Source organism: Candidatus Cloacimonadota bacterium (assembly GCA_020532085.1).
GTDB lineage: Bacteria > Cloacimonadota > Cloacimonadia > Cloacimonadales > Cloacimonadaceae > Syntrophosphaera.
Genome location: JAJBAV010000001.1, coordinates 1 through 115,343, shown reverse-complemented (window position 1 = coordinate 115,343; position 115,343 = coordinate 1). Strand labels below are relative to the sequence as shown.

Sequence of the window (115,343 nt, the reverse complement as noted above, 5' to 3'; positions counted from 1 at the left end):
TCTTAACGAATAAATTATTGGAGTATTCAACAATCAATGAAGATCTCACATTACGACTCAAAGAGTATCGAGATATAGTAGATGTTAGACAATCATCAGCCATTTATCATCAACCGTTCAAAAAAGATTTGTCCTTATCTGATACTTTTGCTTTGTCAGCATACAATCGAGCTAAATGTGGAGATATTGCCAAATCTGAGGAGTATTTTCAAAAAGCTACTGAGTACGGAGATAAAAATCCATTAATATATTATTATAAAGCAAAAGTAGAACTAGAAATTGCAGGTTCTGTAAATAAGGACTATTTCAACAAGGCCCTGTCATTTAGTGATGACCTTGATTTTAAAGTCCTGTTACATACCGAAATGGGTATAGGGCTGTATAATCAAAAAGAGCTGGTTGAGAGTGCAGCAGCTTTTCAGAATGCCATTAGATTGAAAAGCTCGTGTAGTCTATATCATTATTTGGGGAAGTGCTACTATGAAATCGGACGAAACCAATGGAAGAAAGGCTTACGTAGAGAAATGATGAATAATTACAAAAAGAGTTCCGAAGCATTCTTAAAAAGCATATATGATAATCCAGATGTTTACCAAAAGAACAGTACTGCAATATCATATTATTATCTGGCAAAAATAAATATATACACTAATAATCATAGGGATGCATTAGATTATGTTAACAAGGGTCTTGAACTTCAGCCAAACAATCTAAGATTCCAAGAACAGAAGACGTTTATATTAGAGAAGATCAAGAAAAATGATCATCGTGCGATAAAAACAACGAACTAATGATACTATCGGTCATATGTAGTAACAAGTATTTCTCCATCGTGATTTGATGTCTCCCATTATCAATACGGAATAAATACGGGATCAATACGGATGAAATCCGTATTGATCCCGTATTTATTCCGTATTGATCACCAGGGAGGCGCGGCGGCGGGAAAAAGTTGGCGGATTACTCGAATATTGGAAGGACAAACTCAAAAAAAGCTTTACAGATTATCAGGAGTCCACAGAATGTGAATCTTGTAAAAAAACTTTGAGTTTCAAAAGTATAAAGCATAGTAAGGAAAAGCGATGAAAAAGTTATTTGTCTTGCTCTTTGCCCTCTTTTGTCTGGGGCAGATTGCCGCCAAAGTGGATCTGAACACCGCCAACCTCGACGAACTTTTGCAGCTGCCGCTCACGGAAAAGCAGGCCCGGGACATCCTGGATTACCGCACCTACATTTCCATTTTCAGCGACATCTACGAGCTGCGCGAGATTCCTTCCATCGACCAGCCGACGCTGCTGCGGATCAAGGATCTGGCAGTGGTTTCGCTGTACGTGGAGGAAGACGAGGTGGCGGCCAGGCGCGAGGAGATCCGCGATCTGCTGGAACGCCTGGACAGCAACGAGGGAGCCTCCGAAGGCATGTCCGACGTCTGGGAGGACTATCTGATGACGCCCCAGAACGTGAACAAGATGCACTTCGACGACTTCATCAGCCTGCCCAACGTTTCCGCCATCGACGCCGTGGGCATTCTCAAACGCACCGCGCAGGGCGACACGATCGCGGACATGCGCGACCTGCGCAATTCACCCGGGCTCAGTTATTACGGCTACACGAACCTCCGCAGCTACGTCTATTACAAGGAACCGCCGGTGAGCAACCGTTTCATGTGGGACGCCCAGATGGAGTATTACACCCGCTATCTGGAGGAAGGCGCCTACGACATGTATCACGAGAGCTTCCTGCGCAGCGATTACGGCAATTCCAGCGTGACGGTCCCGCACCGCAAGGACCTTTCCTACTGGGGCTACTTCAACATGGACGAGGTGAACCCCGATCTGCTGGTGAAGCTGCGCGCCCGCTACGGCAACAACTACAAGGTGGGCTGGATGTATTACAGCCCCAAGGGTGAAACTCCGATCCGGGACAAAGGCCCCGCCGAGATCATGGCCGATTCCAAGTTCTACGCCGGCTATGAGAACACCGCCCTGCCGCTGCTGGACAACACCCGGCTGAAACTATATCTGGGCCATTACCGCGCCACCTTTGGGGAAGGGCTGGTGATGGAAAATACCGATTTTTACAGCGCCCGCAAGACCGGCTACGGCTTCAGCAAACGCATCCTGGGCCTCACCCCCGATCTTTCCCGCACCCAGGAATACGCCCTGCGCGGCGCGGCGGTCGAACTCACCAATCCCTGGTTCGGCGTTTCCGGCTGGGTCTCGCAGGATGACAAGGACGCGGTGGCCTACGTGGACCGGGATGGCGAGATCATCCAGGAAGGCGGCAAGGACAAGCTTTTTGGCTATGTGATCCCCACCACCCGCTTTGGCACCGAGGAACTGCGCGAGGCCGAAACCCATTTCAACAGCGAACTGCAGAGCGGCTCGCCCTACGCCACGGACTACATCAACCTGGCCTACCGCAAGGACGCGCTGCGCGAAACCCTCTGGGGCACGCATCTGCAGGTGAATCCCTTCCTGGGCACCAAGCTTGGCTTCACCACCTACACCGCGCTCTATGACAACGCCTACTTCGTGGTGCCGGCCTGGAACGACCTCAAGATGCTGCTGGTGCGCGATTCCTATTACTATCCCAAATTCAAGATGATGGACGCCGAGATCGCCGGCCTCTACAGCACCCTCACCGACACCTACGCCCGCAACTACCGCCGGGTGCTGGGTTTTGACGCCCAAACCACTTTCGGCAACGTCTCCGTGCAGGGTGAATACGCGGAATTGAGCGTGGACGGCTCGGACTTCAAACTGGGCGATGATCCCAAGGCCTATCTCGTGAGCGCCTACACCCAGTTCGACAACCTCTATTTCCTCAGCCTTTACCGCCACTACGACATTGGCTTCGACAATCCCTACAGCAATTCCTTCTCCGAGCACGAGCGCTTCAACGACACCATCCTGGAAAAGAACATCTACGCGCTCACCAATCCCACCCTGGCGGACATCTATCTGAACGCGCCGCAATCCCAGCCGGAGAAAGGGATCTACTTTGAGACCCGCTACAAATTCGACCGCTTCTTCACCATTGGCCGCAGCTACCTGGACATCTGGGAACGCCTCTCCGACGCGCGCCGCTCCGTGCGGCTGCAAACCGAGCTGGAATTCCGGCCGGTTTTCCAGCTGGCCATGCGGGCGCGCTTTAAAACCCAGACCAACCGCTACGACGACTACGCCGAACGCGGTGTTTCCAAGACCGACGAATACACCTTCAGCGTGCGCACCTTCCTTTCCAACCGCGATTTCCTGGAGTTCGAATACCGCTACAACACCGTGCTGAGCCCGGCCTACACCTCGCTCACCAATCCGGCCCTGCCCGGCAACAACACCATGGCGGCCGCGATGACCCTGATGACCGGCGACTATATCGGCGTGAACTACACCCACAACTTCAACGCCAACCTGAAAGTGCAGGGCTCGCTGATCTACTGGTTCGGCCACGGCATTTCGCACTGGGATTGGGAAGACATGGAGATCGACTTTATGGGCGACAAGGGCATGAAAGCCTGGGTGGCCCTGCATTCGAGGATCTCCCGCAACATGTATCTCTCTCTGAAATTCAGAAACAAAACCTATCAGACGCAGGAACTGAGCATCCGCCAGTATAACGTGCCTGTGGAAGGTGAAAACCTGTACCAGCGGGTGGACCACAAGGAAAACACCATCCGTCTCAGCCTTGAATACCGCTACTAAGTGGAGGAATAATGATCAACAAACATCTCATCATAATGCTGGCAATGCTTCTTTCCCTGGCCGGGCTGAGCGCCTGGTCCATCACCGATACATACTTTGGAAACCGCTTCGGCGTGCTTGACGCCCGCAGCCAGGCCATGGGCGGAACCGGGCTTTTTGACGACATGCGCACCGCCGGGATCATCATCAATCCCGCGAACCTGACCCTGATGGACAAAGGGGCCGGGATCGCCGGCGCTGTTTTTGTGAACCGCAACGAAGACAACCGGGCCGTGCCGCTCTACAATTCGTTCGACAACTACATCGACGACGCCGTCTACGCCTCCAACATCAATATGTACGACGACTACTCCGCCGCCGCTTTCACCGCTCTTAAACTGGGGAAAGCAAGGCTCGGCGTGGGAGCGTATTACAGGCCTTATCTGAGTTTCGACGGCACTTACGACGAACAGATCCGCAACAACCGCAACACCGACAACGACTCCTATCCCGAGATGATAGCCATCAACCGGATCGAAAACACGGGCGTGCTTAATCAGGCCTCCGCCGTTGCCAGCATGGGCTTCAGACTCGGCCAGGTCTTCGACGTCAATCTGGGCCTTGATTTTGGCAAGCTCTACGGCGACATCACCAGTTCCAAAACCATCCGCTGGAGTCAGTGGGCCATCGATACAGTGGGTGAAGGCGTATTGCCTGATTCCACCTATACCGAGCACGTCGATCTCGACGGCTACCGCCTCAAAGGCGGCATCGGCATCCGGATCAATGAGAACTTCGGTATTGGCAGCACTTACGCGCTCAAATCCACTCTGGACCGCAAGCTTGACTACTCCATCCAGCAGGAAGCCTGGGATGGTCACGCGGCCATGGATTCCACCGCGTCCATCACCGAAGATTATATCCTGCCGACCCAGATCAGTCTGGGCCTGAACTACCAGCCGCGTAACATGATCATGCGCACCAGATTCAATCTGGAGGTTGAATGGGTCAAGTTCAGCGAAATCCCAGAATATTTTGAAATACCTGATACACTTACAATCGTTCAGTATTTCCCTTACGATGATTGTTACAATTTCTCAGCCGGGGTGGAACACCACATCACGAACCGCCTGCCCCTGCGCCTGGGTTTCAGATCTGAAACCAGCTATCTTCGCGAATTAGAGCGAGACGGAACAATCACCGTCAGAAAAGTTATCACACCCACCATCTCCGGAGGCAGCAGCGTTTTCCTGACAGACAACCTGCATCTGGACCTCGGCATCGGCTATTCCTGGCGGGAATACGAAGCCTTGGATATGTTCAGGGATAAGTATTACGATGACACCGAATACACCGACGACGACACCTACCAGCTTTGGCCGAATCAGTACATCGTGCTCACCGACCGCGGCTGGGAAAACCCGGACAAGGTGCGGGAAAGCAACTTGAGCCTGAGCGCCAGCCTTAGTATCTCTTGGTGAGAAACAGTAAATATTCGCTTGTCATGTGGCAGCCGGCAGATAACTTGTAGCTAAAGGATAAACTTATAATTATGAAAAATATCATTCTGCTCACAGCGCTCTGCCTGGCCCTCGCGGCTGGACTCGGCGCAGAAGACCTTCGTTTGGACATCATGTTTTCCAATGACGTCCACGGCGGCATCGACCGCTCGGAGGCCACTTTCATGAACCCGGACTTTCCTCCCCAACTTGGTGGAGGGGCGTCCGCGGCCACTCTGATCAAGCACGTGCGCTCGCAGGGAAACGAACAACGCGCTTCCCTGCTGCTGGACGCCGGCGACTTTTTCCAGGGACGCCCCGTTGGAACGGTCACCAAAGGCCGCGCCGTGATCGAATATATGAACGCCATCGGCTACGACGCCATGACCGTGGGCAACCACGAGTTCGACATCATCGACGAAGAGCTGATGGAAACGCTGGAATGCGTGAATTTCCCGATCCTTTCCTGCAACATCATCGACCGGCGCACCGGCGACCTGCCTTGGTATGTGGTGCCCTACCGCATCTTCGAAAGGCTGGGCCTGCGCATCGGCGTGATCGGCTTCACCACCACGGACACGGAAAAGATGAGCTTCCCGGAGCACATCAAGAATATCGATTTTGTGGACGAAAAGATCGCGGTAAGCAAGTACGTGGAGATCGTGCGCGACCAGGAAAGGGCCGATATCGTGATCGTTCTGGGCCACGCCGGCTTGCCCTACGAGATCGAGGAAACCTACCTTTCGCGCTACGACGCCCAGGGCAATCCGCTGCAGGCAGAGCGTTACGCCGCTTGGGGCTGGGACGCCCAGGAGATCGCGCGCGAAGTGCCCGGTATCGATCTCTTCATCGGCGGCCACATGCACCGCGGCATTCCCAAACCCTGGATCGATCCCTACACCCACACCATGGTGATCCAGGGCTATGCCTACGGCTCGAACCTTGGCTGGATGACGCTTACGATCGATCCCGAAACCAAAAGCGTGAGCGGCTATGAATTGCCCGCTCTGCGCGAAGGCCTGATGATCACCCTGTTTGAGGACCAATTCATCCCGGACCCGGAGATCTCCGCCACCATCGAAGCCCAGGTGGCCGTTGCCGAAGAAGGCATGGATGAGATCATCGGCACCGCAGGGGTCTATCTCTCCCGCACCAACGTGGATGCCCAAAGCCTGATGGGAAACACGATCACGGACGCCATGCGCCACGAAGTGAACGCCGATTTCGCCTTTCTGAACCTCGGTGGCGTGCGCGCGGACATCAAAAACGGGCCTGTAACCTACCGCGACGTCTTTCAGGTGATGCCTTTCGACAACATGGTGGTGAGTTTCCGCTGCACCGGCGAATTCCTGCGCCGCATCATCGAAACCCGCGTGGAAGGCGGACGCCACGGCCTGGTGGTCTCCGGTGTCAACGTGGTCTATTCCAAAAAACGGCCCAATTTCGACCGCGTGACCTCGCTCAAGATCGCCGGCGAACCCTGGGACAAAAACAAGATCTACACCTGCACCACCACCGACTTTTTGATGCAGGGCAACGCAGGGCTCACGCTGCTCACCCAGGTGCCCGCGGAAGACATCATCTTCCATCAGATCAACCTGCGCGACGCCATCGTTAACTACTTCCGGAAGAACAGCCCCGTCCGCACCAGGATCGACGACCGCTGGGAACGCGACGACAACGCCAAACCCACCCCGGAGATGCTGCCATGAAAGTATCAATGGTGATCTGCTCCCAATCCGGCAACACCCTGAAACTGGGGGAAATGATAAGCGCCAAACTGATGGAGGCCGGACATCAGGTGAACCTCACCCAGCTGGTCTCCGATCCGCCCCTGGACCAGAGCAAACCCATGGCCGCCGGAAACATCCGGATAACCAACCTGCCTGATGTGAGCTCCGCGGACATCGTTCTCATCGGTGGCCCGGTCTGGGCGTTCCGGCCCTATCCCTTGCTGCTGAAAGCGATGGCGGACCTGGCACCTCAGCTCAGAGGCAGGCAGGTGCTGCCTTTCGTGACCCACTCTTTTCCCTGGGCCTGGCTCACCGGAAACTCCTCCGTGAACACTTTGCGCAGACTGGCCGGCAACGCCGGGGCGCAAGCGCTGCCAGGACTGGCGCTGCCCAGCGCCGCCAAACGTAAAATGGACAAATACGAAGAAGCCGCGAACCTGATCTGCGCGCAAGTCCGATAGACCAGGATACAAGCTCAACTTCCAGGCCGGAAACCTCAGATTGGTTTCCGGCTTTTTCTTTTGGCCGGGATCAAGTTGGCGGCAGCCTCCGGCCTCTGCCTTGCCCTGCCGGATCACTTGGCTTCCGTGACGGAGAGGCTGGAGTCGAGCGACGCAGGAGCATCGACTACAGCAGAACCCGGGCATACACATTTTCATACGGATTCACGGATTGAACGGATTTACGGATTGAACGGATTCAAACATCCCCTACCCCGCTGGAGTCGAGCGACGCAGGAGCATCGGCTACAGCAGAACATCCCTCTCCCCGCCTCAAACGCACGTCATTCCGTAAAGGAGCGCCTCTGGCGCGAAGAGACGGAATCCAAACCTGGCGGGAATAGCCCATCTCAGACTCAGGCCAAAGAGGGGTCGATCCAGACGCAGTCTGCATCGAAACCCTCCCAAGGCATTACCCACATCGTCTGGATTCCGGTTCCCCGCGTGCTGGCGCACGCTTGCCCGGAATGACGTAAGTTTGAGGCGGGGTGGTGCTGGTTTCTGGATTCCGGGGTCCCATCCGCACCCCACGAACTCGCTACGCTCGTCCGCGAGGACCCCGCTTCCCCGGAATGACACCCTGGCCCCAGTCGCTTGTGCGACTTCCCCGGAATGACGCCCTGGCCGTGGAATCGCCGTTGCCGCTACAGTCCCCGGTAAAAGCGATAGTTGGCCAAAAGCTCGCGCAGGGGGCGGTTGCCCAGTTCAGGATTGAAGAGGACCAGACCGGACCTGAATTGTTTCTCCGCATCGTTGTCACAGTGCATGGTGGCCATCCAGGCGGCGTTGATGCTGCCCAGGTCCCTGCCCAGCACCAGGGCGGCGCAGAGCTGATACTCGTTCAGGCTGGCCAGCCAGGCGCGGCCTTGGGCAAGTTGCGTGGCCGGATCTCCAAAGAGCCCTTCCCGGTGCCGTTCCAGCTCCGGATTGTCAGCCACGGGCCGGAGGGTCCAGTCGTTGTAAGGATCCAGGTCCATCACCAGGCGCATGATCACGTCGGTTTTGGGGTAGTGGCGCACGAAGTCCAGCAGGGGAAAGTGGAAGTGGGCCAGCGAGCGCCAGTCCGCGTGGGATGTGCCAAAGGCCAGGAAATGCTCCCGCAGTTTCCGGGCCAGCATTTCGTTTTCGGCGCTTACGATGCTTCCCGCCGGCGTGTACACCGGCATTCCCTGTTTCACGATTTGGTATGTCCCTTCCTTGAACAGGACCTGATACATTTTTCCTCCCTAATACAGTTTACATTGATTGCTCCGGAGCGTACCTTTCCCGCACGGCTTCAGTTCAAGCCAGTGGCCGGGAAAAAGCAGGATCCAGACCCATAATTGTCCCCGCGCGCGATGCGCCAGAGATTTCCCGTGATTTTGAGGGAACCGCAGATCCCCTGAACCCGTACATAGTTACAACCTCCTGTTGCGAATTTTTCTGACCGTCGAGTGAACGCATCCTCCCCACCGGCCATTTCCTGTCAAGAAAAAATTTGTTCCCGCAAACCAAGCGGCGGCAGCCGTCCGGCATGGGCTCCGGCCCTGGAAGTCATTTCCGCAAGTGTCCGGGCCGGAAAGGCTTGACAAATACGCCCCCTGCCGTTTCTGGTCCCGTGAGTCCAATTTATGGAAAAACATAAGGATAGACATGCGTTTCGAACAAGAACTGAAAGTGATAAAAAGAGCCACGGACGAGATCATTCCGCTGGAAGACCTGCTGGCCAAGCTGGAGAAAAGCGAGCGGGCGGGCCAGCCGCTGCGGATCAAATTCGGGATCGATCCCACCGGCTGCGACGTCCACCTGGGCCATCTGGTGCCTATCCGCAAGATGCGTGATTTTCAAGACCTGGGGCACACCGGAGTGATCATCATCGGCGATTTCACCGCCCAGATCGGCGACCCCACCGGCCGCGACGAATCCCGGCCGCCGCTCACGCACGAGGAGATCCTGGCCAACAGCGAAAAATACATGGAGCAGCTTTACACGGTGCTGAAGCCCGAACAGACCGAAGTTCGCTGGCAGAGCGAGTGGTTCGGCGCCATGGGCATGGCCGAGGTCCTAAAGCTGATGGGGAAATTCACCCTGGCCCAGTTCATGGCCCACGATACCTTCAGAACCAGATTTGAGGCGGGTTTGGCCCTGGGCATGCACGAGCTCATGTATCCAATATTGCAGGGCTACGACTCCGTGGCCATCCACAGCGACGTGGAGCTGGGCGCCACCGAGCAGAAATTCAACATCCTCTGCGGACGCGACATGCAGCGCCACTTTGGCCAGGAACAGCAGGTGGCGGTGCTTTCACCCATCCTCACCGGCACCGACGGCGTGAACAAAATGGGCAAGTCGCTGAACAACTATATCGCGGTGTTCGACACTGCCGCGGATAAATTCGGCAAGGTGATGTCCATCCCGGACAGCCTGATCCTGAACTATTTCAAGTACGCCGCCAACGCCGACGAGGAAGCGCTGGACAAGGTGACCGGCGAACTGGCCCAAGGCACCAACCCCATGCTGCTGAAGAAAAGGCTGGCGCGCGAGATCGTGGGCTTTTACCATGGGGAAGAGGCCGCGCTGAGCGCTCAGGAAAGCTTTGAGCAGCTCTTTTCCAAACGCGAGCTGCCGGACGAGATGCCGGAGTTTGAAGTCAGCGAACCGGTGTTCCGCGTGGCCAAACTGCTCACCGACAGCGGTTTGTGCGCCAGCGGGGGAGAGGCCAAGCGCCTCATCCAGGGCGGCGGGGTGAGCATCGACGGCGCCAGGGTGAGTTCAGTGGACGCGGAGGTCACCCTCGCCGACGGCATGGTGCTACGGGCCGGCAAACGCAAGTTTTTGAAACTCAGGAAGGCGTAAATGGTTGTATCGGACAAAACCATCGAAATGGTGCTGACCGGCATCATCATCCTGATCGTGTTCTATTCGATCATCATCCATGAAGTGAGCCACGCCGTGGTGTCCTTCTGGCTGGGCGACGACACGGCCAAACGGGCCGGCCGGCTGAGCCTGAACCCGCTCAAGCACATCGATTGGTTCGGTACGGTGATCCTGCCGCTGATCATGTATTTCACGGCCGGCGTGATCTGGGGCTATGCCAAGCCGGTGCCGCTCAATCCCTACAACTATAAAAACATCAAACAGGGGATAGGGCTTTCGGCGCTGGCCGGGCCGGCTTCGAACCTGCTGATCGCCATCGTGTTCGCGCTGCTGTATCACCTCAGCCCCGGCAACCAGCTGCTGGCCTACATCTTTCAGATGGTGGTGTTTTTTAACCTGCTGCTGGCTTTTTTCAACCTGATCCCGGTTCCGCCGCTGGACGGAAGCAAGGTTTTGGGCATGGTGCTGCCGGATGACGCCTACTGGCGCTGGATGGCCCAGGAAAGGACCGGCATGTACGTGCTCTTCGGCATTCTGATCGTATCCCGCCTGCTGAACCTGAACATCATCGGCCGGCTGATCCTGCCGCCCATCAACCTGGTGATGGGCCTGCTGGGCGTTGCCTGAAAAAACGATAACAAAAAACATCCAAGGATAAAAAGCATGGACAAGAACAAAATCATCGAATTGATCAAAAAACACAACATCAAGGCGATCGACCTGAAGTACACCGGCATGGACGGACGCTGGTACCACATCACCTTCCCGGCCCGCGGGCTGGATGAGGTTTTGCGGCTGGGCGTGCCCTTCGACGGCTCCTCCATCCCGGGCATGCGCTCCGTGGAATCCGGAGACATGGTGCTGATGCCGGACACAGACACGGCGCACATCGACCCCTTCTTCGAGACCCCCACCCTGCGCTTCATCTGCTCCATCTGCGACGCGGAAACCCGCATCGGCGTGAAAAAAGACCCCCGCAGCGTGGCCCTGAGGGCTCAGGATTACCTCAAATCCACCGGTATCGCCGACCACAGCACCTGGATCCCGGAACTGGAGTTCCACCTCTTCGACACCGTGGAATACAACAGCGACGAATATTCCAGCGGCTACACCGTGACCTCCGCGGAAAGCAAAGACGCCCTGCCCCTGGATTTTGAAGATGACGACGCCGTGGCCCAGCAAGGCCGAAAAGGCTATCACATGGACACGCCTTTCGACCGCTACTACGAGATCCGCCAGGAAATGGCGGACCGCATGGAAGAGCAGGGGATCAAGGTGCGCTACCACCACCACGAGGTGGGGCTGAGCTCGCAGCAGGAGATCGAGACGGAACTGCTGGCCTTCCCCAAGATCTGCGACGACACCATGGTGATGAAGGACATCATCCGCCGCACCGCCCTGGAGTACGGGCTCACGGCCACCTTCATGCCCAAACCCGTTTACAACCAGGCCGGCAACGGCATGCACTTTCACATGATGCTGCACAAAAATGGCAAGAACATATTCTACCAAAAAGGCGGCTACGCTGACCTCTCCAACGAGGCGATCTGGTTCATCGGCGGCATCCTGAAGCACGGACGCGCCCTGGTGGCTTTCACCAATCCCAGCACCAACAGCTTCAAGCGCTTGCTGCCCGGCTTTGAAGCGCCGGTGAAGCTTTTCTACGGCCTGGCCAACCGCAGCGCGGCCATCCGCATTCCCAAATATGCCAATACGCCGGAGACCAAACGCTTCGAATTCCGCACCGGCGACGCCACCTGCAATCCCTACTTCGCCATGAGCGCCTTGCTGCTGGCGGGTTTGGACGGCATCATCAACAAGATCGACCCCGCCAAACACAAACTGGGGCCCTACGACGACAACGTCTTTGCCTGGAGCGAGAAACAGAAAGCCAAACTGCTGTCCATTCCAGCCAACCTGGCCGAAGCGCTGCGCTGCCTGGAGGAGGACCACAAGTTCCTGCTGCAGGGCAACGTGTTTAACGAAGAACTGATCGAATCCCACATCAAGCACAAACTGGCTGAGCATCAGGCGGTTATGAACCGGGTTCATCCACACGAGCTGTTGCTCTATTACAATCTGTAAAGCTTTGGAACGCATATTGCAAGGTCAGTAGGCAAAACCATATTCACACCTTTAGAGGTAAGCTAATGAAACACTTGATACTCCTGCTTTTGGCGGGACTTGCCGTGAGCTTCGTGTTTGCCGCGGCCGGCGAATACACGCCCACCCAGTTCAACCAGGCCTTTGCCATCACGGACAAAGCCGCCAACCATACCGACATCCGGTTCTCCCTGCCCCAGTTTGAGCTGGAACAGTCTGAGGTCGGAGGGGCGATCTACCAACGGATCATACTTCCAGGGGCCGGAAGCACGCTGGACAGCGGTTTTCCGGAATTGCCCACCCTCAGCGTGCACCTGGCCATTCCCCGCCGGGGCGGAGTTGAGGTTAGCGTGTTAAGCCAGGAGCAGAGCCAGATCCAGCAGTTCATGGCCTATCCGGTGCAGCAAGGCCAGCAGGAGGAAGCGCCCAAATCCTTTGTGATCGACGCCGCTTTCTATGCCGGCGGCACTGCCTATCCAGCCACCGCGGTGCAGTGCGGCGATCCCATGATCCTGCGCGATTTCCGTATTGTGAACTTGCTGGTGAATCCCTTCAGCTATGATCCCCAAACCCAGACGCTGACGGTGAACCAGGAGATCAACCTGAGGCTAAGCTACACCAGCGGTCCCGGACTCAACGAGTTGGATGGCGAACTGACAGCGGTTTCTCCCTCCTTTGCCAGGATCTACGAATCCATGATCCTCAACTTTGACGATTACCGCGACCTCATGTACAGCAACGTTCCGCCCCGTTTCCTGCTCATTTACGGAAGCAACTCCGACCCGGCCTTCACAACGGCCCTGAACGAGTATGTGCTCTGGAAAAAGCAGAAGGGCGCGGACGTTGATGTGGCCAGCACGGCTTCCGGCCAGGCCGGCAGCAGCACCACCACCATCAAGAACTACATCCAAAACGCCTACAACAACCCCGCCACCCGGCCGGATTATGTGATCCTGCTGGGCGATACCAGCGGCAGCTACACCATCCCGGCGGCTTCCGTGGTCAGCAACGGCGGCGGCGATTATCCCTACACGCATCTGGCCGGCAGCGACATCCTGGGCGACTGCTTCATAGGCCGCATCTCGGTGGAAAACATCTCCCAACTGCAAAACTTGCTCAGCAAGATATATCTCTATGAACGCGACGTAAACCTGGACACGGCTGACTGGCTGGACCGGATGCTGCTGGTGGGCGACACCGCCCCCTCGGGCATTTCCACCATGTACATCAGCAAATACATCAAGGAACGGGCGCTGAATGTGAACCCGGATTACACCTTCACGGAGATCTACAACAGCTCGCCCGCCGCCACCCAGATCAACGCGGCCATCAACCAGGGCGTCGGGTTTTACAGCTACCGCGGTTACATCGACTACTCACCGCCGTCGGAATCAGCCCTTTTCAACGCCTACAGGATTCCCCACGCCATCAACATCACCTGCGGCACGAACAACTACTGGAACGGCACTTCCGAGATGGAGCAGTTCATCCGCTACGGCACCCCGGCCGTTCCCAAAGGCGCCGTCACCGGCATCGGTATGAGCACTTCCAGCACGCATACGAACTTCAACAACGTGCTGCACGGCGGCATCTTCGGCGGCATCTTCCAATACGGGATGCGCACCATGGGAGAGGCCCTGCTGAACGGCAAACTATACATGTCACAAACGTATGGTGTCTCTTCTCCGGACAACGTGCTTAAGTTCACCCACTGGTGCAATCTGATGGGCGACCCCACCATGGAAACCTGGACCGGCATTCCCGATCATTTCAACGTTACAACCATGACCAGCATTCCGCTGGGCCTCAGCCTGCTGGACGTGAATGTGCTGAACGGCGCCAGCCTGCCGGTGGAGGGGGCATCCGTAACCCTCACCCAGAACGGCTCGATCATCAGCAGGGGCTATACGGACATCGAGGGCAACATCATCCTGATGCTGCCGCAAACGATGACCACCAACGACTGCGTGCTCACAGTTTCCCAACACGATTTCAAGCCTTTGCAGCAAACTTTGACCGTGGACAGCAGCGGTACCCTGGTGCCGGCCAGCATCGTTATCGATGATGACACCACCGGCGCCTCTTCCGGCAACAACGACGGCCTGGCCAACGGCGGCGAAACCCTGGAGATCCTTTTCGGGCTCACCAACACCGCTGCCAGCCCCATTTCCGGGCTTGGCGGCCAGGTCCACTCCAACAGCCCCTGGGTGACTTTCGTGGATTCCCTGGTTACCTACAGCGAGATCGCCGGCGGCGGGCTGGGCTTCAACGCCAGCCCAGTGGTGATGCAGATCGCGCCGAACGCGCCGCATGAGGCCATGATCCGCATCCACGTGTTGCTCACGGACGGCCAGAACCAAAGCTACGACATCTCGGAATTCATCCCCATCCACAATGCCAAAATGATGTACAACAACAGCCTGGTGACCAATGGCGGCAACCAGGTGCTCGACCCCAACGAAACCGCGGGCTTCACGGTAACGGTAAGCAACATCACTCCCACGGGAGTGACCGGGATCTGGGGCAAACTCTACAGCCTCAACGACCTGGTGGCGGTGAATGACAACACGGCGTGGTATGGCGATCTGCTGCAAAACGTGCAGGTGACGCCATCCACGGACATGTTCGAGCTCTACGGCCGGCCCATGCTGCTGCCGGGCATGCTGATCCCCATGCAGCTCAAGCTTTATAACGACGCCGGTTTCGAACAATGGCTGGGCTTCACCCTCACGGCCGGCGAAGTGGATGTGCACGATCCCTTGGGGCCGGATAGCTACGGTTATGTGATCTACGACGATACAGACACCTCCTACGAGGAATGCCCCGTGTACGACTGGAACGGCATCGCGCCTGCCGAGGGAGGCGTGGGCACCCTTTTGGCCATCTCCGACGCCTACACCAGCGGTGACGAGGGAGACCAGGTGGGCGCGGACGCGCTGGAAGTGGTGAATCTGCCCTTCCCCTTCCAATTTTACGGCATCATGTACAACCAGATCACGGTTTCCTCCAACGGCTTCATAGCCATGGGCGTTTCCGAGAATGCCGAATTCAGAAACTACCGCCTGCCCGGCGCCATGGGCCCCAATCCCATGATCGCGGCATTCTGGGATGACCTGGCCACCCACGCCGGGGGAGGTGTTTACACCTTGTACGACCACGACGAGCACGCCTTTGTGATCGAATGGTACAACATGAAAAACGGGGTGAACGGCAACAGCCTGGAAACTTTCCAGATCATCCTCTACGACCAGAGCGTGTTCGCCACCGCTTTGGGCGACGGCCCCATCAAGATCCAGTATCACACTTTCAACAATGTGGATTCATCCACAAACACCGGCCACCACGGCTGCTACTCCACCATCGGCATCGAGGACCACAGCGGCATGGTGGGCCTGGAATACTCCTACGGAAACACGTATCCCACAGCCGCTTCGCCTTTGGGTAACGAGCGCGCCATCTACATCACCAACATCCCCATCTATTACCACGAACCACATTTGCTGCTGAGCGAAACCTTTGTGGACGACGACAACGGCAACGGAGTCTGCGAGCCCGGCGAAACAGTCGAACTGGGCGTGCAGTTGCAAAACATCGGCAGCCTCACCGCTGAAGATGTGTCGGCCACGCTTTCCACCACCAGCGAGCATATCACCATCACGAACGCCACAGCTCAGTACTTTCCCCTTGTGGGTGACGGCTTCGGGGTCAACCGCGTTCCTTTCGTCTTCACCGTTTCGCCGGAATGCCCCAACGCCACGGTGCTCAACTTCCTGCTCACCATTACCTGCGGAGAATCCGTTTGGGAAAGGAGTTTCAGCCTGCGGGTGGACGCCTCCGTGCTGGTGTTCGAATCTTTCCTGATCAACGATGCCGACACCAATTTCAACGGCATCATAGATCCGCTGGAGACGGTGAAACTGGTGATCAACGTCAACAACCACGCGGCCGTTCAATCCCGCGATATCCAGGCCACGCTTTCCACCGCAAGCACGGATGTGGTGATCGCCGAACCGATCATCATCCTGCCGCTCATTGAGGCCAACGCCGTGATGCAGTTCGTATTTGAGCTGCAATTCGTGAGCACGTCCGCCCTGGGGCAGTACATCCCCTTCCAGTTCAATGCCTCCATCTCGAACGGCATGCCGTTGAACTCGAATCTGATGGTCCCCTACAACATGGCCAACATTTTCAACGATTTTGAGACCAACAGCGGCGGTTTCATTTCCGAAACTGGCTGGTCCTGGGGCACGCCCTCACAGGTGACCGCGTTTTCGGGCACCAAGCTGTGGGCGACAGGGCTCAGCGGCAACTACCCGGACTTGGTGAACTACGTGCTGGTGACCCCGCTCTACGCCATGGAAACCGGAGCGACCCTTTCCCTGCAGCACCGCTACGGTTTTGAGAATAACTATGACGGCGGCAACGTGGGCATTTCCACAAACAACGGCATGACCTGGAGCCTGCTCAACCCTCTGAGCGGCTACACGCACAGCAGCCTGGCCGGTTTGGGCGGCGAACCAGGATTTTCCGGGACCCTGGCCAACTGGCAGCCCGTGATCTTCGATCTCAGCCAATACGCCGGACAGCAGGTGCGTTTCCGCTTCCGCATGGGCTCCGACGGCGGCACTGGCGGCATCGGCTGGTTCATCGACGATTTTGAGCTCAGCGGCGTGAACCAGAAGACCGGATACTTGCACGGGACGGTGATCCCCACTTCAGACACCCCGGCCCCGGAGGCTTTGGTGATGGCCAGCAACTACTACGCCACCCATCCCGCTGCCGACGGTTCCTACCGGCTCTACCTGCCCAACGGCACCTTCAACGTGAATGCCACCCTGCCTTACCACCAATCCTCCAGCATCAACAACGTCCTGATCACCCCCGCCGATCCGGTGCACCAGGCCGATTTCACCCTCATCAACCTGCCCCAGCCGGCCAATGCCGGTTTCGCGGTTGACAACCTCACCGGTGAAGTGCTGCTGAGTTGGGAACCGCCCTACGATCCGGTGCTCCCGGTGATGAATTACCGCGTCTATAAAAAATTCAACACCGGACCCTTCGAACTGATCCAGCAAACCACCGGGCTTACCCACACCGACGTGATCTCGCTGCATGGAGACTATGCCTATCTGATCAGCGCTGTCTTCTACAACACGGAAGGCAGCCCCTCAGACACCCTGGCCTTCGAATTTCCCTACGTGGTGGAAAACATGGAAGACAACGCGCCGGAACTGTTTACCAGCCTCAATTCTAACTACCCCAACCCCTTCAACCCCAGCACCACCATCTCCTTCGATCTCGCGCGGTCCGGCAAGGCCAGGCTGAGCGTTTTCAACGTGAAGGGCCAGCTGGTGAAGGAACTTGTGGACGGTGACCTGGCCCCCGGAACGCACCGGATCACCTGGAACGGACTGGATGCCGGCGGACGTGGAGTCTCTTCAGGAGTCTATTTCTACCGCCTTGAGGCCGGGGACTATGTTTCCACCCGCAAGATGCTGATGATCAAATAACAAACCTCGCCTGCCCAACCCGGGCAGCGCTGAATATCCCAACCCCGGCAGAGCTGCCGGGGTTTTTTCCAAGCTGCTGTTTTGAGCCCGGCGCCAGCCTCCCTGAGGATGGCCGCATCTGGTGCGGGGATCGCGCGGGGGGCGGATCCAAAACCGGTCCCAGTCGAATCTGAAAGCAGGCGATGCCTGCATCGCGCTGAACAAGCCTGGGCAGGGGCAAGCGTCTGAACCCGTGCTCTGCCCAAGATGGTCTGCGGGTAAATCGGACCATGTGTCAAATAAACCTGTTCAAGAATATTTACTTTGCACGGTGGCAGAATCACTTATTCTGTCTTACAGAGGTTACAAGAGATGACAAGACTGTTGATAATGGCCACTTTGCTGGCTTCGCTTGGCGCCTGCTCCATCATGGACATCAGCATGCTGGACACGGCGGTGCCCCTGCAGGACAAAAACCTGGAGCTAACCCTGTATGAAAACCTGGGAGTGGACCTGGGCACCATGATGCAGAACAACGCGCAGGACCAGAACTTGGGCGGATGGCTCATCACCGGGTTCAAGACTGGATTGAGCGTGTCGCCCGGGTTTGACCTGACCGGCCGGATCTACACTTCCGGCTTCATGGTGGGAGGTAAACTGGGTGCCAAGCTACTGGTGGGAAATACAGACTTCAACTATCTGGCTTTGGCGCCCTCTTTGACAGCGCTTTCCAGCAACGGAACCGCTGAGGGACACTCGAAGTACTCGTCACTTGGGGCTGAACTGGCCTTTCTCTCCTCCTGGGAAGTGAAATCCTGGCTGGTCCCCACTCTGGGTGCGCGGGTCAGTTATGACAACCTGGTTCGGAAAAGTAGCAGTAACCCGGCGGGTGAAACCCAAAATCTGGTGCACGGAAATGTATCCGGAAGCCTGAGGCTGAATCTGGGTCCGGTGATCCTGCATCCCGAGCTGGGTATGGAGGTGGTGCCCTTCGCCGGCGGGGGTTTGGGGTTTTTTCCCACCGGTTCGCTGGGCCTGGGATTGGTGTTCTGAGCATCGCCTGAACCCCAAAAGCGGCGGCAGGGAGTGTGGCCAAAGCGCACACGACTGCGGAAGTATATGAAAAAAGGCTCTCTGTCTATCCAAGTGGGTAACAAATAAAAAAAGAGGCTTTCTTTCAAGTGGTGCGGCGCTCAACCAGAAGCAGCCCGGAGGGCGACAGAACCATAGCGAGGGCGCGTAAGCCCCTCGCTTCACGACAAACTGAATTTGTTCATTTTTCCCCCAAGCCCAGCCCAGGCTCACAAAATATTGAGCCTGGGCTTGGGGGTTGCTTACATGTGTGACCAACTCTCCTGACGAGGGGTTCCGATCGCTACGCTCACTCCACGCCCTCGCTTTAGTTCTGTCGCCCTCCGGGCTTTACCCACCCGGTTTGAAAGAGAGTCGGAAAAAGTGGTAACCGACGATTTTGCTTGACACATAGTAAAAAGGGGAATCTATGGTCTTAAAAAGAAATTGGCGGTAAGCTGCGCATGATCTCGATCTTCATCGACTACAAGCTGGCGAGGTATCAGCACGAGATAAAGTACGCCTTCAGCTTCATCTTTCAGACCCTGGGCTACGGTTTCTGCTTCATTTCGGACACCGGCCAGCTGAAGGACAACGACATCCTCTTCATCTACGGCTACACCGATCCCACGGTGGAAGAGCTGAAGGGGATCGCGCGCCATTTCATCACCATTTTCATCCAGAGCGAGCCGGACCTCTTCGACCCCAAGAGCATGAATCCGGACAAGCTGCGCCGTGGCCTGAAAACCATCAAGCTGCTCTCGCAGACGCCGGTGATCAGCGCCCGCAGTTTTTCCTATCCCGCCGAAAACTATTCCGAAAGCGAAGTCCACGCCGGCAAGATCAATTTCGACCTCGTGGGCAACGTCTTTTTCCATCTGGCCGGCCTGGAAGCGCAGATCGATCCCACCCGCGACGCCGACGGCTGCCATCCGGACGAGGCCAGCCAGCTCAATTCCCACCGCGACACGCCCTATGTGGACAACCTGCTCTGGCTGATCGACAGCATGATCAAAGAGCACACCCGCGCCAAGGGCATCCACATCGTTCAAAAGCAGTACTGGCCGCAGGCCCAGGAAGGCGCGGCCCTGCTCTCGCACAGCGTGGACAACCTGCAGAAATGGAACTATTCAGAGCTGTTCCTCTCCGTGGGCAGCGACCTCGCGATGCTCTTATCCTTCAGTTGGCGCCAGCTTTTGCACAGCATCGGCAGCAAATTCCGCTTTCTCTTCACCAATGTGGAACTCTACTGGAATTTCGGGGAATACCGCCAGCTGGAGGAAGATTCCGGATTCCGCAGCGTTTTCTACATCGCCCCGGAAAAGAACGAATACATCAACTACAATCTGGATGACGCCGACCTCCAGGAAGAGATCCAGCAGCTCACCCGCGCCGGGCACGACGTGGGGCTGCTGCTCGCGCCGGACAAGCCCACCCGCGACGAGTTCGTCTCCCGCAAGCAGATCATGCTGCACCAACTGCGCAAAGACCAGATCGGCATCCGCCAGCTGCATTACCGCTCCAGCGATGCCCTGCGCGACCTGCACAACAAACTGGGCCCCTCCCACAGCCAAAGCACCGCCCGCAGGGACACTCCCGGCTTCGTGAGCGGGGTCAGCGTTCCCTACCAGCCCTGGATCGGAGGCCTCAAAGCCAGCTGGTGGGAGCTTCCCACCGTCTATCACGACGCCCATCTGCGCGTGGGCCGCTATAAAACCCTGCAGCTCGAGCCGGCCAAACACCTGCTCAAGAAGTTTTTCCAGGCTGCCCTCCGCACCCGCGGCATCTTCGGGATCGACCTCAACCTCGCCTCCTATGCCGACATCCCCTATGTGAAAAAGCTGTACGCCTACGCGCTGGCCCTGCTGAAGGCCGGCCGCGTCTGGGTGCCCACGCCGGCTGAACTCACCACCTGGTGGGACAGGCGCAACCGCGTGACGATCGAAGAGAGCGATTACGAGATCAGCATCTATTTTCCTGATGAAATGGAACATTTCGCCCTGCAGGTGCTCAACGAGGACAAGATCCGCGAAGTGGACGGCCTGCCGGCCCGGGTGGAAGGAAACATGGTCCACTTCACCGGAGTGCCCGCGGAGGCGATCGCGGTGATCAGACTTAATCGGGAACCGTGACCAAACTGCTCCATCTGCAATTGCTGCCGCTGCTTTCCGGCGTGCAGAATTTCAGCCTGCACCTGCTGGACGGCCTGCCCCGCGACGAATTTGACATCTACGTGGCCAGCGCCCCCGGCGGGGATTTGGTCGAGGCGGTGCGCCAAAGGGGCTACAAACACATTCCGCTGCGTTTCCTGCGGCATCCCATCTCGCCTCTGGACGCCGCGGCACTGGCCGAGCTGCTGCTTCTGCTGCGCCGCCACCGCTTCGACATCGTGCACACCAATTCCTCCAAACCCGGTCTGCTGGGTCGTTTGGCCGCCAGGCTCTGCCGGGTGCCGCTGATCTTGCACACCGAGCACGGCACCGCTTTTCAGGAGGGCCAAGCACGCCTGCGGCAGCAGCTGTTCCGGCACCTGGAGAAAGCGGGCAACGCGCTGGGGCACAAGGTGGTCTTCGTTAACAATTCTGATCGCGCCAAATGCCTGGCGCTGGGCCTTCTGCCGCCGGAACAGGCCCTCACAGTCAACAACGCCCTGCCCCCGGACCAAGCGGAAAAACTGGCCCGGATCGCCGCCGCGCGGAAGCCAGACCCCGCCAAACAGGATTTCGTGATCGGTTCCACCCTGCGTTTCACCGCGCAAAAGAACGTGGTGAACATCACCGGCGCCGCTTGCCAGGCTTGCGCGCGGGAACCCAACCTGCGCTTCATCCTGCTGGGCGATGGCGAATATCTTCAGCTTTGCTGCCGGATCGTGCACTCGCACGGTCTGAACGAACGGATCCTGCTGCCTGGCTGGGACGCGGACGTCGCCAAATGGCTGCCGCTCTTCGACGTTTTCCTGCTCTATTCCCGCTGGGAGGCCCAGCCTTTCAGCATCATCGAGGCCATGCACGCCGGCCTGCCCATTTTGGGTTCGGACATTCCTTCCATCCGGGAACTGGTGAATCCCACCTGCGGCTGGCTGGTCCCACTGGATGACCAAACCGCCCTGATCGACCGCATCGCGGCCATTTCCCGCGACCGCTCCGGCGCTTTCCAAAAGGGACAAACAGCGGCCCAAACCATCGGCGGGATCTGCTCTTACGAACAGATGGTGGCCGGCTATCTGCGGCTTTACCGGGAGGGAGCGTGAATCTTGATATGGCGCTGCCCATCCTCTTGCTGAGCTTGGGCGTTCATCTGCTCACGCATCTGTTGGTGCCGCTGAACATCAGGTTTTCCAAGCATTTCGGCATCCTCGCCCAACCCGGCGAACGCAAGATCCACACCCAGGCCATTCCTGAGGCGGGCGGGCTCTCTTTCGCCCTGCCCCTGGTGCTGGCGCAGGGAGCGCTGGGGCTGATTTTACTGCCGGACTTGCTGGGGACAATGCTGCTGCAACTGGCCGGAGTGGAGCTGATAACATTGTTCCTGGGCGTTCTGGACGACCGCCACGGCACCCGCGCCGGGCTGAAATTCCTGCTGCAGCTGTTGATCGGCGTGGTGATGTACGCCATCGGATTCCGCGTGGCTTCGCTCACCAACCCCTTCGGCGCGGAATTCGTTCTGCACTGGGCCTCTTTCCCCGTAACCCTGCTCTGGTATCTGGTGGTGATGAACGCCATCAACCTCATCGACGGCATCGACGGCCTGGCCAGCGGAGTCTGCGTGATCGTCTGCGCGGTGCTGCTGAGCGTGGGCATCAAGGAACAGAACCTCATGGTGACGGCGCTTTCAGCCTTTCTGCTGGCCGGCAATCTGGCCTTTCTGCGCTTCAATTTCCATCCCGCGAAGATCTTTCTGGGCGATACCGGCGCGCTGTTCAACGGGCTGGTGATCGCGGCTGTTTCCACTGCCGGGACGCAGCAGTACAAAGGCATCACCTCGATGACGCTCATCATTCCCCTGGCCGTGTTGGCAATCCCGCTCATCGACACAGCCCTGGCGGTTTTCCGCCGCCTGCGCCTGGGCAACATTTTCGTGGCCGACAAAGCCCACCTGCACCATGCCATGCTGGGCTTGGGCCTTTCCCAAAAAGCCATTGCGCTCACCGGCTACGTTGTAACCCTGCTCTTTGGCCTCATCGCCATCGGCTTTTCCTTTTCCACCAAGCGCATCCTCTTCTCGGTACTGCTCGGTCTGTTGGTGCTGGGTGTGGTCTTGGCCTACGTCCTCATGCGGCAAGGGAGAAAAAAATGAAACGGATTTTATTGATAGTGCTGCTCGCGTCGGTATGCCTGATGCTGAGCGCCACCCGCTGGCAAACGATCACCAACCTCAGCCATGTTTACGATTTTGTCCCCCTGGGGGACTGGGATACCTATTTTTCCACCTGGGGTGGCGTGGTGCATTCCTGGGGCGGGAACGGAGAAGTTCCCGCGGGGCAGGAGATCCTAACCACCGCGGAAGGCCTGGCCTCAAACGACGTGCGCACCCTGGCATACATCGCCCTGAACCAGAGCCTCTGGGTGGGAACCGCCGCCAACGGCATCACGATCGTCACGCCACAGGGTGTTCAACAGTTGAATGCCTCTCTGGGCCTGCTTTCCAACAACGTGGTCAAGATCGTGGAACAAGGCGCCAACATCCTGGTGGCGACCAAGGCGGGCCTGGCCTCCTACTACTATCTGGAGGGGATCAATTTCCCCCTTTTGCTGCACAAATACACCACTCAAACCACCCCCGGCCTGCTGGCCGATGCCATCGACGCCATGGAACTGGCCTCCACCAACTATCTGTATCTCAGCAGTGCCGGAGGCGTCAATTTTGTCCATCTGGACTCCCTGGATGTGGATTCCGCCTGGCACAGTTTTGGCGATTTTCCCGGCGGCAGCGGCAGCCAATACAAACTGGCCGTGCGCCCGGGCCACCTCACGGTGGCAGGCCCGCTGGCGGTTTACACCCGTTCCGACGATCCCTGGACCGGCACTTGGAAAACCTACAGGCAGGCGGATGGATTGCTTCTGGAAACGATATCCAGCGCCGCTTTGGACGGCCTGGGCGCGTTGTGGGTGGCCTACGGCAACTGGAACGAGGATTTCCTCAGCTATTCCCGCAACGCCGACACCCTGCTCACCCGGATCGACAGCGCCGGCAATGTCCGCCACTGGTCTGAGACCGAAGCCAACCTCGGCGCCAAAAGCATCGGTAAAATTGTCACCCATGACGAGATGATCTATCTCTGCAGTTGGGGCGACGGCATTTTTTCACAGTGGGAAGGCACCACCACCAGCGATTTTAACTGGCAACATGACCTGCCCAATTCCATCGGCTTTCCCAAGATCTCCGGCATAGCCACCGACGCCGCCCACGCCGTCTGGTTCGGCAGCGGCGCGCTCAGCGCTTTGCCCCTGCGCAAGAGCACCTTGGGCGCCAGCAAATACTTGGATGGCGTCTGGCAAACATTCACCATTGCCAACAGTCCCATCCACACGGACAACATCTACTGCGTGGCGGTTGACAGCCACGACCGTAAATGGTTCGGCACCTACGACGTGAACGACAACAGCCCCGAGGGCTGGAAATTCGGAGTCACCATCTTCGACGAAGCCATCCCCAGCTGGAAATATCTGGACCGCGAGGGCATCCATCTCTGGGATGCGGAGCTGGGCCGATACGGACCCGCGATCACCGGTTCGGCGCAGCTGCTGGGCAACACGGACCTGAGCATCACCCAGGACCGGCACGGCAACATGTTCGTGGCCTGTCTGAACGACGGCTTCAGCGTGCTGGACCCTGATGACAACCTCATCGCCGAATTTACCATCCCGAACAGCGTTTACCAGCGCTCGATCTACTGCTATCACAATGGCAGCCAATACTTTATCGGCACCTACAACGACCGCGGCCTGGTGATCTGGAACCATGATTCCATTCCTGAAACCGACGGCCCCCACTGGATCATTCCCGATCCACCGGAACTAAGCAACTGCGAGGTTTACGGCGTCGTGAGCCTGAACAGCGCCTACGAGGGCATCCAGCACTGGATCGCCGCCAGCACCGGGCTCTTCATGTGGGATGAGGCCGACTGGTACAAGTGGGATACCTCGATCAAGCGCTTCAAATTCAACAAAGTCACCCGCGTTTGGGAGAATGACATCCTCTACTACGTTGACGAAGAGCGGCTCTACGGCTCGGTGCGCACCACGCCCACCGCCATCTATCTCGATCCCTTCAACCGCGTCTGGATCGGCAGCCTGGAGCACGGCATCAGCATGTATGATCCTGATACCGAACGCTTTACGAACTACTATCAGGAAAACTCGCCCCTGCTTTCGAACTATATCACCGCCCTGGGTTACCAGCCCGTGGAAGGCACTCTGCTGATCGGCACTCCGGAGGGCCTGAACACCCTCAAGATCGGCATCGCGGAAAAACCGGAGGCCGCGCTGGAAAACCTGGTGATCTACCCCAATCCCTTCCGTCCCGCCGAGCGCGGTTCTGTGATCATCCGCAACCATCCCACGGAAACCCTGCCCCGGGGCCTCAACCGATGCCGGATCTACGATTCCGCCGGCACCCTGGTGCGCGTTCTGGAGGAAAACGAGTTCGCCCGCTTCGAGTGGAACGGCGCCAACGCCGCAGGCAAAGCCTGCGCCAATGGCATCTATTTCGTGGTGGTGAACGACGACAAAGGCAACCGGAGGACGGGCAAGATCGCGCTGCTGCGGTGATGGCAGTATTGGATATATTACAGTCAAACCTTGGGTGTATGCTGTATAGCGGTTATACTTGATACAAAACCTTGATTAAGACGGAAGGCGGTGGCTTCAGCCACCGCACAATAAAACGGCGGCCAAACAAGACGATGTCCGGTTGGCTGTGGCCACCAATGAAAACAAATACTGATGGCTGATGCTACAGCAACACGGCTGATCGTCGCCAAACCAAGACGGAAGGCGGTGGCTTCAGCCACCGTACCAGAAAGCGGCACAACAAAATAGACGATTTCCGGTTGGCTTCAGCCACCGGCATTGGCTTGATGGATGTTGCTACAACCTCACAGCCAGATCGTCGCCAAAACAAGACGGAAGGCGGTGGCTTCAGCCACCGTACCAGAAAGCGGCACAACAAAATAGACGATTTCCGGTTGGCTTCAGCCACCGGCATTGGCTTGATGGATGTTGCTACAACCTCACAGCCAGATCGTCGCCAAAACAAGACGGAAGGCGGTGGCTTCAGCCACCGTACCAGAAAGCGGCACAACAAAATAGACGATGTCCGGTTGGCTTTAGCCACCGGCACCAAAACGATTGGAGGATATAATGTCCGGCTCAACCAGCAGCTTCCTGCTCTATCATCTCATCTTTTCCACCAAGAACCGGGCCCGGACCCTGCATCCGGCGAAACGACCGGCCTTGTTTGCCTATATGGGCGGCATCATCAAAAAATCCAGTGGCATGCCGGTGCTGATCAACGGCGTCTGGGACCATGTGCACATCCTGGCATTTTTGCCGCGACACATTTCCCTGTCCCAATCCGTGCAGGCGATCAAGGGCGGCAGCGCCCACTGGTTTAACCAACAGGATGAAAACCACATACATAAACTGAACTGGCAGGAAGGCTACCAGATCTACACCGTGAGTGGATCTCAACTGGAGCAAACCAAGAACTATATTTTCAACCAGGAGGAGCATCACCGCGAGACCAGCTTCGAAGATGAGATGAAACGCTTTGAAGACAAGTCCGGGTCTTATTTGCGGCCGGAGACCTGGGCTAAATATCCAGATTCGGCAGAGTGAATTGCCGGAGCTTGAAAGCTCCGGACATCGTCTTTTTCGGATCGCCTTGTCTGTTTACGGTGGCTGAAGCCACCGCCTTCCGTCTTTATTGAGATTCAAGATTTCACACTGACGCCAATGATGTCAACAAGTTGGCAACAAACCCCATCCAGGCAGGGGAAAAGACTATCTGCGGTCAATTTTAACCCTCGGATCCTCATCCAGAGCCACAACGCAAATGTTTGGCGATGACTCAGCCAATTTACCCATATTTGGCGCGAAAACCAGACGAAAGACTGCAGCTCAATCCACCCCACCCCGGAAGCGTGCCACGTTTCCGGGGAGGGGTGGAGAAAATTCCATTAATTGTCCCTTGTTTCGTTACGGGGGGCTCCGCTCCCTAGCTATGATTTGTGCTATGATCTGTCGCCCTCCAAGCTGCTGGCGGGTTGATCACTTCTACCAACTCGGTTTGAATGAGAGCCTTACTGATCAGACAATACGAGGTACGCAGCCAATGTATCCACAAAAGGCAAAGAACCAGACGGAAGGCGGTGGCTTCAGCCACCGTGCCAGAAAGCGGCACAGCAAAACAGACGATGTCCGGGTGGCTTCAGCCACCGGCAAAAACCAGGCTGAAGCCCCATCCCGGGATGACACTTTATCCCATCAAGGGATGAATGTTGAGCCACCCTCTCGGTATGAAAGAGGGCCAAAATCTTTATTCTTCACACATAAAAATGTGCCACAACCCCACTTTCCCCTCAACCCGCTCCCAATATCAATACGGTATCAATACGGAATCAATACGGATAAAATCCGTATTGATTCCGTATTGATACCGTATTGATATTGGGAGCCGAAAGGAATTGAGACAGGAAGGATAAGAGGAAGATGTCGGGGAAAATGGGAACAAATATTTTAATGGCGGGCCAGGGCGGCAAATATTTCCACGCCGATGTCGATGCAGGCCGCGTCCGGCAGAAATTTATCGGAATGCAAAGGTTCCGCGCAGCCGGAACCCAGCCAGAAGAGCAGGCCGGGGTAGAGGGAGGTGAAAAAGCCGAAATCCTCGCCAGTGAGGGCGACCTCCGCCTCCCGAAACTCGATTCCGGTTTCCGCGCAAACCGTTTTTAGTTCTTCGACCAACGGGGCGGAATTGACCACCGGATCGTAAGTTCCGAGGAAATCGACCCGAAAGCCCGTCCCCAACGACTCCGCGGCCAGGGCGGCATTGCGACTGATGATCTCATTTATCTTCAGGCTCACTGCCTTGTCCAGGCTGCGTTGGGTGCCTTCCAGCTTGCAGCGGTGCGGCACCACGTTGCGCACGGTTCCGGCGGCCAGTTTGCCCACGTGGCAGATAACCCGGTGCCGCTGTGCCAATTGGGCGATGTCTGGCTCCATCAGGCGCAGGAATTCGCGGCCGGCGTCCAGGGCGTTGATCCCCTCTTCCGGAAAGGCCGCGTGGGCCGGCTTGCCGATGAATTCCACGTCGAATTCCTGGGGCACGCCGAAAAACACGCCCGGACGGCTGGAGACCGCTCCCAGAGGCAATCCGCTGGCCACGTGCAGCGCGAAGGCTTTCTCCACGTCGAAGCGCTGGATCAGGCCCTCCGCGATCACGCTCTGCGCGCCGCCTTCGCCCTCTTCAGCCGGCTGGAAGAGAAAGAGCAGATTGCGCTGCATCTTCTCTGCCGCCACCTGCGCGACCAGGCCCAGCAGCACCGTCATGTGGATATCGTGGCCGCAGGCGTGCATCAGGCCTGGGTTTTGGGAGGAAAAAGCGCAGCCGGTGTTTTCGCTAATCGGCAGGGCGTCCATGTCCGCACGGAAAAGCCTGTAGGGACCTTCACCACGGCTGTATTCCACCAGGATGCCGGTGTTGGTGGCGAATTCGTGGATCCTGAGGTCGGGGATGCCTTGTAAATACGAGAGAATGAGGCTTTTGGTGTTTTCCTCGCGGAAGGCCAGCTCGGGGTTGCGGTGCAGTTCGCGGCGGATGGCGCTGAGGTTCATATCCGGCCTGCCAGTTGGGCGTGTTTGAGCAGGATGCGCACGGCGTTGGTGGCGGCGCCAAGGCGGACGTTGTGGCCCACATTCCAGAAGCAGACTGAGTTTGGGCCGGTGCCGCGGCGCAGGCGGCAGACGTGGCTGTCGTTCGAGGAACCCAGATCGCGCGGGGTGAGGTAGGTGTTTTCGCCAAAGACGATGGACTCGGCCTGTTTCAGTTCCCGCGCGGCTTTGGCCAGATCGACCCCGGAGGCGAATTCCGCATAGATGCTTTCGCTGTGGCCATGGAACACAGGCACGCGCACGCAGGTGGCGCAGACCTCCAACTCCGTGTTGTCGAGTATTTTGCGAGTCTCGAAGTGGATCTTTTCCTCTTCCTGGGAAAAGCCGTTGTCGGCAAAGGCGCCGATCTGGGGGATCACGTTGAGGTCGATGATATCGGGATAAATGCCTTTTCCGGGAGCGCCAGCGCGCTGTGACTCGAGGGTGGCCACGCCCTTGTGGCCGCTGCCGGAGACAGACTGGTAGGTGCTCACGACCACTTTGCGCAGCCCGAAAAGCCGGTCCAGCACCGCCAGCGGCAGCACCATCTGGATGGTGGTGCAGTTGGGGTTGGCCACGATGCCCTGATATCCTTTGAGCAGATCTCCGTTGATCTCCGGCACCACCAGCGGAATATCCGTTTCCTGGCGGAATCCGGAGGAATTGTCGATCACCACGGAACCGCTCGCGGCCGCGAGGGGCGCGAATTCCCGGGCCACTCCCGCGCCGGCGGAAAAGAGCACATAATCAAAATGTTCCCGCATTCCCGCGGCGTCCAGTTCACGCACCGGGAGCGCCGTATCGCCGTAGTAGAGTATGCTTCCGGCTGAACGCGCGGAGGCGAAAAGACTGAGGGAGTCCACGGGAACTGCAAATTCCTCCAGACAGGTTATCATCATGCGGCCCACTTCACCGGTGGCGCCGACAACTGCTAGTTTCATGTCAAATCCTTAAACGTGGTAAATATGAAAAATCCTTTTCCTGCGGGGCGGGGCTTTTGTCAATGCAAAACTTGACAAAAACGGGGCTCCGGGAAATTTAACCCCTGAAGTCGCGCCCCAGTAGCTCAGGGGATAGAGCAGCGGTTTCCTAAACCGTTGGTCGGATGTTCGAATCATCCTTGGGGCGCCATTTTTAAAGGATTTTATGGCCACGTACGCAGCGGGTACCATCGTCTTGTTTTACCACCAGGCCAGGCTTTGCCTGGGCATTGTGACCTCCGCGGAAGGCAACCGCTGGCAGGTGCTGGATTCTGAGGGCGAAGCGCAACTGCTCGCATCCGAACGCTTCGCGCTGGCCTCACTCGACCTGTTCACGCCTCCAAACACGCGCACGCTGGGCAATTTTGCCGCTATGGCGGAACAATCCCTGGAACTTTTGCAGGACGAAGGCGTTCCGGCCCGTCTCGCCCAGCTTCCCGCTCCCTTCAGTTTTGAACAGGCTTCTGAAGCCGCCGGCTGCCATTCCGATTTCTGCCGTTTTGCCCTCTACCGCCATCTGCGCCAGCGCGAAGACCTCTATCTGCTCAAGAAAGGTGTGTGGCGCACGCGCGACCCGGAAGAGACCGCTGCCTTTCTGGCCCGGAAGGAACAGGAGGCGGCCCGGACGCGTTATTTGGAGGCTGTGGCGGGCTTTCTGGAACGGCTGGACGCAAAGGATGCCACGGCCGGACTGCCTGAGTTCAGCTCCGGGACGGAGAGGCAACTTGCCCAGGAACTGCGCGCTTTGCTGATCTCGGGCGAACCGAAGGACCTGGCCAGGGTCCTGCGCGCCGACGGGCGAAACCTGGATAAGTCGGTACGCGCTCTGCGCCTCAGTTTGGGCGATATCGCGGCGGACACCGATCCCGTCGCCGCGGCCAGCGGAATTCCCATCGCTTTTGTCCCCGGATTGCCGGCGCTGGCTGTAACTCCGGAACCATCCGAGCTGGAGCAGCGGGAAGCGTTCACGATCGACGCGGAGGATTCCGGCGATCTGGATGACGCCATCGACTGGCAGGAAACCGCTGCTGGGTGGAATTTGGGCGTGCATATCAGCGATGTGGCAGCCCGTATCCCCGTGGGAAAAGATCTTTGGCGCGCGGCCCAGGACCGCGTGGCCTCGCTGTATCTGCCCTCGCAAACCATACCGCTGCTGCCTCCGGAGCTTTCCGGCGACGCTTTCAGTCTGCGCGAAGGTGAAGCGCGGCCGGTGCTTTCGCTGCGGGTGGAGCTGGACCGCGAAGCGCGGATCGTTGCCTGCGACTGGCACCGGGGCTGGCTGCGAGTGAAGAAAAATTTGAGCTACGAGACTTTTGACGCTCTGCTCCGCTCCCAGGAACGTTCGCCACTGCTGGAAATCTGCCGCAAACTGCGCGACGCCAGGGTGGGGGAGGGCGAGGAGCGAAAACCTCGCTACAGCTGGAATCTGAAGGTTTCTGACGGCGATGTCGCCCTGCAGCGGGTGGACAATCTCAGCCCGGCGCGCTTCGTGATCGAAGAGCTGATGATCCTCTACAACCGCCTTCTGGCCGAACGCGCCTGCCAGAGTTCCCTGCCCCTGATCTATCGCAACGTCACCCAGTTTGCTGAGGAAGAGGACGAGGATGCTGCCAACTACGGCATCCAGGCCTACCTTTCCACCTCAGCCAAATTCCACCCCGGGGTGGGCGCCCAGGCCTATCTGCACGCGACTTCGCCCATCCGGCGCTTCACCGATATCGTTAACCAGGCCCAGTTTTCCGCGCTGCTGGCGGGCAGGGGGCAGAGCTTTGCGCGGCAGGACCTGGAGGAACTCATCCTCAGCATCGAAAAACGCCTGCGGCTGCTGCGCGCCGTCACCCACCGCAGCGAGCGCCACTGGCTGCTGCGGTTCCTTAAGCAGAAATATCTGGGCGAGCCACTTGACGCGGTGCTGCTGCGCCGGGTGAAACAGGGCTGCCTGGTGGAACTGAGCCGCTGGGAAAAACGGCTGGTGCTGCGCTGTGAGGAGGGTTTGCCGCTGCGGACGCCTGTGAAACTGGTGGTGGCGGGGGTCGATCTGGAGGAATTGCTGGTCTTTGGCGATGTGATCCTTTGATTTTGGTTTGTCCACAAATTTCACAAATTAACACGAATTATAAGAGACAAAGGATAGAGGGGAAAAGTCGGTATAGGGGGTAACTCCGCTGGTGTTGAGTGAGGAAAGAGCATCGTCGCCAGCAGAAGAACCACCATCCCAGCACCAAAGCGCACGTCATTCCGGGACGAGGAACGAGTGCCCGGAATCCAGGTTTTCCCTCAGACCCGATCCTTATGTCATTCCGGGGCCCCAACCCCGGAATGACATACATTTCTCCCCTCTTTTTCTAAATGCATTTCCCTTATTCCGCGCTATTCTGTGACCCGTTATTTTCAGATCTATGCGATCTGATAAACTTGTGTGAGGCTACCTTTTCCCATTTCTCTGTGTCTCTGGCCCTCTGTTTTAATAGAACTTTTTTAGCCAGGATTCCGGGGCCCCTACCCCGGAATGACATACATCTTCTTCCCTCTTTTTCTAAATGCATTTTCCCTTATTCCGCGCTATTCTGTGACCCGTTATTTTCAGATCTGTGCGATCTGATAAACTTGTGTGAGGCTACCTTTTCCCATTTCTCTGTGTCTCTGTCCCTCTGTTTTAATTGATCTTATTAGCCTGGATTCCGGGGCCCCTACCCCGGAATGACATAGTGAGCCTGGGCTGAGGCTTGGGGGATGTTTGTGTGTGACCAACTCTCCTGACGAGGGGTTCCGATCGCTACGCTCACTCCACACCCTCGCTATCGTTCTGTCGCCCTCTGGGCTTTACCCACCCTGTTTGAAAGAGCCATATTTGCCCCCTGTGTCCCAAATTCCACAATCCCGCGAAGGGCCTAAGCCAGTGGGATTTGACCGCTTAGGATATCTCCCGGGGAAAACTACTCCCAGAGGCGGTTTGCGGCCTTGATTCGAGACGTGAAATAATGCTGGACAAAAATGGCGCGCCTGCGGAGTGTGGTCCTTACATTACATATTAGGGAACCATATTTGGACAACCCTCACCAACAAAACTGGTTGCGCAGCCGGGACGACACCGGCTGGGTCAGCCTTCCGGACGCCGTGCAAGCGACCTGGCGGAAGCTTGGGTTCAGGTGCGGCCTGGAAGTTCACCAGCAACTGAACACTTCCCGGAAACTTTTTTGCCGCTGTCCCGCGGGCAGGTACCACGATTTCGACGATTTCGACGCCGAGATCGTGCGTCATATGCGGCCCACTTTGTCTGAACTGGGTGAGTATGACGGCACCGCTCTGATGGAATTCAAGACGCGGAAAAAGATCGTTTACCGCATCAACAATGACAGCGCCTGCACCTACGAAGTGGACGACACCCCGCCGTTCCCGCTGAACCGCGAGGCTTTGGAACAGGCGATGAAGATCGCCCTGCTGCTGAAGCTGAAGATCGTGGGCGAACTGCACATCACCCGCAAACAGTATTTGGACGGCAGCATACCCACCGGCTTCCAGCGCACCACCATCCTCGGCATCGAAGGCGAATTTCCCATCTCCACCAAAACCATCCGCGTGATCCAGTTTTCCGTGGAGGAAGACAGCTGCCGCGAGGTTTCGGATGTCAGGCACACCCGCACCTATTTTGCCGACCGGCTGGGCATGCCGCTGATCGAAACGGTAACCTATCCGGACATGGAAACGCCCTGGGAAGCGGCCGAAGCGGCCCAAAACATCCGCTTCATCGCGCGCAGTTCAGGCCTGGCGCGCACCGGCATCGGCGCGGCCCGCGAGGATGTGAACGTTTCCATTGCGGGCGGCACCAGGGTCGAGATCAAGGGTGTGGCGCACATCTCCTGGATCCCCAAACTCACGCACAACGAGGCGTTTCGCCAAAAATCTCTGCTGCTGATCCGCGAGGAATTGCGTAAGCGAGTTGCTGATCCGACGAAGTGGAAGCTGAACCACATATTTTTAGACCCTGCCGACTGGCGTCACATCCCCCTGCTGAAGCAGGCCGGAAGCGAGGGCTGGAAGCTGGTCTCGGTCAATCTGCCGCGCTTTTCCGGCATCCTCAGCTTCTTCAACCAGCCCGGACGCTGCTTCGCCGACGAGATCTCTGACCGCCTCAAAGTGATCGCCTGCCTGGAACTGCCGAACATGTTCCACTCGGAGGAGATCGCTGGAGTCGAGCGAGGCACGGGCAGCGACTCGAGCATATCGGCAATAGCCGATTCCACCGTCATCCCGGCGCAGGCCGGGATCCAGTCAACCAATACCGGCTCAGCCTCCACATTAAGCGAATCCGATTGGACCAGGCTCCGCGCGGAACTCAAAGCCGGGGATCAAGACGCCCAGCTCCTCTTCTGGGCGCCGGACGAAGACATCAAGACCGCGCTGGAGACCATCGAGGAACGCTGCCAATTGGCCTTCGCGGGCGTTCCCAACGAGACCCGCAAATCCCTGCCGGACGGGATCACGCTCTTCGAAAGGGTGCTGCCCGGCGCGGACAGGATGTATCCGGATACAGATTCAGCACCGATCCCAATCCACGAAGAGATGATCGAAACCGCGCGGCAGGACCTGCCGGTGGATCTGGCGACAAGGCTGCAACAGCTGGCGGAGTGGGGCATCCCCGCCGACGCCTATACCTATCTGCTGCGTAACAACCTGATGCCGGTTCTGGAAGAGTTTTCCGCGAAACACGCAATCGCGCCCAAACGCCTGGGCCTGCTCTACGCCCATCTGCTGAAAGGCCTGCAGGGACGCGATCCGCTGCCCTTCGACCACCAGCGGGTGGAGGATCTGCTCATCTTTGTCAACAAACGCCAGCTGCAGCCGGATATCCTGCCTCAGATGCTGAAAGTGCTCTACGAACAGCCCAACATGCAGTTCTCCTCGGTGCTGGCGGTGATCGGCTACAAAGAAACCCCGCCGGCGGAGATACTGGAACAGGTGCCGCTGCTAAAAGCCATGTGGCCGCGGGCCAAAACACGCGGTCTGAAACGGCCGGATGCCATCCAGCACTGGATGATGGGCCGGCTCCACAAAATGGCTCTGGGTAACATTCCACTAAGTGATTTGAGACAAGCCATTGAAAAAGACCTGTCCACGAATTAGTATTGTCCACGAATTACACGAATTCACACGAATTAAAAGATAACTACAGTAAATGCCAAGCGTGATGGGAAATGGTCAGGATCTGCTCTTTAAAGACGAGTGCTACAAGATCGTGGGCGCGTGCATGGAAGTGCACCGAACCTTGGGCTGCGGTTTTCTGGAACCCGTTTACCAGGAAGCATTAGCATTTGAACTCCAGCGACAAGGGGTTCCCTATGAACGTGAAAAGGAGTATGAGATAAATTTCAAAGGCTTGATCCTATCGAAAACCTACAAAGTCGACTTTCTGTGCTATGGAAACATAATTGTGGAATTGAAGGCATTAGGTCAACTCAGCAAAGAACATATGGCCCAAGTTCTCAATTATCTTAAAGCTTCTCATCTGAAATTGGGGCTTTTGTTAACTTTGGCACTACCAGCCTGAACTACGAACGCATAGTATTGTGATAATCCACACAAATGAACACGAATTTGATTGATCATGTTCAGCAAGTTCATCACAAGAATATGACACCATCCTCTTTACAGAGTAATATGGATATCAGCATTGAACGCCTGTTAATGGTAGCCAATGGAACTTGGCACAAATGTTGTTTTGCAGACCCTTACAATCTGTTTTTTTTAATTCGTGTGAATTCGTGTAATTCGTGGACAGTTTAAACCTCCAAAACCATGTCTTTCACTGCAGTTTTTTGACTTAATATTAATTCGTGTGAATTCGTGTAATTCGTGGACAGTTTAAACCTCCAAAACCATGTCTTTCACTACAGCTTTTTTGACTTAATATTGATTCGTGTAAATTCGTGTAATTCGTGGACAGTTTAAACCTCCAAAACCATGTCTTTCACTACAGCTTTTTTGACTTAATATTGATTCGTGTAAATTCGTGTAATTCGTGGACAGTTCATTAGATGCTGGATCTTTTTAAAGGATACAAGGGCCGCGCGCTGGAGGTGCTGAAGCATTTTCAGGCCAGGGTTTGGGGTGACACCACGGTGGAGACCACCCGCGGCACGTTCCAGGGCATCATCCTGCCCCGCAGCGAGAACGACGACGACCAGCACATCGTGCTCAAGCTCGTCACCGGTTACAACGTCGGCATCGACGTGGCCACCATTTTGGGCATGACAGAGACCGGCTATAAGGAAGCGCATTACAAGATCCCGGAAAAAGAATTCCCCTTCACGCCGGGGCTGCCCAAAGTGAAGCTGCTCGGCACCGGCGGCACCATCGCTTCGCGGCTGGATTATCGCACTGGCGCCGTGATCCCGGCTTTTTCGCCCGGAGAACTCTACGGCGCGGTCCCGGAACTGGCGGACATCTGCAATCTGGACACCGAAAAGCTCTTCGCCGTTTTTTCCGAAAACATGGGCCCGAAGCAGTACAAGAAACTGGCCATCTCCATCGGCAAAGAGGTGGAGCGCGGCACCCAGGGCATCATCATCGGCCACGGCACCGACACCATGCACCACACCGCGGCGGCGCTTTCCTACATGCTGCGGGACCTGCCCATCCCCGTGGTGATGGTGGGTTCGCAACGCTCCAGCGACCGCCCTTCCTCAGACGCCGCGCTCAATCTGATGCACGCGGCCTTCACCGCCGGGCATTCTGACATCGCTGAGGTTATGGTCTGCATGTTCGGCCCCACCAGCGATGAATACGGCCTTCTGCACCAGGGCACCCGGGTGCGCAAGATGCACTCCTCCTACCGCAGCACCTTCCGCACCATCGGCGATGTGCCCATTGCCCGCGTGACCCGGGACGCCGTGATCCCCATCAAGACGGATTACCATAAACGCAGATCCGATAAAAAGGTGACCGTGCTGCCCTTCTTCGAGGAGCGGGTGGCCATCGTTTATTATTACCCCAACATGCATCCGGACATCATAGATTCCCTCACCGAGAACGGCTACAAGGGCATCGTGATCGCCGGCACCGGGCTGGGGCACGTGAACAAGCCCCTGTACCCCGCCATCCAGCGCGCCGTGGCCAAGGGCGTGCAGATCTACATGACCGTGCAAACCCTCTGGGGCTTTGTGCACATGTTCGTTTACGACACCGGGCGCGACCTGATGAGCATGGGCATCGTGCCGGGCGAGAATCTGCTGCCGGAAGTGGCCTACATCAAGCTGGGCTGGGCTTTGGGACAGCACTCCGAACCCGACCAAGTGCGCGAACTGATGCTGACCCCCATCGCCGGAGATATTACTCCGGGCGAACCTTACAACGGCTACCTTGTCTTCCAGGGCGGGCTGCCGGAGGTGGAGGAGTTCATCAGGAAGCATCATAAGTGATGGCTGCTGTAATTCACTGTTAGTATATCAATGAGGTTAGAATGAAGTTTGCGTCATATCTTCCCGAGAAAGTTCTCACCAACCAGGATCTGGCGGAGAGGTTCCCTGAGTGGTCAGCCGGCAAGATCGAGAAAAAGATCGGCATACGCTCCCGGCATGTAGCAGCAGACAATGAAACCGCGCTTGACCTGGCTTATTATGCTTGCCAGAAACTGCTGCAGGGTGAGGACAAAGCCGAAGTTGATTTTCTGCTTCTATGCACGCAAAGCCCGGACTATTATCTGCCCACCTCAGCCTGCATCCTTCAGGAGCGGCTGGGACTTAAAAACGAGATCGGCGCCCTGGATTTCAACCTTGGCTGTTCCGGTTTCGTTTACGGCTTGTCCCTGGCCAAGGGCCTGCTGGTCAGCGGGGCGGCATCCAAGCTGATCCTGGTGATGGCGGAAACCTATTCCAAGCACCTGCATCCCTTGGACAAGGGCAACCGCAGCATTTTTGGCGACGCGGCCGCGGCGGTGCTGATCACAAAAGAGGACACGGACAAAATTCACGATTTTGCGCTGGGCACGGACGGAACCGGCTGGAACAACCTGATCGTACCCAATGGCGGACTCAGAAAAGCGTATGATCCCAACGCACAGGATTGGACGGACGAGAATGGGGCGATCCGGAATGACAACAATCTCTACATGAACGGGCCGGAGATCTTCAATTTTACTATTGAAGCTGTTCCAAAAATGATCAGCCAGGTTTTAAGCAAAAATAACTGCAATATTGAAGACATCGACTATGTGATCTTCCATCAGGCGAACCAATACATGCTGCAATATCTCAGGGAACTGGTCTCGGTGCCGGAAGACAAATTTTACATCAATATGCTTGAGACGGGCAACACAGTTTCGGCAACCATTCCCCTGGCCCTGGAAGACTGCCTGGGCAAAGGAATAATCAAAACGGGGGACAGGGTGTTGCTGGCGGGATTTGGCGTGGGTTATTCATACGGCGCAACCATAATCACCATTTGAGGAGAAGTAATGACACTGCAGACATTTATGCAGGAACTGGTTGAATTGATCGAGATCGAAGCTGATCTCAGCCTGGATAGCAATCTGAAAGACTACGAGGAATACGATTCCATGGCCATCATGAGTCTGGTGGCCTATATCCACAAGAATTTCGGGAAGCAGTTCAACGCTAGGCAACTCAATAACATTGACACTGTCCAGTCCCTGGTTGATCTGATCGGCGAGGATAGTTTCAACTGACAATGCTTTGGTCGGACAAGGTCCTTACAGGCAAGCGCATTCTGATCTCCGGGGCCTCTTCCGGGATCGGCAGGGCTTGTGCAGTTGTATGCAGCAGCCTGGGTGCCCGGATCGTGGCCATGGGGCGCAACGAGGAGCGCCTGGCTGAAACAATATCTTTGCTGCAGGGCTCCGGACATCAAAGTCTGGCCTGCGACATAGGCAACAGCGATGAGCTCCAGGCGGGGTTTCCAACTCTATCGGCGGATGGACCTCTGGCCGGATTCATCCACAGTGCGGGAATTGAATGGACCAGTCCGCTGAAGAGTATCGACCCCAATGCATACGCCAACATGTTGAAAGTTAATCTGATCGCCGGAGTGATGATCGCTCAGATGCTTTCACGCCCAAAGGTCTACGATAAGAATGGAAGCAGCTACGTTTATATATCATCGATCAGGGGCATGCTTGGAGAGAAAGGCAACATTGAATATTCGAGCAGCAAATCAGCGATGTTCGGCATGGTAAGATCAATGTCACGAGAGCTTGCAAGCAAGGGTATCCGGGTAAATAGCGTGTCACCCGCTATGGTAGAGACCGAGATGCTTAAAAACGTATTTGAGGAGTTGCCTGCGGAATCTGTTGCAGCCATCCAAACCAGGCATTTGCTTGGTCTCGTTGAACCCGTGGACGTGGCTAATCTCTGCGCATATCTGATATCGGATCTGGGCAAAGCCATTACTGGAACGAATATTGTAATAGACAGCGGATACTCGTTGGCCTAAGATGCAATTTACCTCAATACCTTTCTTCCTATTCCTGTTCGCGGTGGTGGTCCTGTACTACGTTTTACCGAAAAGATACAGGAACTGGCTGCTGTTGGCCGCAAGTTATTATTTCTATTTCAGTTTTAAAGCAGAATATCTGATTATCCTTCTGGGTTCCACCGCCTTCAACTACTTCACTGCCAAAGCCATGGACAACCATCCCCAGCGGAAAAAGCTTCTCCTGGGCCTGGCGCTGGTGTTTAACATCGGGTTGCTGTTCCTCTTCAAGTACTTCAATTTCTTCAGCGATCAGCTAAACGCTCTGTTCCGAAGCGCAAGCTTGGATATTTCCATTCCCAAATACAGCCTGATCCTGCCCATAGGGATTTCCTTCTACACCTTCATGGCTCTGGGTTACATCCTGGACGTGTATTGGGGCGACATCAAGCACCAGAGGAATTACCTCACTCTTTCCCTATACCTTGCCTTTTTCCCCCAGATCCTCTGCGGTCCCATCGGCAGGGCCAAAAACCTGTTCAAACAATTCACAACCGAACACCTGATGGCTTACGACAACTTCGCCAACGGCTTCAGACTCATTCTCTGGGGTCTGTTCATGAAAATGGTGGTCGCGGATAACATTGCCTTGTATGTTGACGCAATTTATGGCAATATTCCCATGCATTCAAGCCTGACTCTGATCGTTGCCGCTCTGCTATATCCTTTTCAGTTGTACACAGATTTTGGGGGTTACACGAATATCGCCAGGGGTGTGGCCAAACTCTTCGGTTATGACCTGATGGTCAATTTCCGGACGCCCTACGTGAATTCAACCTCGGTTACCGACTATTGGAGGAGGAATCACATTTCTCTCACATCCTGGGTTCGGGAATACGTGTTCTTTCCCTTTATGGGCAGCAGCACTTCAAAGCCAAAGGTTTACTTGGGTATCCTGGTGATGTTTCTGGTTATGGGCTTCTGGCACGGGGCAGGCTGGATGTTCCTTATCTGGGGATTGATCCAGTCTGGGTATCTCATATTTGAAGACGCAACCGGGCTGGGACGGAAAAAATCAGCTAATGTAATCGTTAACACTCTCAAGCGAGCGGCCACATATCTTGCTTTGGCATTTGGCTTGATGTTTTTCCGCTTACCATCTTTTAAACACATGAAGGAGCATATTGCAAATACTGCAAAGTTCTCACTTAACTTTTACTATGGTTCGGCAACAATATTTACATACATGTCATTCGGTTTGTCAATTCTTGTCTTGTTCGAGATCTTACTGAATAAGAAGCAATTCGATGAGTGGATAGACAGTCACAGAGTGATTACACGATGGGGAACATACCTAGGACTGGCTGTTACAATTCTGCTGATAGGCAATCTGGAGAGCATGGCCTTTATTTATGAAAAATTCTAAGATGAAATTGATTTATAAAATTGGTCTTGCCATTGCACTCTTTTATGCGGCTAATTGGATCGTTTATGGCGCTCTGCAGCAAATGGGCGCAGGGGAGACGAATTATTTAAAGATAAACAGCATTCAAAGGACACAAGCTGATGTATATATTTTTGGAGCTTCAAGGGCTTTAAGGCATTACAATCCAGCAATAATCAGCAGTTATTTAAGCTCAAGCTCTGTTTACAATGCTGGGGTAGCTTCCTCAAACGCTGCATACCAATATTGCATGCTCAACCTACTACTCGAAAATCATACACCCGAGGCAATACTATATGAGATAGGTGATCTGGGCAAGAACCTGGATGGAGCAATAGCTGATTTTTTTCCGTATTATGATAAAAACAAAGAAGTTCATGAAGTTTTGAGAAAACGAGATCCCTTGGCTGGGATCAAATTTGCGATACCTCTTTATGCCATGAATCAGAAGATCTTTGGTATTACCCATGCATATTTGAACAGCTCAGATTCCTCAATTGAAGGGTTCATTCCCCGAAGGGGCACCCTGGATCTTGCGCAGATTCCAATAGCCCGTCAAACAGATAAAAAACTGCAAGCTGATGAAAACTTTGATCCTTTAGCATGGAATTACTTCGTCAGATTCGCAAACTTGTGCAGAGATAAGAATATAACACTGATTTATCTCTACTCTCCCAGATATACGATGGCAAAACCAGTTGGGTTTGATTTAATAAAAAACTTCTCTGAAGATCATAGCATTGAGTTACTTGATTTTTCTGAAGATCGCAAGTATCTGGATAATGCCGAGTTGTTCGTTGATTGGCATCATTTAAATGAAAAGGGGGCGGATATTTTTTCGAATGATGTAGGCATTGCCGTTCAAAAAAGCTTGCATGAGGGAAAGAGATGCTTAGCTTTGTGATGTTGATTATTTGCAGGAGAAGCTTTTATGATCAACGATAACACATTAGCAGTTGTCGTTCCGGCTTACAACGAGGAGTCCCAAATTGGCATCGTTATCGAAACAATGCCAGATTATATTGATAGAATTGTGATTGTGGATGATAATTCGACAGATGGGACACAGGCTGCCCTAGCTAAGTATTATAACCGAAGTAACAATGCAAGCCGGCCACTTTCGGTAAAAGAAGCAATAGAGAGCAGCTTTCACAACGAGGCCGAAAAAGTACTGGAACGACTAAATAGGGAAGAGATGGCATTGTTTACCCCGTCTACAATCATTCATGAAGAACCAGATCACAGGATCGTGGTCATTCGGAATGAAAAAAACGCCGGGGTGGGCCAAACCATAGCCAGAGGCTATAAATGGTGCAAGGACCACCACATAGACTGTACGGCCGTGATGGCGGGAGACGCGCAAATGGATCCCAGTGAGCTTTACGACATCTGCTATCCGGTTGTAGCGGAGGGGGTGGATTATGTGAAGGGCAACCGGCTCTCGCATGGCAGCGCCAGGGTATTCATACCAAAAACAAGGTTTTTCGGCAACTCCGTACTTTCCCTGATGACAAAAGCAGCATCCGGCTACTGGCGCGTTTCAGACACCCAGACTGGATACACAGCTATTTCAAACTCAGCCTTGAATTCAATTAAGCTCTATGACATCTATCCCCGCTATGGAATGCCCAACGACATGCTGGTGAAGCTGAACATCGCAGGATGCACAATCAGGGAAATCCCCATCAAGCCAGTTTACAGGGTGGGAGAGAATTCCAAGATGAGAGTCCACAAGGTCATTCCACGGATATCCTGGCTGCTTTTCAGATCCTTTATTGGAAGGATCTGGACCAAATACTTCATCAACGACTTTCATCCGCTTTTCATCTTATACAATCTTTCCCTCTTTCTCTATCTTTTCTGCATTCCCTTTGCCGTGCGAATTGTCCAGTATCTATTAGCTAGGGGGATATACGGCGAAAAACCAGTTTTGAACACGCTGATGTTTATGTTCTTGTTTGTAAGCGCATCTCAGTCTTTGCTATTCGCGATGTGGATGGATATTCAGGACAATGATCGTTTATACAAATAATAATCAAATGAATTCAACGCATAGAATAGCCCTATCTTTTGACATAGAAGACTGGTATCATACTCCCATGGTGAGCGGATCATCCTTCTCTCAGTTCAGCAGTTCCCAAGATTTCTTCGAACAGCATGGGGAACAATTCAGGGACCTGATCACAAAAGAAACAGAGAGGCTGCTGGGCATCCTGAAAGATCTGGGAATAAGCTGCACTTTTTTTATCGTGGCAGAGATCACTCAGCGCTATCCGGAGCTGGTGAACATGCTCAGGCAAAGCGAACATGAAATAGCCTGCCATGGCCTAGCCCATCATTCCGCTCTGGATTCCCATACCAAGAGAGAACTAAGGCCTCAGGCGGAATGGTATCAGGATTTGGTGAAGGCAAAAGAGCTGCTGGAGAAAGTGTTCCAGAAGGAGGTGACCGGTTACCGGGCTCCCAACGCCTATTTCGCCAGCTGGATGGTGCCCCTGCTGCTTGAAGCTGGCTTCAGATACGATTCCTCTGTAGCCTACAACACCATATACAACAAAACCAACGTAACCTTGGAGAACATCCCCTCGTTGCCGTATTATCTGAACCAGCACACCCTGAACGCTGAGCCGCCGGTTACAGAACTTGTGGAACTGCCTTGGAGCAGGAAAGAGATATCACAAAAACTGGTCCTGCCAGCCGGAGGCGGTTACTTTTTCCGCTTGCTGGGCTATCATTATTTCCGGAGCGTGATTTCGAACGACCTGAAGAAGGGTGACACGATGTTTTACATGCACCCTCTGGAACTCACCCGGGAGAAGATCCCTTCCCCAATATCCAAAAACCGGCCGCTGGTTTGGATCAACAAAGGCGAACGGACGGAGAGGAACCTGATCAAGCTTCTGCATGCATTCAGGCAGGATTTCTGTACCTGTAAAGAAGTGTACTCCAGATTTGTTGAGAAAAAATAGTTGGCAAACAGCCAAATGGCTGGGCCAGATCATCATCACTTTGGCGCTGTTGTACGTGGCTGGCAGAAAGGTTGATCCGCTGCAATTTTGGGCGTACCTCAGAAACTTTCCGGTGTATTTTTTTATCCTGATACCGCTTATCTTGGTGCTGGATATCCTGATCAACAGCTGGCGGGTAAAATCACTCTACGGCTATTATGGCGTGACGGCCAGGCTCCGCGACGTTTTTTTCATCAAGTTCCACGGCTTGTTCTTTTCACTGGCTTTCCCTCTCTTGGGCGACGCTTACAAGATCCAGTCATTCAAGATCTTGAATAACGCGAGTTATGCTAAAAACACCCTGGTGGTGTTGATTGACAGGCTGATCTATACATTCAGCCTTACCTTGGTACTGATACCCTTTTGGTGGTTGCCTGTGATCAAGGTGCCCCAGGCTTTCAAACTGGCCCTGCTGGTTCTTTTGGCAGTGGAGGCGTTGATCATATTGGCGATCAACAATGTCGCCCTCTTCAACCTGTCGAAGAAATTGGCAGCGAAAATTGGCTACCGGGGCGCATTGGGGCACACTGAGTTTGCCCATCGGGAAGGATACGCCCGGATGATCGGCATTAACACAGTGGCGGCTGGCTTGCGCCACGGCCTGATGGGTTTGATGTACCTGTTGATCTGCTATACCCTGATGAGGCAGGTAAATTTTCATGTGTGGGGATTCATTGCCGGTGTTTTTTCCATCATGATATCAAGGATCATACCTGTTTCGGTGGGAGGCATAGGTTTGCGGGAGTATGTGGCCGTGATGGTTTTTCCCCAGACAGGGATATCGGAAGAGCTGGCTTTCAGCACGGCCTTTCTGATGTCCAGCATCCTGATCATACAAGGTTTGTTGGGGGGGCTGTCATTTCTTGGCTGGAAAATGAAAGACACCAGATGCCGGAAGAACGACCCGGTGGAGAGTAGCGATGAGACAGACCTTTACGTTTAGGATCCTGACAAAACTAGGATTCAGGCTGTCCCCTGTTACCTACGGTGGCAGGGGTTTTATTGGCCTGGCCGGATCAGCTTTGCGGATATGGCGAAACGAGATCCTGCAAGCCATGGCGGCAAGGTCTGTGCTATTGGCACCACTCAATTCCCGCGTCTTAAGACCTTTTTTGCATAAATGCCGCGGTGTGGATCTGGGTAAAAATGTGTTCATTGGCCAGGACGTTATCATAGACAGCGTCTATCCGCAAAAAGTGCATATCGGCAATGGGACCAGGATCCTGAACCGGGTGCAGATAATAGCTCATAACCGGGATCTGGGCAGTTATAAACAGGGTGACAAGGTATTTGAATTGGGCTATTTGGTAAAAGACACCTACATCGAAGAAGATGTGAGCCTGATGATCGGCAGCATAATCCTGCCGGGAGTAAGGATCGGCGAGGGGGCGATAGTGGCGGCCGGTTCTGTGGTAACCAGAGATGTTGAGCCTTATACCTTGGTGGGGGGCGTACCGGCCAAGGTGGTAAAGAGATACCCCGCAGGGGAGTCCTGAAGATGGCTTTGCTGAGAGCGAAACGCGTGCCAGAGCCCGGTGTTTTATATCAAGTGACCAAGAGTAAAGCACACGCGTGGGAACAGAAGAAATGAGAAAAGTCATACAAATATTCCAAAAAATCGATTCAAAGAGGTTACTGACCCTGGGCCTGCTGTTCGTCCTGGCTCTGGTTGTCAGAGTGTACTTCACCTGGGATGAGTATCAAGCTTACGGAACAGACAACTGGGCTGACGCGGCAAATTATCTGAAATACGGCAAAAGTTTTGCCTCAGGTGATTTCTATCCCAGCTTCGCGGGGCGCCCATACCTGATCGTGGGACCGGTGATTCCCCTGCTGGTCGCGCTGGCAACCAAACTGGCTGGGGATCCGATATTGCCTATGCTGCTACTTAACTGTTTCCTGAGTTCTTTACTGGTCTTTGTGTTGTTTAGTTTGGGACGGAGGTTGGTAAACGTAGCGACAGGCTATTTCATGGCTTTATGGGCGGTGTTCAATTTTGGTTTGATCAGGCTGAACTTCCAGATACTCAAGGAACCCCTGCTCACGCTCATTATTCCGCTGATACTACTTTGCTTGCTCCATGTGCATGAGAAAAAGAAAGAAAACCTGAACCTGATAAGCGGCATCCTTCTGTATTCTTTGCTTATCCACACGGATGAGCGGTTCATAGCCTATTTTCCAATTATCCTGATTGCTTTGGTGCTAATGGGCGGGCTGCCGTCAGGGTTAAAAAAGGCAGGATTGGCATTGCTGATCCTGATGCTGAGCATGGTTCCCTGGACACTGCGAAACTATAAACAACACGATCAATTGGTAATCCTTACCCCGCGTACAACCACCATAACCTCCAGATTTTGGGGGAGGGATCTGGGCAAGCTGCACTTCAGCGCGGAAAATGGCGTCAAAGCCCATCCAGGCTATAGAAGATCGGTTCAGGAAGCGCAGGCCTGGGCGATTGAAGAGGGAGTTGAGTTCAAGGAATACGGAAAGTACGAGAAGTACTGGAAAGCTTTTTGGCATTACTGGAAACCAGCCAATTTTCGCCTGACCTTCATCCAGTACGGATTCAGGGGAATAAAGTGGTCTTTGGGGCACAACCTCAGCAGCCTGTTGTTTTACGGAATCTATCTACCCTTTTACCTCGCGGGCTGTGTGCTCGCTTTCATCAGGCGAAGATGGCGAATCCTGCTGCTGGCTGGCCTGCCGCTGTTCCACAGCCTGGTCCATACACTGATGGTCTGGCCCATGGAGCGTTACCGCCTGCCTTTGGATTTTATGGTGGCGCTGGTAGCCCTATGGTTCGTCAAAGAGGTTTTTTGGAAGAATTCTGGGCAAAGCATTAGCACCCTTGAGGAGGCATAATGAAAAGAATCTCCCTTTATAGTGGCATCCCAGTATTATCCTTGCTGAGCCTGTTTTTCCTGTTGGCTCTGCTGGGCTGTTCATCCTGCACCAAGCCCACGACAGCCAAGTTGGTGGGGAGGGTGGTCCTGACCAACGACAGCGGAGATCCGCTGCTGGACCCGGTGGATTTTGCGGGGGTCACCATCGCGCTGTATGCGCCGGCAGTACTGGATACCACCATTGTAAGACTGAACACCAAGTATCCTCAAATCGGGGTGACCATCAGCCAGGAGACAGAGTTTGACCACCGGGGAGAGGAACCATTGAAACTGACAACCAGCGGAGCAGATGGCAGCTTCGATCTGGAAGAAATCACACCCGGCGCCTATAATCTGGCATTCATCAGCCCGCAATGGGGGGTAAGGTATATTTGCGGCCTCTCGCTGGAAGCAGGTCAGGAAATGGACCTGGGCAGCCTGGAGCTGTTTCCTGTAACCATTCTGGGTACATATCATAGCGAGGACGTGGTGTTTAAGAGGGACCACTGTTATTTTATAGGGGAAACTGCTTCCTTCACAGGCACGGTGACAATACAGCCCGGGTCCCGGATCTACATGGGGCCTGGCAGCTCCTTCAAGGCCTATGGTGGGTTCATTACTGTGGAAGCCAGTGATATCAATGACGCTTGGAGGATACTGCCGGCCAGGGAGGCATTCACAACCTCTGCGTTGGAATTGGGACCCGACGACTATTTTGGCGGTCTGGAGTTGCGGGGCGAAGACTCTCGGCTACAGGGGGGGATAGTGCGCTATTTCGCCAACACTGTGGGCGTCTTCAACGACTATTGTGTAGTGAACAATATGCTCATGCAACACGGTAACACGGGACTATCGATTTTGCAGGGGAACGCCAGCATCAGCAATGTGATCACAGCTGACTGTGCCAACATGGGATTTCAGTTGTTCAGCTCTCAGCCGGGGCCATTTGATGTATCCTCCTGCGTTTTCATGAATCAAGGCTACGGGATAAGCATATCAATTATTGGAGATTTTGATATAAACAACAACTATTTTTACAATTCCAGATTTGGCGTGGCCAATTTGACCTGTTCAGGTTCTATTACTCATAATGAGTTTGAACATGGCATGATCGATGTGCACCAAGGGAGCGGCAATGAAATCATTGCTTATAACAAATTCTATTACTCCACACGCTGGACCATACGTCCATTGGGCACAATGCAGATCAACTACAACGATTTCTACCGTACTGCCCAGTATTTTGTTGTGATCAGGCAAAATGACGCTCCTCCATATTATACATACGTATATGATGACGTGGATGCCACCAACAACTACTGGCTTCCGGCCAATGTGGACGACTACCTCCTTGACGGTACTGACAATCCCAATTATCCTCCAGGACAAGAATGCGGCTATTATGTGATTCACCAGCCCAGAAGGTTCACTCCGGTTCCTGGGGCGGGAATTCAATGAGTTTGGTTTAGAAGGTTTAGAAGGTTGAGAGAGTTTAGAGGGTTGAGAAGGTTGGAAAGACTGGGTGAATTGACTCCTTACAAACCTTCTAAACTTTCTCGACTTTCTCAACCAATCCTTTTTTGTTTAACTCGTGATATTAGTGGATTAAACAGGGACCAATAATGAAAGGTATCATCCTGGCCGGCGGGGCCGGCTCCCGCATGTATCCAACTTCGCTTTGCTACAGCAAGCAACTGGTGATGATCTACGACAAGCCCATGATCTACTATCCGCTTTCCACCCTGATGCTGGCAGGGATCCTGGAGATCATGATCATCAGCAACGCGGAGACCATACCCTTTTACCAAAAGCTGTTCGGGGACGGCTCGCATCTGGGGCTGAAGATCAGCTACAAGTTGCAACCCGGGCCAAAAGGGATAGCCGAAGCCTTCATTCTGGGAAAAGAGTTCATCGGAAAAGATGATGTTACCCTGATCCTCGGCGACAACATCTTTTACGGTAATCTGGACTTTCTGCGCGAAGCTCTTAGATCGAACCGGGGAGCTACCGTGTTTGGTTATTACGTAAACGATCCCCAGCGCTACGGGGTGGTTGAGTTTGACCAGATGGGAAAAGCCGTTTCCCTGGAGGAAAAGCCGGCGATGCCAAAATCCAACTACGCGGTGGTGGGTCTGTACGTCTATAACAATGAGGTGGCACAAATTGCCTGCAAGCTGGAACCCTCAACCCGGGGCGAACTGGAGATCACCGACCTGAACCGGGTCTATCTGGAGCGCGGAGACCTGGACGTGCAGATCATGGGACGGGGTATGGCCTGGTTGGATACCGGCACACCTCAGGCTCTGCTGGAAGTATCCCAATTCATTGGCGCCATCGAAAAACGCCAGGGCCTGAAAGTGGGCTGCGTGGAAGAGGTGGCCTACATGATGGGCTTTGTTGGCAAGGAGGGATTCAACCGACTTATAGAATCGCTACCCCGGTGTGACTACCGTTCCTATCTGGAGACCATTCTGGCAAGTCCGGAACTGGTGTCGCAGTACAATAGATGATGGTTTGGATTTTTGAAACAAAAATGAACTGGATCCCGGCCTTCGCCGGGATGACATTGAGGTTCTGGATCCCGGGTCAAGCCCGGGATGACAGGTAACAAACTGAGTTTCCGAGCGGATCGTCATCCCGGACTTGATCTGGGATCCAGAGGGAATTGGCATAATAGCTCCACCAGAGGGATGCCGTTTGAAATTACAAAAGCTTGAGATCCCCGGATTGATATTGATCACTCCTGATATCTACAGGGATGGGAGGGGTTTTTTCCTGGAAACATTTCGCGCGGCAAGTTACAAAGAGATCCTGGGAGTGGATTTCGTTCAGGATAACATGTCCTTTTCCAGCTACGGCACCATCCGCGGCCTGCATTACCAAAGGATTCCGCACGCCCAGGCCAAGCTGGTGCGCTGCGTATGGGGTAGGATACTGGATGTGGCGGTGGATCTAAGGGCAGGATCTAACAGCTTTGGCCGGCATGCAAGCGTGGAGTTGGATGGTCGGGAGCAGCGTCAATTCTTCCTGCCGGCCGGTTTCGCTCACGGATTCGCGGTTCTCAGCATGGAAGCAATCGTTGAGTACAAGTGTAACAAATATTATGAGCCAACCGCTGACGCGGGTTTGCGCTATGACGATCCCCGCCTCTCCATTGATTGGCAGATCCCTGCGGAGAAAGTGACGGTATCGCCCAAGGATGCCGGATTACCAAATTGGGAACAGATTTTTGCTACAAAGGAAGATTGATGATACCCGTTTACCGTCCATATCATAATGAACTTGAAATGAAATACCTGAAAGAGGTAATTGATTCGGGTTGGTGGGGCATGGGCCCTAAAACAGCAGAGTTTGAACGCAAGTTTTCAGGGTACATAGGAACAGAACACGCCCTGGGACTGAATTCCGCCACCGCGGCCCTGCACCTTGCCCTGATGTGCATAGACGTCAAGGACTCTGAGGTGATCACGCCTGCCATGACTTTTGTCTCCACCAACCATGCCATTCTCTACAACGGAGGCATTCCGGTCTTCTGCGACGTGGAACCAGGTAACCTGAACGTTACCGCGGAAGAGATCGCCAAACTCATCACCCCGCGGACCAAAGCCATCATTGTGGTTCATTACGGAGGCTACGCCTGCGACATGGATCCCATCATGGAGCTGGCCAAAGAGAATAAACTGGCGGTGATCGAAGATTGCGCCCACGCCTGCGGCGGCAAATACAAGGGCAGGATGCTGGGCTCGATTGGTGACTTCGGTTCTTTCAGCTTCCAAGCGGTGAAAAATCTGGCCACCGGCGATGGCGGTATGCTCTGCACAAACAACAATGAATGGGCAGTACGGATCAAAAAACTGCGCTGGGTGGGCATCTCCAAAGATACTTTCGACCGCGGGGCGGGTAACAGCTACGACTGGTTCTACGATGTCACCGAAGCCGGTTTCAAATACCACATGAACGACATCACAGCCGCCATTGGCCTGGCCCAGCTGGAAAAACTGGAATGGATGAACGATAGGCGCAGATACTGGTCCGAAAGATATCGTGGAGCTTTCAGGGACATCCCGGCTATCCAAGTGCCTCCCGTGAAGGACTACATGTTCCCCGCCTGCCACAATTTCGTGATCAAAGTTCCCAGACGCGATGAACTGCGGGCCAGCCTGATGGATAAAGGCATCACGACCGGAGTGCATTATTATCCCAACCATTTGTATGATATGTACAAACCCTGGTACAGAGAACTCCCGTTGAGTGAGGCGATCTGGATGGAACTGGTGACCCTGCCTCTCTACCCGGATCTGCAAGCAGATGAATTTGATTTGATCACAAACACGATCAGGGAGTTTTACACGTGATCGAACAGCCCTTGGTGGTAGTGGTCACAGTCAACTGGAATACTGCCAAAGAAACCCTGCAATGCGTCGATTCAGTCCTCAAGTCTGATTATTCCAACCTGTCCCTGTTGGTGGTGGACAACGGATCCCGAGCAGAGGAACCCGGGTTGCTGCGGGAGGGACTGCCTGATGGGGTGAAGCTGCTTGAGCTGGATAAAAATTATGGCTATGTGGGAGGCATCAACCGGGGGTTGAAGCAAGCGGAGGAACTCTCACCGGAGTATGTCTTGGTGATGAACAACGACACGGTGCTCGATCCTTCCGCCATCTCAGAACTTGTGCTTGCCTCCCAAAGACACGCGAACAAATGCATAGTCACCGGCGTGGTGTATGATTATTATCAACCAGAGCTGATCCAACAGACAGGCTCCATCTGCGTGAACCGCCGCAGGCTCACCTACAAGCCTTTGCACCGCAACGTGCGGGATCCCGGGTTGCCCCCGGAAGACCGGGAAGTGGATATGATAGACGATGTGTTCTGGCTGCTGCACATCAAAGTATTCAAGAGTGTGGGTTATTACTGCGATTGTTTCTGGTTCAACGACGAGCAGGCGGATTACGCTTTGCGGGCGCTCAGGAAGGGATTCAAACTGTTTTTCTCGCCCAAGGCAAAACTCTGGCATATGGGCAGCCTCTCGATAGGGGGAAGAAACAGCAATCCGGTCCGGGAGTATTTTGACATTAAATCCCGCCTGATCCTTCGTTACCGGCATTTAGGCAAACTTGACTTTGCGGGTTATTATCTTGAGACATTATACGCTCTTGGCAAGGCAGCCTTGAAAAGCATGCTGGGCAGAGGGATTGACTCTAGAGTGATAAAAAGCAGATACATGGGTTTGAATGGATTTCACAGATGGCTTGCACATAAAACACCGGACACAGGTGATTATCCTCCGGAATTGCTGAGGTGAAGATGAGTATCAGGCAAAGTCTGGCAGCAATGAAAAAGAGCAATCCTTCTCTTTTTTACAGGTATGTGAGGTACAAGAGGCTGGCAAATAAGATTCTGATCCCGGATGAGAAATTTGTGGAACAGTATTACCTAAACAGACACGGCGTCAAACCAAACCTTAAGGAACCCCGCAAGTACTCTGAACACGTGGTTAAGATCCTGATGACCCCGCCGCCCGCTTTGAAAGTGCAATGTGCCGACAAGTATGAAGTTCGGAAATATGTGGAAGAAAAGGCGGGGCCGGAGATCCTGAACGAGATCTACGGAGTTTATGACAGCTACAAGGGATTTCGTGAATCCCTGAACAGGCTGCCCCAGAGATTTGCGCTCAAAGCCACCCATGGTGCCGCCTGGAACTACATCTGCAGGGATAAAAGCGCGATAGACCACAAGGAGCTTAAGGCCAGAGTAAACTTCTGGCTCAAGAGCAATTTCTACTATTGCCAGCGAGAAAGGGTTTACAGGGATATCAAACCCCGCATCATCTGCGAGAAGTATCTTGAAGACACCAGCGGAGAGCTAACGGACTATAAGGTTTACTGCTTCAATGGGAAACCGGGATTCATGCATATGGTCACAGGAAGATACTCCCAGATGGTTTATAACACCTATGATACCCAAGGCAATTGGATGGATATCGACTTTCTGCGGGGCAAGGCGGACAGGAACGTGCCGCTGAATCCGGAACTGCCTTTGCGAAAGTTGCTCGAATACAGCGAAAAACTATCAGCAGATTTTGATTATGTGAGGGTTGATTTCTATTTCGTGAACAAAAAATTTGTCTTTGGAGAGCTGACATTCACTCCGGGGCATGGGAATTACGGACTCCCGGAAGAGATCGATCTGCAGTTGGGTGAATTTTTTAACAGTGAGGATGCGTGAACATTTACAAACCAGTATCGTTTTCGAATTGAAGATAGGGGCTTTATCGGGTGATTGAGCAGTATCCAACTATAGTCAGATTAAGCCTTGGCAAAATAGATGCGGACCTGGCAGCCAATATTGATATTTTGTGCAATGATTGCGGCGGCACCGTTTTTCACGAGGTAGCCCTCAACCGCATGGCATCCGCAGCTTTCGGCAGCGACCTCAGCTACTACCTGGCCTATCAGGATGCAGAATTGGTCGGCTGCTGTCCCTGCCATTCCTTCAGAGAAGGATGGATCACCAGATCGTATTCCAATCTGTCAGCTAATGAAATGCCTTACGGGGGCTGGGTTTTCGATGAAAACGCGGTTTCCCTGGAAGGCCTTCTGGCCAAAACCCGCACCCATGCTTTGGAAAGCCTGAGCATAGTCTCCAACATAGCTTTACAGCAGGCAGTAAAAACTGCCTGGGAAAAACTGGGAGCGAAGTCACATGAAACCGTGCTTGTCGGCCTTGAGGGCCAGACGGAGGAAGAAATTTTCAACAGTTTGAAACACAGCCAGAAACAGAAGATCCGGCGCGCGCTGAAGCTGGGCCTGGAAGCGGTCTCTTTGGATCCAGGAGACTTCGGCGTTTTTACTGCCCTTGGCACCGACCTGAAGCGCAAGGCTGGGCTTAAGATCAGAGACGAAGCCTTTTACAAGGGGGTTTTTTCCCACTACCATGCCCTGGGCAGGGCTGTGTGCACGGCTGTACGCTATCAAGGGGAATATATCAGCACCGGCATTGCCCTGGCCAACAGCAATTACGCCATTGGCTGGGCCGCCGGAAGGAAGATCGGCATACCCAACAACCTGTATCAGAATGAGCTGCTGATCTGGGACCAGATCAGGTGGGCAAAGAACCTTGGCTGCGCTTACCTGGATTTGGGGGCCATCCACCCGGACCGGCTGCCCCATCTCCTCCGCATGAAGCTGAGTTTTTCCAGAGAAACCAAGAAGTTCTACAGCTACAGCATAAGGAAGTTGCCTTTCAGGCTGGCCCATTTCGCCCGGAGATTGTGCAAATGAACATATTCCTTTGCCGGAACAACCCCAATAAAAGTGAGCCGGGAGTGTTTGCGTGAACCGGGACAGCCTGAAAATGATCCTGGCGTTCCTGGGTACCATTTTGGTTGTTTATGGCTTTCCCCGGCTTGGTTTGCCGACAGTTGTGGTACAGGGCGTTTTCTTGCTCCTGCTGGCCAATATTTACAATGGCAAAGACGACCTGCTCTGGCTGGTGTGGTTCTTCATGATCAGCGATGCCCCAGGGCGCTTATTCACTGGCTTGTACCAATCAGATATTTACGGAATACCGGGTTATGGTATAATACCTGGGATCACCTTGTCTTACAGCGATCTGTTGTTGCTGACGCTGTTGGTCAAGAATAGCAGGAAACGCCGCGAAAGAGCTTTCCTGTTCGGGCGGGAAGTTTGGCTGTTGATCGGCTTGGGAGTGTTTTATTTCGCCATTTCACTGGCCATGGGAATATCTGCCGCCAACATGGTAAGGGCTTTCCGCTTCGTTTTTAACTGGCTTTGGCCTTTGGTGGCCGCCAGGATCATCACCCAACCAGAAGACTTGGACAGGCTGTTCAGGCTGTTGCTGCCCGTGGTGCTGATCGGTTTTATGCTGATCATCCACACCTATGTAACGGGCAACTACTTCCACAACATTCTTTCCGGCATCAGCCGCTTCAGGGCAATTGACGCTTCTGAAGAGAGTTTGGGCCGGGTCCTGTTTTCTTCGTCGATCATGAGCGTTACATTGGTGGTGAGCATCTGCTTGCTGTTCAGGAGAGTGACCACGATCTCACCGAATTTGCTGGTTACCGGCTCTTTCGTATCGGGCCTGAGCATATTCCTGTCTGCCACCAGGGGCTGGATACTATTTTTGGTGCTGGTCCTGGCCTCATTTTTCTTCATGCGCGGCTTTGGTTTTCTTAAACAGATGGTGAGGGTGGTCGTTATTGTTAGCCTACTGATCGTGTTAATCGGCGGTGCTTTCCCTCTGGTTTTTTCTCAAAGCTCCCTGGCATTCGGGAGGATGCTAACTCTGCAAGAATTTGCCGAGGGAGACATATCGGCGGGTGGTACGCTGAGCAGGGTCACATACCGTGGCCCCAGGGTAATGAGTATGTGGAGGGAAAGCCCGGTGATCGGCTGGGCCTTTTCCAACACATTCATGCAGTACATGGACCCTCACGTGGGCAACCAGACCAATCTGCTCAACCTAGGTGTGTTGGGTTTTATCCTGCTAAGCTTTGCCTTTCTTGCCATCCTGGCAAAAACATGGCAAAGGGGAAGAAGTAACAGCCTTATGGGCGTGGGGGACAATGCCCATTGGGTGTTTATCCTGGCCTTGATCGGTTTTTTTGTGGTTCACTCCACGTCCACCATACTCTGGAGCCTAACCCTGACCTCGGTCTCCAAGTACCTGATCTGGGCGTTTTTATTTTCGATAATCAACGTGGCCTTGATTCCTTACACGGTTCAGGGCAAGAAAATCTAAAGATAGTAGATAACGGATGTTAAAACAAAGGTTCCTGGTCCAGTTCGGGTCAAATTTTCTCCTTCACCTGGTGGCAACTCTGGGAGGCATTGTGGTAGCCAGGCTGGCAGGCCCCACTGTGATGGGAACCATCACCTTCGCTACGGCCTATACGGGCATATTTGGCTTTATCAATGGCATCTTCGGCTCTCCTCATATCAAATTGGCCTCCGAAGGCCGGGACCACGAGGAATGCATGGCAGTGATCACACGGATCTCAATAGTGACCGGCATTGTGTACTTCGTGGCAGTGCTGGGCTGGTTCCTGATCCAAAAGTACCTGCTGCATTACCAGTTTGAAAGCCGGGAAGTGCAGGTGGTGATCATCCTCACCCTGCTCTTTAACGTTATCCACAAATATGAGGGTTATTCGCAGACCATCTACACGGCAAAACTGCAACAGGCCAAGGCTAACATCCCAAGCTTCATCCGGGGCATCATGTACCATATTGGCAGGGTGGTCATCGTGCTGCTGGGGGGGGCGGCTATAGCCATGTCTGCCTGGAATCTGTTGCTAAGCATTTTGGTGATACCTTTCATCTACCGTTTGCTTAGGGAATACCCCATCGGTAAATATAACCCCGTGCTGGCCAAGGAGTATTACCGGATGTCGCTGCCCATGCTCATTATAGTTGTGATCACGTCGGTAACGCATTTTGCGGACAAGTTGATGCTGGCTCATTTCACCAGCACCGAACAGCTGGGCTACTTCTCCGCCGCCAATTCCATCGGCGGGATGTTCATGCTTATAGCCGGACCGGTGGGCATGATCTTCTTTCCTCTGTTTTCCTCGATGATAGCCAAAGGCGACTGGGCGGGAGTAAACAACAACATACGCAAATATCAGGAGATCATCGTGCTCTTTGTGCTGCCCCTGGTCTGCGCGGTTGGACTCGTGGGCGGGGAGTTCCTGATACTGGTGCTGGGTTCAAAGTACCAGCCCAGCATAACCCCCTTCATCCTTTTGCTTTTCTCCACCTATTTCTTGCTTTGGGGAATGCCTTACGGGAACATCCTGAGCGGGATGGGCAAGTTCAATCTGGCTGCCGCCATAAATGTGATCAAACTCGCGATCTTTTTAGTTTCCGTCACCGTTTTCGTATCGCCCAAATATCTGAATCTGGGAGCGACCGGTGTGGCCCTGAACCTCTTGGTGATCAATGTGGCCGTCAACCTACTATCCATTTTTTTCGCCAAACGGCTGGGTGAAGTAAAGCTGGACCCCAAGAACTACTTTCGGCACATGGTTATACTTATCGCCGCTGGTGCCGGATACTTTGCCACGACACAAATCAAAAACATCACGCCGTTGTGGTGGGTGGCTTTTGCTCCAGTCTTCCTTATTGCTGTTTATGCAGTGCTAGTCCTTACCGGATTGCTCAGGAAAGAACACTGGCTGATGCTTACAGATATGTTTAAGCTTAAGAAAACGTTTGGCTATATAAACGACGAGATGAGAAATGGAAAATGATTTCTGGCTACAAAGAGACCTGATGGACTTAGAACGGGACCGATGTTGGTTTTCGGCTTTACAAACAATGATGCTGAATTCTTGGTACAGGGGGTAACATAATGAAACAAACCTTACGTACGATATACAAAATCTGCATAAGATTGAGAATAATATTGAAAGGCTTGCCCAATGGCATGTACGTACATTCTCCTGTCTATCATTGCCTAAGGCATTACCGAAGAACCAAGGGCAGGAAGGGGTTGCTTACCCAAATCAGGGAAGCTTGGGCTGTGGCTCGGCACTGGGAAGAGTTTCCCTATACCTACTTTGAATACTCCATGTTCTTGAAATCATGCACTATGCCTGTTGGTGAAATGAAGACTTATATTCCCCAGTCCGCTTTCGACAAAGAGATAATGAAATACTCACAATACAAGTATTTAACTGAAGACAAGGCTCTTTTTGCCGACCTTTGCCAAGTGTACGGAATAAAGCACCCTAAGGTTTACCTCAAGTTCTCAAAAAGCACATTTTTTGACCTCTCGAACCAAGTTCTGAAGCACGATCAGGTAGACGAGATGATAGCGGGAGTAAGACACAACAGGTTGTTTCTCAAAGACAGCCTTGGTTCCGAGGGAGTGGGGATCCACTCTTTTAACCGGGGGGAAGACGGTCTTTTCCATGAAGGATCCGCTGTTCTTTCTGCGGGATTCATTTCGGGATCATTCAAGAACAAGCAACTTATCCTTCAGGAAGGCTTGGTGCAGGATGGCCAGTTGGCAGCGTTGAATCCGAGCTGTCTGAACACATTTAGGGTCCTGTCCAAATATCAGGATGGCGGCGTGGAGATTATCGCGGCAATGCTCAAGATAGGAGCCCGGGGAAAACCGGTTGATAATGTAAGCCAAGGCGGCATGATGGTGGAAGTGGATGTTGAAACCGGGATATTGGGGCAATTTGGCAGAATTCCCTACGATATGGTCGATCACACAGAAATCCCCGGTACCAACACCAAATTTGGGGGGGTTAGGATTAAACGTTGGGATGAAGCACGAGATCTCGTCAAGCGCACCGCCATAGCTTTCCACGAACTCAAATTCATCGGCTGGGACATTGCCTTGCTGGAAGGGGGAGCCTATGTGATTGAGGGCAATTTCAACCTTGGGATCATTGCGCATCAGATCTTTGGCAAGGGCCTGGCCAGAGAAATTTTCAACTGAAAAATGATGTCATGTAATCCATGCTTTCGTGTTCGATAACCTGCTATATTCAGAAATCACTGCGCCCGGGTAGTATCCAGCATCAAGAGCAAAGCTGATAATGAAAGCAAAAAGGGTAATCTGTTAATCACCTATTAATAATATGATGACTGTCCTTCGAGAGGTAAGCTGGAGATGAATAAGTTTTTGAAGAGGATCGCACAAACTTGGGTCAATCAAGTCAGGATCAGGAAACTGAGAAAGAACAATCATATCGGCAACCACGTATTCATCAGTAGAGACTCCATTGTCGGCAAGGGATGCAGGATAGGGGACAACGTTAAGGCCAGATATGACGTGAAGATTGGAAACAACGTGAAGATCGGCACTGGAGCCATCCTGGAGAGGATAAGTATTGGGGATAATTCGATAATAGAGGGAAGAGTTGTGATCACTGGGCATGGCAAAGGCAGGATAGTGATCGGCAAAGAGTCGTTTGTGGGGCACCTCGCGGTTTTGGACTTCAGCGACAACATAAGCATTGGGGACAATGTGCACATTGGTTACAGCCATTTCTGGACGCATTCCTCGGCCTTGATGTGCATAAACGGACTTCCTCTCAAAGAAAATGCTGAAAGATACAGGCCCACAAAACCGATCACAATTGAAGATTGTGTTTATGTTGGCGTGCATTGCACAATATATCCCGGGGTAACTATCGGCCACCATTCGATCATTGCCCCTAATTCAGTTGTCGCACATGATGTGCCTCCCTACTCCATGGTAGGGGGTACACCGGCAAAAGTGATCAAATCGACTAAAGACATGATTGGCGGTGATTGGACCTTGTTCAATTCGTAAGGAAAACAATCTGGTACATGGATGAACCGGGAGTTTATGCGATTTTTTTCATCATGGGACACCCAAGCGAACATATGGATTATGCCAGAGATGAACCGTCACACCAACGATCATCCAAGTAATAGCTGCTACACAGCATCAACGACTCTCTAATATGAAATCAGTTATATTTATTATCTCATTTAGTCCCGCCTACAAGGAATGGGGGGATAAGCCCAGGCCGTGGCCCAACTGGACAACCCCCAATGGAGGTTGGGTGGGAATTCCCGCGCTTGATTGGGGAGATATTCTGCTTAGGGCTTTGGCCAGCCATGCGCCCGACTATCGCTGTGAGGTTTGGCAGCCAGACCTGAGAGCGGACAAGGTTTATCGCGCCGAATTCGGAGATAACTTCAGCCATAGCAATTTTCCCGCGGTGATGATAAAAAGAATGAAACTGGGGCAGTTTCGGGAAGAAATCTACTCGGATAAGCTTCTGCAATCTGTAATGAAACTAGACAGCCCAGACACGGTTTTCATGCTACCCGTCTCCCGGCATACACATTGGATGCGCCGAATCAATTCGGCGGTAAAGCTTGGCAAGATATTGCATTACAACTTTCTGAATTCAAGCCTCATGTTGCCTGTTCGCTACGGTGGAAAAAGCATTACGAAAGCCATTGGCACTTTTATGGCCAACCGCATTAAATCAGCATGGATGTACAGGGTGAAAAACCTACTCACAATGAAAGATAGTCCCCAAGCCCTCGCCACCTTTCAGGCGCTGTATCCCGCCCTGCGGATCTTCTATTTCATGTGGGGCTATGACCTTGATTATTGGAAGCCTGTATTAGGTAAGAAGGCGGCCCGGAAGGATTTGGGCCTGCCGCAGGCTGGCTTTGTAATCGTGCTTTCGCAGAGATTGTCTCCGGAGTATCAGGTGGACAGGGTTATCGAAGCATTATCCAAGTTGAAAGAAAGATACAGCTTCAGTTGCTATATAACCGGCCATGGCCTCAATGAATACGAGCAGTATCTGCACGAGTACACTGCCAGGCTTGGCATGGCCAAAAGGGTCCATTTTGTAGGTTTTGTGGACGACGAAACCCTGCGCAAGTACTTTGAATCAGCTGACCTGTTCATAAATCTGCCGGTTAACTCGGCAGGATCAGCCAGCGCGTTGAAAGCGACAATGACTGGCGTCCCTGTGCTGCTGATACCCACGGGAGCTTTGTACGAATTTCTCACTAGCCAGGGGGCGGGTGAATTCGTCGATCCACTTGATCATGATAGCTGGGCAATAAAAATTAGTCAGGTGTTGGAGGGGAAGATCCAAATCCTGGTTCCCTCAAGAGAGGTTTTGGCTGAATATTTCAGCTGGGCCAGAAATATCAGGGATGTGCGTAATGCCATCGAAAATGCCAGATAGAGGGAGAATATGAAGGCAGTGATTCTTTCAGGCGGGTTGGGTAGCCGGCTTAGGCCATTCACTGAGGTAATTCCCAAGCCACTTCTGCCCATAGGTGAAAAAGCTGTATTGGAGATCCAGATCGAGCATCTTGGCAGGCATGGCTTCAAAGATATCTATCTGGCTACGAACTACAAATCAGATTACATTGAGAATTTCTTCGGTGACGGCAGCAAGTACGGGGTTAGGCTCATCATCAGCAAGGAGATCAAGCCACTGGGAACTGCCGGCCCTGTAAGGCTGCTACAAGATGCGCTCACAGAGCCATTTCTGGTGATGAACGGGGACATCCTCACGCAACTTGATTACAGCAAACTGATTAGCTATGCCTGTCAGCGCGATTCGCTGCTGACCATCAGCACGAAGGAAATTGTGACGCCTTTCCAGTTTGGCAACATCTTCACTGAAGGCGACTATGTGACCGGGATAGAAGAAAAACCCAATATCAAGACCACCATCTTGGCAGGCATATATGTATTCAAACCGGAGTTGCTGGATATAATACCCGCAGACACCTATTATGGCATGGACTCTCTCATAAAGGATATGCTGGCACGGGGTATGAAGATAAGCCACTACCCCATTAGCGAATACTGGCTGGATATCGGGCAGATCGACGACTATGAAAAGGCGCAGGATATCTACAAGGAACATTTTCAATGATCCGCCACAATTGATCTACCACGAATGACCACAAATAAAAAAGCACGAATGGCCACGAATGAGTTTGTTGGGAAAGTATTGATTAATCAAGTTCATAGCTGTGAATTTCAGGCATTGAAGTTTGCTATTGCAGTCGCTATTAAACCTTATATTTGTGAAAATTAGTGTCTTTTATTTGTGCTCATTAGTGGGAAAGGAATAAACATGAAAGTTTTGGTGACAGGAGCAGACGGATTCATCGGCTCCCATTTGACTGAAGCCTTGCTGGCCGCCGGATATGAGGTGCGGGCTTTGGCTCAGTATAATTCCTTCAATCACTGGGGTTGGCTGGAGGATATTCCTCTCCAGAAAGCCATGGAGGTTGTTTGTGGAGATATACGCGATCCGCATTTCTGCAGAATCATAAGCAAGGATATCGACGTTATCTTTCATCTGGCTGCCCTGATAGCCATACCCTATTCTTACACTGCTCCGGACAGCTATGTGGACACCAATGTAAGGGGAACTCTGAACATCTGCCAGTCTGCCCTGGATAGCAAAGTGAGAAGGATCATCTGCACGTCCACCAGCGAAGTGTACGGCACAGCCCGGTATGTACCCATCGATGAAAAACATCCCCTGCAGCCCCAATCCCCTTACAGCGCCAGTAAGATCGGAGCGGATGCCATGGCCATGAGTTTTTATAACGCCTTTAAACTGCCCCTAACGATCGCCCGCCCCTTCAATACCTACGGACCCCGGCAATCGGCCAGGGCGGTGATACCCACCATCATCACGCAGATCGCCTCGGGTGTGAAAGCGATTAAGCTGGGTGACGTGAGCCCCACCCGGGATTTCAACTATGTGGACGATATCTGTCAGGGCTTTATCCAACTCGCCAAGTGTGACCAAGCGATTGGGGAAGTGGTGAACATAGGCTCAAACGCTGAGATATCCATAATGGACACCCTCGAACTTATCAAAGACATTACTGGTAGCGATGTGGAGTTTATACTGGACAAACAGCGCGTGCGCCCGGAAAAATCTGAAGTGTTCAGGCTGTGGTGTGACAATGGCAAGATTCAAGCGCTGACCGGATGGGAACCACGGCACACACTCCGGGAGGGGTTGGAAAAGACAGTTGAATGGTTTTCAGATCCACGTAACTTGGCGAAATACAAACCAGGAATATATAATGTTTAGAGGGTTTAGACGGTTTAGAGTGTTGAGAGAGTTGATATGATCAGAGAGTATGGTTTTGAAAAACTCAGCGTATGGCAAAAAGCGAGGAAACTGGTGAAAGAGATCTACTGCCTCACAAGATCTTTGCCGACTGAAGAGAAATATGGGTTGATTAGCCAAATACAACGCGCAGCGGTATCTGTGAGTTCCAATATTGCTGAAGGAGCTTCCCGGCAAAGCTCAAAAGATCAGGGACACTTTTACCAGACTGCCTATGCCAGCCTTATGGAAGTGCTGTGCCAACTCACGTTGTGCTTGGACTTGGGTTATATCGATGAGGTTAGCTGTCACAACACCAGAGAATCAATCGATGTGATCTCATACCAGCTAACTCAGCTGAGAAATGCCGCCATAAAAAAACCTACTCAACCTTCTAAACCCTCTAAACCCCCTCAACCATAGCAACAATGAACTTTCAACCGATCATCGACTTCATCCACTCCTTGTATCCTGGCAGGGAAACCATTCCCCTCCAAGAACCCTTCTTCGGAGGTAATGAAAAGAAATACCTGCTGGACTGCATTGATTCCACCTATGTGTCAAGCGTGGGGAAATATGTGGACCGCTTCGAGGACATGATCCGGGAATTCACCGGAGCGAAATACGCTGTGGCAACTGTAAACGGAACTGCTGCCTTACACGCGGCTCTACTGCTGGCCGGCGTTCAGAGAAATGATCTGGTGATCACCCAGCCTCTGACTTTCATTGCCACCTGTAACGCCATCGCCTACTGCGGAGCGGAACCTTTGTTCATCGACGTTGACCGGAAAACTCTGGGTCTCTCCGCAGATGCCTTGGAAGCCTGGCTGGCTAATAACGCAGTCCTTTCTGAGTTTGATGGAACTTTACAGTGTTTCTATCTACCACAAATGGGCACAAATGAAGGAGCACGAATTTTCACAAATGTTAACTCACAAGGTAGCGAAGGAGAAAGAGTTGGACGCCAGACCAAAGGCGCTGAACCGATCACAAAGCCGGTTAACCAAAATAAACCCTCCCAACCCTCCAGTGAATCATTCGTGCGCATTTGTGATCCTTCATTCGTGAACATTAGTGGGCTAAAACGGATATCCGCCTGCGTGCCCATGCATACTTTCGGCCATCCCTGCGAAATTGATAGGATCGTTGAGATTTGTGGCCGGTACCACATTCCGGTGGTGGAAGACTCAGCGGAATCCATTGGCAGCTACTACAAGGGCCGGCATACGGGGACTTCTGGATTGTTGGGGATATTGAGCTTCAACGGCAACAAAACCATCACCACCGGTGGCGGCGGGATGATCCTTACCAACGAGGATGATCTCGGCAGATTGGCCAAACATGTGACCACCACAGCCAAGGTTCCCCATGCCTGGGAATTCTTGCACGACATGACCGGGTTCAATTACCGGTTACCGAACGTCAATGCCGCGCTGGGTTGCGCCCAGATGGAGATGTTGCCCCAGATACTGAGGCGCAAGCGGGAGATCGCCCAGCGCTACCATACATTCTTCGCCAAAGACAGCGAAATGACCCTTATCTCTGAACCTGACCATGCTATTTCTAACTATTGGTTGAACGCCATTCTGCTGCCAAACAGTGAATTGAGGGACGGGTTCCTGGAGGAGTCAAAGCGCAGCGGCATAATGTCCAGGCCTGCCTGGACCCTGATGAACAAACTGAATATGTACAGCTCCTGTCTGGCGGGGGAGTTACCCAGCGCGATGGACATTGCCTCACGGCTTGTAAATCTGCCCAGCTCTCCAGGATGGGCTGCTCCGGATGGGGCCTATGCTTAAAAGATTCGCTGTCGGCGGTGAGTTTCTTATCCATCCTGGGTTACTGTTTGGCCCATACTTAGGGCAGTTCTCTAAATACGGGCTGGAAAATACTGGGTATTACCGCCAGTACACTTTTGGGGCCTACTATTCGCTGAAAGTGATAATTGAGCACTTGAGTATGGACAGCACTCAGACAGTTTTGTTGCCCTCGTATCTTTGTCCAAGCATTATCCGGCCCTTCCGTGAGGCTGGCGTTAGCTACGAATTTTATAAGCTGAAAGAGGGGTTGCTGCCTGACCTCGGTGATATCGATAGAAAGGCTGGCCCGGGTCTTAAAGCGATCTTGTTCATTGATCATTTTGGTTTGCCCCAAAAGGAGAATTTGAAAGATATTATGAGCTGGCTGAAGCAGCGGGGGGTTGCGATCCTGCAAGATGCGGTGCAGAGCTGGCTGAATAGCGAGAATGAGTTATATGGGGATTATTGCTTCAACAGCCTGAGGAAGTACACTCCCTTCGAAGCGAGCGTGCTCATGTCTCGAGAACCCCTGCGCTTCAATACTTCCCTCAGGTCCATTATTCCCTTTTTGGCCCAAAAACGTACAGCTCAGGCATTGAGATATCTGCACCTTGAGACGGGTCTGCTTTCTCCCAAGGCGTTTCTGGGGTTGCTTGACAAAGCCAATGCCTGCTACCACCAGCCGGGTGTGATCGGCATGCCCCGGGTGAACCGTTATCTGCTGGATAAAATTGATTATACATTGTTGGGAAGGCAGCGAAGGTCTGTGTTCAAGCTGATACTACACAGCATATCGCCCAATTTGATAATCAAGCGTGAATTGGGTGAGGTTGTGCCCTTGGGAATGGCGGTATATCTGAGGGATCGGGATGCCAAAAAAAAGGCTCTGCACAAGCTGGGTGTTCACTGTCCCCTGCATTGGCTGCTGTCGAAAGAGATCGATAGAAAAGAGCATGAGTATTCCTGGGATCTGCAGGACCACGCACTTACCCTGCCGCTGAATGTGGGCGCTGAGGCCCTTGGGGAATATATCTCCAAATTGGGAAGCGTGCTTTGATAGGCTTGTTTCCCAAGTTTACGAGCAAATACTGATCCGGATAATCAAGCATGGAATTTGGCGTAGATACACTCGATGATTGTACTCACTGGAACAGGTTGTACGCAGCCCTGCCAAATATGGGGAGAGTCCCCTATTTCAGCCCAGATTACTACCGTGCCTACCAAATGGTCGAGCCAGGAGAAGCTGTCTGTTTCTGGGCGGTGAAAGATGATAATAATTTTCTTTTTTACCCCTCGCGCAAAAGAAGCATTAATGAACTCGGGTATGAACTAAACCAGACCTACTGTGACCTGTGTGGGGCTTACGGCTACAACGGGCCTGCTGGGCAAGCGGAAGATCCTGCATTTATAGATGAGTTCAATAACCAGGTAATTGAGACTCTCAAAGCATCGCAAGTGGTAACGGAATTTGTGCGTTATTGCCCGTTGACTGGGAACAGGCAGTTCCATCTTTACACTGACCAAACAGCTGTGTTGGATAATGTATTCGTGGATATCTCCCAAGGCTTGGACAAGGTTTGGGATTTATCCTTCGAATACAGGGTTAGAAAAACTGTCCGCAAGGGTGTTTCCTATGGTCTCAACACATTGATTCTGAGGGGTCTGGAAATATCTGAACAGCAACTGGCCGTCTTCTGGGATATATACTCGAAAACAATGGATCGTAATGGCGCCGATGGGTTCTACTATTTCAACAGAGGCTTTTTTTCGGAACTCACAAAGCTGTTGAGGGAAAGGCTGATACTCGCGCTGACCTATTTGGGTGAAATAGTTCTGAGCTGCGAGATACTTTTATGCGACGGAGAGCTAGCTTATGGTTATTTGGGGGGTACATTAAGTGATTACTACCAGTACAAGGCCAATACGTTTCAACGCTGGGAACTGATCAAATATCTACATTCCATTGGTGTAAAGAGATATTCAATGGGTGGAGGGGCTTCACGTGGGGATGGCATCTACAAATTCAAGCTGAGTTTTGCGCAAAACTGCTGCAATCCTTTTTATATTGGAACCAAGATACATCAGCCCGAAATATTTGCGACGATAAAGGGAATGTGGCAATCCAAATACCCTAAAGCGGTGGAAGCAAATTCCGTGAAGATTCAGGGCTACAGGATCCAATACTGAGTGAGCCTGCTCAATGCAGCAGCTTTCTTACTACTGTGGATAATTGTTTAACCAATATTGGTGGCTGGCGTGAGAAGCTTTGTCATGTGCAACCTAAACGATAATAAAGGCAGGAAAATGAGAATCTCCATATTTGGTTTGGGGTATGTGGGGTGCGTGAGCCTCGGATGCCTTGCCCAGAACGGATTTGATGTCATTGGCATCGATGTGAACCGATCAAAGGTTGATCTTGTTAACCAAGGGTTGGCGACGATCGTAGAGAAGGACATAGACAAGATAATCAGGGACCAGCATGCCCTGGGTAGGATAACTGCCACAACAGATCATTACCAGGCGGTTTTAACCAGTGACCTGTCCATCATCTGCGTGGGGACGCCCTCCACGGAGCGGGGGAGCCTGAATCTTGAATACATTTACACATCAGCCCGCCAGATAGGAGAGGCCATCGGGGATAAAAACTCTCATCACATCGTTGTGATTAGAAGTACAGTCCTCCCGGGAACCAATCACCGACTTGGAGAGATTATCGCTGAAGCATCCGGGAAAAAGAGAAACGAAGGCTTCTCCGTAGTTTCCAACCCGGAATTCCTGAGAGAAGGCTCGGCAGTGGAAGATTATTACAATCCACCCTTCACACTAATTGGCACAGACAGCCCACAAGCTGCCAATGTAATGAGGGATGTATATGAGAAAGTTAACGGTGAGTTTGTAGAGTCTGACATCCTCACTGCAGAGATTATAAAATACGTGAACAACAGTTATCACGCGCTTAAGGTGACATTTGCCAACGAAGTTGGCAATATCTGCAAGAAACTGGGTATTGACTCGCGCGAGGTTATGAGGGTTTTTTGCCTGGACAGGCAGCTGAACATTTCCCCTTATTACTTCAAACCTGGATTCGCCTATGGCGGATCCTGCCTGCCCAAGGACCTCAAGGCTCTGAAAACCCTGGCGCTCGATCACGCCATGGCTTCACCAGTACTGGAATCGATCGAGGCCAGCAATCAAAACCACATAGCCATGGCCACGGAACTCATTAAATCCAAGGGTGGGAAAAAAGTAGGGATTCTGGGGGTGGCTTTCAAGGAGGGTACCGATGACCTTAGATACAGCCCGATCATCAAGGTCATCGAGGATTTGCTGCCTGAAGGTTATGAGATCAAAGCCCATGACAGCTTCGTGCAGCAGGCTCTCCTGATCGGAGCGAACCGGGAGTATATAGCACGGAATCTGCCTGTCCTTCCAAGTATTTTAACCCAGGAGGCAGATGAAATATTGGCTTGGGCAGATACGATTGTGCTGAATAGAAAGGAAAAAGCTTACATAGAACTCCCGGCAAGATATCCCTGTGTTCAGTTCATAGATCTGGTTGGAACAGGTTCTGCCAGGCGGGAAAACTATGAGGGCATTTGCTGGTAGATGAAGATACACATTGTGTTTCCTGGGCCATTGTTCCCCCTGGCAGGAATGAGCCAGGTCAGGATGCTGAACCAGTTGAAAGGGTTGAGCGCTGATCATGAGATTGTTTTTTCCGACATCCTTGCCAAGTCAGGCGGGCAGAAACAAACAATGCAGACCATGAGTGACCTTGGTGTGGAATACCATCCGCTGCTTTCTGCGAGCTATGGAAAGGGAAGGCTGGTCAAAGCCGCAAGAGTGCTTGCGCTTAAACTTGGGACGTTACTCACACCCATATCCAAGGAAGAATTTTCTGTAAGCTCAAGACAGATCAAGAATCAGTTGCTGGATCTTGTTGGCAATTTGAGACCAGATGCTTTCCTGATACATTATTGGTATCTTGGCTTTTTGTTCAAACAGGTTGACAAGGATATACTTAAGATCATTGACACTCATTATCTGGTGGAAGAACATATGGAGCTCTTGAAAGCTGGCAAGTACGCCGAAGGCAGAATCGCATCTCTTCACCATAAGATACAACTGGAGCATAGTCTGGATCGACAGCGGAGATGCTTTCTGGCATCCGATCTCGTGATCGTAAATTCCGAAAAACAAGCCAGTCTAATCAACTCTTGGGAGCCAAAGGTTCCTGTGTCCGTTACGGTCAACGGACAGGATCTGGGGCCATACCTCAGCTATAGGAACGAACATCGCCGCGAGACCGCCGTCCTTTTTTACGGTTCCTTGGGAAACCAGTTCAACCGCAGGGCTTTAAAACGCATACTCACGAGCATCCTGCCTATGATCAGGGAGTCAATACCAGAATGTACACTATACATCGTTGGGGCCAACCCACCCCTGGAGATTATTGAGAATGTTAAAGACGAATCAGTTATTGTAACTGGATATGTGGATGACATCAAGCCCTATCTGACCCGGTGCAGGGTCATGCTGCTGCCCTTGGAAACTGGGTCAGGGTTCAGGGGAAGGGTGGTTGAATTGCTGGCCTTGGGAATCCCCATCGTTGGCACTTGGAACGGACTGCAGAGCGTGGGCTTTCTGGATGGCGAGCATGGCTTTCTGGCCGAAACTGATGCAGATACTGCGCAAAGGGCCATCGAGCTCCTTCATGATACTAAGTTATGGGTGCGTATCTCAAACAACTGCCGATTATTCGCGAGAAAGGCCTTTTCCCTGGAGAACACATATGGACGGCTGTCGGCAACAATATCGGCCTTGCGTGATTCTTCCACTCAAAACAACATAACTGAACACGCAGGCTTTTAAATCGGTGGAGTTGAGCATGGTTAATATCGCCTTTGGTCACCCTGAAAGTTGCGATCTGTTCATTACCGGTGATTTTTGCCCTGTTTCAGACCATCTGAACCACGAACTTAAGCTTGAAGCAGAATTAACGGCTACTTTGCAAAGAGCCCGTTTGAGATCTGTCAATCTTGAATGCCCCATAACCAGCCAGCTTCAAGCGATCAAGAAGACCGGCCCGGCCTTGAAGGCTCCTGCTTCAGCGCTTGCCTTGTTTAAAGTGCTAGGTATAAACTTAGTTAATCTAGCCAATAACCACATGATGGATTATGGAATGGAGGGTGCCAAAGATACTCTAGCTTCTCTCGAGGGATTGGGTATTCTTCATGCCGGGCTTGGCCGAGTAGGGGATGAATCATCTCCAGTGGCCGAGATAGGTAGCCGTCGGGTGGCTTTTGTGAGTTTTACTGAGAATGAGTTGTCGACTCTGGTCAGGCAGAACTTACGTGCTCATCCTCTGGACCATTATTTTCAGCTCAGGCAGATCAGGCAAGCCAAAGCTTCTGCCGACTATGTGGTGGTACAGTATCATGGTGGAGCCGAGGGTTATCCCTATCCCAGTCCGGGCCAGAAACGCTACGCCAGGTATATGGTGGAGTTGGGCGCGTCCCTGGTTGTCTGCCACCACAGCCATTGTTACTCAGGATTTGAAACTTATCAAGATGTGCCGATATTTTACGGACTGGGGAATTTCTATTTCCCCAAAGACTATGAGCCTGCTTCTTTTTACACGGGATTGGGGCTCTGTGTAAACTTCCAAGAAACTCCTCGCGTGAACGTCATTGGAGTGAAGTTGGATATAAACTCTGGAACACTGAGTAGCAGTATTGAAGATACCCGAGTGGTTGCCGACAGCATTGTAAAGCTCAACGCCATTATCAATTCTGATACAAAGCTCCAGACAGAGTGGGATCATTTTTGCGCGGCCACCAAGAGGAGTTCACTCAGCGCTCTTGACCACCACCCGAGGATCAATAAACTACTTATCAAGATAGGAGTTAAAAAAGATGTGTCAAACTGGGCGACTCTTGGCCTTCTGAACAGAATCAGGTGTGAAACGCACAGGGAACGCATGCTCACAGTACTAATGAAAGTGCTGGAGGAGAAAAGCGAGATATGATATACAAGGTTTCCAACAAGCACACAATTTTGGCGGTCAGCATGTGCCGCAAACCTGTTGCATCTTCCATCCGCACGCATTGCAAGGAATACTGATGAAGATTGCCATCCACGACAGGAAGAACAGCTATAGTGAACGTTGGATCAAGTATTGTGAAGAAAAAAGGATTCCCTATATACTGGTAAATTGCTATGACAGCGATATTCTGGAACAGGTGAAAGATTGTCAGGGCTTGATGTGGAACTGGAGCCATAACGATTACCGGGATCAGAATTTTGCCCGCCAGTTGAGTTTTTCAGTTGGAAGAATGGGCATAAAGATGTTTCCAGACTACAACACCTGCTGGCATTTTGACGACAAAGTGGGGCAAAAGTATCTTTTGGAGTCAATTGGAGCCCCTCTGATTCCCTCATTTGTTTTTTACAACAAAAGAGACGCTTTGAGATGGGTCAGCAATAATGAATTCCCCAAGGTTTTTAAACTCAGGGGTGGGGCGGGCTCTGCCAACGTAAAGCTTGTTAAGTCAGCCGCTCAAGCCAGGGCTATGGTTAACAGAGCTTTTGGCAGGGGGTTCCCCTCAGTGGATAGATACTCCACTCTGCAGCAAAGGCTTTGGGTGTTACGTAGGGACAAAAACCTTAAGGCTGCCATGTATCTAATGAAGGGACTGGCTAAGGTCATCAAACCGCCCAGATGTTTGGGCATGTTGCCCCGGCATAGAGGTTATGTGTATTTCCAGGATTTCATTCCCGGCAACAATTATGACCAAAGGGTTTTAGTCATAGGTAACAGGGCTGTATCGCACAGAAGATACATCAGAAAGAACGACTTTCGCGCTTCTGGTAGCGGACTGGTACACATAGACAAGGAACCCGGTGACATTGAGGCGGTTAGAATTGCTTTTGAGGTAAGCAATGTACTTTCCACCCAGTGTCTGGCTTTTGATTTTCTCCATGACCAAGAATGCTCTCCACTTATAGTTGAGATAAGTTATGCCTCACCGTTGACCGTGTACGACCTTACTCCAGGTTATTGGAATGTAAATCTGGAGTGGGTCGAGGCAGAAGTGAATCCCCAGTATTTCATTATTGAAGACTTTATTTCCAGTATTCAAAGTCAACTTAAGAAAGCCGATTAAGTTTTATTTGTTAACACGTCCGTGAGCCGCATCAAAGTACTCCACATTATCTCCAGTTTGGGCAGGGGAGGTAAAGAACGCCAGCTCTATGAGCTACTGAAAGTTCTGGGTGCCCAAATTGATTTATACCTGTTAGTCCTTCACCAAAACTTGTCTTATCCAATCGCAGGGCTTGGGATCCCCTATTATACCTTTAGTTCCGCTCAAAGAAAACAGATTGGCACATATAGGGCTGTAAATGATAGGATTTATAAAATAAGTCCTGATGTTATCCATTACTGGGATGCCGTAAGCTCATGCTATGCTTTTGCCGGGCGTGTCGTTTCGAGATATGTATTGATAGATGGATCAATCAGATATGCTGGAAAACTGAAAGCTTCATTGCCGGCCAAACTACTCAAAGCGACTAGATTTATGCTTGCGGATCGCATTGTTGCAAACAGCATGGCCGGGCTGCGTGTGGAAGGCTTGGCTGCATCCAGGAAAGCTTGCACTATCCATAATGGCATGGATATCTCCAGATTTGATATTGATCCAGGTTTTTCTGCCCAAGCAATGGGCTTGGACAATAACATGGTAAAAATTGTCATGGTGGCCGGATTCCGCCCGGCCAAGGACCACGCGACCCTAGTTAAGGCCGCAGCGTCATTGTGTGCCCAGTATAATAAGCTCCAATTTGTCCTGATCGGAGATGGGGAATGGAAAAATTCAGTGCAGCATATGATCCCTGTTGAGATAAGTGACAAAGTTCTATTCTTGGGAAACAGGGAAGATGTTGAACAGATCCTGTTGCGTTGTGATATCGGAGTCCTGCTCAATAACACGCGAGGCCATGCCGAGGGCTTATCCAACTCCATAATGGAATACATGGCCGCCGGGTTGCCAGTTGTGGCAACCAATGCCGGAGGAACACCGGAATTGGTGGTAGATGGAGTTACTGGATATCTTGTGAATAGCTTCAACACTGATGAGTTGATCCAGAGATTGAAAACCCTGATCAACTCAATCGATTTGCGGAATCGCTTTGGCAGGGCGGGCCGTCAACGAATTGAGTTGGATTTTAGCTTGGACCTGATGGCAAAAAAATATCTTGCGCTTTACCAAGAATTGGCCGGATCCTGTAAATGAGTTAGGGATGAAGGATTCATATGATTTATTGATCGGTGGGGATTTCGCTCCGGATTGCCGGGTGGAACCATTCAACCCATTTGGCCCCAGGTTATCCAGATTGGTAAACTTATCTGTCTACACGATCATAAACCTTGAGTCTCCATTAACAGACCGCGGCAAGGCTATCTCAAAAACAGGAAGGAGCTTCAGAACCAGCCCCCATTATGCAAAGATATTGAAACAAGCAGGGGTGGATTGTGTTTGTCTGGCCAACAATCACATACGTGATTATGGGGATCAAGGCGTTACGGATACAATCAGCTACTGCAGGGATGCCGGCTTGGACGTCGTCGGAGCGGGTCGAAGCCGTTCCGAAGCTTCTTTGCCCCTGATAAAACAAATTGGTACTCAGCAGGTAGCCTTTCTGAACTACTGTGAAAAAGAGTTTAGCATAGCAGATGACTGTCAAGCTGGCGCAAACCGCTTTGACCTGATCGACGCCTGCCACGATCTCAGCAACTTGAGAGGCCGGGTTGATAGGATCATAGTGATTTACCATGGAGGCCTTGAATATCACCACTATCCAACCCTAGAAATGAGGAAAGCCCTCCTATTTCTTCTTGAGTATGGGGCTGATGCGATTGTGACCCATCATACCCACGCCTATAGCGGCATGGAAATACTTCAGGGAAAACCAGTGTGTTATGGGTTGGGAAACCTATTTTTCCCCGCCAAGGGCAAAACAAACACGAGCTGGTTAACAGGCACAATTGCTGGGTTAACGATTGAATATGAGCGGGTTGAATGTGCGTTGCTGGTAACAGGAATGGATAACGATATGCAAGGCGTTGATTTGCTTTCTCATGGCAACTATGACAAAGTTATGGATCATTTGGCCAAATTGAGTGGCGACATTGCTAATGGGACTTTGGAAAAATACTGGAGCGGCATGTATAACTCTATGAAATATGATGTGGTCACTGGTTTTGCGGCAACCTCCAAAACAACTTTGAAGCTAAGAAAACGGCTGGGTTTGAAGATAAAGAGACTAAGTAAATACAGAACTAACATCTGGTTGAATTCCCTGCGCTGCTCCAGCCACCGGGAGAAAATGATCAGTGTCTTGGAGCTGATCCAGAGAGAACAAGAAAGGTGATCAATTTCCGATAGGCACGCGATCCTGCATTGTATCTTTTGATTAACTGCTCTCCAAATGCTTGGTTGAGAATGTGGTAGACACTGGTATTGTTCTACGTTTCATCGGTATATAAAATAACGAAAGCAGCCTCTGCAAATGTCTGCTATGACCATAATGAGGAATTTGTATTATGAAAACTGTGATCCTTTACTGCCGTGATATCAACATGACCACCTTGTGGAGGCAAGCTTGCGAGAAATTAGCTGTTGACCATGAGTGTATTGACGTTTCTGCACACGATTGGTTGTCGAGGATAAGATCTGCCCATCCTGATTTGGTATTGCTCAGGCCTCCTGGCGATGTCGAATCTGATAAGATAATGTTTGACGAACGCTTGTACGTGATTTCCAAAGTATTGCGCATTAAGACCTTTCCAACATATGAAGAGATTCTGATCTACGAAAATAAAAAAATGTTAAGTTATATTCTTGAGGCACAAGGGTTACCGCACCCCAAGACCAGGGTGTTTTATGATAAGATTGAGGCTCTTGATTATGTCTCACATTGTGATTACCCGGTTGTGATGAAGAGCTCAATCGGCGCTTCCGGTATAGGAGTCTTGGTGATGCGCGATTCCAAGAAGGCGGCAAGGTATGTTCATCAGGCATTTTCCAAGAGAGGTGTTCCAATGCAGATTGGTCCCAATAGAGTGATTGGCTCCGTGGGAAAATGGGTAAGGACAGCGCTAAGCGATACTGCCAGAGCCAGGGATCGCATATCTCAATACCACAGGATTTCGGTTAACAGGCCCAAAAATTTCATGATCACACAGGAGTATATTCCTCATGATTTTGAATGGAGAGTGATTGTTATCGGAAACTCGCATTATGCATATCAGAAATCTAAGTATAAAGATAAATGCAGCGGAACAAAGAGTCGAGAATACGTTGATCCGCCAAAAGCAATCCTTAACTTCGCGAGTTATGTATGCAGGGAAATGCGTATCAATTCCGCGGCAATTGATATGTTCGAACATGAAGGAGAGTACTTGATCAACGAGATCCAGGCAATATTTGGATATTATCCAGGCTATATCATGATGGAGGTGAATGGGATACCAGGCCGATACGAGTATAGGGATGGTGAATGGATATACATTGAAGGAAGGTCCGATTCAAACGAATCTTATGAGTATCGACTGGAACTGGCGCTGAAACTTTATCAAGAAGGAAACCTATAATTGAGGGTCCTTTTCGTTTGTAGCGGCAATTCCAAGAAATTTTTCATTAATCCCTTCATTGCCGCGCAAGCCGATTCTTTAGTTGAAGCAGGTGTTGAGATTAAATACTTTCTTGTTAAAGGCAAAGGTCTCTGGGGTTATCTGCGGCGTGTTTTTATGCTGCGCAAGCAGTTAATGAGCAAAGAGATCGATATCATCCATGCCCATTATTCCTTATCTGGTATAATGGTATCGCTTGCTTCTATTAAGGGTTTGGGTTGTTCAAGCAAAAAAATTCCTGTTGTAGTCTCCTTGATGGGTAGCGATGTAAAGGGTGCCGGGCGTTGGCTGGGCGTTATCCGATTTCTTGTGAGATGGTCATGGGATGCGACGGTCGTGAAATCCAGAGACATGAAAGTACGCCTTGGCCTGGAATCTCCGATGGTAATCCCCAATGGAGTCAACATACAGATATTCAAACCTATGTCTGGTAGTGAATGTAGGCTAAGGCTTGGTTTGAGCCTGGAGAAAAACATCATACTATTTGGGGCCGACCCCACCCGGAAAGTGAAAAATTTCCCCCTTGCAGAAGACTCAGTTGCAGGGATGTCGGACAGGAACTGCCAACTTATTGCCTTGGGCTCGGTCCCTCATGCTGAAGTGCCAGTATATCTTAATGCCTGTGATGTCCTGCTTCTTACATCAAAGTGGGAGGGTTCGCCCAACATAGTCAAGGAAGCCATGGCGTGTGGTACTCCCGTTGTGAGTACTGATGTGGGTGATGTTAGGTGGCTTCTGGAAGGATTGAAAGGATGTTTTGTAACATCCCAAGACACCTGCGACATAAGGCAGAAATTGGAAAGGGTCCTGGATCTTGCCGGGAAAACCGGTGGTAGGGAGAGATTGGTTGAGCTTGGCTTAGATTCAGTTAGCGTGGCCAACAGACTGATAAACTTATATTTGGATGTATTAGGTTATTGTTAAGGAAATATTAGTTCATTCGCGGTACAAAATTAACACTGAGGCTCTAGTTGACTGGGTAATGATCAATAATTGGCGACGTTAAACCAAAAAATGGACTAAGGTCGATAGCGTTATGGAATGGAAAAAATGAAAAACAGACCAATGAATAGTATTGTCAAAGGGCTTTCGAATCGTTTTTTGCATCATTTTGCCCGGCATTGTTTCCCAAGTGTGGTAAGAGTATTCCTGCACCGCCTGAGAGGTGTGAATATTGGCAGTAACGTTCTAATCGGACTGGACGTGATGCTGGATGATGACGGACCAGAACGCATAACTATCGAAGATGACGTATTTCTTACCTATGGTTGTATGCTTCTAACACATCAAAGGGACATCACCAGCTATGCAAGAAATACTTGGGTTGGGAGCCTGCCCTTCAAGCAAGCCCCCATCCTGATCAAGAAAGGTGCTCATATAGGCGTTGGAGCCATCATCATGCCCGGTGTAACAATAGGTGAGGGGGCGGTTATTGGGGCCGGAGCGGTTGTAACCAGAGATATTCCAGCCTATAGTCTTGCGGTTGGCGTTCCTGCAAGAGTGGTCAAGGAGTTCTGATCCCATGAGAATTTGGGTTGATATCACAAACACCCCCCACGTTCATTTCCTACATCCAATAATTCGGCATCTTGGACAGAAGCATGAAGTATTTGTTACGGCGAGAGACTTTTCCGAGACCATACCCCTGCTAATGGCAAAAGGTTTGAACCCGATAGTCCTAGGTGACCATAAAGGAAAATCCAAGCTTAAAAAGGCTATGGGTTTGGTATCCAGGGTTTTTCTGCTTCATAAGACTATCCCCGAATTTGACGTCAGTATTTCCATCGGCGGCCAGATAGCATCATTGGTTGCCTATCTGAGAAGAAAGCAGTCGATCGTCTTTACGGATAATGACATTTCATATAAATTCCACGTTTACAAAATTGCAAAATACTTCATATTTCCTGCCTTTTTTGATGTAAAAAATGTTTTATTGAAAGCCAAAGGATCTGCTAGGGTTTTTCAATATGATGGCTTCAAGGAGCAGATTTATTTAGCAGATTTTAAACCCGATCCTTCATTTTTAGAATCCCTGCCTTTCGATGAGTTTTTGGTGCTCAGGCCTGAGAACCTGAAAGCTTCTTATGTGCCAGCTAATACCAGATCCATAGTTCCTGAACTGCTACACTCATTACAGGATCATCATATTCTATATTTGCCCCGATATCCAGAAGAGCGAAAGCAAGCCAATGGCTATGCTAACGTATATATGCCCGATCAGCAGATCAGTGGACTAGACGCGTGCTATTACAGTCAGGCCGTTTTGACAGGGGCCGGTACTTTTGCCCGTGAAGCAGCTTTGTTGGGTAAACCATCAGTTAGTTTTTTCCCTGGGGTTAGATTGTTATCTGTTGACAAAGTTATGGTTGAGCAAGGCTTGATGTTTCATTCAAGGTCGTTGGAAGACATAGTTGATTACATTAACAATCCCCCCAAATTAAGAGATATAGCTTCGGGGAATGATAAGGTGCAAGCAGAGGTGTTTACTATGTTGGATAATATACTTGTGGAGATTGATTGACAACGCTAGACCTGATCGTGGGAGCACGCCCGAATTTCATGAAAATGGCTCCTCTTTATAGGGCGCTTATGGCCAACCGGGATCTATATAGACCTGCTGTTATTCATACCGGGCAGCATTACGATGAGAAGATGTCCAAGCTGTTTTTCCAGGATCTGGGGATGCCGGAACCCAGCGCGTATTTGCAGGTTGGTTCCGGTTCACACGGCCAGCAAACCGCCAGGATCATGGAGCGATATGAAGAGTATCTGCTGTTTGGCAACAAACCTGACCTGGTGATCGTGGCAGGTGATGTTAACTCAACCATAGCCTGCGCCTTGGTGGCAAAAAAACTTCAGATTCCCGTTGCCCATTTGGAAGCTGGCCTGAGAAGCTTCGACGAGAGGATGCCGGAAGAGATAAACAGAGTGCTTACCGATAGGGTATCCGACCTATTACTGACCCCGTCCCCCGACGCGGATATGAATTTGCGCAAGGAAGGAATAGCACGGGATAAGATCCATTTTGTGGGCAATATCATGATCGATTCTCTTGTCGAACATCTCGAGAAAGCAAAAGAATCTTGTATTATACGTGACCTTGGACTTCACGATTCGGATGAACATTGCCTGATAACCCTGCACAGGCCTTCAAATGTGGATGATCCGGAGGGTTTGTCAGTCATCCTAAAAGCTTTTGCCGAAATTGGCAGAGACCAAAAACTAGTTTTCCCCATGCATCCACGCACCCAGAAAAACATCCTGAAGCTTGGTTTGCATTCTTTGCTGAAGAGTATCCCGAACATAGTGATAACTGAGCCTGTTGGATATCTGGACTTCCTTAAACTGGAAATGACTTCCAGCCTGATACTAACTGATTCTGGTGGCGTACAGGAAGAATCGACATATTTGGGCATTCCCTGCCTGACCTTGAGGGAAAACACCGAAAGGCCCATAACAATTATTGAGGGCACCAATAGGCTGGTTGAACTCGATGTAAAGAGCATTGTTGAAGCGGCGCAGGAAGCAGGGCAACAGCCAACCATGGTCAAACCGAAGCCCAAGTTCTGGGACGGGAAAACTGCCAGCCGGGTTGTGGAGGTTATTCAGGATTGGCTAGGATAGCATTCTGGGTTTTGCTGACGTTGCTCATGATCATCAATACCGTACCTCTGAGTGATCAGACAAGCAAGCATTTGACTACGCGAGTTGTTAAAGGTGCGCAAATGACCAGGTTGGACTTCATGCTGCACCTGTTTTCGTTTATGGTTTTGTCGATTCCTTTTACATTGGCTCAGAGGGGAAAGAAGTGCGTTTTTAGATCAAAAGCGATATGCAAATACGCGTCAATTTCAATAGCTTGTGCTTTCGCCTTTGAGATGATCCAATTGGCACTGCCCTACAGGACCTTGAATCCCAAAGACCTGGTGTTTAATCTGATCGGAGCTGCTCTTGGCATAGTGATTGTTATAACTGCTGATGCTACCCGCGGGATCAAAAAATTAAGATGAAGCACCTTGGTTACTGACATACATAAATTGGCCGATTATATGCCCCAAGATTTTACTGTAAAAGCGTACGTTTTTCTTATGCGGGCACTTATAGATACTAACCGGAAGTTCCAGACCTTCTGGTCCCATCTGAACGAACCGGCATCCAGAGCTGTCATCCTCCGCCACGATGTGGACAAGATGCCGCGAAACTCCCTGGCCTTCGCCCGTATCGAGCATGATCTGGGTATAAAAGCCTCATATTACTTCCGGATCGTGCCCCAGTCCTTCCAACCGGAGATCATCGAAGAAATTGCCGCCCTGGGCCATGAGATCGGCTACCACTACGAGGACATGGACCTTGGCAATGGTGACGTCGACAAGGCCTGGCATTCTTTTCAAAAGAACCTGGCCAAACTCAGGGAACTGGTTCCCGTACAAACAATATGCATGCATGGCAGCCCCCTATCCAAATGGGACAACCGGGACCTCTGGGAAAAGCATGATTATCGGGAACTAGGGATCATTGGCGAGCCCTATTTTGACCTTGATTACAGCAAAGTGTTTTACCTAACCGACACCGGCCGCAATTGGAACAGCGTGGATAGCAGCATACGGGACAAAGTAGATTCATCTTTCTGTATCGAGATAAAAAACACCCAGCATCTGATCCAACTCATCCGCGAGGGCAAGCTGCCTGACCAGATCATGCTAAACACCCATCCCCAGAGATGGAACGACAACCTTCTGCTGTGGGGGAGGGAGCTGGTTTGGCAATCTGCTAAGAACCAGGTTAAAAAAGTGGTTTCCCGCAGATTATCGCAGAAAAAAAGCGCAGATTAACGCAGATTATACAGGTTGATGGACAAAATGACTGAGAATGATATAGGTTATCAGATCCGTGGCGCTTGTTTCAAAGTGCATAATGAGCTGGGTCCTGGTCTGCTTGAATCAGCCTACGAGGCAGCATTAGCGTTTGAATTGGGGAGCCTGGGATTATCGGTTGAGACTCAGGTGCCGATAAATGTACTATATCGGGGTCTTGAACTGGGTACGTCTTACCGGATCGATATCTTGGTGGAGGGGAAAGTGCTCATTGAACTGAAATCGGTCGAAAAGCTGTCCGATCTTCATCACAAGCAGCTCCTCACCTATTTGAAATTAGCAAACATAAAGCTCGGCTATCTGGTCAATTTCAACACAGACTCGATGAAAGACAGCATAATTCGGCATGTTAACAATCTTTAGTGATCCGCGTTTATCTGCGCTTTTATCTGCGTGAATCTGCGGGAAACCGAGGCATAAATGATATACTTAGTCACCGGCGGGGCCGGCTTCATCGGCTCCAACATCGTTAGGGAACTGCTTAACCAGGGCCAGTCAGTGCGGGTGCTGGACAACTTTGCCACCGGCAAGCGGGAAAACATCCTGCCCTTGATGAAGGACCAGCAGCTCACGATGATCGAGGGCGACCTGCGCTCTTTCCACATCGTGCGCGCCGCTGTCAAGGACGTGGATTACATCCTGCACCAGGGCGCTCTGCCTTCCGTGCCGCGCTCAATCAACGATCCCATCACCTCCAACGACGTGAACATCCTGGGCACGCTCAACCTGCTGGAAGCGGCCAAGGAATTTGGCGTAAAGCGAATCGTCTGCGCCTCGTCATCCTCGATCTACGGCAACAGCGAAACCCTGCCCAAGGTGGAGACGATGCCGGTGAATCCGATGTCGCCATACGCGCTCACCAAATACGCCCAGGAGCGTTACTGCCAGGTCTTTTACAGCCTCTATGGCCTGGAAACCGTGTCCCTGCGCTACTTCAACGTCTTTGGCCCCAACCAGGACCCCACCTCGCAGTACAGCGCCGTGATCCCCAAGTTCATCAAACTGATCCAGCAGGACCGGGAGCCCATCATCTACGGCGATGGCAGCCAGAGCCGGGACTTCACCTTCGTGGAAAACAACGTCTGGGCCAACATCCAGGCCTGTACAGCGGCCAAGGCTGCCGGCGAGGTGATCAACATCGCCTGCGGGGAGCGCTACACCCTGCTGGACCTGGTGCAAATGATCAACGCTATCCTGGGCAAGGACATCCAGCCGCGCTTCGAACCCGAGCGGCCGGGGGATGTGAAACATTCCTTGGCGGGGATCGAAAAAGCGAAGGAACTGCTGAGATATGAGGTCCGGGTGGACTTCCGTGAAGGCCTCCAGCGCACGATTGATTTTTTTAAATAGATCAGGGATGAACAGGATGTTGAGGATTTATGGGATTTTGTAGCAAGATGAGTGATTTATGATGGACAGCCCCGTAGATTCCATGCTTCTTAGTGAGCTTACTGACAGGATAATTGCCTGCTTCTATACAGTTTACAATTCCTTAGGTTTTGGTTTCCTGGAGAAGGTCTATGAGAACGCCTTTGTGCATGAGTTGAATAAACAGGGTCTTAAAGCATTAGCGCAGTATCCGATTAAGGTCTACTACGGCGGGATTCCTGTTGGAGAATACTTCGCGGATGTTGTTGTCGAAGGCTTGGTCATTGTCGAACTGAAAGCGGCTTCAACCCTTGCGAATGATCATATTCTACAGCTTCAAAACTATTTGAGGGCCACCAATATTGAAGTGGGATTGCTGTTGAATTTTGGGATCAAGCCTGAAATCAGACGCAAGACCTATCTCAATACCGACAAGAAAGTGATTGTTACAGAATAATAGACTCGGGATGAACAGGATGAAGTGGATTTATGGGAGTTATTACATTACAATGGACTACGGATTTCTTGAGCTAAGAAACAGCCCCAAGCGAAACTGGGGTAATGGCAAGTTTCCACGCAAGATTGAAGCGGTTCTTATCCAAATCCAGAAAGTTACTTTCAAAATCGCATCGATCCTTTTCATCCTGTTCATCCCTAATCTATTAACAAAATGAAATACAAGTCATCCAAGTATCTGCTCCTGTTGCTGGACATCCTGATAGTCGTCTTCGCCTTCCTTTTCGTGGCCAAGATCCGGGATGGCACAAGGCGCATCCTGGCGGACTTTGTCTGGTGGCGTTCCTTGGGCGCTTTCGTCCTGATCTGGATCATCGGCGGCATCCTGGGTGGCAAATACCTGCTCCAGAAAGTCTCCAACGGCGCCAAAATGGTGAAACAGATAGTGCAGTGCGACCTCTTTTCCGCGGCTGTCGTCTTTGGCGCCATGTACATATTCGACCAGTTCCACTATTCCCGGATGATTGTCCTGGGAACGATGCTGGGCAGCGTGGGCTTGGAACTCTTTTTCTTCGTGGGGCTGTTCTACGCTCTCAAATTCAGCCGGGAAAACCGGACCTATGCCGCCACGCCGCTGGTTACCAGGTCCCAAGCCCTGGAGGAGGCGCAGAGCCCGGCCCATTTTCTCCAAAAGCCGGAAGGCATTCCCACCCTCAACCACAGCAGCTACGCGCCGCCCTATTCCGAGTGCGCTCCTGAAGAGAGCATCCTTGTCCCCCTCTGGCAGAATTACTTGGGCAAACAGGAAGAGCTGTTTTCCTTCCTCAACGACTATCTGGAGCTCAGTCGCTTCTGCCGCTCCCAGACCCTGGTGCTCAATTCCGAAACCTATTTCAACATTGAGAACGAAGCCCCGAACTCCCATCAGCTCTTCATCAATCTCCACCGCGTCAATGACTTCCGCCGCCTCAACCTCTATCTCATCAAAGTCAACGAACTGCTGCAGGATGGAGGCGTTTTCATCTGCCACGGCCAAACCATCACCCAGCGGCGTAAAAGATTCCATAAGAAATTCACCCCCGTCCTCGGCGCGCCGCTCTATTTCGGCGATTTCCTCCTTCGCCGCGTGATGCCCAAACTCCCCGTTTTGCAGGGCTGGTATTTCGCCCTCACCAAAGGCAAAAACCGCGCCCTTGCCGAGACCGAGATGCTCGGCCGTTTCTATTTTTGCGGCTTTGAGCTAATCCACAAGCGCGAGGTCGCCGGGCACATGCACTTCATCCTTAAAAAATCAAGACCGCCGCGCACCGATCCCAATCCCACCTACGGTCCGCTCATCCGCCTTAAACGCCTGGGCCAAAGCGGCAGAACCATCTACGTGAAAAAACTCCGCACCATGCATCCTTACAGCGAATACTTGCAGGATTACGTCTATCAGGCCAACGCCCTGCAGGAAGGCGGAAAATTCAAGAACGATTTCCGCGTGACTTCCTGGGGCCGGATCCTGCGCGCGCTCTGGATCGACGAACTGCCCCAGCTGCTCAACTTCTTCAAGGGCGACCTTGCGCTGGTGGGGGTCCGCGCCCTCAGCGAACACTACTTTTCCCTCTATCCACCGGACATGCAGGAACTGCGGCTGCAACTCAAGCCCGGCCTCATGCCGCCTTTTTACACCGACCTGCCCCAAACCTTCGACGAGATCGTGGAATCCGAACGCCGCTACATCCTGGCCAAGCAGGCCAAGCCTTTCTCCACCGACTGGAAATATTTCTGGCGCGGGGTGTGGAACATCCTCTTCAACCGGGCCCGGAGCAACTGATTTTTTTTCTACGGATTCAACGGATTTAACTGATTATACGGATGTATCATAGATGGGCTTGATATACGAAGACTTAACTGAACAGATCCTGGCTGCCTGCATGGAAGTTCATAACCATTTGGGTTGCGGATTGTTGGAGGCCGTGTATGCTGAAGCTTTGGAGCACGAACTGAGGGATCGATCGATACCCTACGCCAGGGAGCAGGAGTTTCCAGTTGTCTATAAGGGTTTGCCCCTGAATAAGATTTATAAAGTGGATTTTGTCTGTTTTGATAAAATTATCTTGGAGCTGAAAGCGACCGATAAGATGCTGCCTGTACACACGAGTCAGGTGCTGAACTATCTTAAGCTTTCAAACTTGAAACTCGGTTTCGTGATCAACTTTGGCGAACGCAGTCTGCGTTGGGAACGCATCGCCAATCTCTATTAACAGGTAAATCCGTAAAATCAGTTTAATCCGTTGAATCCGTAGGAAAAAAGAGAGGAATTCCATGAAACACAATATCGCCCTTGTTTTCATTATGTTGCTGACGTCCTGTCTGCTGGCTCAACCTGTCAATCCCACTCCTCAGCCGCTGCCGTATTCACAAGACTTTTCCACCCTGCCCCACAGCTCCAGCACCTGGCCGGATGGCATGGCTGGTTGGAGGATCGATTCAACACCCAGCACTGAATACAGCATCGATCCACCTACTTATAACAGAAACCTTACTGCTTCGGGAAATGCCAGCTCGTATGGATCTACAACATATAATTACAACGGCAAGATCGGTCTGTTGGATCCTATCTCAGGCTATTGCATTGCCATCGTTTTAGCCCTGGATACCAGAGGCAAACGCAACATCCAGATCGATTACGACATCATGACCATCCGCAATCCATACGCTCCGCCGACTTACACTCACATCAACGAAGCCACATTGCAATACAGGATCGGCACTGAAGGCTATTTCACCACCCTGCCCGGCATCGGATACCAGAACAACACCGTGCAACAGATCAATAGTACCACAAGCCCCCAAAACCAGCAGTCAAGGTCGATTCTCCTGCCCCCGGCGTGTGATAACCAGCCAGAGTTACAGATCAGGCTTGTATCACGTTTGGTAACCGGCTCTGGTACATATCGCCCCAGTTTCGCCATCGACAATATTTCCGTGACCGGAGAGGACATTCCCACCCTGCCGGTGGAGCTTTCTTCCTTCACGGCCACCCTCACCGCGGAAAACACGGTGCGGCTGGACTGGACCACCCAATCCGAGACCGGAGTGGCCGGATTCCGCCTCTACCGCGGCCTGGAGGCCGATCCCGCCGCCGCGCTGTTGGCCTCGCCGCTGATCCTAGCCACCAATACCTCCGCCCCCCACAGCTATTTTTTCACGGATTCCGAACTCGCGGAATCCGGCACCTACCGTTACTGGCTGCAAAGCGTCGATCTGGACGGCAGCACCGTCTGGCACGGCCCGGTAACGGTGGTTTACACTACCAACGGAGGCCAAACCACTCCGGAAATTCCCCAAACCACAGGCCTGATCAGCGTTTTCCCCAATCCCTTCAATCCCCGCGCCTGCATCGATTTTTATCTGGAAACGCCCGCCCCGGTGGTCTTTCGCGTCTTTGATGCCCACGGCAGGCTGGCGCGTGAACTGGAGCCCGGTTCCTGCCCGGCTGGAAGGCAGCGCGTGGAATGGGATGGCCGCGACGCCGCCGGAAACCTCTGCGGCAGCGGCATCTACCATATCCGGATGGATGTGGGGACGCGCAGCTTCAGCGGCAAGGCCTTGCTGCTGAAATAGAGATTTTTTTTCGTTTTACCTGAGATCAGACCCGGCCACACGGCCGGGTTTTGTTTTTTCGGCTCAAGTTCATTTATGGTGGGTAAACCCGAGCGCTCCGTCATTGCAGCACAGGCTTGAATCCAGTGCTTTATACTCAATTGATCATAAAGTAGTTAGCGCATTAAGATGTCTGACTGGATTTCAGCCATCCCACCCCACGAACTCGCTTCGCTCGTCCGCGAGGACCCCGGTGCTGGGATGACGGCAGTTGCACCCACTCTATTTGAACATGAGCCTTGTTTTTTCCAGCCGGAAATCACGGACAGACAACTGTGTCCCGTCGCGGTCCGAATGACGTCCAGGCGATGACTCAGGCCGGTAATTGACAGGCCATGGATCGGACATCTGCGGGCCTTTCACCAACGCCAGAGCTCTATGAGCCACCAGGCTGATACTGTCATTCCGGGGAAGCGTGCGCCAGCATGCGGGGCCCCGGAATCCAAGCAGGCTCTGTCCACAAATTGCACGAATTTTGGCATTATTGGAACCTGGCCTGTTTTTCAGGTTCATTTCAGCGCATTTCCGCGTTCCCATTGACTCTCTATTTTTCTGTACTCATTTTCTCTCTTTCCGTGCTTTTCCGCGACCTATTCTTTTCCCTTGACCGGAATCCAGGCCTATAACCATGATATGTTGAACCTGCCGAGTAATATAACAGAACACCGGCTTCAACCGGTGTTCCGGATATACGCAACCTGTTTTGTTGTATGCTGAGTTCGCATGAGTCCTTTGCGCCGCTGCATCTGGAGCAGGCAGGAAGTTTGTTTTGCCGCAAATAACTCCTGCTTGGGTTGGCTATTCCCGCAAGGTCTGGATTCCGGGGACCCTGGGGCTAAAGCCCCCACCCCGGAATGACGGAGCGGGGCTGGCTCGCTGGCTTCGAGCGAAGCATGAGCATCGACGCCAGCATTCATTCGCCAAACGTTAAAACGCTAAAACATCAAAACGCCACTCCTCCTGTAGCCCATGCTCGCCAACTCGCTGGACTCCAGGGACCGCTGGACCCCAGGCCACCAAGTGGCCACGCCACAGGCACTAAGAAAGAATCTTCCCGCCAGCCAAAAAAAAGCTTGCCAAATATCACAGACCTCACATTGTGGCATTCGAGAGATAGAATCTTTAAAAACTATATAGAACTCGTAATTTCTGGGAGGAATTATGAAAAAGACGTTTCTTGTCTTGTCCCTTATTTTCGCAATGGGGCTTGTATTCGCGCAGACCTACCTTATTCAAGAAGGTTTTTCCACAACATCCTTACCCACAGGATGGAGCGGAGACGTTTATTTCAATACAACTGCCAATATTGGTAATTTGCCTGGTGCCAATGGTGCAGGCTTCAACGCAAACAACAAGTACTTACAACTTCCGTCCTTGAGTAATGTTGGAACTCTTACATTCTGGATGAAAGGCTCAGCTGCCTCCTCACAGATATCCATGAAAGTTCAGAAAAGTGTTGGAGGCGGGGCATTTACAGATATCGCATCTTACCCAAAGCCCCATACGACTACGGCTGCTCAATTCACTGCAGTAGTTAATGACGCCAGCACAAATGTTGTTTTAAAATTTGTTGCTTATGACAGGACAGGTAACTCTCTCTACCTTGATGATGTTGAAGTTACTGCTATGTCTGCTACCCCGACCATCGTGGTCAATCCAAATACTTTAAGTAATTTTACCTATGTTTTCCAAAACGGACCCTCGGATGAACAGTCTTTCTCGGTAACGGGTTCTAACCTAACTGCTAATGTTTCAGTTTCAGTAACGTCAAACTACGCAATTTCCTCCACTTCCGGCGGGACTTTCGGTTCATCCTTGACCCTCACTCAGTCCGGTGGTAGTGTTTCCGCGACTGTATATGTACGCCAGGTTGCTGGATTGGCCATTGGCACAGGATACACCGGAACTGTGACCTGCTCTTCCTCCGGAGCCCCCAATGCGACTGTTTCCCTGAGCGGAACGGTAACAGCCCCACCACCACCCAATGCTCCTACCGCCACGGCAGCCACGAATGTTGCCAACACCAGTTTCACAGCCAACTGGAACGCGGTCACTGGCGCCACCGGCTACTACTTGGATGTCTATACCAAGCAGGCTGGCACAAACGCCAGCGACCTATTCTTCTCAGAATACATTGAAGGAACTTCCAACAACAAAGCGATAGAGATTTATAACGGAACAGGCGCAGCGGTTGATCTGAGCGGTTACACGGTATATTTATACACGGGCGGGTCAGCAACCCCCACAGCCACGCTGGCGTTGTCCGGGAACCTGGCCAACAAAGATGTCTATGTGATAGCCAACTCCTCTGCTGGATCGGCCATCCTGGCTATTGCGGATATAACCTCTGGCGTTGCCAATTATAATGGCAACGATGCTTTGTCATTGTGGAACGAAACCACAAGTTCATATGCAGATATATTTGGCTGCATCGGCGAAGATCCGGGAACCATCTGGGGCACTGATCCTTACGTAACAGCCGAGAAGACTCTTGTGCGCAAGAGCTCAATTTCCGGTGGAGTTACTTCCAGTCAATCCGGATTCCCAACCCTGGCCACTGAGTGGGACAGCTACGCCCAAGACACCTTTACTTATCTCGGCTCTCACACCATGGCGGGTGGCACGACCATCACTTATGTCTCCGGATATCAAAACCTGAACGTCAACAATGTCCTTACATACAACGTCACCGGCCTCACTGCCGGCACCACCTATTACTATGTGGTGCGGGCTTACAACGCTTACGGGACCAGCGGCGACTCCAACGAGATCGAAGTTACCACCACCAGCACCTCTCCGCTGATCACTCTGAGCACAGACACCCTCACCGGTTTCACCTACATGGAAGGCAGCGGACCCTCGGCTGAGCAGAACTTCACCGTGAGCGGCAGCAACCTGACCGCCAACATCAGCATCGACGCTCCCACCGATTACCAGATCTCGACTGGAACCGGCGCGGCCTTTGATGCCAACATGGCCGATCCCCTCACCCTCACCCAGAGTGGCGGCACAGTGGGCACCACCACCATCTACGTGCGCCTCAAGGCCGGCCTCAGCGCTGGTGACTACAACAGTGAAGTGATTACTGCCTCCTCCAGCGGCGCGGACAACAAGACCGTTACCTGCAACGGCACTGTTACCGCGATCCCGGATCCCGAGATCACAGTCAGCGCCACCACTCTGAGTGGCTTCAGCTATATGGTAGGCAGCGGCCCTTCAGCCGAACAGAGCTTCACCGTCAGCGGAACTTACCTGACTGCCAACATCAGTCTGGACGCTCCTGCTGACTACGAAATCTCGACTGGCACCGGCACGGCTTTCGATACCAACATGGCCGACCCCATCGTCCTCACAGCCGCTAAGCTTGATGTGGCGGAGACTACAATCTACGTGCGCCTCAAAGCCGGCCTGGCCGAAGGCGCCTATGACGGAGAGCTGATCACTATCACCTCCACCGATGCTGAAACCAAGACTGTGATTTTAAACGGTTATGTCCAAACCAGCGATGTGCCCTTCCTCTACTGGGATTTTAATGATGGCGCCCCCGGTTCAGGAGTCAACTGGACTCAACCCGTTGCCGCCAACTACGGCACAGGCTTTCTCACCTACACCTTTGCTAACGCTGTTTCATTCACTGGGACTACCTTAAATACCATGGTCGGTGATGTTGTTAACGGTGGCTCATTTGTACCACAGGGTGGAACTGGCAATGTGAATAACGGTAAAGAGTTCGTCATGACGGTCAATACTACAGACCTCGAGAACATCACTTTAACCTATGCCACCCAAAGGACCAGCACCGGTTTCACCGACCAGGCCATCTGGTACAGTCTGGACGGCGGACAAAACTACACCCTATTTACCACGTTCACATCCATCGCGTCATCTTGGGAAGTGAAAGAGGTTGACTTTTCCTCCGTTACTGGCGCAAACGACAACCCCAATTTCATGGTCAAGATCGTGCTGGATGGAGCCTCTGGCACACAGGGTACTGGCAACAACCGTTTCGACAACATCAGCTTCTTCGGCGATGAAGAAGACGTCAACCCCGTGGAACTGGCCTCCTTCACCGCCACCATCAGCGCCCAGAACTACATCACCCTCACCTGGGTTACCCAGACCGAGACCGGGATGCGCGGCTATTACATCTACCGCGACACCGACAGCAACTTCGCCGGAGCCCAGAACGTGAGCCCTCTGATCCCCTCGGCCAACAGCTCCCAAATGCAGACCTACATGTTCGAGGACACCGAGGTTTTCGAGACCGGCACCTATTTCTACTGGCTGCAGACCAACGACATGGACGGCACCGTGGGCTTTCACGGTCCTGTGAGCGTTTTCTTCAACGCCCTGGGCGACAACCCCACCCCGGAAATTCCGCTGGTCACCGAGCTGAAATCCGTGTATCCGAACCCCTTCAATCCAGTGGTCTTCATCCCCTTCAGCCTGGCCAAGGACAGCAATGTGAGCTTCAAGATCTACAACGCCCGCGGGCAGATCGTGAAACACTTTGAGCTGGGTAGCAAGGCCGCCGGAAATTACCGCATCACCTGGGACGGCACCGACTACCATGGAGACACTCTCTCCAACGGCGTCTATCAGATCGTGATGACGGCAGGCAGCCAGGTTTACCAGACCAAAACAACCCTGTTGAAATAATTCCAGACCCCTGTAAATGAAGGCCCGGTGGTTATCCGCCGGGTCTTTTTTTCCTACGGATGCAACGGATTGAACGGATTGTTCGGATTTTTCCAACCCAGAGACACAGAGGCACAGAAAAGGGGGGAGCGTGTAAGGGTGAAACATAATGTTGGGCCGGGTATTTGGAATTCATACGGATTTACGGATTGAACGGATTCACGGATTCATGGGAATAGAGAATCTGCGTGATCCGCGTTCTTTTCTGCGTGAATCTGCGGGAACCGAATCTGCGTGAATCTGCGGGAGCCAAATCTGTGCGATCTGCGAAATCTGTGTGAGCTAATTTTTTGCTTGACGCATGCCCGTTTTGTTACCCACTATATTATGGAGGCGCGGGGAGAGAGTCCTGTATTGATGGGGGTTTGGGGGTGGTTTCGCCCTTAGGCTCATCCGATTCACTTCCCATTCACTTCCCGCTGACTTCCCGCCTGAGAGGCGGGAACTAAGCGGGAGGCAAGTGAGAGGCGTATGGGATATGGCAAAGGGGGAACAGATCAAGGATAAACAGTTAGATCGGGACAAACGATCAATAGACCGGGGAGGAACAGGATAAGCAGGATTCTCGGGAGAAAAGAGCAATAGATCAGGGATGAACAAGATAAGCAGGATAATAGGGATCAAGTATATTGCTTAACGTGAAAACCCGATCCCTTGAATCCTTAAGATCCTGTTCATCCCTGGTCTATTTAACAAGCCTTGTCTATTTGAAGTAGTAGTAAAGCCCGATCTGGGGTATATACATCACGATGCGCTGTTCCCAGTTGTAGGTGATGGGCAGTTCCAGGGCCACGCGGAAGTTTTTGCCGAAGGCGAGTTCCACGCCCAAACCGGCGCCGGCGGTCCATCTGTGTTCCAGCCTGGACTCGCGGAGGGGGTCAGAATCGTCCACGGGCGCGTAGTGGTCGTAATCCAGGGTGTCATCGACCGTAACCCAGTGGTAATCTTTGGTGTAGATGTTCTGCCGGTAATACTGGTAGGAGCCGCCGGCCATCACGTAGAGCCGGCCGTGGTCCTTTTGTTTGAAAACGTCGAACTTGTCCAGGGTATAGATGTAGTTGAGGCCGAGGTTGGCCACGTTGTAGCGTCCGTTTTCGGTGAGGGTTACCAGGGTGTCGTCGGGAGCGTCTTCATCCCCGGGTTCCAGGTCGCCATACCAGTAATCGTCATAGTAATCATCATACCAGTAATAAAAGCGGGTGGGGAAATAGACGTTGTCGCTGCCCCAGGTGCCGGCGCCAAAAGTGGCTTGCAGGCCGTGTTTCTCGCCCATGAAGCGCATGGAATAGCCGACGCCGCTTTGGGTGCCGGCGTGGATGCCGACGGCGGTCTTGGATAAGAAATCCTGGGCTGAAAGCGCAAGCGCAAGCAACAGCAATACTGCCAGAACCAAGCTGAATTTTATCTTCATGTTTCACCTCACTGGTTGGTTTGAGCCATTAACTCTTCCCATAGTATATGTGTCAAGTTATTTCGAGCAAGATTCTTTTGCGGTATAGTCTTTCCACAAATTACACGATTCTTTTCCCTATGGATTGAACGGATTGTACGGATTTGATTTGTCCACAAATTACACAAATTAACACGAGTTACTCTATCTACGGATTATACGGATTATACGGATTGTACGGATTTGATTTGTCCACAAATTACACAAATTAACACGAATTATTGTCCCCACGGATTCAACGGATTGGACTGATAACCTTGTTCTGTGACTTTCCGCGTCTCATTCCCTCTGTCTCTCTGTCCCTCTGTTTTATCATTTTTTTCTCAGCGAAGATCATGGCGATCAGCGTCTTCAGCGCTCATTTCTTCCTCTTTTTCTGAAGCCACTTTCCCTTCTTCCGCGCTTGGCCGCGACGAATTCCCTGGTTCTTCGGGTTCCAGCTTCACAAAGACCAGGCGGTCGATCTTCAGAAGATAGTAGAGCAGCGCGCAGCTGAACCAGACCATGCCTCCGGACCAAAGGACATCTGAGAGAAAATGTCCACCCTGGGCCATGCGCACGAGGCCCATGCCAAAACCGTAGAGCAGGGTGAGGCTGAAGGTCCAGGCGGTGAGGTTCTTTTTGCGGCCGCGAAAGATGAAATAGAGGGCGAAAAAGTAGAAACCCATGGAGGCGTGGCCGCTGGGAAAAGCTTCGCCGGTGCTGACGGGATCGATGGTGAGCGGGGCTTCATAGGCAAAGTTGCCATCGTAGAGGGCCAGCTGATTGGGCCGGGGGCGTCCCCAGTATTCCTTGAAGACGGCATTCACCAGAAGGCCGGGCCCGAGCAGCATCACCAGGGCCAGAAACAGCCCGGAGCGGCGCCATTGGGCCAGATTGTGGGAGAAGAAACCCGCCACAAAGACCACCAGGCCGGTGATGGAGACGATGAGGGCGGGCAGGGTGCCGTATTTGTAGATGAAGTCGAACAACTTGATATGGTTGCCGATCCAGTTGCCACCGCCGGCGTGGAAGGCGCTCTGGAAGCGCAGGTCGAGGCCACGGGCGCGGATCAGCCAGGTGCCGGCTGCCAGGATCAGCGCGGGCAACAGGAAATCCAAAATCAAAACGATATGGCGGCTCCAGTGAACCGCCATACCGTCTGTATTGCTTACCGGGTCACGGGGCAGTCTGAACATTGAAGTTCGGTGCTCCTGGCTCCGGTGGCTTAGTTTTCTTTAGCGTCGGGATCGGCCGGAGTTTCATCCGTGGCTTCAGTTGTCTCTTCGACCACAGGTTCTTCCACGGGGACTTCCTCGGTCACGGTTTCCACGGGTTCTTCGACCACAGGTTCTTCCACGGGAAGTTCTTCCACCGTAGTTTCCACGGTCTCTTCGACCACGGGTTCTTCGACCACAGGTTCTTCCGCAGGGACTTCCTCGGTCACGGTTTCCACGGGTTCTTCGACCACAGGTTCTTCCGCAGGGACTTCCTCGGTCACGGTTTCCACGGGTTCTTCGACCACGGGTTCTTCAACGATAGGTTCTTCCGCGGGGACTTCCTCGGTTACGGTTTCCACGGCCTCTTCGACCACAGGTTCTTCCACGCCAGGTTCTGCCGCGGGGATTTCTTCGGTTACGGTTTCCACGGTTTCTTCAACCGCGGTTTCTTCCGCCCCGGTTTCTTCCAGCGGTGCTTCCACGTTTTCCCCAGTTTCAGCAGCGTCTTGGTTGGCAGCTTCAGCCGGAGTTTCGGCCTCTTCAGCCTGCGGAACGGCAGTCTCTTCCTTCTGTTTGTCCCGGGCCTGGCGTTCGGCGCGTTTCTTTTGCAGGCGGGCGATGCGCTCACGCATATACTGCTCGTGCAGGGCGATGTATTCTTCCTGGAGTTTGGGGTCGCGGGAGAAGAAGAAGGCCTTCACGCTGAGGATGAGGCGGCGGTTTTCCATATCCAGCTCGATGACCTTGAGGGGCAGTTCTTCGCCGGCGTGGAAGGCTTCTTCAGAGTGTTCCAGCTTGGGAATGGCGAGGTGGGAAATGGGGATGAACCCTTCCACGATGTCTTCGCCCACCTGGATGTCCACCAGCACGCCTTTGGGGATGAGCTTGCCGATCTTGCCCTTCACTTCTGTGTTGATGGGCAGGGAATCGTTCAGATGCTCCCAGGGATCTGGATGCAGCTGTTTCACGCCCAGGGCGATGCGGTGCAGGGCACGGTCGATCGAAAGGATCACGGCCTCCACTTCCTGGCCCTTGTGGTAAACCTCGCGGGGATGGTAGATGCGCTTGGTCCAGCTGATGTCGGAGATGTGGATCAGGCCGTCGATGCCGTCCTCAACTTCAACGAAAGCGCCGAAGGCGGTGAGGCTTTTCACGGGTCGGGTGATCACGCTGCCGATAGGATAGTGGTCCTCGATCGAGAGCCAGGGGTTGGCTTCCATCTGCTTCATGCCCAAGGAGATGCGACGGTTTTCCTTGTCCAGTTCAAGCACGATGGCGTTCACGGTGTCGCCCATTTTCACGATCTTGCGGGCGTCGGTGATCTTCTTGGTCCAGCTCATCTCAGAGATGTGCACCAGGCCTTCCACGCCGGGCTCTAGTTCCACGAAAGCGCCGAAGGATTTCACGCTGACCACCTTGCCGGTGACGCGCACGCCCTCGGGATATTTGATGGCCACGTTTTCCCAAGGATGCGGCACCAGCTGTTTGAGGCCGAGGGAGATCTTGTTTGTTTCGGGATCGAATTTGATCACTTTCACCTTCACCTTGTCGCCGATGCTGAGCATGTCGGTGGGGTGATTGATCTTGCCCCAGCTCATGTCGGTGAGGTGCAGGAGGCCGTCGATGCCGCCCAGATCGATGAAAGCGCCGTATTGGGTTATATTTTTCACCTCTCCGTCAAGCTCGGAATCCACCTGGATGCGGGCGAGCAGTTCCTGGCGTTTGACGCTGGCTTCTTCTTCCAGCACCATCTTGCGGGAGAGGATAATATTGCGGTGTTCCTCGTCGATGTTCATCACCTTGAACTGAAGTTCCTTGCCGATGAACTGGTCGAGGTTGGGAATGGGTTTGAGTGACATCTGGGAACCGGGCAGGAAGGCTTCGATGCCCATCACGTTGACGATCATGCCGCCTTTCACACGGCGCCGGATGGTGCCGGTGAGGATGGTGCCGTCGATCGCGGCCTGTTTGATCAGCTCGATGTTCTTGATGAAATCGGCTTTGCGCTTGGAAAGCGAGAGCCGGCCTTCACCGTTGTCCAGGTCATTGATAAAGACCAGGATGTGGGAGTTGACTTCCGGGATGCCGGTGTATTCGAACTCGCTGAGCGGGATCGCTCCGTCGCTCTTGAAGCCGATGTCCACCACCACGTCCTTGTCGTTGACGCTCACCACGGTCCCTTCCTTGATCTCGCCGCGGCGGAAGCTGGATTCATGCTCATCGAGCAGATTCATCAGTTCGTCGTCCGGATGCTCCGAAACGGGTTTGGCCGCTTTGGGCTTGGGCGCCGGGATTGGTTCCGCCGGGGTTTCAGGCTTAGCCGGGGTTTCAAGCTGTTCTTCAGCCACGGGTTCCGCCGGGGTTTCAGGCTCAGCCGGGGTTTCAGGCTCGGCCGGGGTTTCAAGCTGTTCTTCAGCCACGGGTTCAGCCGGAGCTTCAGGCTCAGCCGGGGTTTCAAGCTGTTCTTCAGCCACGGGTTCCGCCGGGGTTTCAGGCTCGGCTGGGGTTTCGGCCTGCACTTCAGGCTCGGGGATGGTTGCGGCGGCAGGTTCCGCCGGGGTTTCCGGGGGGGCCTCTGCTGCTTCAGATTCTGTCGTTACCTCGGCAATAGGTTCCGCTGCGGGTGCCGTTACTTCTTCAGTTGCTTTTGACGTCGTGCCTTCCCCTTCCTTCAGAATTTCTTCCGGAACGGGCTGGTCTTGGTTCTGATCATGATCTAACATGATTCCTCCTTATACCTGGGGATTTCCTCGAAACGGCTTACCGCGCCGGGGATCCCCATTAATTTGAAAATCTGGTTGTAAACTTCCAGGATAGCCTCTTCCGGGGTGGAGGCCCCGGCGGCCAGGCCGATGTTGGCAGCGTCCGCGAGATCGGGCAAAGTGAGCTCGCCGGCGTCCTCGATGTGCAGGCTGCGGGTTTCGCGGGAGCAGAGATCTTGCAGCATTTTGGTGTTGGAGCTGTTGCGGCCGCCGATCACCAGCATCAGATCGCTTGCTTTGGCCAGCGCCACGGCCGCTTCCTGGCGCAGGGAGGTGGCGGAGCAGATGGTGTTGAAAACGATGAGCTCCAGGCAGCGCGGCAACACGCTTTGGACCAAGGTTTGCAGGTTGGCCAGCTTTTGGGTGGTCTGGGAAACCACGCACAGGGTTTTCCAGGGTCCGTCGCCGGGAAACTCGCCGGGCCGGAGCACCCGGGTGTGGGAATTGCCGTAGGACAGCATGCCCTTCACTTCCGGATGATCGGGATCGCCGAGGATCAGCACGGGAATTTCAGCGTGGGCGGCTACCAGCTGCTGGGCACGCTCCACGTAGGGGCAGGTGGCGTCGATGATCTCGCAGCCGCCGCTCCGCAGGGCGGCCAGGTCTTCTTTGGAAACGCCGTGGGAACGCAGCACCACCTTGGTGCCGCTGGCCCCGGTGACATCTTCCACGCTCACTATCCCTTCGGAGGCCAGTTCCCGTACAATGCGGGGATTGTGGATCAGATCGCCCAGGGTGCGCACTTCGCCACCGGCGGCTTTGGCTTCGCGGGCCATTTGGAGGGCGCGGCGGACCCCGAAGCAGAAACCGGAGTGCTCGGCCAGCAATACTTTCATATTCCCTCCTGCCGGGCCAATACCAAGCTGTGCAGCGTATCCACCTGCTCGTCCACGCTCATGGCACCGGTATCGATCACGATGGCGTCTTCCGCCACGGCGAGGGGTGCCAGGGCGCGGCTGGCATCGTTGCGGTCGCGTTCTTCCAGCTCATGCAGAATTTCGTCAAACTCTTTCTCTATGCCCTTCTTTTGCAGTTCCAGCCAACGGCGCCGGGCCCTGATCTCGGCTGAGGCGGTGAGGAAAAACTTGATGTCGGCATCCGGGAAAACGAAGGTGCCAATGTCGCGCCCGTCCAGGATGACACCGCCTTGGGCACCCATCCGGCGCTGGAGCTCCACCATGCGGTAACGCACGGCGGGCAGGGCGGAAATATCTGAAGAAAGTTTGGAAATGGCATTGGCGCGGATGTCTTCCGATACGTCCCTGCCCTCCAGCAGGATCACGTTGGTCGCGCCGGAAGTCTCGATGCGAATGTCGATCGTTTCCAACATGGCTGCCACGGCCTCCGCGTCGTCCAGGCTGACCCCGCTGAGTTGAGCCTGCAGAGCGCAGGCGCGGTACATCGCCCCGGTATCCAGATAGACGTAGCCCAGCCTGAGCGCCAAACGCTGGGCGGTGGTGCTCTTTCCCGAAGCGGCGGGACCGTCGATGGCGATGATCAGTCTGTGTTCCATACCAAATTTTCCTATCCAACCACATTTTTGCACCCCGATATTGCGTCAATCCTTTTTTTGGCCCCGCTGGAGAAGGTGATTCGCTCCGCTTCAAAGTTCATCACCGCCATGCGGGGAGAATAGAGATAATGGCCTTCAAATAAGGAATAAAACAGGGAAAAGCAAGGTTGACAAAAACAGAGGGACAGAGTGACAGAGAATTTCTGCAGCATAAGCTTCAGCTGGTTGGGGCCCGAATTCATTACCAGGAACAAAAAGATGAGTCAAAAAAAAAGAGACAGCGATGTATTCGGAACGCGCTGGGAAGTGCTTTGCTCAATGGATCGCTGTCACGCGGAAGAATCTGCGGGCTCGATCCGGAGTGATCTCCAGCTCCAAGGACGGTGTCTCTGCCTCCAAAGTATATTCCCCGCCAGGTTCATCCGCTGCCTCCACCCTGTAAGTACTGGCGCTGTTCACCGCCGGCCAACTGAGCACGAGACCGTTTGTTAGCTTGACTAGAAAGGGTTGCGGGCTTACCAAACCGGTGCTGACGCTGATCACATTGGAATCGCCAAAGGTTCCGTAGCCGAGATCTGCCCGGACCACGTAATGATAGTTTTCGCCAGGGGAAAGCCCGTAAACTTCAGAGCTCGTTGCAAGCCCTGCGCTGAGATCTTCGAATCCGGGCACATACGCGATAGTTTCCATGGAGTGGGTTCCCAGGTTGCCGCAACTGTCTATGGGATGGCTTTCCCACTCGGTGTACAGGGTGGGAAAGCCGCTGGCCGGATTGGCGGTCACGCCGCCGGTGACGGTGCTTCTGCGCACCAGAGTCCGGTTTTGGGTGACCAGGGTGCCGGAACCCCAATATGATCCAGGGTCGGTGCCGATCCGGCCAAAGATGTCAACATAGGAACCGGTTGACAATTTTTTCAAGGCGATCTGGTCGTCTCCGTCAAATGATGTTACCAAGGCGCTTTGCAGATCGCTGCGGTCGCGAATCACCACGTTCGAGTTGGGATGCGCTATCACATAGACCTCTCCGTCCTCCAGAATTCCTGAAAGATACAAGGTTTGATAGGCGTAGGTGTAGGAATTGGGGAAGTACTCTATTAGGTAATCGCTTAGGTCAACCTGGGACCCAGTTCCATTGAAGATCTCCAGTGCTTTATTGTAGCCGGTTCCCTCCAGATATTCCGAAAAAAAGAGCTCGCTGGCAGGGCCGTGATTTAGGGTTTGATAAACATCCAGCCAGTAGCCGGTGGCGCCGGAAACGGCTTCCCAATTGGCTGTGAAGCTGTCTGTACAGATTTCTGTGGCCGGGGTCGCTACGGGTATCCCGGAAAGCTCTTCCAGATCGGCAAAGATGGCGGCGCAGGCCACCGCGCCTTTGATCACTTCCGTGCAATAATCGATCTCCAAGCTATCCACCACGTCGTACACAGTGTGATAGATTGCGCTGTCCATGTCCTCTTCGAAGAAATAGATGATGTTGTATCCCTTCTGCCAGTAGGGATAGGAATCGCTGCGGGAGCAGTTGAACCAGCCCTCGTCGGCATAGGAATCCAGGCTGGTGTATTGCTCGGTGATGCCCACGGCGTAATCCGTGTAGGCAAGAGAACCGTCGTAAGGGATCTGGCGCACAACCCACTCGGAGGGGTCATGCTCGTTGTTGCCGATCATGTCGAAATTCATCATCAGCCGTACGTCCATCCCAGCTGTGTGAATGATGGCGGAATCGTTGTAGGAACCTTTCAAACCCAGTTCCTCACAGGCAAAGGTCATAAAGCGGACCGAAGCTTTGGGCTGATGGTTGCTTAGCAGCATCACCCGGGCGATCTCCATCACGGCGGCGGCCCCGCTGGCATTGTCATCCGCCCCGGGAGCGAAATTATACGCGTCGTTGCTGGTGGAATCGTGATGTCCGCCGATGATGATATACTGGTCTGGAAATTCGGTTCCAGGCAGGGTGGCGACAACGTTGTACTGCGGATAGCCGTTGTGGCTGAATTCCTGCAGCTGCACGTCGCTGATCCCAAAGGACAGAAACTGCTGTTGGATCCACTGGGCCACGGGCAGACGGGTGTCCGTGTAGGCGTGCCGCGTCCCAAAATCCTGAAGATGTTGGATCCGGGCCAGAATGGAATCCGCGCTCACGCTGGACACCAGTTGGGCTACGTCCGCGCGTAATACCCCGGTCCAAGGTGGAAGCGGTTTTGAGGCGGTCAGGCGTATGGGGGAGAGGCTGAGCTGAGTGATTTGGCAGGATGTCCGAGCTCGCAGTTCCTCTTCATCCAGATCGCTGGCGAACAGAAGGGCTGAATCCAGCTCCAGCAGGATCTTTCCTGTCGCCCCAAGTTCGGCGGGAGCTGCCATCGGGGGTTCGCTTAAGAGGTAGAGATGCTGGCGGGGCGGAAACTCGGAAAGCACCAAAGCGCCAGGAAAGGCAGGTGTGGGCCTGTCCGGAGCAATAACGATCGCGTAGCTGGCGTCATAATGGAGGACGGAGTAACCGGCCTGACTCAGTTGCAGAACGCTGGCCCGCAGGTCCCGGGCTGGAAATTCCGCCTTCAGGTTGGAAATTAGGACGCCCAGGATCGCGTTTTGAGCGCTCAGGGCGGTTGCCAGCAAGAGCAGGCAGATCAGCAGGCATTTTACCATGGTTGTTTCCCCTGAAACGGTTCCAGGCCTCAGCTGGAACCACCCAGCATGAATTTCTTGTTGGGGGTGAGAACGTTTTCGCTGCATTTGCGGATGATCAGGTTCAGCGCGTCGGGCGAGATATTGACAGCCGCGGCCAGTTCCGCCAGTCTTTGTTTCTCGCCCAGTTCCAGGCGGCCGTCGATCAGGGTCACGCACACGATCTGCTCCATCAGGGTGAATTTATCATTGTCCTGCTGGTTGGCGTAATGTTTGCAGATCGCCTTCACGCGCTTTTTGATCTCGGCTTCGTTCTTGAATTGCAGATAGATCTCGGGCTGGGTGGTGTAGTCCGAGATCCAGTCGAAGAGCAGGTTCCATTTTTCTTCAAGGCTGTCTTTGTCGAAGGTGGCCATGTAAAGCCCCACGGCGGCCAGAAATTCCACGATCTTTTGTTCCTTTTCCTTTTTGGGCTTGGTTTCCAAAAGTGCCAGCAACTCCGAGACCCGGGCATCCAGCTGTTCCTGGTTGATGGACTGGGAGGATGTTTGTGGAACCAGTTCCGATTCCGCGAAGTGCATCAGCGCCTGGATGCGGATCATGGAATTGGGGTGGGAGGAAAAGAGATCGCCCACCCCGATCTCGCGGATCCGGTCCAGCTGTTTCAGATACTCCGCGGCCACGAAATTCAGATGCTCCTGTGAAAGCCCGCAGGTGAGCTTGAAAAAGGTGTTGGTGACCACATTGATGTCCGGCATGGCGATGAAGCCGATGCGGTCGGCGCTGATCTCGGCGTATTTGATGAAGCGCAGGTAGTGCAGGGTGATCATGGCTGGCAGCCGTTCGCCTTCGTTCTTGTTCAGAAAGCGCTGCACCACGTCCAGCTTGTTGTGGTCGTAGATCAGGTGACCGATCTCGTGGCCGATCACAAAGCGGAGCTCGTTGTCGTCCATCTGCTGGATCAGGGCTGAGGTGAAACAGATGATGTTGGGCACATAGTCGTAACCGTTGATGGAAAAGGCGTTGATCTCGGCTGAGGACTGCAGGTAGAAATCGATTTTTTCCGCGAAGCCCAGCTTGGACTGGATCTCGCTGCAGAGGCTGTAGATGCGCGGGGCGATGGCCTCGCTGAGCAACACGGTGTTGGAAAGCATCTCGTTGGTGATGGCCTCCACCTCGTCGCGGTTGTCAAAAACGTCGTAATACTGCTCCAGCGCGAAATCCTTTTCCAACACCCGTTCCAGTTCCGTCTCCGCGGAGTATCTGATCCGCGCGAAATCGATGGCGCCTGCCGGCCTCTGTTTCTTTGCTTTCATTACTTCTCCTGATCTGTTGTGTTGCCTTCCTCTGCTGCGCCAGTCCGCGCAAAATAAGTGACCGCCAGCGGGGAGGACGAACATCAGGTTGGACAGGGGCAGATTTGTGTCAAGCGAAAACGCCCCGCCCTGGAAGCGGGGGATACAAAAAACCCCGCCGGGTGGCGGGGTCAGCTTATTTATTCACCGATTATCTTCACCAGCACGCGCTTGCGGCGCCTGCCGTCAAATTCTCCATAGAAGATCTGTTCCCAGGTGCCGAAATCCAGTTTTCCCGCCGTGACCGCCACCACCACCTCGCGTCCCATCAGCTGGCGTTTGAGGTGCGCGTCCGCGTTGTCCTCAAAGCCGTTGTGGGCATATTGCGAGTGCGGTTTCTCCGGGGCCAGGCGTTCCAGCCAGCTCTCAAAATCCTGATGCAGGCCACCTTCGTCGTCATTGATGAACACCGAGGCGGTGATGTGCATGGGATTCACCAGGCACAGGCCTTCCCTGATGCCGCTTTCGCGCAGGCAGTCCTCCACCTGGGAGGTGATATTCACATACTCCCTGCGTTGGGCGGTGTTGAACCACAGTTCCTTGCGATAGCTGCGCATCAGTTTATCGGATTTTTCTCCAGTTCGGTGGCAAATTCAGCCGCGGTGTCGAACACGTAGTCCGCTCCGGCTTTTTCCAGAGCTTCCCTGCCGCAATAACCCCAGGCGGCGCCGATGGAGATCATGCCGGCATTTTTGGCTGTTTGCACATCCACGGGGGAATCGCCCAGAAAGGCGATGTTCTCGGGTTTGCATTTCAGCCGCTCAGCCAGTTCCAGCGCGCGGGTGGGGTCCGGTTTGACAGGTTTGTCCGGCTGTTCACCGCTGTAAATGCCAAACGGATTTTTGCCCTGATTGATCATCGCGCCGCGGAAATAGTGGCGGATCATCTTTTTGGTGAAATAGTGGACCTTATTGGAAAGGATCGCCACCTTGATCTTGTGGGAAACGCAGAGTTGGATCAGATACAGGATTCCCGGATAGGTCTTGGTGTGCAGAAACCAGCTTTCCTCATAATTGACCCAGAACTTTTCGGCCATCGCTTCCACGTCGGCTTTTTTCCGCCGTGATGCCGGCAATGCTCTTTCGGTCAGTTTAAACAGCCCGTCGCCCACAAAATCCTTGTATGCCTCCAGCGGATGCTCGGGCAAGCCGGATTCGGCCAGGGCCTTGTTCATGCTTTCAGCCATGTCCTGCAGGCTGTCCAGCAGGGTTCCGTCCAGGTCGAAGATCACGGCTTTGATTTTGTGTTTCTTTTTCATGTGTTGGCACTTCCTTCGTTGCTTATTTTTAAAGGCTTGGATGTCTCTCCCGCATAAAGCGATACATGCGGGAAAGGAATTTCGATATGGTTGGCGTCGAAAGTATCCTTGATGCGGATCATCAAAGAAGTTTTAAGATCAAAAAACTCATCTGTCCTGCCCCAGACTCCAAAGAGGAAATCAATGCTGGAATCACCAAAATTCTCCACCATGATCACCGGCGGAGGGTCTTTCAGGGCCAGCGGTTCAGCGGCGGCGATCTCCGCCAGCAGCTGGCTCACCCTGCTCAGATCTTCTTTGTAGGCCACGCCCACTTTGATGTTGATCCTGCGCAAAGGGTACCGGGTGAGGTTGGTCACCTCGCTCTTGATCATGGTTTCGTTGGGCACGCGCACGAACTGGTTGTCCGGCGTTTTCAGCTTCAGCGAGAGCAGATCTATGGTTTCGATGGTCCCGCGGATGCCGGCAACCTCGATCACATCACCCACCACAAAGGGTTTTTCCGAGATCAGGAAGATCCCGCTGATGATGTTCGAGACGCTGGTCTGCGAGGCAAAGCCGATCGCGATGCCCACCACTCCGGCCGCGCCCAGCAGGGCGGAAAGCTTGAACCCGAATTCGTTCAGGACGCTCACCAGCAGGATCAGCAGGCTGAGATAGTAAACAAAGCGAACAATCAACTGCTCGCTTTGGGGCGAGAACCTGTTCGTTACGATCCGCTGGGTGAGTTTTTTCAACAGTATGATCAGCGGGATGCCGATGGCCAGAGTGAGCAAAACGCGTAAAACCACATTCACTCTTTCCGGCGTGACGTACTGGCTGAATATGTTCGTTATGTCCATGTCTTATTCTCAGGCTCCTGTGGGCCAGGTCGGATTAGTTTGTAAAACCATGATTTTGATAGGCTGTTATTTGTCTATCTTTTTTTAATAGGTTACTCCATCTTTGGCCAAAGCCAAACCAAACTTGACATTCCGGGCGGCCTCAAGAGACTGGCATCCATTCCCTCAGCCAAGGAGCAGCCATGAAAATAGCCCAGATCGTCGGTGCCCGGCCCCAGTTCGTGAAACTGGCCCCGCTTTCGCGCCTGATCCGAGAACGCCATTCGGAGATAATCATCCACAGCGGACAGCATTATGACGTCCAGATGAACGACGTTTTCTTCCGGGACATGCAGCTCCCGGCGCCGGACCACAACCTGAACATCGGTTCCGGCAGCCAGGGAGTGCAGACAGCGGAGATCCTGGCCGCCCTGGAACCCGTTTTGGCAGAGGAAAACCCCGATTGGGTGATCGTTTACGGTGATACCAACACCACCCTCGCCGGGGTGCTGGCGGCGGCCAAACTCGGCCTCAGGACCGCCCATGTGGAAGCCTGCCTGCGCAGTTTCAACCGCTCCATGCCAGAAGAGATCAACCGAGTGGTGGCCGATCATGTTTCCGATCTGCTTCTCTGTCCCACTCCCACGGCCATGGAGAACGCCCGCCGCGAAGGCCTGCAGGACAAAGCCCGCCTGGTTGGCGACATCATGTCCGACAGCCTGAAGCTGGGTTTGGAGCTGGCGGAGGGCTTTTCCGACATCCTGGCTGAACTTTCTCTCCAGGCTGGCTCCTTTTCCCTGCTAACCCTGCACCGGCCTTACAATGTGGACGATCCCGCCCGCCTGGAGCATATCCTGAAAGCCCTGAACAGTCTGGGCAAAACCATCGTCTTTCCTGTTCATCCCCGCACCCGCAACGTATTGGCACGGATCGATCTGGACATTTTTGCCAACCTGCGCTACGTCGAACCCCTTTCCTATCTGGATTTCATCAGCCTGATGGGCGCGGCGGACATGGTGCTCACCGATTCCGGAGGCATTCAGAAAGAGGCCTGCATCCTCGGCATACCCTGCGTTACCCTGCGTTCCGAAACCGAATGGACCGAAACCGTGGCCAGCGGCTGGAACCTCCTTCTGCCTGTAGATTCCAGGGCTTTCCCCCTCTCCATCCTGGATTTCCGGCCTCCCTCCAGCCGCCCCGACCTCTTCGGCTCTGACGTTTCGCTCAAGATCCTGGACTTGCTGGAAAGAGAATTCGTCGCGGAAAAGCGCGGAAAAAGAGAAATGCTATGAAGAAAAAAAGAGAAACACCAATGTGGGGGTCACGTCACCGGGCCAAACAATTAGTGGAGGGGTAAATGGAAGAAAAAAAGATCGAAAAGGACGTCAGTAGCAGGATAATCGATTGTTTTTTCATTGTTTACAACAATCTTGGTTTCGGCTATCTGGAAAAGGTATATGAAAACGCCATGAAGATAGAACTGAAGGCCCTGGGTTATGAAGTGCAGTCCCAGAAACCTATCAAGGTTAAGTACAAAGGCGTGGAGGTCGGTGATTATTATGCCGATCTTTATGTGGACAATTTGGTGATTGTGGAGATCAAAACTGCGGCGAAATTGACTTCGGAACATGAATCACAGCTGATCAACTATCTAGCTTCGACAAACACCGGCCATGGAGTATTACTGAACTTTGGCCCACGGCCATCCTTCAAGCGCATGATTAACAGTTTTTCCCAACAGGCTTGATTTTACCGGAAGTATGCATGGAATCGGGATTTCAACATTTTTTGCATGAGCTTGTTGCCCCCCAATGGACATGATTTAATGTTACGCCAATCGACCAATTTGGTTTGTCCACCTGATTCCGTATTTTTCTCTTTTTTCATTTTTCTTTTTTCCGCGTTTTTCCGCGACGAATTCCCTGGAGTGAACCATGCCTGAAAAAGCGCATCTGATCCTGATCGGAGGAGGCACCTGCAGCGGCAAGACCACCATCGCCAAAGCGATCGGGCGCCGCATCGCCAGCCTCAAAACTGTCATCCTCTCCCATGACAACTACTATCGCGACCTCGCCCACCTGAGCCAGGAAGAGCGCGCGAAAGTAAATTTCGATCACCCTGACTCCATCGACCAGGAATACCTGGTCCATGACCTGAAGCTGATGCTGGCCGGCGAAGCGGTCAACGTTCCGGACTACGATTTCGCCACCCACAGCCGCACCGAGGGCAAGCTCTGCATCGCCGGCGCCGAAGTCGTGATCCTGGAAGGCATCTTCGCTCTCTACTACAGCGATCTGCTGGACATCTCCGACCTCAAGATCTTCCTCGATTCCGATTCCGACATCCGCCTCGCCCGACGCCTCCAGCGCGACATCCTGCAGCGCGGACGCGACCCCGAAAGCGTGCTCAACCAGTATCTGGAAACGGTGAAGCCTTCCCACCAGGCCTTCATCGAACCCACCAAAAAGAACGCCGACATCATCGTCCCCGGCGAAAAGGAATTCGATCGCGTGCTCTATCTGCTCAACGGCTACCTCCAGCACGTGATCGGCTCCGGATGAAGCCCTGGCTGTACAAAGTCCCTGATCCCGGATTTGTCTTGACAAAATCTTAGCACTCGAAAAAGAGGTTTGCTAATTACGCCTCTCGCGTTATCATATCTGCAGATTTGCAAAATACATTATGGAGGAACCCAATGAAACTGAGACCAATTGAAGAACATCTTGTGGTGAAGCCCGAAAACGCCACCGCTGAAAAGACCGTCGGCGGCATCATTATCCCCGACACCGCCAAGGAAAAACCCCAGATCGCCGCAGTGATCGCCGTGGGCACCGATGAAGACCTGCAAAAGATCGTCAAAGTGGGCGACAAGATCCTGTTCGGAAAATACTCCGGCACCGAGATCGAGATCGAAGGCGAAAAACTGCTCATCCTCTCCAAGGACGACATCCTGGCCATCGTGGAGTAGCGATGCTGGAGATCACAAGCCAAAACTTCGAAACCGAAGTCATGCAGTCCGAACTGCCTGTGCTGGTTGATTTCTGGGCGCCCTGGTGCGGACCCTGCAAAGCTTTGGGACCCACCGTGGAAAAGATCGCCGTGGAAACTGAAGGCAAGGTAAAGGTTGCCAAATGCAACATCGACAACGCCCCGGACATAGCCACCCGCCTATCCATCATGTCCATCCCCACCCTGCTGGTTTTCCACAAGGGTGAGATAGCCGCTCAGCTAATCGGACTGGTGCAAAAAGACAAGGTCATGGACAAACTCCGTCCCTACCTCTGATCATCTCAAACTTAATCACCCGCCCCGCCGAACCAGTTCGCCGGGGCGTTTTTTTTGCTCTCTTTTGGCTCAAGTTCAAATGGCTCTCTTTCAAATGAGTGGGTAACTGAGGAAACCCGTAATGATAGTCGATCCTGTGCCTTTAGATGCCAAATCCCTGCGTTGACTCTGAAAGCCGCGGAAGCCCAACAGAGGCAAAGAACCCCGCCTCGCGCGGGGTGCAGGACTGTAGGCGGGGCGTTTCAACCCCCGTATCCGGTCGCGTAAAGAGAAATTCAAACCCGCTTGCGAGTGCAGGACTTTGATGCGTGATTTATCGCTGATCGGATGGGCTGGATGCTGACCTTATCATGTGGCGAAGCGATGAATCGCTCCGTGAATTCCCACACCCCGCACGAGGCGGGGTTGTTTTGCTCCGGCTGGCTGATGCGGGGGTTGAAACACCCCGCCTATAGTGCTGCACCCCTCTGACGAAGGGTTTTTCCGGTCATTATTCACTTTGTAGGAAAAAAAGCCTTGTGTTCAGCCCATTACCCAATCAGTTTGAAAGAGGGCCGGAAAAGACTTGTCCAGGGCATGGATTCCGGGGCCTCCACACCGGAATGGCACCTTGGCTCCACCCACCAAGTGGTTTCCAGCCCGGCGGGGGATGAATCTGTTCTCTGCCATTCGGCCGCATGACTCAGCAAATAGAAGGAAGGCATTGGCTTTAGCCACCGTATACCGGGATCAGGTTTACTGGGACACTATTTCCGGCGGTTTTAACCGCCAGCTGGCATGGTCGCGATCGGGTCAAATCCCCACGCGGATGATCACTTGTGGATTGTCCCTCCGGTGGCTGAAGCACACCGGTCATCTTCATGCTCAGCGGAGGTTCTGGCAGATACGGTGGCTGAAGCCACCACCTTCCGTCTTTCAAATCAGGGTTTCACATTTGGATTTTATCCAAGGATTCAGATCTGGGGCTCACACCTGGGTAAATCGTGGCAATCTTGATCAAGGCAAAAAACCCGGGTCGCTCCCAATATCAATACGGTATCAATACGGAATCATTACGGATGAAATCCGTATTGATTCCGTATTGATACCGTATTGATATTGGGAGCCGACAGGGGAAACGAGGTTTATTCCGCTTTCAATTCGCGGGTCATGAGTTCGAGGATGGCTTGGCGGGGATCCTTGTCTTGGTAAAGGGTGGCGTAAACTTGGGCGATGATGGGCATTTCCACATTGGCGCGGGTGGCCAGGGCGTGGACGGAGCGGGTGGTGGCCACGCCTTCAGCGACCATTTTCATTTCGGTGATGATGGCGCTGAGTTTGCGTCCGGAGCCGATCTCGAAGCCCACGTGGCGGTTGCGGCTGTGGGGAGAGATGGCTGTAGTGATGAGGTCGCCCACGCCGGAGAGGCCCAAAAAAGTTTCCGCTTTGGCGCCGCGGGCCACACCCAGCCTTTGGATCTCCACCAGCCCGCGGGTGAGCAACGCGCCCATGGTGTTGTCGCCAAAGCCAAGCCCGGTAACGATCCCGGCGGCGATGGCGATCACGTTTTTCACCGCGCCGCCCATCTCCACGCCGGTGAGGTCGGTGCTTCTGTAGGCGCGGAAAAAGCTGTTGCTGAAAACGGTTTGGAGTTCGCTGAGCAGTTCGTCATCCGCTCCGGCGATTACCACTGTGGTGGGTACCCGGCGGGCCACTTCTTCGGCGTGGCTGGGTCCGGAGAGGGAGCAGAACCTGTCCTGGACAGCGGCGGGGAGAAGTTCACGCAGAATTCCGCTGGGGGTGAGCAGCGTGTTTTCCTCGATGCCCTTGGCCACGTTGACCACGGCCTTGAGATTTTCCGCAGCCCAGATCCGGTCCGCGGCGGCAGGAGGAATTCCCTCCAGGGTGGCACGGATGAACTGGGTAGGGGTGGCCAGGACCACAAGCTGAGGCTGGAAATCCGCCAGGGCATGGAAATCGCCGGTGAAAAGGACTGTTTCGGGCAGGCTGAGGTTGGCCAGGAGCAGGGGATTGGAGCGAGTGGCAAGCAAGGTCTGCAAAAAGGCGGGATCGTGCTCCCAAACCATCACCGGATGGGCGTTTTCAGCCAGAAGATTGGCCAAAGCCAGGCCCCAACCTCCTCCGCCGATCACCGCGACCCGCATGCGCTAATCCTCGTCTATTTCTTTTCCGGGGGCGGCAGCTTGAAATCGCAGATCAGCCCCAGGTCCTCGTCGTCATCGTCGTCCAGGTCGTCATCGTCTTCGTTGTCATCCTCCATCCAGTCCGGACAGAAGAGCAGGTCTTCCTCAAAGTCCCAGCCGTCCACGTTGGCGAGGCCGTAGCGTTCCAGCAGCTCGTTTTCCCAGATGGTGTAGTAGGCCGTGCCGTCCGCCACCGCCCAGACCAGGACGGGGTTTTTGTAGTGACGCAGCTCGATCTTGTGGTTTTCGGAAAGATCGAGGAGTTCGCGGATCTTTTTGACGTCGCTTTCTTTTCTGAATTCCATGGTGCTCACCTAAAAGCTGTATTTGACTGTGGCAGAGACCTTGTTCTCGCTGTATTCCCTGGCGCGGCAGACTTCTTCCACAGGTGATTCTACATTCCTGTAGGCGTGAGAGTAGTCAAGCTTTAAATTCCAACTGGGGCCAAAATCGAAATTGAAGGCGGCGGAGGTGTTGTAGATGAAATCGGCGCGGCCGCCATACCAGGGGTCCAGGGATTGGAAGAAGCGCTCCTCGTAGGAGAGGGTGAGCTCGGGATAAAAGGTGGGGCTGTCGGGTTTGTCGTTGTTCAGGGGAGTGCTTTTAAGGCGGATGTTCCCGCTGTAGCGGTTGCTGGCGTAGCTGCCGTCCTCGGCGTCGTGGCGGTGGTTGTCATAAACGCGGTAGCGGTAGTTGGCGCCGAGGCTGAAGGCGGGAAAGGCATAGCGGGCGCCGAGGCCGAGGGTGGTGGCGTTGGCGTCGTACTCGGTGAAGTACTGGTTGTAATAGTACTGCTCATAGCGTCCATGGAGCTGGATCGTGGCGTTTTTGAAGGGCTTGAGGTTGAGGTCGCCGCGGTAGAGATTGCGGGCATAGCTGTATTTTTCAAGGTTTTGGGTGCCGTCGGTGTCCACGTAGCTGCGCACGTAATTTTCTGGGTAATAGCCGTAGAGGGCTGTGAAATTCCAGTAATAGCGTTCCACGCGGAGGCGGAAGAGGGCGTCCTGGCGCTGTTTGTCCGGATTGGAAACGTTTTGGGAGATGGTGGCGGTTACGGATGGAATTATCTTCCACCACTGGTAGCGAATGGGATAGGCCAGGTCGAAGCGGGCCTTGATGCTGAGGTCGTCGGTGGTGTTCACGTAATTCAGGTTGGGATGGCTGTGGTCCCAGCGGCCCAGGTCGTACTCCGAGAGCTGGAACACGTTGTCCGAGTAGGTTGTTCCCAGCGAGACGCCGATGTCCAGTTGGGCAGAGAGGGCACGGGGCGTGAAAAGCAGAAAGAGGGCCAGTCCCATGATGATGGGTACGATGTTGCGGGGCGGCTTCACCGGCTGCTTCGAAGGCTGGCGCTCATCCTGGTCCGGCTGGCGGTTTTTATCCGGCGGGATCCCGGCCTGATCTTCAGGAGCGGGTCCCTGCGGTTCCTGTTTGCGGGGTTCGGGCATGCTGATCCTCAATTGGCCTTGCGCAGCACCGGCCGGGCGAAAAACATGTGGTCGCTCACAGCGCGCAGTTCATATTCGGCGGGGCCGCTTTGCCCCGGGATTTCGATCTTCATGCCGGTGGTGAGATGTTCCACGCCCACGGCTTTGTATTTGGTGCTACGGCGCAGGGTGAACTCTTTGGTGTCCAGCAGAACGCCATCGCGGAAAAGCTGAAAGACAGGCAGGCTGCGGTCCAGCAATCTGGCCCGCACATAGAGGTTGGCGGCGCGGCCGTTGTTGAGGGTGAATTTCATCCCCTGGGAGGTATTGAAAACGTAGTAGGGGCTGTCCGTGCCGTTATGGCAGATGGTGATCACGCCGCCGTGGGCTTTGATGGCGAGGTTGGTCGGTTTGGCGGGCTTGGGCTTGGGCGCGGCCTTAACGCTGTGGAAGGCGCGGAAATAGATGCCGCGCTCATAGCAGAGGAGTTCCATGGTCTTGGTGCCGGTGGGGATGGGTAGGCTGAACTCGCGGTAGATGTAATAGCCGTCGAGGCGCTGCTCCAGGCTGAGGTCCCAGGTCCTTTTTTCTTTGCCGATGATGGTGATCACCTGCGGTTTGCGCAGGTCATCCAATCCGAAGGAACGCAGCTGGATGGCGTCAATGCCCTCAACGTTGAGGGTCATGGACCTTTCCGGCAGGGAACGGTAATACCAGTGGTTACCGGCTTCGGTCTTAAGCAGACGGCGGTTGCCGGGATCGGTGAAACTGAGGGGCTTGACCTTCGCGGCCAGCGCGGACAGGGCCGCGAGGCAGACCAGGGCAAGGATCAGGCGTTTGAACATTTATGCTCCAAAATCATAATTCTTCATCGGGATCCACGATGTTGGCCATGAAATGGCGGTCGTGGCGGTCGAGGATGATCACCGCGATGATGGCGGCCACCAGCAGGGCGAGGCAAATGGCGGCCACGGTGACGTTGTGCTTTTTCTGGCTGAAAGCAGGGCCCACACCTGGCTCCGGCATCTGGCCGGAAGCGTCCTCCAGCTTATAACGGCGGATCCAGCGGCGGGGATGCTGCATGCTGAAGACCGGAACGCCCTCGCGGGCCATGATCATCATCACGCCTTCGGGATCGAACTGCTCCTCGGCCAGTTTGGGATTGAGGCCTTCGCGGATCTGGTTGGCATTCGGGATGCTGCCCACATTAGCCAGGCCGCGGCCCAGATTCACGAACAGGCGGTAGCGCTTTCCTTCCGGCAGCAGCTGATTGTAGGCGCTCACGCGGGCTTGAACGTTGTCGGCCAGGGTGGCGCCGAGGATCTGGCCCACACCGTTGCGGGACATGGCATCGAACAAAGCCGCGATGCCAGGGTCGGAAAGCCCGATGCCGAGGTCGTCCTTGCCGCCGAGGGAGGCGTATTGACAGCCGAAATCGATCAGGCCTTTATCTTTGAGGATGGCCTCCATGTCCAGCCAGGTGTATTCTTCCAGGTTGGCGCCATAAGATGCGGAGGAGAGGGCCGCAATGATGGCGGGTTCCAGTTCCATCGCCTCGAGGGCGGCATAGAGGGCCAGGTTCGCTCCCGGATTGGAGCCGGTGATGGCCACAGCCACGTGATCGCCGGCTTTGAGGCCCTGACGGGAAAATTCTTCCACGAAGACCGCGGCCAGATTGGGATTGAGGGCGGCCTGTTTTTCCGAGAGCAAGCCGCGATCGGTGGTGATGGTGCTGCGGGCGATGCCGATCAGGCCGGTCTGGAAAGGATCGTTGATGGGATCGAAGGGGATGCCGAGGTTTTGCTGTTCAGCTCTCAGGCTGTCGATGAAGGCGGCCATGGTTTGGGCGGCCGCCACTTTTTCTTCGTGGAAATCGGCCTTGATGGTCACGTAGCTGAAGTGGGCGATGAGGAAGAGGACGAGGCTGAGCGCGAAGAGCAGGATCAGCGACCAACCGGATTTGAGGGAGGGGCGGTACATGCTTAGACCTCCCCGTTGAAGATCACCATCAGGGCCAGACGCACAACGATGGCGGCAATGCCCATGGTGGTGATGGTTTTCACGAAGCCCTGGCGCTCGAACCAGTTAGCGATGAGGCCGGGCACGATGTAGCCGATGGACTGCATCTGAAAAGTATAGACCGTGATGTTTTGAAACACAAGCAGCCGGGTGGCCCAGCCGAGGATGAATCCGATCAAAATGCTCAGGACCATGCGGCGTTTGCCGAACATCAGCGTGAATTGGGAGATGATCCGGATGATCCCCCAGGTGAGCAAACTCACCGCCAGGGTACCCAGGATCTGCATGGGCTTGTCCAGATAGAGGGCCAGATAGCCAGGCACAACGATCCCGCCGGCGGAAGCGCCCAGCATCTCGCTGAAGATCAGGCTGATGATCACGCCCAGGCCAACCGCGGCCTGAATTACTGCTTCAACCACTTTAATTCCTCATTTTGCTTTCTCGATTTATGCTTGAAATGCGCAACGATCTGCGCGCCATATTTTTTGCTGCCGGCCATGTTGCCGATCCCCAGCACGTGGGATTCGCCGGAGGTGAGTTCCACCACCTTGCGGTAGATCTCCTCCGGCAGCGGCTCGCCGAGAGTGATGAGCTTGTTTTTGGGGACCCCGGCCTGGAGGGCGTAGGCTTCCACCTTGTCGCAAATCTCGCCGGTGAGCAGCAGAAAAGAATAATCCAGCTTGATGACCGCGTCCACCAGTTGGTGCGAGCGGAAGAGCCGGTCGGCCCGGCTGTTCAGGATGACGATCTTGGCCACGTTGCTGAGATGGCCGGTGACCATGTCGATCACGCGGGCGGTGGAATCGGGATCATTGGCGGCAAAAACGTTGTAAAAGGTGATCAGTTTATGGCCTTCGTGGATCACATACTTGCGCAGGGCGCCGGGATCGGGATTGGCACTCTGCATGCCTCGCAGCGCAACATCGCGGGGAATTCCCGCTTCGGCGCAGACGGCCAAAGCGAGCTGCACGTTTTCTGCATGCTCGATGTAGCGAAACTGCGCCAGTTCCTTGGTGGTCACATCCACGGGGCGCACCTTGTGGATCTGGCAATGACGTTTGTGGGCAACCTTTTCCAGCAGGCCGAAGTGAACGTTTTCCGCCGTGTAGCAGTTGCCGCCGTGGGGGATGGTGTTGCTGAGGCACATCGCCACGCTCTGTTCCGTGGAACCCATCAGGTCCAGATGGTCGGCGCGGCAGTTCGTGATCACGCTGATGGTGCTGCGCACGAACTTGCGCTCCGTGATCCACTGGAAAACCGGGTTCACGGCCATGCATTCAACCACAATGGCGTCCGGCTTATCGCTCACGGCGTGGCGGAAAATGTACTTCTGTTCGATGATATTCGCTCCCATCAGGCGTATGATCGCGGCCTCCCGTCCGTCCGGAAGCACCACGCGCGGCAGGGTGCCGGTGATCTTGGCCACCGTGCGTTTGCCGCCGGCGCGAAGCCCGGCCGCGATCAGACGGGTTACGCTGGATTTCCCTCGGGTCCCGTTCACGTGGATCCGCACGGGGATTGCTTTCACGTTGCGCTGGTGCCGCCAGAATTCATGGGTCCAAAAGGCTATCAGGAGCACCGTCGCAATGATCAAAACGGTCATCTTTCCTCATTTGTTCACTATTTCAGGCTGGTTTGAGACGATCTTTGCAGCTTCATTACGAGCCAACCAATGCAACTTTCGTTCCAGCCCCGCTGTTTTCCTGAGACTGGGGAAACACTTACGGGGGGATATCGGTTGACACAATTCCGCCCGCGCGGATATTGTCCAGCAAAAACCACAGTTAACGGGGAAAAGAAGATGAACCCAGCCAGGATCAGCGGGCAGATGCCTGCAACGAGGGGCAGAACTGAATTTGTGCTCTATTGGATGCAGCAGAGCCAGCGCGTGGATTACAACCATGCTTTGAACAAGGCAGCCGAACTTGCCTCGGCTTGGCAAATACCTCTGATAACGGTTTTCGTGCTCAGTGATGAAGTGCCGGACGCCAATCTCCGTCACTACCGGTTTATGCTGGAAGGTTTGGCGGAAACAGCGCAGCGGCTGTCTGAACTGGGTATCGCCTTTTATCTCTGCAGTGGCAAACCTGATGAAGTGATAGCCACGATCGCCGGGAAGAGCGGATTTGTGGTGACCGACCGGGGATATCTGCGCTGGCAGCGGCTCTGGCGGGAACAGCTTTACGCGAAACTCGGCCCGGAGCGCTGGCTGGAGGTGGAAAGCGACACGGTGGTCCCGGTGGAGATTGTTTCGAACAAGGAGGAATACTCTGCCGCCACCATCCGGGGCAAGATCCTGAAGCATTTGGAGAACTGGCTGGAACCTGTGGAAGGGCCCGATTACAGTCTAACAGACAAAGCGCCACCAACCATACCGGGATCGATCGCCCATCTTGAAGTGAAACCACGCGTGAGGTTTGCGCACTTGTGGAAATTTGCCACCCAACACTTGAGGATCGATCTCTCGGTGGGTTTGTCAACTTCATTTAGCGGTGGTTACAATGAAGCGTACAAACGCTGGGTGCTGTTTTTATTCAACAGGCTTAGACTTTACGCTGAAAAACGCAACGATCCCTCTTTGAATATCCAGAGCAATCTTAGCCCCTGGCTGCATTTTGGTCAGCTCTCCGCTCTGGAAGTGGCGCTGGCGGCTCTGGAATACAATGAGGTACCGGCTTACGCCGCCGCTGGCCTGATCCGCGATAAAAGCGGCCTAGATTCCCATCAGGCCGGGCTGGCCTCCTTTCTGGAGGAGCTAATTGTCCGCAGGGAACTGAGCTGCAATTTTTGCTGGTTCAATCCCGACTATGATAGCTTCGCCTGCGTTCCGCTCTGGGCCAGGCAGAGCCTCAACGACCACATCTTCGACGCCAGGCCTTATATCTACAGCGCTGAGGAACTGGAATCCGCCGCCACGGCAGATCCTTTCTGGAACGCGGCCCAAAAGGAGATGGTGAGCACTGGGAAGATGCACAACTACTTGCGCATGTATTGGGGAAAGAGGCTCATCGAATGGACCCCGGACCCCGAAACCGCTTTCCAGCTGATGCTGTGGCTGAACAATAAATACCAGTTGGACGGCCGCGACCCCAATTCATTTGCCGGCATCGCTTGGTGCTTCGGCAAGCATGACCGGCCCTGGCAATCCCGCGCTGTGTTCGGAAGTGTGCGCTACATGAATTCCGCCGGTCTCAAACGAAAATTTGACATGCAGGGATATCTGAACAAAGTCAAGACACTTTCCGCTTCCGTCTGATCAGGTTGATTTCGGCCAAGGCAAAAAGCCCAAAAGCCATTTTGGGCCCCGGGCCTGAATTGGTCCGTCTGAAGACAATACAAACTAAGGCTCTCATTCTAACTGAGTGGGTAAAGCCTGGTGGCGAAAAAATGCTTACCCACCGCAATGTCCTGTCAGTCACGCCTTGAGCGCTCGCTTCCATCCCCCTCCCACGCCCCCCGCCTGATCATCGCATCAAATGCGGCTATCAGGCGGGAGGCGTGTCCGGGGCCCGGGAAATGGCCTTAATGGCCAAAGTGGCACCGCTTCGCTCCTCTGCGGGGTGCCCGGCCACTTCACCCTCATGTTGTCGTATTTCGCATCTGGGCATTATACAGGTTCCATATTGTAACATCATATATACGAGCAGGCGCATAATTGTCTCAAAACCTCTGGGGTAATTGTGTCGAAGTAGTCAACAACTGCCTTTTCAAGTTGTTTCAAAGAGTCATACAGTCT

General features: G+C 53.3%; 92 protein-coding genes, 1 tRNA gene and 2 pseudogenes (1 of these 95 running past the window's edge). 74 read left to right on the top strand and 21 right to left on the bottom strand.

Features of this window, described 5'->3' with window-relative positions; genetic code table 11:
* The 5 genes from LHW45_00475 to LHW45_00455 form a co-directional block, all read left to right on the top strand.
* Positions 1-791, top strand: partial view of a hypothetical protein gene (locus LHW45_00475; GenBank protein MCB5284060.1) — the end only. 1,900 nt of this gene lie to the left of the window's left edge; the window shows 791 of its 2,691 coding nt (coding positions 1,901-2,691); its start codon lies beyond the left edge, outside the window; its stop codon occupies positions 789-791.
* Between the two features lie 291 nt (positions 792-1,082).
* A complete protein-coding gene (locus LHW45_00470) occupies positions 1,083-3,704 on the top strand; it encodes a helix-hairpin-helix domain-containing protein (GenBank protein ID MCB5284059.1) in 2,622 nt (873 codons plus the stop codon).
* Positions 3,705-3,715: 11 nt separating this feature from the next.
* Complete coding sequence (locus tag LHW45_00465) at positions 3,716-5,164, top strand: outer membrane protein transport protein (GenBank protein ID MCB5284058.1); 1,449 nt, start codon at positions 3,716-3,718, stop codon at positions 5,162-5,164.
* A gap of 71 nt (positions 5,165-5,235) precedes the next feature.
* The gene (locus LHW45_00460) at positions 5,236-6,894 is read left to right on the top strand and encodes a bifunctional metallophosphatase/5'-nucleotidase (GenBank protein MCB5284057.1); all 1,659 of its coding nucleotides are present in this window, start codon (positions 5,236-5,238) and stop codon (positions 6,892-6,894) included.
* Complete coding sequence (locus tag LHW45_00455) at positions 6,891-7,376, top strand: hypothetical protein (GenBank protein ID MCB5284056.1); 486 nt, start codon at positions 6,891-6,893, stop codon at positions 7,374-7,376. The genes LHW45_00460 and LHW45_00455 overlap by 4 nt, the downstream gene beginning before the upstream one ends.
* 683 nt (positions 7,377-8,059) lie before the next feature.
* Here the strand turns inward: LHW45_00455 and LHW45_00450 are convergent.
* Positions 8,060-8,632: a hypothetical protein gene (locus tag LHW45_00450; protein ID MCB5284055.1), complete on the bottom strand. Its 573-nt coding sequence runs from the start codon at positions 8,630-8,632 to the stop codon at positions 8,060-8,062.
* A 415-nt stretch (positions 8,633-9,047) separates the two neighbouring features.
* On the opposite strand from LHW45_00450, the gene tyrS reads away from it, so the two are divergent.
* The 10 genes from tyrS to tnpA all read left to right on the top strand — a co-directional run bounded on the left by tyrS (position 9,048) and on the right by tnpA (position 26,772).
* Positions 9,048-10,250: a tyrosine--tRNA ligase gene (gene tyrS / locus LHW45_00445; protein MCB5284054.1), complete on the top strand. Its 1,203-nt coding sequence runs from the start codon at positions 9,048-9,050 to the stop codon at positions 10,248-10,250.
* The gene (locus tag LHW45_00440; protein MCB5284053.1) at positions 10,251-10,898 is read left to right on the top strand and encodes a site-2 protease family protein; all 648 of its coding nucleotides are present in this window, start codon (positions 10,251-10,253) and stop codon (positions 10,896-10,898) included. It begins immediately after the preceding gene.
* Between the two features lie 36 nt (positions 10,899-10,934).
* Positions 10,935-12,356: a type I glutamate--ammonia ligase gene (gene glnA, locus LHW45_00435; protein MCB5284052.1), complete on the top strand. Its 1,422-nt coding sequence runs from the start codon at positions 10,935-10,937 to the stop codon at positions 12,354-12,356.
* A 65-nt stretch (positions 12,357-12,421) separates the two neighbouring features.
* A complete protein-coding gene (locus LHW45_00430) occupies positions 12,422-17,884 on the top strand; it encodes a C25 family cysteine peptidase (protein ID MCB5284051.1) in 5,463 nt (1,820 codons plus the stop codon).
* A 351-nt stretch (positions 17,885-18,235) separates the two neighbouring features.
* The gene (locus tag LHW45_00425) at positions 18,236-18,916 is read left to right on the top strand and encodes a hypothetical protein (protein ID MCB5284050.1); all 681 of its coding nucleotides are present in this window, start codon (positions 18,236-18,238) and stop codon (positions 18,914-18,916) included.
* Positions 18,917-19,398: 482 nt separating this feature from the next.
* Positions 19,399-21,066 carry a hypothetical protein gene (locus LHW45_00420; GenBank protein MCB5284049.1) on the top strand — a complete coding sequence of 556 codons (1,668 nt, stop codon included), beginning with the start codon at positions 19,399-19,401 and terminating at the stop codon, positions 21,064-21,066.
* A complete protein-coding gene (locus LHW45_00415; GenBank protein MCB5284048.1) occupies positions 21,063-22,184 on the top strand; it encodes a glycosyltransferase in 1,122 nt (373 codons plus the stop codon). Before LHW45_00420 ends, LHW45_00415 begins: the two co-directional genes overlap by 4 nt.
* Positions 22,181-23,230 carry an undecaprenyl/decaprenyl-phosphate alpha-N-acetylglucosaminyl 1-phosphate transferase gene (locus LHW45_00410; GenBank protein ID MCB5284047.1) on the top strand — a complete coding sequence of 350 codons (1,050 nt, stop codon included), beginning with the start codon at positions 22,181-22,183 and terminating at the stop codon, positions 23,228-23,230. The genes LHW45_00415 and LHW45_00410 overlap by 4 nt, the downstream gene beginning before the upstream one ends.
* Positions 23,227-25,704 carry a T9SS type A sorting domain-containing protein gene (locus tag LHW45_00405; GenBank protein ID MCB5284046.1) on the top strand — a complete coding sequence of 826 codons (2,478 nt, stop codon included), beginning with the start codon at positions 23,227-23,229 and terminating at the stop codon, positions 25,702-25,704. Before LHW45_00410 ends, LHW45_00405 begins: the two co-directional genes overlap by 4 nt.
* A gap of 591 nt (positions 25,705-26,295) precedes the next feature.
* Positions 26,296-26,772 (top strand): IS200/IS605 family transposase, encoded by a 477-nt coding sequence (tnpA, locus tag LHW45_00400; GenBank protein MCB5284045.1) that lies wholly within the window; start codon positions 26,296-26,298, stop codon positions 26,770-26,772.
* Between the two features lie 900 nt (positions 26,773-27,672).
* Here tnpA and LHW45_00395 read toward each other — a convergent pair.
* Both LHW45_00395 and LHW45_00390 read right to left on the bottom strand, forming a co-directional pair.
* Positions 27,673-28,770, bottom strand: coding sequence for a M20 family metallopeptidase (locus LHW45_00395; protein MCB5284044.1), 1,098 nt, complete (start codon positions 28,768-28,770; stop codon positions 27,673-27,675).
* Positions 28,767-29,747 carry an aspartate-semialdehyde dehydrogenase gene (locus tag LHW45_00390; protein MCB5284043.1) on the bottom strand — a complete coding sequence of 327 codons (981 nt, stop codon included), beginning with the start codon at positions 29,745-29,747 and terminating at the stop codon, positions 28,767-28,769. Before LHW45_00390 ends, LHW45_00395 begins: the two co-directional genes overlap by 4 nt.
* A 114-nt stretch (positions 29,748-29,861) precedes the next feature.
* Here LHW45_00390 and LHW45_00385 point away from each other — a divergent pair.
* The 53 genes and pseudogenes from LHW45_00385 (at position 29,862) to LHW45_00125 (ending at position 89,674) form a co-directional block, all read left to right on the top strand.
* Positions 29,862-29,937 (top strand) — tRNA-Arg (locus LHW45_00385).
* A gap of 15 nt (positions 29,938-29,952) precedes the next feature.
* Complete coding sequence (locus LHW45_00380) at positions 29,953-31,863, top strand: RNB domain-containing ribonuclease (protein ID MCB5284042.1); 1,911 nt, start codon at positions 29,953-29,955, stop codon at positions 31,861-31,863.
* A gap of 968 nt (positions 31,864-32,831) precedes the next feature.
* Positions 32,832-34,910, top strand: coding sequence for a Glu-tRNA(Gln) amidotransferase GatDE subunit E (locus LHW45_00375; protein ID MCB5284041.1), 2,079 nt, complete (start codon positions 32,832-32,834; stop codon positions 34,908-34,910).
* 52 nt (positions 34,911-34,962) lie between these two features.
* Entirely contained in the window at positions 34,963-35,334 is a 372-nt protein-coding gene (locus LHW45_00370) for a GxxExxY protein (protein MCB5284040.1), read from the top strand.
* 487 nt (positions 35,335-35,821) lie between these two features.
* On the top strand, positions 35,822-37,204 hold the full coding sequence (gatD, locus tag LHW45_00365; GenBank protein MCB5284039.1) for a Glu-tRNA(Gln) amidotransferase subunit GatD: 1,383 nt from the start codon (positions 35,822-35,824) through the stop codon (positions 37,202-37,204).
* A 41-nt stretch (positions 37,205-37,245) separates the two neighbouring features.
* The gene (locus tag LHW45_00360) at positions 37,246-38,229 is read left to right on the top strand and encodes a ketoacyl-ACP synthase III (GenBank protein MCB5284038.1); all 984 of its coding nucleotides are present in this window, start codon (positions 37,246-37,248) and stop codon (positions 38,227-38,229) included.
* A 9-nt stretch (positions 38,230-38,238) separates the two neighbouring features.
* Positions 38,239-38,469, top strand: coding sequence for a phosphopantetheine-binding protein (locus LHW45_00355; GenBank protein ID MCB5284037.1), 231 nt, complete (start codon positions 38,239-38,241; stop codon positions 38,467-38,469).
* A 2-nt stretch (positions 38,470-38,471) separates the two neighbouring features.
* The gene (locus LHW45_00350) at positions 38,472-39,233 is read left to right on the top strand and encodes an SDR family oxidoreductase (protein MCB5284036.1); all 762 of its coding nucleotides are present in this window, start codon (positions 38,472-38,474) and stop codon (positions 39,231-39,233) included.
* A gap of 1 nt (position 39,234) precedes the next feature.
* Positions 39,235-40,638 (top strand): hypothetical protein, encoded by a 1,404-nt coding sequence (locus tag LHW45_00345; protein MCB5284035.1) that lies wholly within the window; start codon positions 39,235-39,237, stop codon positions 40,636-40,638.
* 1 nt (position 40,639) lies between these two features.
* Positions 40,640-41,560, top strand: coding sequence for a hypothetical protein (locus LHW45_00340; protein MCB5284034.1), 921 nt, complete (start codon positions 40,640-40,642; stop codon positions 41,558-41,560).
* Between the two features lie 27 nt (positions 41,561-41,587).
* Positions 41,588-42,688: a glycosyltransferase family 2 protein gene (locus LHW45_00335; protein MCB5284033.1), complete on the top strand. Its 1,101-nt coding sequence runs from the start codon at positions 41,588-41,590 to the stop codon at positions 42,686-42,688.
* 7 nt (positions 42,689-42,695) lie between these two features.
* A complete protein-coding gene (locus LHW45_00330) occupies positions 42,696-43,625 on the top strand; it encodes a polysaccharide deacetylase family protein (protein ID MCB5284032.1) in 930 nt (309 codons plus the stop codon).
* On the top strand, positions 43,561-44,607 hold the full coding sequence (locus LHW45_00325; protein MCB5284031.1) for a flippase-like domain-containing protein: 1,047 nt from the start codon (positions 43,561-43,563) through the stop codon (positions 44,605-44,607). The genes LHW45_00330 and LHW45_00325 overlap by 65 nt, the downstream gene beginning before the upstream one ends.
* Before the next feature lie 169 nt (positions 44,608-44,776).
* Complete coding sequence (locus LHW45_00320) at positions 44,777-45,160, top strand: acyltransferase (protein MCB5284030.1); 384 nt, start codon at positions 44,777-44,779, stop codon at positions 45,158-45,160.
* A gap of 91 nt (positions 45,161-45,251) precedes the next feature.
* A complete protein-coding gene (locus LHW45_00315; protein ID MCB5284029.1) occupies positions 45,252-46,526 on the top strand; it encodes a glycosyltransferase family 39 protein in 1,275 nt (424 codons plus the stop codon).
* Entirely contained in the window at positions 46,526-48,004 is a 1,479-nt protein-coding gene (locus tag LHW45_00310) for a hypothetical protein (GenBank protein ID MCB5284028.1), read from the top strand. The genes LHW45_00315 and LHW45_00310 overlap by 1 nt, the downstream gene beginning before the upstream one ends.
* A 164-nt stretch (positions 48,005-48,168) precedes the next feature.
* Positions 48,169-49,056: a glucose-1-phosphate thymidylyltransferase RfbA gene (gene rfbA, locus LHW45_00305; GenBank protein ID MCB5284027.1), complete on the top strand. Its 888-nt coding sequence runs from the start codon at positions 48,169-48,171 to the stop codon at positions 49,054-49,056.
* A gap of 187 nt (positions 49,057-49,243) precedes the next feature.
* Entirely contained in the window at positions 49,244-49,795 is a 552-nt protein-coding gene (gene rfbC / locus LHW45_00300; GenBank protein MCB5284026.1) for a dTDP-4-dehydrorhamnose 3,5-epimerase, read from the top strand.
* Entirely contained in the window at positions 49,795-50,901 is a 1,107-nt protein-coding gene (locus LHW45_00295) for a DegT/DnrJ/EryC1/StrS family aminotransferase (protein ID MCB5284025.1), read from the top strand. Before rfbC ends, LHW45_00295 begins: the two co-directional genes overlap by 1 nt.
* Positions 50,898-51,851: a glycosyltransferase family 2 protein gene (locus LHW45_00290; protein ID MCB5284024.1), complete on the top strand. Its 954-nt coding sequence runs from the start codon at positions 50,898-50,900 to the stop codon at positions 51,849-51,851. Before LHW45_00295 ends, LHW45_00290 begins: the two co-directional genes overlap by 4 nt.
* A 29-nt stretch (positions 51,852-51,880) precedes the next feature.
* On the top strand, positions 51,881-52,774 hold the full coding sequence (locus LHW45_00285; GenBank protein MCB5284023.1) for a hypothetical protein: 894 nt from the start codon (positions 51,881-51,883) through the stop codon (positions 52,772-52,774).
* 179 nt (positions 52,775-52,953) lie between these two features.
* On the top strand, positions 52,954-53,829 hold the full coding sequence (locus tag LHW45_00280) for a GNAT family N-acetyltransferase (protein ID MCB5284022.1): 876 nt from the start codon (positions 52,954-52,956) through the stop codon (positions 53,827-53,829).
* A 52-nt stretch (positions 53,830-53,881) separates the two neighbouring features.
* Entirely contained in the window at positions 53,882-55,312 is a 1,431-nt protein-coding gene (locus LHW45_00275) for a hypothetical protein (protein ID MCB5284021.1), read from the top strand.
* Positions 55,313-55,403: 91 nt separating this feature from the next.
* Positions 55,404-56,822, top strand: a complete 1,419-nt coding sequence (locus LHW45_00270; protein MCB5284020.1) for an oligosaccharide flippase family protein — start codon at positions 55,404-55,406, stop codon at positions 56,820-56,822.
* A 242-nt stretch (positions 56,823-57,064) separates the two neighbouring features.
* Positions 57,065-58,024 (top strand): hypothetical protein, encoded by a 960-nt coding sequence (locus LHW45_00265; GenBank protein MCB5284019.1) that lies wholly within the window; start codon positions 57,065-57,067, stop codon positions 58,022-58,024.
* Between the two features lie 174 nt (positions 58,025-58,198).
* Positions 58,199-58,864, top strand: a complete 666-nt coding sequence (locus tag LHW45_00260; GenBank protein MCB5284018.1) for a hypothetical protein — start codon at positions 58,199-58,201, stop codon at positions 58,862-58,864.
* A gap of 256 nt (positions 58,865-59,120) precedes the next feature.
* Positions 59,121-60,272 (top strand): glycosyltransferase, encoded by a 1,152-nt coding sequence (locus tag LHW45_00255; protein ID MCB5284017.1) that lies wholly within the window; start codon positions 59,121-59,123, stop codon positions 60,270-60,272.
* Between the two features lie 9 nt (positions 60,273-60,281).
* Positions 60,282-60,974 carry an NTP transferase domain-containing protein gene (locus LHW45_00250; GenBank protein ID MCB5284016.1) on the top strand — a complete coding sequence of 231 codons (693 nt, stop codon included), beginning with the start codon at positions 60,282-60,284 and terminating at the stop codon, positions 60,972-60,974.
* Between the two features lie 204 nt (positions 60,975-61,178).
* A complete protein-coding gene (locus tag LHW45_00245) occupies positions 61,179-62,156 on the top strand; it encodes an NAD-dependent 4,6-dehydratase LegB (GenBank protein MCB5284015.1) in 978 nt (325 codons plus the stop codon).
* A 36-nt stretch (positions 62,157-62,192) separates the two neighbouring features.
* Positions 62,193-62,597, top strand: a complete 405-nt coding sequence (locus LHW45_00240) for a four helix bundle protein (GenBank protein ID MCB5284014.1) — start codon at positions 62,193-62,195, stop codon at positions 62,595-62,597.
* Positions 62,598-62,602: 5 nt separating this feature from the next.
* Positions 62,603-63,973 carry a LegC family aminotransferase gene (locus tag LHW45_00235; protein ID MCB5284013.1) on the top strand — a complete coding sequence of 457 codons (1,371 nt, stop codon included), beginning with the start codon at positions 62,603-62,605 and terminating at the stop codon, positions 63,971-63,973.
* Positions 63,966-65,030, top strand: a complete 1,065-nt coding sequence (locus tag LHW45_00230; protein MCB5284012.1) for a hypothetical protein — start codon at positions 63,966-63,968, stop codon at positions 65,028-65,030. The genes LHW45_00235 and LHW45_00230 overlap by 8 nt, the downstream gene beginning before the upstream one ends.
* A 50-nt stretch (positions 65,031-65,080) precedes the next feature.
* Positions 65,081-66,160 (top strand): GNAT family N-acetyltransferase, encoded by a 1,080-nt coding sequence (locus tag LHW45_00225; protein ID MCB5284011.1) that lies wholly within the window; start codon positions 65,081-65,083, stop codon positions 66,158-66,160.
* Positions 66,161-66,229: 69 nt separating this feature from the next.
* Positions 66,230-67,579, top strand: coding sequence for a UDP-glucose/GDP-mannose dehydrogenase family protein (locus LHW45_00220; GenBank protein ID MCB5284010.1), 1,350 nt, complete (start codon positions 66,230-66,232; stop codon positions 67,577-67,579).
* Positions 67,580-68,845, top strand: coding sequence for a glycosyltransferase (locus tag LHW45_00215; GenBank protein ID MCB5284009.1), 1,266 nt, complete (start codon positions 67,580-67,582; stop codon positions 68,843-68,845).
* A 16-nt stretch (positions 68,846-68,861) separates the two neighbouring features.
* Positions 68,862-70,001 (top strand): CapA family protein, encoded by a 1,140-nt coding sequence (locus tag LHW45_00210; GenBank protein ID MCB5284008.1) that lies wholly within the window; start codon positions 68,862-68,864, stop codon positions 69,999-70,001.
* Between the two features lie 94 nt (positions 70,002-70,095).
* Positions 70,096-71,139 carry a hypothetical protein gene (locus LHW45_00205; GenBank protein MCB5284007.1) on the top strand — a complete coding sequence of 348 codons (1,044 nt, stop codon included), beginning with the start codon at positions 70,096-70,098 and terminating at the stop codon, positions 71,137-71,139.
* 21 nt (positions 71,140-71,160) lie between these two features.
* Complete coding sequence (locus LHW45_00200) at positions 71,161-72,267, top strand: glycosyltransferase (GenBank protein MCB5284006.1); 1,107 nt, start codon at positions 71,161-71,163, stop codon at positions 72,265-72,267.
* A gap of 7 nt (positions 72,268-72,274) precedes the next feature.
* Positions 72,275-73,405 carry a CapA family protein gene (locus LHW45_00195; protein MCB5284005.1) on the top strand — a complete coding sequence of 377 codons (1,131 nt, stop codon included), beginning with the start codon at positions 72,275-72,277 and terminating at the stop codon, positions 73,403-73,405.
* 172 nt (positions 73,406-73,577) lie between these two features.
* The gene (locus LHW45_00190; GenBank protein ID MCB5284004.1) at positions 73,578-74,627 is read left to right on the top strand and encodes a hypothetical protein; all 1,050 of its coding nucleotides are present in this window, start codon (positions 73,578-73,580) and stop codon (positions 74,625-74,627) included.
* Entirely contained in the window at positions 74,628-75,590 is a 963-nt protein-coding gene (locus LHW45_00185; GenBank protein MCB5284003.1) for a glycosyltransferase, read from the top strand.
* A gap of 453 nt (positions 75,591-76,043) precedes the next feature.
* Positions 76,044-76,184, top strand: a pseudogene (locus tag LHW45_00180) (acyltransferase).
* Positions 76,185-76,188: 4 nt separating this feature from the next.
* A complete protein-coding gene (locus LHW45_00175) occupies positions 76,189-77,187 on the top strand; it encodes a DUF354 domain-containing protein (protein ID MCB5284002.1) in 999 nt (332 codons plus the stop codon).
* Positions 77,184-78,290, top strand: a complete 1,107-nt coding sequence (gene wecB / locus LHW45_00170) for a UDP-N-acetylglucosamine 2-epimerase (non-hydrolyzing) (protein MCB5284001.1) — start codon at positions 77,184-77,186, stop codon at positions 78,288-78,290. The genes LHW45_00175 and wecB (LHW45_00170) overlap by 4 nt, the downstream gene beginning before the upstream one ends.
* Positions 78,278-78,676, top strand: coding sequence for a VanZ family protein (locus tag LHW45_00165; protein MCB5284000.1), 399 nt, complete (start codon positions 78,278-78,280; stop codon positions 78,674-78,676). The genes wecB (LHW45_00170) and LHW45_00165 overlap by 13 nt, the downstream gene beginning before the upstream one ends.
* A gap of 180 nt (positions 78,677-78,856) precedes the next feature.
* On the top strand, positions 78,857-79,498 hold the full coding sequence (locus tag LHW45_00160; protein MCB5283999.1) for a hypothetical protein: 642 nt from the start codon (positions 78,857-78,859) through the stop codon (positions 79,496-79,498).
* Positions 79,499-79,525: 27 nt separating this feature from the next.
* Positions 79,526-79,903, top strand: coding sequence for a GxxExxY protein (locus LHW45_00155; GenBank protein MCB5283998.1), 378 nt, complete (start codon positions 79,526-79,528; stop codon positions 79,901-79,903).
* 57 nt (positions 79,904-79,960) lie between these two features.
* Complete coding sequence (locus LHW45_00150) at positions 79,961-80,890, top strand: SDR family oxidoreductase (GenBank protein MCB5283997.1); 930 nt, start codon at positions 79,961-79,963, stop codon at positions 80,888-80,890.
* 58 nt (positions 80,891-80,948) lie between these two features.
* Positions 80,949-81,365, top strand: a complete 417-nt coding sequence (locus LHW45_00145) for a GxxExxY protein (GenBank protein ID MCB5283996.1) — start codon at positions 80,949-80,951, stop codon at positions 81,363-81,365.
* Positions 81,366-82,634: 1,269 nt separating this feature from the next.
* Positions 82,635-83,183 (top strand): sugar transferase, encoded by a 549-nt coding sequence (locus LHW45_00140; GenBank protein ID MCB5283995.1) that lies wholly within the window; start codon positions 82,635-82,637, stop codon positions 83,181-83,183.
* 52 nt (positions 83,184-83,235) lie between these two features.
* Positions 83,236-83,613 (top strand): GxxExxY protein, encoded by a 378-nt coding sequence (locus LHW45_00135; protein ID MCB5283994.1) that lies wholly within the window; start codon positions 83,236-83,238, stop codon positions 83,611-83,613.
* Between the two features lie 61 nt (positions 83,614-83,674).
* Positions 83,675-84,976 (top strand): hypothetical protein, encoded by a 1,302-nt coding sequence (locus LHW45_00130; protein ID MCB5283993.1) that lies wholly within the window; start codon positions 83,675-83,677, stop codon positions 84,974-84,976.
* A 1,917-nt stretch (positions 84,977-86,893) separates the two neighbouring features.
* Entirely contained in the window at positions 86,894-89,674 is a 2,781-nt protein-coding gene (locus LHW45_00125) for a lamin tail domain-containing protein (GenBank protein ID MCB5283992.1), read from the top strand.
* Positions 89,675-90,416: 742 nt separating this feature from the next.
* Here the strand turns inward: LHW45_00125 and LHW45_00120 are convergent.
* From LHW45_00120 to LHW45_00070, 11 genes and pseudogenes are all read right to left on the bottom strand, one after another.
* Complete coding sequence (locus LHW45_00120; GenBank protein ID MCB5283991.1) at positions 90,417-91,124, bottom strand: hypothetical protein; 708 nt, start codon at positions 91,122-91,124, stop codon at positions 90,417-90,419.
* A 362-nt stretch (positions 91,125-91,486) separates the two neighbouring features.
* Entirely contained in the window at positions 91,487-92,341 is an 855-nt protein-coding gene (locus LHW45_00115) for a phosphatase PAP2 family protein (GenBank protein ID MCB5283990.1), read from the bottom strand.
* Between the two features lie 29 nt (positions 92,342-92,370).
* Positions 92,371-94,596 (bottom strand): 30S ribosomal protein S1, encoded by a 2,226-nt coding sequence (locus tag LHW45_00110; GenBank protein MCB5283989.1) that lies wholly within the window; start codon positions 94,594-94,596, stop codon positions 92,371-92,373.
* A gap of 33 nt (positions 94,597-94,629) precedes the next feature.
* Positions 94,630-94,761 (bottom strand): annotated as a pseudogene (locus LHW45_00105) (copper amine oxidase N-terminal domain-containing protein).
* Positions 94,762-95,078: 317 nt separating this feature from the next.
* Positions 95,079-95,960 carry a 4-hydroxy-3-methylbut-2-enyl diphosphate reductase gene (ispH, locus tag LHW45_00100; protein ID MCB5283988.1) on the bottom strand — a complete coding sequence of 294 codons (882 nt, stop codon included), beginning with the start codon at positions 95,958-95,960 and terminating at the stop codon, positions 95,079-95,081.
* Positions 95,957-96,637 carry a (d)CMP kinase gene (gene cmk / locus LHW45_00095; protein ID MCB5283987.1) on the bottom strand — a complete coding sequence of 227 codons (681 nt, stop codon included), beginning with the start codon at positions 96,635-96,637 and terminating at the stop codon, positions 95,957-95,959. The genes ispH and cmk overlap by 4 nt, the downstream gene beginning before the upstream one ends.
* Positions 96,638-96,952: 315 nt before the next feature.
* Positions 96,953-99,280: a M28 family peptidase gene (locus LHW45_00090; protein ID MCB5283986.1), complete on the bottom strand. Its 2,328-nt coding sequence runs from the start codon at positions 99,278-99,280 to the stop codon at positions 96,953-96,955.
* A 29-nt stretch (positions 99,281-99,309) separates the two neighbouring features.
* A complete protein-coding gene (locus LHW45_00085; protein ID MCB5283985.1) occupies positions 99,310-100,575 on the bottom strand; it encodes a M48 family metallopeptidase in 1,266 nt (421 codons plus the stop codon).
* Between the two features lie 179 nt (positions 100,576-100,754).
* Positions 100,755-101,171: a secondary thiamine-phosphate synthase enzyme YjbQ gene (locus tag LHW45_00080; GenBank protein ID MCB5283984.1), complete on the bottom strand. Its 417-nt coding sequence runs from the start codon at positions 101,169-101,171 to the stop codon at positions 100,755-100,757.
* Positions 101,171-101,872, bottom strand: coding sequence for an HAD family hydrolase (locus tag LHW45_00075; GenBank protein ID MCB5283983.1), 702 nt, complete (start codon positions 101,870-101,872; stop codon positions 101,171-101,173). The genes LHW45_00080 and LHW45_00075 overlap by 1 nt, the downstream gene beginning before the upstream one ends.
* Entirely contained in the window at positions 101,869-102,714 is an 846-nt protein-coding gene (locus LHW45_00070) for a mechanosensitive ion channel family protein (protein ID MCB5283982.1), read from the bottom strand. The genes LHW45_00075 and LHW45_00070 overlap by 4 nt, the downstream gene beginning before the upstream one ends.
* 182 nt (positions 102,715-102,896) lie before the next feature.
* Between LHW45_00070 and wecB (LHW45_00065) the strand changes: the two genes are divergently transcribed.
* The 5 genes from wecB (LHW45_00065) to trxA all read left to right on the top strand — a co-directional run bounded on the left by wecB (LHW45_00065) (position 102,897) and on the right by trxA (position 105,978).
* Positions 102,897-103,985, top strand: a complete 1,089-nt coding sequence (gene wecB / locus LHW45_00065; GenBank protein ID MCB5283981.1) for a UDP-N-acetylglucosamine 2-epimerase (non-hydrolyzing) — start codon at positions 102,897-102,899, stop codon at positions 103,983-103,985.
* Positions 103,986-104,050: 65 nt separating this feature from the next.
* Positions 104,051-104,440 carry a GxxExxY protein gene (locus tag LHW45_00060; GenBank protein ID MCB5283980.1) on the top strand — a complete coding sequence of 130 codons (390 nt, stop codon included), beginning with the start codon at positions 104,051-104,053 and terminating at the stop codon, positions 104,438-104,440.
* A 187-nt stretch (positions 104,441-104,627) separates the two neighbouring features.
* Positions 104,628-105,254 (top strand): uridine kinase, encoded by a 627-nt coding sequence (gene udk, locus LHW45_00055; protein MCB5283979.1) that lies wholly within the window; start codon positions 104,628-104,630, stop codon positions 105,252-105,254.
* 134 nt (positions 105,255-105,388) lie between these two features.
* Positions 105,389-105,661 carry a co-chaperone GroES gene (locus LHW45_00050; GenBank protein MCB5283978.1) on the top strand — a complete coding sequence of 91 codons (273 nt, stop codon included), beginning with the start codon at positions 105,389-105,391 and terminating at the stop codon, positions 105,659-105,661.
* Positions 105,662-105,663: 2 nt separating this feature from the next.
* Positions 105,664-105,978 carry a thioredoxin gene (trxA, locus tag LHW45_00045; protein ID MCB5283977.1) on the top strand — a complete coding sequence of 105 codons (315 nt, stop codon included), beginning with the start codon at positions 105,664-105,666 and terminating at the stop codon, positions 105,976-105,978.
* A gap of 1,124 nt (positions 105,979-107,102) precedes the next feature.
* Here the strand turns inward: trxA and LHW45_00040 are convergent.
* From LHW45_00040 to pgsB, 7 genes are read right to left on the bottom strand one after another with little or no spacing between them, the layout of a single operon-like run.
* Positions 107,103-108,122, bottom strand: coding sequence for an NAD(P)-dependent glycerol-3-phosphate dehydrogenase (locus tag LHW45_00040; protein ID MCB5283976.1), 1,020 nt, complete (start codon positions 108,120-108,122; stop codon positions 107,103-107,105).
* 14 nt (positions 108,123-108,136) lie between these two features.
* Positions 108,137-108,466 carry a hypothetical protein gene (locus tag LHW45_00035; protein MCB5283975.1) on the bottom strand — a complete coding sequence of 110 codons (330 nt, stop codon included), beginning with the start codon at positions 108,464-108,466 and terminating at the stop codon, positions 108,137-108,139.
* 9 nt (positions 108,467-108,475) lie between these two features.
* Positions 108,476-109,609, bottom strand: a complete 1,134-nt coding sequence (locus LHW45_00030; GenBank protein MCB5283974.1) for a hypothetical protein — start codon at positions 109,607-109,609, stop codon at positions 108,476-108,478.
* Positions 109,610-109,617: 8 nt separating this feature from the next.
* Positions 109,618-110,433, bottom strand: coding sequence for a hypothetical protein (locus tag LHW45_00025; GenBank protein MCB5283973.1), 816 nt, complete (start codon positions 110,431-110,433; stop codon positions 109,618-109,620).
* 13 nt (positions 110,434-110,446) lie between these two features.
* Positions 110,447-111,568, bottom strand: coding sequence for a poly-gamma-glutamate system protein (gene pgsW, locus LHW45_00020; protein ID MCB5283972.1), 1,122 nt, complete (start codon positions 111,566-111,568; stop codon positions 110,447-110,449).
* Between the two features lie 2 nt (positions 111,569-111,570).
* Positions 111,571-112,026, bottom strand: a complete 456-nt coding sequence (pgsC, locus tag LHW45_00015; protein MCB5283971.1) for a poly-gamma-glutamate biosynthesis protein PgsC — start codon at positions 112,024-112,026, stop codon at positions 111,571-111,573.
* Positions 112,011-113,210, bottom strand: a complete 1,200-nt coding sequence (pgsB, locus tag LHW45_00010) for a poly-gamma-glutamate synthase PgsB (GenBank protein ID MCB5283970.1) — start codon at positions 113,208-113,210, stop codon at positions 112,011-112,013. The genes pgsC and pgsB overlap by 16 nt, the downstream gene beginning before the upstream one ends.
* Before the next feature lie 198 nt (positions 113,211-113,408).
* On the opposite strand from pgsB, the gene LHW45_00005 reads away from it, so the two are divergent.
* Positions 113,409-114,863: a deoxyribodipyrimidine photo-lyase gene (locus tag LHW45_00005; GenBank protein MCB5283969.1), complete on the top strand. Its 1,455-nt coding sequence runs from the start codon at positions 113,409-113,411 to the stop codon at positions 114,861-114,863.
* Positions 114,864-115,343: the final 480 nt, after the last annotated feature.

Coding starts and splice junctions, on each gene's coding strand:
- LHW45_00470 (MCB5284059.1), top strand. CDS start 1,083: ATGAAAAAGTTATTTGTCTTGCTCTTTGCCCTCTTTTGTCTGGGGCAG.
- LHW45_00465 (MCB5284058.1), top strand. CDS start 3,716: ATGATCAACAAACATCTCATCATAATGCTGGCAATGCTTCTTTCCCTG.
- LHW45_00460 (MCB5284057.1), top strand. CDS start 5,236: ATGAAAAATATCATTCTGCTCACAGCGCTCTGCCTGGCCCTCGCGGCT.
- LHW45_00455 (MCB5284056.1), top strand. CDS start 6,891: ATGAAAGTATCAATGGTGATCTGCTCCCAATCCGGCAACACCCTGAAA.
- LHW45_00450 (MCB5284055.1), bottom strand. CDS start 8,632: ATGTATCAGGTCCTGTTCAAGGAAGGGACATACCAAATCGTGAAACAG.
- tyrS (MCB5284054.1), top strand. CDS start 9,048: ATGCGTTTCGAACAAGAACTGAAAGTGATAAAAAGAGCCACGGACGAG.
- LHW45_00440 (MCB5284053.1), top strand. CDS start 10,251: ATGGTTGTATCGGACAAAACCATCGAAATGGTGCTGACCGGCATCATC.
- glnA (MCB5284052.1), top strand. CDS start 10,935: ATGGACAAGAACAAAATCATCGAATTGATCAAAAAACACAACATCAAG.
- LHW45_00430 (MCB5284051.1), top strand. CDS start 12,422: ATGAAACACTTGATACTCCTGCTTTTGGCGGGACTTGCCGTGAGCTTC.
- LHW45_00425 (MCB5284050.1), top strand. CDS start 18,236: ATGACAAGACTGTTGATAATGGCCACTTTGCTGGCTTCGCTTGGCGCC.
- LHW45_00420 (MCB5284049.1), top strand. CDS start 19,399: ATGATCTCGATCTTCATCGACTACAAGCTGGCGAGGTATCAGCACGAG.
- LHW45_00405 (MCB5284046.1), top strand. CDS start 23,227: ATGAAACGGATTTTATTGATAGTGCTGCTCGCGTCGGTATGCCTGATG.
- tnpA (MCB5284045.1), top strand. CDS start 26,296: ATGTCCGGCTCAACCAGCAGCTTCCTGCTCTATCATCTCATCTTTTCC.
- LHW45_00395 (MCB5284044.1), bottom strand. CDS start 28,770: ATGAACCTCAGCGCCATCCGCCGCGAACTGCACCGCAACCCCGAGCTG.
- LHW45_00390 (MCB5284043.1), bottom strand. CDS start 29,747: ATGAAACTAGCAGTTGTCGGCGCCACCGGTGAAGTGGGCCGCATGATG.
- LHW45_00380 (MCB5284042.1), top strand. CDS start 29,953: ATGGCCACGTACGCAGCGGGTACCATCGTCTTGTTTTACCACCAGGCC.
- LHW45_00370 (MCB5284040.1), top strand. CDS start 34,963: ATGCCAAGCGTGATGGGAAATGGTCAGGATCTGCTCTTTAAAGACGAG.
- gatD (MCB5284039.1), top strand. CDS start 35,822: ATGCTGGATCTTTTTAAAGGATACAAGGGCCGCGCGCTGGAGGTGCTG.
- LHW45_00360 (MCB5284038.1), top strand. CDS start 37,246: ATGAAGTTTGCGTCATATCTTCCCGAGAAAGTTCTCACCAACCAGGAT.
- LHW45_00355 (MCB5284037.1), top strand. CDS start 38,239: ATGACACTGCAGACATTTATGCAGGAACTGGTTGAATTGATCGAGATC.
- LHW45_00350 (MCB5284036.1), top strand. CDS start 38,472: ATGCTTTGGTCGGACAAGGTCCTTACAGGCAAGCGCATTCTGATCTCC.
- LHW45_00345 (MCB5284035.1), top strand. CDS start 39,235: ATGCAATTTACCTCAATACCTTTCTTCCTATTCCTGTTCGCGGTGGTG.
- LHW45_00340 (MCB5284034.1), top strand. CDS start 40,640: ATGAAATTGATTTATAAAATTGGTCTTGCCATTGCACTCTTTTATGCG.
- LHW45_00335 (MCB5284033.1), top strand. CDS start 41,588: ATGATCAACGATAACACATTAGCAGTTGTCGTTCCGGCTTACAACGAG.
- LHW45_00330 (MCB5284032.1), top strand. CDS start 42,696: ATGAATTCAACGCATAGAATAGCCCTATCTTTTGACATAGAAGACTGG.
- LHW45_00325 (MCB5284031.1), top strand. CDS start 43,561: ATGCATTCAGGCAGGATTTCTGTACCTGTAAAGAAGTGTACTCCAGAT.
- LHW45_00315 (MCB5284029.1), top strand. CDS start 45,252: ATGAGAAAAGTCATACAAATATTCCAAAAAATCGATTCAAAGAGGTTA.
- LHW45_00310 (MCB5284028.1), top strand. CDS start 46,526: ATGAAAAGAATCTCCCTTTATAGTGGCATCCCAGTATTATCCTTGCTG.
- rfbA (MCB5284027.1), top strand. CDS start 48,169: ATGAAAGGTATCATCCTGGCCGGCGGGGCCGGCTCCCGCATGTATCCA.
- LHW45_00295 (MCB5284025.1), top strand. CDS start 49,795: ATGATACCCGTTTACCGTCCATATCATAATGAACTTGAAATGAAATAC.
- LHW45_00285 (MCB5284023.1), top strand. CDS start 51,881: ATGAAAAAGAGCAATCCTTCTCTTTTTTACAGGTATGTGAGGTACAAG.
- LHW45_00280 (MCB5284022.1), top strand. CDS start 52,954: ATGGCATCCGCAGCTTTCGGCAGCGACCTCAGCTACTACCTGGCCTAT.
- LHW45_00260 (MCB5284018.1), top strand. CDS start 58,199: ATGAATAAGTTTTTGAAGAGGATCGCACAAACTTGGGTCAATCAAGTC.
- LHW45_00250 (MCB5284016.1), top strand. CDS start 60,282: ATGAAGGCAGTGATTCTTTCAGGCGGGTTGGGTAGCCGGCTTAGGCCA.
- LHW45_00245 (MCB5284015.1), top strand. CDS start 61,179: ATGAAAGTTTTGGTGACAGGAGCAGACGGATTCATCGGCTCCCATTTG.
- LHW45_00240 (MCB5284014.1), top strand. CDS start 62,193: ATGATCAGAGAGTATGGTTTTGAAAAACTCAGCGTATGGCAAAAAGCG.
- LHW45_00235 (MCB5284013.1), top strand. CDS start 62,603: ATGAACTTTCAACCGATCATCGACTTCATCCACTCCTTGTATCCTGGC.
- LHW45_00230 (MCB5284012.1), top strand. CDS start 63,966: ATGCTTAAAAGATTCGCTGTCGGCGGTGAGTTTCTTATCCATCCTGGG.
- LHW45_00225 (MCB5284011.1), top strand. CDS start 65,081: ATGGAATTTGGCGTAGATACACTCGATGATTGTACTCACTGGAACAGG.
- LHW45_00215 (MCB5284009.1), top strand. CDS start 67,580: ATGAAGATACACATTGTGTTTCCTGGGCCATTGTTCCCCCTGGCAGGA.
- LHW45_00210 (MCB5284008.1), top strand. CDS start 68,862: ATGGTTAATATCGCCTTTGGTCACCCTGAAAGTTGCGATCTGTTCATT.
- LHW45_00205 (MCB5284007.1), top strand. CDS start 70,096: ATGAAGATTGCCATCCACGACAGGAAGAACAGCTATAGTGAACGTTGG.
- LHW45_00195 (MCB5284005.1), top strand. CDS start 72,275: ATGAAGGATTCATATGATTTATTGATCGGTGGGGATTTCGCTCCGGAT.
- LHW45_00190 (MCB5284004.1), top strand. CDS start 73,578: ATGAAAACTGTGATCCTTTACTGCCGTGATATCAACATGACCACCTTG.
- LHW45_00175 (MCB5284002.1), top strand. CDS start 76,189: ATGAGAATTTGGGTTGATATCACAAACACCCCCCACGTTCATTTCCTA.
- LHW45_00160 (MCB5283999.1), top strand. CDS start 78,857: ATGCCGCGAAACTCCCTGGCCTTCGCCCGTATCGAGCATGATCTGGGT.
- LHW45_00155 (MCB5283998.1), top strand. CDS start 79,526: ATGACTGAGAATGATATAGGTTATCAGATCCGTGGCGCTTGTTTCAAA.
- LHW45_00150 (MCB5283997.1), top strand. CDS start 79,961: ATGATATACTTAGTCACCGGCGGGGCCGGCTTCATCGGCTCCAACATC.
- LHW45_00145 (MCB5283996.1), top strand. CDS start 80,949: ATGATGGACAGCCCCGTAGATTCCATGCTTCTTAGTGAGCTTACTGAC.
- LHW45_00140 (MCB5283995.1), top strand. CDS start 82,635: ATGCACTTCATCCTTAAAAAATCAAGACCGCCGCGCACCGATCCCAAT.
- LHW45_00135 (MCB5283994.1), top strand. CDS start 83,236: ATGGGCTTGATATACGAAGACTTAACTGAACAGATCCTGGCTGCCTGC.
- LHW45_00130 (MCB5283993.1), top strand. CDS start 83,675: ATGAAACACAATATCGCCCTTGTTTTCATTATGTTGCTGACGTCCTGT.
- LHW45_00120 (MCB5283991.1), bottom strand. CDS start 91,124: ATGAAGATAAAATTCAGCTTGGTTCTGGCAGTATTGCTGTTGCTTGCG.
- LHW45_00115 (MCB5283990.1), bottom strand. CDS start 92,341: ATGTTCAGACTGCCCCGTGACCCGGTAAGCAATACAGACGGTATGGCG.
- LHW45_00110 (MCB5283989.1), bottom strand. CDS start 94,596: ATGAATCTGCTCGATGAGCATGAATCCAGCTTCCGCCGCGGCGAGATC.
- ispH (MCB5283988.1), bottom strand. CDS start 95,960: ATGAAAGTATTGCTGGCCGAGCACTCCGGTTTCTGCTTCGGGGTCCGC.
- cmk (MCB5283987.1), bottom strand. CDS start 96,637: ATGGAACACAGACTGATCATCGCCATCGACGGTCCCGCCGCTTCGGGA.
- LHW45_00090 (MCB5283986.1), bottom strand. CDS start 99,280: ATGGTAAAATGCCTGCTGATCTGCCTGCTCTTGCTGGCAACCGCCCTG.
- LHW45_00085 (MCB5283985.1), bottom strand. CDS start 100,575: ATGAAAGCAAAGAAACAGAGGCCGGCAGGCGCCATCGATTTCGCGCGG.
- LHW45_00080 (MCB5283984.1), bottom strand. CDS start 101,171: ATGCGCAGCTATCGCAAGGAACTGTGGTTCAACACCGCCCAACGCAGG.
- LHW45_00075 (MCB5283983.1), bottom strand. CDS start 101,872: ATGAAAAAGAAACACAAAATCAAAGCCGTGATCTTCGACCTGGACGGA.
- LHW45_00070 (MCB5283982.1), bottom strand. CDS start 102,714: ATGGACATAACGAACATATTCAGCCAGTACGTCACGCCGGAAAGAGTG.
- wecB (MCB5283981.1), top strand. CDS start 102,897: ATGAAAATAGCCCAGATCGTCGGTGCCCGGCCCCAGTTCGTGAAACTG.
- LHW45_00060 (MCB5283980.1), top strand. CDS start 104,051: ATGGAAGAAAAAAAGATCGAAAAGGACGTCAGTAGCAGGATAATCGAT.
- udk (MCB5283979.1), top strand. CDS start 104,628: ATGCCTGAAAAAGCGCATCTGATCCTGATCGGAGGAGGCACCTGCAGC.
- LHW45_00050 (MCB5283978.1), top strand. CDS start 105,389: ATGAAACTGAGACCAATTGAAGAACATCTTGTGGTGAAGCCCGAAAAC.
- trxA (MCB5283977.1), top strand. CDS start 105,664: ATGCTGGAGATCACAAGCCAAAACTTCGAAACCGAAGTCATGCAGTCC.
- LHW45_00040 (MCB5283976.1), bottom strand. CDS start 108,122: ATGCGGGTCGCGGTGATCGGCGGAGGAGGTTGGGGCCTGGCTTTGGCC.
- LHW45_00035 (MCB5283975.1), bottom strand. CDS start 108,466: ATGGAATTCAGAAAAGAAAGCGACGTCAAAAAGATCCGCGAACTCCTC.
- LHW45_00030 (MCB5283974.1), bottom strand. CDS start 109,609: ATGCCCGAACCCCGCAAACAGGAACCGCAGGGACCCGCTCCTGAAGAT.
- LHW45_00025 (MCB5283973.1), bottom strand. CDS start 110,433: ATGTTCAAACGCCTGATCCTTGCCCTGGTCTGCCTCGCGGCCCTGTCC.
- pgsW (MCB5283972.1), bottom strand. CDS start 111,568: ATGTACCGCCCCTCCCTCAAATCCGGTTGGTCGCTGATCCTGCTCTTC.
- pgsB (MCB5283970.1), bottom strand. CDS start 113,210: ATGACCGTTTTGATCATTGCGACGGTGCTCCTGATAGCCTTTTGGACC.
- LHW45_00005 (MCB5283969.1), top strand. CDS start 113,409: ATGAACCCAGCCAGGATCAGCGGGCAGATGCCTGCAACGAGGGGCAGA.